The sequence below is a fragment of the Pseudomonas sp. GW460-12-10-14-TSB1 genome, assembly GCF_017349775.1.
Taxonomy (GTDB): domain Bacteria; phylum Pseudomonadota; class Gammaproteobacteria; order Pseudomonadales; family Pseudomonadaceae; genus Aquipseudomonas; species Aquipseudomonas piscium.
In genome coordinates, this window is sequence record NZ_JACNAC010000002.1 from 1 (window position 1) to 112,282 (window position 112,282).

106 protein-coding genes, 1 other RNA gene and 1 pseudogene (1 of these 108 cut by a window edge) are annotated in these 112,282 nt (G+C 63.2%); 49 read left to right on the top strand and 59 right to left on the bottom strand.

Annotated elements, in window-relative coordinates; all coding sequences use genetic code 11:
* Nucleotides 1–25: 25 nt before the first annotated feature.
* From J4D52_RS01500 to argE, 3 genes are all read right to left on the bottom strand, one after another.
* Entirely contained in the window at nt 26–1,399 is a 1,374-nt protein-coding gene (locus J4D52_RS01500; RefSeq protein ID WP_102676178.1) for an OprD family porin, read from the bottom strand.
* A gap of 508 nt (nt 1,400–1,907) precedes the next feature.
* Nucleotides 1,908–3,206 (bottom strand): amino-acid N-acetyltransferase, encoded by a 1,299-nt coding sequence (gene argA, locus J4D52_RS01505; protein ID WP_053281341.1) that lies wholly within the window; start codon nt 3,204–3,206, stop codon nt 1,908–1,910.
* Nucleotides 3,207–3,351: 145 nt separating this feature from the next.
* A complete protein-coding gene (gene argE, locus J4D52_RS01510; RefSeq protein WP_102676180.1) occupies nt 3,352–4,500 on the bottom strand; it encodes an acetylornithine deacetylase in 1,149 nt (382 codons plus the stop codon).
* Between the two features lie 158 nt (nt 4,501–4,658).
* On the opposite strand from argE, the gene J4D52_RS01515 reads away from it, so the two are divergent.
* The gene (locus J4D52_RS01515; RefSeq protein WP_063433343.1) at nt 4,659–6,026 is read left to right on the top strand and encodes an inorganic triphosphatase; all 1,368 of its coding nucleotides are present in this window, start codon (nt 4,659–4,661) and stop codon (nt 6,024–6,026) included.
* Between the two features lie 76 nt (nt 6,027–6,102).
* Here J4D52_RS01515 and J4D52_RS01520 read toward each other — a convergent pair whose 3' ends face one another.
* Nucleotides 6,103–6,573, bottom strand: coding sequence for an Lrp/AsnC family transcriptional regulator (locus tag J4D52_RS01520; protein ID WP_007928270.1), 471 nt, complete (start codon nt 6,571–6,573; stop codon nt 6,103–6,105).
* 124 nt (nt 6,574–6,697) lie between these two features.
* Here J4D52_RS01520 and J4D52_RS01525 point away from each other — a divergent pair, with 124 nt between their 5' ends.
* Both J4D52_RS01525 and J4D52_RS01530 read left to right on the top strand, forming a co-directional pair.
* Nucleotides 6,698–7,018 carry a hypothetical protein gene (locus tag J4D52_RS01525; RefSeq protein WP_063433344.1) on the top strand — a complete coding sequence of 107 codons (321 nt, stop codon included), beginning with the start codon at nt 6,698–6,700 and terminating at the stop codon, nt 7,016–7,018.
* 126 nt (nt 7,019–7,144) lie between these two features.
* Nucleotides 7,145–8,923 (top strand): GspE/PulE family protein, encoded by a 1,779-nt coding sequence (locus J4D52_RS01530; RefSeq protein WP_063433345.1) that lies wholly within the window; start codon nt 7,145–7,147, stop codon nt 8,921–8,923.
* 9 nt (nt 8,924–8,932) lie between these two features.
* Here J4D52_RS01530 and J4D52_RS01535 read toward each other — a convergent pair whose 3' ends face one another.
* Complete coding sequence (locus J4D52_RS01535; protein WP_063433346.1) at nt 8,933–9,913, bottom strand: hypothetical protein; 981 nt, start codon at nt 9,911–9,913, stop codon at nt 8,933–8,935.
* Between the two features lie 208 nt (nt 9,914–10,121).
* Here J4D52_RS01535 and J4D52_RS01540 point away from each other — a divergent pair, with 208 nt between their 5' ends.
* Nucleotides 10,122–10,439 carry a DUF2388 domain-containing protein gene (locus J4D52_RS01540; RefSeq protein ID WP_025807104.1) on the top strand — a complete coding sequence of 106 codons (318 nt, stop codon included), beginning with the start codon at nt 10,122–10,124 and terminating at the stop codon, nt 10,437–10,439.
* A 77-nt stretch (nt 10,440–10,516) separates the two neighbouring features.
* Here the strand turns inward: J4D52_RS01540 and gcvP are convergent, their stop codons facing one another.
* Nucleotides 10,517–13,390, bottom strand: a complete 2,874-nt coding sequence (gene gcvP, locus J4D52_RS01545; RefSeq protein WP_102676177.1) for an aminomethyl-transferring glycine dehydrogenase — start codon at nt 13,388–13,390, stop codon at nt 10,517–10,519.
* A 174-nt stretch (nt 13,391–13,564) separates the two neighbouring features.
* Here gcvP and J4D52_RS01550 point away from each other — a divergent pair, with 174 nt between their 5' ends.
* The 3 genes from J4D52_RS01550 to J4D52_RS01560 all read left to right on the top strand — a co-directional run bounded on the left by J4D52_RS01550 (nt 13,565) and on the right by J4D52_RS01560 (nt 16,693).
* Complete coding sequence (locus J4D52_RS01550) at nt 13,565–14,707, top strand: DegT/DnrJ/EryC1/StrS aminotransferase family protein (RefSeq protein WP_102676176.1); 1,143 nt, start codon at nt 13,565–13,567, stop codon at nt 14,705–14,707.
* A gap of 384 nt (nt 14,708–15,091) precedes the next feature.
* Nucleotides 15,092–15,775 (top strand): hypothetical protein, encoded by a 684-nt coding sequence (locus J4D52_RS01555; protein WP_097306546.1) that lies wholly within the window; start codon nt 15,092–15,094, stop codon nt 15,773–15,775.
* A gap of 210 nt (nt 15,776–15,985) precedes the next feature.
* A complete protein-coding gene (locus J4D52_RS01560) occupies nt 15,986–16,693 on the top strand; it encodes a hypothetical protein (protein ID WP_102676175.1) in 708 nt (235 codons plus the stop codon).
* 98 nt (nt 16,694–16,791) lie between these two features.
* Here the strand turns inward: J4D52_RS01560 and gcvH are convergent, their stop codons facing one another.
* The 8 genes from gcvH to J4D52_RS01600 form a co-directional block, all read right to left on the bottom strand.
* Nucleotides 16,792–17,175 (bottom strand): glycine cleavage system protein GcvH, encoded by a 384-nt coding sequence (gene gcvH, locus J4D52_RS01565; protein WP_025807096.1) that lies wholly within the window; start codon nt 17,173–17,175, stop codon nt 16,792–16,794.
* Nucleotides 17,176–17,226: 51 nt separating this feature from the next.
* The gene (gene gcvT / locus J4D52_RS01570) at nt 17,227–18,309 is read right to left on the bottom strand and encodes a glycine cleavage system aminomethyltransferase GcvT (RefSeq protein ID WP_102676174.1); all 1,083 of its coding nucleotides are present in this window, start codon (nt 18,307–18,309) and stop codon (nt 17,227–17,229) included.
* Nucleotides 18,310–18,465: 156 nt separating this feature from the next.
* A complete protein-coding gene (locus tag J4D52_RS01575; protein ID WP_110721739.1) occupies nt 18,466–20,082 on the bottom strand; it encodes an iron ABC transporter permease in 1,617 nt (538 codons plus the stop codon).
* A gap of 94 nt (nt 20,083–20,176) precedes the next feature.
* Nucleotides 20,177–21,178 carry an extracellular solute-binding protein gene (locus J4D52_RS01580; RefSeq protein ID WP_016703211.1) on the bottom strand — a complete coding sequence of 334 codons (1,002 nt, stop codon included), beginning with the start codon at nt 21,176–21,178 and terminating at the stop codon, nt 20,177–20,179.
* 145 nt (nt 21,179–21,323) lie between these two features.
* Entirely contained in the window at nt 21,324–22,541 is a 1,218-nt protein-coding gene (locus J4D52_RS01585; RefSeq protein ID WP_164485825.1) for a 2-octaprenyl-3-methyl-6-methoxy-1,4-benzoquinol hydroxylase, read from the bottom strand.
* 121 nt (nt 22,542–22,662) lie between these two features.
* On the bottom strand, nt 22,663–23,850 hold the full coding sequence (gene ubiH, locus J4D52_RS01590) for a 2-octaprenyl-6-methoxyphenyl hydroxylase (RefSeq protein ID WP_102676172.1): 1,188 nt from the start codon (nt 23,848–23,850) through the stop codon (nt 22,663–22,665).
* Nucleotides 23,847–25,181, bottom strand: a complete 1,335-nt coding sequence (gene pepP, locus J4D52_RS01595) for a Xaa-Pro aminopeptidase (RefSeq protein ID WP_102676171.1) — start codon at nt 25,179–25,181, stop codon at nt 23,847–23,849. Before pepP ends, ubiH begins: the two co-directional genes overlap by 4 nt.
* Nucleotides 25,182–25,208: 27 nt before the next feature.
* On the bottom strand, nt 25,209–25,766 hold the full coding sequence (locus J4D52_RS01600; RefSeq protein ID WP_009051406.1) for a YecA family protein: 558 nt from the start codon (nt 25,764–25,766) through the stop codon (nt 25,209–25,211).
* 140 nt (nt 25,767–25,906) lie between these two features.
* On the opposite strand from J4D52_RS01600, the gene J4D52_RS01605 reads away from it, so the two are divergent.
* The 4 genes from J4D52_RS01605 (at nt 25,907) to J4D52_RS01620 (ending at nt 27,364) form a co-directional block, all read left to right on the top strand.
* Complete coding sequence (locus J4D52_RS01605) at nt 25,907–26,116, top strand: TIGR02449 family protein (protein ID WP_044466189.1); 210 nt, start codon at nt 25,907–25,909, stop codon at nt 26,114–26,116.
* On the top strand, nt 26,113–26,436 hold the full coding sequence (locus J4D52_RS01610) for a cell division protein ZapA (protein ID WP_007926742.1): 324 nt from the start codon (nt 26,113–26,115) through the stop codon (nt 26,434–26,436). The genes J4D52_RS01605 and J4D52_RS01610 overlap by 4 nt, the downstream gene beginning before the upstream one ends.
* A gap of 24 nt (nt 26,437–26,460) precedes the next feature.
* A non-coding RNA gene (ssrS, locus tag J4D52_RS01615) (6S RNA) lies at nt 26,461–26,639 on the top strand.
* A 119-nt stretch (nt 26,640–26,758) separates the two neighbouring features.
* The gene (locus J4D52_RS01620) at nt 26,759–27,364 is read left to right on the top strand and encodes a 5-formyltetrahydrofolate cyclo-ligase (protein WP_063433353.1); all 606 of its coding nucleotides are present in this window, start codon (nt 26,759–26,761) and stop codon (nt 27,362–27,364) included.
* Between the two features lie 34 nt (nt 27,365–27,398).
* On the opposite strand, the gene J4D52_RS01625 is transcribed toward J4D52_RS01620, so the two are convergent.
* Nucleotides 27,399–27,545, bottom strand: coding sequence for a hypothetical protein (locus tag J4D52_RS01625; RefSeq protein ID WP_007926740.1), 147 nt, complete (start codon nt 27,543–27,545; stop codon nt 27,399–27,401).
* Nucleotides 27,546–27,740: 195 nt separating this feature from the next.
* Between J4D52_RS01625 and J4D52_RS01630 the strand changes: the two genes are divergently transcribed.
* From J4D52_RS01630 to J4D52_RS01645, 4 genes are all read left to right on the top strand, one after another.
* Nucleotides 27,741–28,190, top strand: coding sequence for an EVE domain-containing protein (locus tag J4D52_RS01630; protein ID WP_025807088.1), 450 nt, complete (start codon nt 27,741–27,743; stop codon nt 28,188–28,190).
* Between the two features lie 133 nt (nt 28,191–28,323).
* Nucleotides 28,324–29,289, top strand: a complete 966-nt coding sequence (locus J4D52_RS01635) for an HlyD family secretion protein (protein WP_102676170.1) — start codon at nt 28,324–28,326, stop codon at nt 29,287–29,289.
* The gene (gene rbbA, locus J4D52_RS01640; protein ID WP_102676169.1) at nt 29,286–32,006 is read left to right on the top strand and encodes a ribosome-associated ATPase/putative transporter RbbA; all 2,721 of its coding nucleotides are present in this window, start codon (nt 29,286–29,288) and stop codon (nt 32,004–32,006) included. The genes J4D52_RS01635 and rbbA overlap by 4 nt, the downstream gene beginning before the upstream one ends.
* Nucleotides 32,006–33,121, top strand: coding sequence for an ABC transporter permease (locus tag J4D52_RS01645; protein ID WP_025807085.1), 1,116 nt, complete (start codon nt 32,006–32,008; stop codon nt 33,119–33,121). The genes rbbA and J4D52_RS01645 overlap by 1 nt, the downstream gene beginning before the upstream one ends.
* A gap of 126 nt (nt 33,122–33,247) precedes the next feature.
* Here the strand turns inward: J4D52_RS01645 and J4D52_RS01650 are convergent, their stop codons facing one another.
* On the bottom strand, nt 33,248–33,655 hold the full coding sequence (locus J4D52_RS01650; protein WP_025807084.1) for a flagellar basal body-associated protein FliL: 408 nt from the start codon (nt 33,653–33,655) through the stop codon (nt 33,248–33,250).
* A gap of 158 nt (nt 33,656–33,813) precedes the next feature.
* Between J4D52_RS01650 and J4D52_RS01655 the strand changes: the two genes are divergently transcribed.
* Both J4D52_RS01655 and glpT read left to right on the top strand, forming a co-directional pair.
* Nucleotides 33,814–34,791, top strand: coding sequence for an NADPH:quinone oxidoreductase family protein (locus J4D52_RS01655; RefSeq protein WP_102676168.1), 978 nt, complete (start codon nt 33,814–33,816; stop codon nt 34,789–34,791).
* A 271-nt stretch (nt 34,792–35,062) separates the two neighbouring features.
* Nucleotides 35,063–36,412: a glycerol-3-phosphate transporter gene (gene glpT / locus J4D52_RS01660; protein ID WP_025807082.1), complete on the top strand. Its 1,350-nt coding sequence runs from the start codon at nt 35,063–35,065 to the stop codon at nt 36,410–36,412.
* Here the strand turns inward: glpT and J4D52_RS01665 are convergent.
* The 6 genes from J4D52_RS01665 to J4D52_RS01690 form a co-directional block, all read right to left on the bottom strand.
* A complete protein-coding gene (locus tag J4D52_RS01665; RefSeq protein ID WP_025807081.1) occupies nt 36,409–37,056 on the bottom strand; it encodes a gamma-glutamylcyclotransferase in 648 nt (215 codons plus the stop codon). The genes glpT and J4D52_RS01665 overlap by 4 nt on opposite strands.
* Before the next feature lie 221 nt (nt 37,057–37,277).
* Complete coding sequence (locus tag J4D52_RS01670) at nt 37,278–38,246, bottom strand: CDP-6-deoxy-delta-3,4-glucoseen reductase (RefSeq protein ID WP_025807080.1); 969 nt, start codon at nt 38,244–38,246, stop codon at nt 37,278–37,280.
* Entirely contained in the window at nt 38,246–39,712 is a 1,467-nt protein-coding gene (gene ubiD / locus J4D52_RS01675) for a 4-hydroxy-3-polyprenylbenzoate decarboxylase (RefSeq protein WP_053263060.1), read from the bottom strand. Before ubiD ends, J4D52_RS01670 begins: the two co-directional genes overlap by 1 nt.
* Before the next feature lie 140 nt (nt 39,713–39,852).
* On the bottom strand, nt 39,853–41,112 hold the full coding sequence (gene rho, locus J4D52_RS01680; RefSeq protein ID WP_007926725.1) for a transcription termination factor Rho: 1,260 nt from the start codon (nt 41,110–41,112) through the stop codon (nt 39,853–39,855).
* Nucleotides 41,113–41,359: 247 nt separating this feature from the next.
* Nucleotides 41,360–41,689: a thioredoxin TrxA gene (trxA, locus tag J4D52_RS01685; protein ID WP_003206727.1), complete on the bottom strand. Its 330-nt coding sequence runs from the start codon at nt 41,687–41,689 to the stop codon at nt 41,360–41,362.
* A 126-nt stretch (nt 41,690–41,815) separates the two neighbouring features.
* Nucleotides 41,816–42,514 (bottom strand): FadR/GntR family transcriptional regulator, encoded by a 699-nt coding sequence (locus J4D52_RS01690; protein WP_025807078.1) that lies wholly within the window; start codon nt 42,512–42,514, stop codon nt 41,816–41,818.
* Nucleotides 42,515–42,768: 254 nt separating this feature from the next.
* Between J4D52_RS01690 and J4D52_RS01695 the strand changes: the two genes are divergently transcribed.
* From J4D52_RS01695 to ppx, 5 genes are all read left to right on the top strand, one after another.
* Entirely contained in the window at nt 42,769–43,554 is a 786-nt protein-coding gene (locus J4D52_RS01695) for a transporter substrate-binding domain-containing protein (protein WP_025807077.1), read from the top strand.
* Between the two features lie 21 nt (nt 43,555–43,575).
* A complete protein-coding gene (locus J4D52_RS01700) occupies nt 43,576–44,244 on the top strand; it encodes an amino acid ABC transporter permease (RefSeq protein WP_102676167.1) in 669 nt (222 codons plus the stop codon).
* Entirely contained in the window at nt 44,241–44,891 is a 651-nt protein-coding gene (locus tag J4D52_RS01705) for an amino acid ABC transporter permease (protein ID WP_053281366.1), read from the top strand. The genes J4D52_RS01700 and J4D52_RS01705 overlap by 4 nt, the downstream gene beginning before the upstream one ends.
* Nucleotides 44,878–45,615 carry an amino acid ABC transporter ATP-binding protein gene (locus tag J4D52_RS01710; RefSeq protein WP_102676166.1) on the top strand — a complete coding sequence of 246 codons (738 nt, stop codon included), beginning with the start codon at nt 44,878–44,880 and terminating at the stop codon, nt 45,613–45,615. The genes J4D52_RS01705 and J4D52_RS01710 overlap by 14 nt, the downstream gene beginning before the upstream one ends.
* 217 nt (nt 45,616–45,832) lie before the next feature.
* Complete coding sequence (gene ppx / locus J4D52_RS01715; protein ID WP_102676165.1) at nt 45,833–47,335, top strand: exopolyphosphatase; 1,503 nt, start codon at nt 45,833–45,835, stop codon at nt 47,333–47,335.
* A 124-nt stretch (nt 47,336–47,459) separates the two neighbouring features.
* On the opposite strand, the gene ppk1 is transcribed toward ppx, so the two are convergent.
* Both ppk1 and hemB read right to left on the bottom strand, forming a co-directional pair.
* Complete coding sequence (ppk1, locus tag J4D52_RS01720; RefSeq protein ID WP_009046131.1) at nt 47,460–49,679, bottom strand: polyphosphate kinase 1; 2,220 nt, start codon at nt 49,677–49,679, stop codon at nt 47,460–47,462.
* An 18-nt stretch (nt 49,680–49,697) separates the two neighbouring features.
* Nucleotides 49,698–50,711, bottom strand: a complete 1,014-nt coding sequence (gene hemB / locus J4D52_RS01725) for a porphobilinogen synthase (RefSeq protein ID WP_102676164.1) — start codon at nt 50,709–50,711, stop codon at nt 49,698–49,700.
* 207 nt (nt 50,712–50,918) lie between these two features.
* Between hemB and J4D52_RS01730 the strand changes: the two genes are divergently transcribed.
* Nucleotides 50,919–51,551 carry a DedA family protein gene (locus J4D52_RS01730; protein ID WP_007926712.1) on the top strand — a complete coding sequence of 211 codons (633 nt, stop codon included), beginning with the start codon at nt 50,919–50,921 and terminating at the stop codon, nt 51,549–51,551.
* Here J4D52_RS01730 and J4D52_RS01735 read toward each other — a convergent pair.
* Nucleotides 51,532–52,767 carry a sterol desaturase family protein gene (locus tag J4D52_RS01735; RefSeq protein ID WP_102676163.1) on the bottom strand — a complete coding sequence of 412 codons (1,236 nt, stop codon included), beginning with the start codon at nt 52,765–52,767 and terminating at the stop codon, nt 51,532–51,534. The two genes, J4D52_RS01730 and J4D52_RS01735, sit on opposite strands and share 20 nt — an antisense overlap.
* Before the next feature lie 113 nt (nt 52,768–52,880).
* Between J4D52_RS01735 and elbB the strand changes: the two genes are divergently transcribed.
* Entirely contained in the window at nt 52,881–53,549 is a 669-nt protein-coding gene (elbB, locus tag J4D52_RS01740; RefSeq protein WP_053281371.1) for an isoprenoid biosynthesis glyoxalase ElbB, read from the top strand.
* Between the two features lie 47 nt (nt 53,550–53,596).
* Here the strand turns inward: elbB and J4D52_RS01745 are convergent, their stop codons facing one another.
* The 5 genes from J4D52_RS01745 to J4D52_RS01765 form a co-directional block, all read right to left on the bottom strand.
* Nucleotides 53,597–54,052, bottom strand: coding sequence for a YaiI/YqxD family protein (locus J4D52_RS01745; RefSeq protein ID WP_016703198.1), 456 nt, complete (start codon nt 54,050–54,052; stop codon nt 53,597–53,599).
* A 104-nt stretch (nt 54,053–54,156) separates the two neighbouring features.
* Nucleotides 54,157–56,055 carry an FTR1 family protein gene (locus J4D52_RS01750; RefSeq protein ID WP_102676162.1) on the bottom strand — a complete coding sequence of 633 codons (1,899 nt, stop codon included), beginning with the start codon at nt 56,053–56,055 and terminating at the stop codon, nt 54,157–54,159.
* 262 nt (nt 56,056–56,317) lie between these two features.
* Nucleotides 56,318–56,950 (bottom strand): LysE family transporter, encoded by a 633-nt coding sequence (locus J4D52_RS01755; RefSeq protein WP_007926706.1) that lies wholly within the window; start codon nt 56,948–56,950, stop codon nt 56,318–56,320.
* 235 nt (nt 56,951–57,185) lie between these two features.
* Nucleotides 57,186–57,767 (bottom strand): mechanosensitive ion channel family protein, encoded by a 582-nt coding sequence (locus J4D52_RS01760; protein WP_063433362.1) that lies wholly within the window; start codon nt 57,765–57,767, stop codon nt 57,186–57,188.
* Nucleotides 57,767–59,677 (bottom strand): ATP-binding cassette domain-containing protein, encoded by a 1,911-nt coding sequence (locus J4D52_RS01765; protein ID WP_063433363.1) that lies wholly within the window; start codon nt 59,675–59,677, stop codon nt 57,767–57,769. The genes J4D52_RS01760 and J4D52_RS01765 overlap by 1 nt, the downstream gene beginning before the upstream one ends.
* 50 nt (nt 59,678–59,727) lie before the next feature.
* Between J4D52_RS01765 and J4D52_RS01770 the strand changes: the two genes are divergently transcribed.
* The gene (locus J4D52_RS01770) at nt 59,728–60,192 is read left to right on the top strand and encodes a TIGR02444 family protein (protein ID WP_102676161.1); all 465 of its coding nucleotides are present in this window, start codon (nt 59,728–59,730) and stop codon (nt 60,190–60,192) included.
* Here J4D52_RS01770 and J4D52_RS01775 read toward each other — a convergent pair.
* Entirely contained in the window at nt 60,189–61,400 is a 1,212-nt protein-coding gene (locus tag J4D52_RS01775; RefSeq protein ID WP_102676160.1) for an AlgP family protein, read from the bottom strand. The genes J4D52_RS01770 and J4D52_RS01775 overlap by 4 nt on opposite strands.
* Nucleotides 61,401–61,593: 193 nt before the next feature.
* On the opposite strand from J4D52_RS01775, the gene J4D52_RS01780 reads away from it, so the two are divergent.
* Entirely contained in the window at nt 61,594–62,259 is a 666-nt protein-coding gene (locus J4D52_RS01780) for an FKBP-type peptidyl-prolyl cis-trans isomerase (RefSeq protein WP_102676159.1), read from the top strand.
* A 63-nt stretch (nt 62,260–62,322) separates the two neighbouring features.
* Here J4D52_RS01780 and J4D52_RS01785 read toward each other — a convergent pair whose 3' ends face one another.
* The 8 genes and pseudogenes from J4D52_RS01785 to J4D52_RS30685 form a co-directional block, all read right to left on the bottom strand.
* Nucleotides 62,323–62,781 carry an Rsd/AlgQ family anti-sigma factor gene (locus J4D52_RS01785; RefSeq protein WP_025807062.1) on the bottom strand — a complete coding sequence of 153 codons (459 nt, stop codon included), beginning with the start codon at nt 62,779–62,781 and terminating at the stop codon, nt 62,323–62,325.
* Between the two features lie 208 nt (nt 62,782–62,989).
* Entirely contained in the window at nt 62,990–63,511 is a 522-nt protein-coding gene (locus tag J4D52_RS01790; protein WP_063433366.1) for a disulfide bond formation protein B, read from the bottom strand.
* A gap of 163 nt (nt 63,512–63,674) precedes the next feature.
* Nucleotides 63,675–64,913: a heme biosynthesis protein HemY gene (locus J4D52_RS01795; protein ID WP_063433367.1), complete on the bottom strand. Its 1,239-nt coding sequence runs from the start codon at nt 64,911–64,913 to the stop codon at nt 63,675–63,677.
* Nucleotides 64,910–66,049: a uroporphyrinogen-III C-methyltransferase gene (locus tag J4D52_RS01800; RefSeq protein WP_025807059.1), complete on the bottom strand. Its 1,140-nt coding sequence runs from the start codon at nt 66,047–66,049 to the stop codon at nt 64,910–64,912. Before J4D52_RS01800 ends, J4D52_RS01795 begins: the two co-directional genes overlap by 4 nt.
* A 17-nt stretch (nt 66,050–66,066) precedes the next feature.
* Nucleotides 66,067–66,834, bottom strand: coding sequence for a uroporphyrinogen-III synthase (locus J4D52_RS01805; protein ID WP_102676158.1), 768 nt, complete (start codon nt 66,832–66,834; stop codon nt 66,067–66,069).
* Nucleotides 66,831–67,772 (bottom strand): hydroxymethylbilane synthase, encoded by a 942-nt coding sequence (hemC, locus tag J4D52_RS01810; protein WP_025807057.1) that lies wholly within the window; start codon nt 67,770–67,772, stop codon nt 66,831–66,833. Before hemC ends, J4D52_RS01805 begins: the two co-directional genes overlap by 4 nt.
* Nucleotides 67,773–67,912: 140 nt before the next feature.
* Entirely contained in the window at nt 67,913–68,659 is a 747-nt protein-coding gene (locus J4D52_RS01815; RefSeq protein WP_053281386.1) for a LytTR family DNA-binding domain-containing protein, read from the bottom strand.
* Nucleotides 68,656–68,811 (bottom strand): annotated as a pseudogene (locus J4D52_RS30685) (sensor histidine kinase); the annotation flags it as partial. The gene J4D52_RS01815 and the pseudogene J4D52_RS30685, both read right to left, overlap by 4 nt.
* Before the next feature lie 440 nt (nt 68,812–69,251).
* Here J4D52_RS30685 and argH point away from each other — a divergent pair.
* The gene (argH, locus tag J4D52_RS01820; protein ID WP_025807056.1) at nt 69,252–70,646 is read left to right on the top strand and encodes an argininosuccinate lyase; all 1,395 of its coding nucleotides are present in this window, start codon (nt 69,252–69,254) and stop codon (nt 70,644–70,646) included.
* Nucleotides 70,647–70,715: 69 nt separating this feature from the next.
* Here argH and J4D52_RS01825 read toward each other — a convergent pair whose 3' ends face one another.
* On the bottom strand, nt 70,716–71,372 hold the full coding sequence (locus tag J4D52_RS01825; RefSeq protein WP_102676157.1) for a glutathione S-transferase family protein: 657 nt from the start codon (nt 71,370–71,372) through the stop codon (nt 70,716–70,718).
* 125 nt (nt 71,373–71,497) lie between these two features.
* Here J4D52_RS01825 and J4D52_RS01830 point away from each other — a divergent pair, with 125 nt between their 5' ends.
* The 3 genes from J4D52_RS01830 (at nt 71,498) to J4D52_RS01840 (ending at nt 75,252) form a co-directional block, all read left to right on the top strand.
* A complete protein-coding gene (locus tag J4D52_RS01830; RefSeq protein WP_025807054.1) occupies nt 71,498–71,794 on the top strand; it encodes a hypothetical protein in 297 nt (98 codons plus the stop codon).
* 186 nt (nt 71,795–71,980) lie between these two features.
* Complete coding sequence (locus J4D52_RS01835) at nt 71,981–72,226, top strand: TIGR02647 family protein (protein ID WP_023967863.1); 246 nt, start codon at nt 71,981–71,983, stop codon at nt 72,224–72,226.
* A 176-nt stretch (nt 72,227–72,402) separates the two neighbouring features.
* Nucleotides 72,403–75,252: a class I adenylate cyclase gene (locus tag J4D52_RS01840; protein WP_102676156.1), complete on the top strand. Its 2,850-nt coding sequence runs from the start codon at nt 72,403–72,405 to the stop codon at nt 75,250–75,252.
* Nucleotides 75,253–75,270: 18 nt separating this feature from the next.
* On the opposite strand, the gene rnk is transcribed toward J4D52_RS01840, so the two are convergent.
* From rnk to cyaY, 3 genes are all read right to left on the bottom strand, one after another.
* Nucleotides 75,271–75,684, bottom strand: a complete 414-nt coding sequence (rnk, locus tag J4D52_RS01845) for a nucleoside diphosphate kinase regulator (RefSeq protein WP_007926672.1) — start codon at nt 75,682–75,684, stop codon at nt 75,271–75,273.
* A gap of 147 nt (nt 75,685–75,831) precedes the next feature.
* On the bottom strand, nt 75,832–76,065 hold the full coding sequence (locus tag J4D52_RS01850; RefSeq protein ID WP_053263079.1) for a DUF1289 domain-containing protein: 234 nt from the start codon (nt 76,063–76,065) through the stop codon (nt 75,832–75,834).
* A gap of 4 nt (nt 76,066–76,069) precedes the next feature.
* Entirely contained in the window at nt 76,070–76,402 is a 333-nt protein-coding gene (gene cyaY / locus J4D52_RS01855; RefSeq protein WP_025807051.1) for an iron donor protein CyaY, read from the bottom strand.
* A 239-nt stretch (nt 76,403–76,641) separates the two neighbouring features.
* Between cyaY and lptM the strand changes: the two genes are divergently transcribed.
* Genes lptM through J4D52_RS01885 form a run of 6 tightly spaced genes read left to right on the top strand, consistent with a single transcriptional unit; the run spans nt 76,642 to nt 81,228 of the window.
* Nucleotides 76,642–76,794, top strand: a complete 153-nt coding sequence (gene lptM / locus J4D52_RS01860) for an LPS translocon maturation chaperone LptM (RefSeq protein WP_007926668.1) — start codon at nt 76,642–76,644, stop codon at nt 76,792–76,794.
* Between the two features lie 9 nt (nt 76,795–76,803).
* A complete protein-coding gene (gene lysA / locus J4D52_RS01865) occupies nt 76,804–78,051 on the top strand; it encodes a diaminopimelate decarboxylase (RefSeq protein ID WP_102676155.1) in 1,248 nt (415 codons plus the stop codon).
* Nucleotides 78,052–78,055: 4 nt separating this feature from the next.
* Complete coding sequence (gene dapF, locus J4D52_RS01870; protein ID WP_025807049.1) at nt 78,056–78,886, top strand: diaminopimelate epimerase; 831 nt, start codon at nt 78,056–78,058, stop codon at nt 78,884–78,886.
* 13 nt (nt 78,887–78,899) lie between these two features.
* Entirely contained in the window at nt 78,900–79,625 is a 726-nt protein-coding gene (locus tag J4D52_RS01875; RefSeq protein ID WP_025807048.1) for a DUF484 family protein, read from the top strand.
* Between the two features lie 2 nt (nt 79,626–79,627).
* The gene (xerC, locus tag J4D52_RS01880) at nt 79,628–80,524 is read left to right on the top strand and encodes a tyrosine recombinase XerC (protein ID WP_016703181.1); all 897 of its coding nucleotides are present in this window, start codon (nt 79,628–79,630) and stop codon (nt 80,522–80,524) included.
* Entirely contained in the window at nt 80,524–81,228 is a 705-nt protein-coding gene (locus J4D52_RS01885; RefSeq protein WP_102676154.1) for an HAD family hydrolase, read from the top strand. The genes xerC and J4D52_RS01885 overlap by 1 nt, the downstream gene beginning before the upstream one ends.
* 97 nt (nt 81,229–81,325) lie before the next feature.
* Here the strand turns inward: J4D52_RS01885 and sutA are convergent, their stop codons facing one another.
* The 4 genes from sutA to glnK all read right to left on the bottom strand — a co-directional run bounded on the left by sutA (nt 81,326) and on the right by glnK (nt 84,100).
* Nucleotides 81,326–81,649 carry a transcriptional regulator SutA gene (gene sutA, locus J4D52_RS01890; RefSeq protein ID WP_007926654.1) on the bottom strand — a complete coding sequence of 108 codons (324 nt, stop codon included), beginning with the start codon at nt 81,647–81,649 and terminating at the stop codon, nt 81,326–81,328.
* Nucleotides 81,650–81,751: 102 nt separating this feature from the next.
* A complete protein-coding gene (locus J4D52_RS01895) occupies nt 81,752–82,177 on the bottom strand; it encodes a secondary thiamine-phosphate synthase enzyme YjbQ (protein WP_016703180.1) in 426 nt (141 codons plus the stop codon).
* Between the two features lie 211 nt (nt 82,178–82,388).
* Nucleotides 82,389–83,726 (bottom strand): ammonium transporter, encoded by a 1,338-nt coding sequence (locus tag J4D52_RS01900; protein WP_009051452.1) that lies wholly within the window; start codon nt 83,724–83,726, stop codon nt 82,389–82,391.
* Between the two features lie 35 nt (nt 83,727–83,761).
* Nucleotides 83,762–84,100 carry a P-II family nitrogen regulator gene (gene glnK, locus J4D52_RS01905; protein ID WP_002555808.1) on the bottom strand — a complete coding sequence of 113 codons (339 nt, stop codon included), beginning with the start codon at nt 84,098–84,100 and terminating at the stop codon, nt 83,762–83,764.
* A gap of 416 nt (nt 84,101–84,516) precedes the next feature.
* On the opposite strand from glnK, the gene J4D52_RS01910 reads away from it, so the two are divergent.
* The 9 genes from J4D52_RS01910 (at nt 84,517) to J4D52_RS01950 (ending at nt 93,275) form a co-directional block, all read left to right on the top strand.
* Nucleotides 84,517–84,777 (top strand): accessory factor UbiK family protein, encoded by a 261-nt coding sequence (locus tag J4D52_RS01910; protein ID WP_007926648.1) that lies wholly within the window; start codon nt 84,517–84,519, stop codon nt 84,775–84,777.
* A gap of 227 nt (nt 84,778–85,004) precedes the next feature.
* Complete coding sequence (locus J4D52_RS01915) at nt 85,005–86,066, top strand: CDP-glycerol glycerophosphotransferase family protein (protein ID WP_063433377.1); 1,062 nt, start codon at nt 85,005–85,007, stop codon at nt 86,064–86,066.
* Between the two features lie 4 nt (nt 86,067–86,070).
* Nucleotides 86,071–86,598, top strand: coding sequence for an adenylyl-sulfate kinase (locus tag J4D52_RS01920; protein ID WP_102676153.1), 528 nt, complete (start codon nt 86,071–86,073; stop codon nt 86,596–86,598).
* Entirely contained in the window at nt 86,592–87,164 is a 573-nt protein-coding gene (locus J4D52_RS01925) for a hypothetical protein (RefSeq protein ID WP_102676152.1), read from the top strand. Before J4D52_RS01920 ends, J4D52_RS01925 begins: the two co-directional genes overlap by 7 nt.
* Complete coding sequence (locus J4D52_RS01930) at nt 87,161–87,889, top strand: formyltransferase family protein (protein WP_102676151.1); 729 nt, start codon at nt 87,161–87,163, stop codon at nt 87,887–87,889. Before J4D52_RS01925 ends, J4D52_RS01930 begins: the two co-directional genes overlap by 4 nt.
* Complete coding sequence (locus tag J4D52_RS01935; protein WP_102676150.1) at nt 87,886–90,288, top strand: PEP-utilizing enzyme; 2,403 nt, start codon at nt 87,886–87,888, stop codon at nt 90,286–90,288. The genes J4D52_RS01930 and J4D52_RS01935 overlap by 4 nt, the downstream gene beginning before the upstream one ends.
* Nucleotides 90,285–90,917, top strand: coding sequence for a gamma-glutamyl-gamma-aminobutyrate hydrolase family protein (locus J4D52_RS01940; RefSeq protein ID WP_102676149.1), 633 nt, complete (start codon nt 90,285–90,287; stop codon nt 90,915–90,917). Before J4D52_RS01935 ends, J4D52_RS01940 begins: the two co-directional genes overlap by 4 nt.
* 6 nt (nt 90,918–90,923) lie before the next feature.
* Nucleotides 90,924–91,673 carry a phosphocholine cytidylyltransferase family protein gene (locus tag J4D52_RS01945; protein WP_102676148.1) on the top strand — a complete coding sequence of 250 codons (750 nt, stop codon included), beginning with the start codon at nt 90,924–90,926 and terminating at the stop codon, nt 91,671–91,673.
* A 108-nt stretch (nt 91,674–91,781) separates the two neighbouring features.
* Nucleotides 91,782–93,275: a YifB family Mg chelatase-like AAA ATPase gene (locus tag J4D52_RS01950; RefSeq protein ID WP_102676147.1), complete on the top strand. Its 1,494-nt coding sequence runs from the start codon at nt 91,782–91,784 to the stop codon at nt 93,273–93,275.
* A 6-nt stretch (nt 93,276–93,281) separates the two neighbouring features.
* On the opposite strand, the gene J4D52_RS01955 is transcribed toward J4D52_RS01950, so the two are convergent.
* Together J4D52_RS01955 and J4D52_RS01960 are read right to left on the bottom strand one after the other, a co-directional pair.
* The gene (locus J4D52_RS01955) at nt 93,282–94,496 is read right to left on the bottom strand and encodes an aldose 1-epimerase family protein (RefSeq protein ID WP_025807036.1); all 1,215 of its coding nucleotides are present in this window, start codon (nt 94,494–94,496) and stop codon (nt 93,282–93,284) included.
* Nucleotides 94,497–94,602: 106 nt separating this feature from the next.
* The gene (locus J4D52_RS01960; RefSeq protein WP_063433640.1) at nt 94,603–95,178 is read right to left on the bottom strand and encodes a TetR/AcrR family transcriptional regulator; all 576 of its coding nucleotides are present in this window, start codon (nt 95,176–95,178) and stop codon (nt 94,603–94,605) included.
* A gap of 114 nt (nt 95,179–95,292) precedes the next feature.
* Here J4D52_RS01960 and J4D52_RS01965 point away from each other — a divergent pair, with 114 nt between their 5' ends.
* Nucleotides 95,293–96,219: an ABC transporter six-transmembrane domain-containing protein gene (locus J4D52_RS01965; RefSeq protein WP_169915237.1), complete on the top strand. Its 927-nt coding sequence runs from the start codon at nt 95,293–95,295 to the stop codon at nt 96,217–96,219.
* Nucleotides 96,220–96,223: 4 nt separating this feature from the next.
* Here the strand turns inward: J4D52_RS01965 and J4D52_RS01970 are convergent, their stop codons facing one another.
* The 3 genes from J4D52_RS01970 to J4D52_RS01980 all read right to left on the bottom strand — a co-directional run bounded on the left by J4D52_RS01970 (nt 96,224) and on the right by J4D52_RS01980 (nt 100,408).
* Entirely contained in the window at nt 96,224–97,195 is a 972-nt protein-coding gene (locus tag J4D52_RS01970) for a Ca2+-dependent phosphoinositide-specific phospholipase C (protein ID WP_063433384.1), read from the bottom strand.
* Nucleotides 97,196–97,321: 126 nt separating this feature from the next.
* Nucleotides 97,322–99,298 carry a methyl-accepting chemotaxis protein gene (locus tag J4D52_RS01975; protein ID WP_102676146.1) on the bottom strand — a complete coding sequence of 659 codons (1,977 nt, stop codon included), beginning with the start codon at nt 99,296–99,298 and terminating at the stop codon, nt 97,322–97,324.
* A gap of 189 nt (nt 99,299–99,487) precedes the next feature.
* Nucleotides 99,488–100,408: a LysR substrate-binding domain-containing protein gene (locus J4D52_RS01980; protein WP_102676145.1), complete on the bottom strand. Its 921-nt coding sequence runs from the start codon at nt 100,406–100,408 to the stop codon at nt 99,488–99,490.
* A gap of 157 nt (nt 100,409–100,565) precedes the next feature.
* On the opposite strand from J4D52_RS01980, the gene J4D52_RS01985 reads away from it, so the two are divergent.
* Complete coding sequence (locus J4D52_RS01985) at nt 100,566–101,975, top strand: NorM family multidrug efflux MATE transporter (RefSeq protein ID WP_173678522.1); 1,410 nt, start codon at nt 100,566–100,568, stop codon at nt 101,973–101,975.
* A gap of 42 nt (nt 101,976–102,017) precedes the next feature.
* On the opposite strand, the gene J4D52_RS01990 is transcribed toward J4D52_RS01985, so the two are convergent.
* Nucleotides 102,018–103,691, bottom strand: coding sequence for a bifunctional diguanylate cyclase/phosphodiesterase (locus tag J4D52_RS01990; protein ID WP_025807030.1), 1,674 nt, complete (start codon nt 103,689–103,691; stop codon nt 102,018–102,020).
* A 266-nt stretch (nt 103,692–103,957) separates the two neighbouring features.
* Between J4D52_RS01990 and rep the strand changes: the two genes are divergently transcribed.
* Both rep and J4D52_RS02000 read left to right on the top strand, forming a co-directional pair.
* Nucleotides 103,958–105,967, top strand: coding sequence for a DNA helicase Rep (gene rep, locus J4D52_RS01995; protein WP_025807029.1), 2,010 nt, complete (start codon nt 103,958–103,960; stop codon nt 105,965–105,967).
* An 87-nt stretch (nt 105,968–106,054) separates the two neighbouring features.
* A complete protein-coding gene (locus J4D52_RS02000; protein WP_025807028.1) occupies nt 106,055–106,624 on the top strand; it encodes a xanthine phosphoribosyltransferase in 570 nt (189 codons plus the stop codon).
* Nucleotides 106,625–106,737: 113 nt separating this feature from the next.
* On the opposite strand, the gene J4D52_RS02005 is transcribed toward J4D52_RS02000, so the two are convergent.
* From J4D52_RS02005 to dadA, 6 genes are all read right to left on the bottom strand, one after another.
* Nucleotides 106,738–108,663 carry an acetyl-CoA hydrolase/transferase C-terminal domain-containing protein gene (locus tag J4D52_RS02005; protein WP_102676143.1) on the bottom strand — a complete coding sequence of 642 codons (1,926 nt, stop codon included), beginning with the start codon at nt 108,661–108,663 and terminating at the stop codon, nt 106,738–106,740.
* A 134-nt stretch (nt 108,664–108,797) separates the two neighbouring features.
* A complete protein-coding gene (locus J4D52_RS02010) occupies nt 108,798–109,211 on the bottom strand; it encodes a cytochrome c5 family protein (protein ID WP_063433388.1) in 414 nt (137 codons plus the stop codon).
* 183 nt (nt 109,212–109,394) lie between these two features.
* The gene (locus J4D52_RS02015; protein ID WP_007932420.1) at nt 109,395–109,943 is read right to left on the bottom strand and encodes a cupin domain-containing protein; all 549 of its coding nucleotides are present in this window, start codon (nt 109,941–109,943) and stop codon (nt 109,395–109,397) included.
* A gap of 128 nt (nt 109,944–110,071) precedes the next feature.
* The gene (gene alr, locus J4D52_RS02020) at nt 110,072–111,148 is read right to left on the bottom strand and encodes an alanine racemase (protein ID WP_102676142.1); all 1,077 of its coding nucleotides are present in this window, start codon (nt 111,146–111,148) and stop codon (nt 110,072–110,074) included.
* Nucleotides 111,149–111,239: 91 nt separating this feature from the next.
* A complete protein-coding gene (locus tag J4D52_RS02025; RefSeq protein ID WP_025807025.1) occupies nt 111,240–111,593 on the bottom strand; it encodes a RidA family protein in 354 nt (117 codons plus the stop codon).
* Nucleotides 111,565–112,282, bottom strand: partial view of a D-amino acid dehydrogenase gene (gene dadA / locus J4D52_RS02030; RefSeq protein WP_063433644.1) — the 3' portion only. Its footprint extends 584 nt past the window's final position; the window shows 718 of its 1,302 coding nt (coding positions 585–1,302); the start codon falls outside the window, past its right edge; it ends in the stop codon at nt 111,565–111,567. Before dadA ends, J4D52_RS02025 begins: the two co-directional genes overlap by 29 nt.

The window sequence follows — 112,282 nt, forward strand, 5'->3', positions numbered from 1 at the left end:
CGCCGGGCGAGGTTTTAACGTCGGATTACAACAGCGGGATCGAGTAGCTGACGATCAGGCGGTTTTCGTCCTGCGAGCGCTGGCCCGGAATGTCGTTACGCCACATGGCGTTTTTCCAGGTCAGGCCCAGGTTCTTCAGCGGACCTTCCGGAATCACGTAGGCCACGGTCAGGTCGCGTTCCCACTCGCTGGCGTTGGTCGCCGAAACGGTACGCTGAGGGAGAACGGAACCCTCTTTGCCGGAAGTGTCGATATTATCGCCACGCAGATAGATCACACCGGCGGTCAGGCCAGGCACGCCTACCTTGGCGAAATCGTAGGAGTAGCGAGCTTGCCAGGTACGTTCGCCAGCACGGGCGAACTTGGCGATCTGCATGTCGGTAGTCAGGTAAGCCGACGAACCGTCACCCTGGTTCAGCCAAGGGAAGTCGCTGTCACCGTTGCTCACCTGGTAGCCGCCACCGAAGGTATGGCCGGCAACCGAGTACAGGAACAGGCCGCTGATCAGGTTGTTATCAACCTTGCCCTTGGTGATGCCAGTGCCGTAGTCACCGGTGGTGTAGTAGGCCGAGTCGTGGCCGTTGGCACCGTCGTCACGGCTGTTGAAGTAGCGCAGGTCAGACTTCAATACGCCCGGGCCGATAGCCCAGTTGTGCAGCAGGCCAACGAAGTGCTGCTTGTAGAAGTCTTTCAGGTTGCCGTAGTAGTACTGAGCGGTCAGATCTTTAGTGATCTTGTAGTCACCACCACCGTAGATGAACTTGTTGCTGTCACGGCCAGCAGCGGTGTGTGCGTTGGCGCCAGCAATCGACAGTTCTTCGTTGTTGCTGGAGTTACGACCCTTGGCGTGCTCGATCTGACCGCCGACCAGTGTCAGGTCCTTGATGTCGTTCGAGGTGATCTGACCGCCCTGGAAGGTTTGCGGCAGCATACGACCATCGTTGGTCACGATAACCGGCAGTTTTGGCTGCAGGGTACCGAGCTTCAGCTCAGTCTGGGAGATCTTGGCTTTGGCAGTCAGGCCCAGGCTGGAGTAGTTATCGACCGCTTTGCCGTTGGACTCGCTTGGGAAGACGGTGCCGCCGTAAGAAGTAGCAGAGGCGCCGTTGGTACCGCCGCCCGAATCCAGCTTGATGCCCAGCAGGCCGATGGCGTCGAGACCGAAACCGACGGTGCCTTGGGTGTAACCGGAAGTGAAGTTGAGCTGGAAGCCTTGGCCCCACTCTTCTTGCTTGCTCTGTGCGCCGGACGCCTTGGTATCGGCATCGCGGTTATCGGTATTGATATAGAAGTTACGCAGACCCAGAGTGGCCTTGCTGTCTTCGATGAAACCGGCGGCGCCTGCCTGCTGCGCCAGAACCCCAACGGCCACAGCCAGGGCCAAGGTGGACTTGTTCATGTTTCGCTCCTCTCGTTTCTAATTCTTGTGTACTCAGGCCCAGGGTCTGCTGCCCCGGGTCCATCGGTGGGCGATTAGCGCCAGACCGTGACCCATAAGTCAATCGTAACCAACTGTGTCTACGACCAAGGTCTAATCGCGATGATTGGGTCCTTGCAGGGTAATGAATTTCTCATAAACCCAAAAAGAATTATTTCATTCTTTTTCATACCGTTCGGGAATATCGACAGGTACATCCGTTTGAACCGTGGCCCAAGGTATCGGCGTCCTGTTTGATTCCTGAATGGTATTTCCCCGCTGATCTTTAGATCGATCAGTTAAAACATAAGCCAGATACGTCAACCAGTATCGAAAAGGCGACGCAATAATGGCTGGGCGCCGATGATCCAGTCAATTTGTTACAGTTTTTGTATCGCGCGCATTTATTTTTCTGAAACATAAATCAGGCGCGACAGGCGCAACGAAAAACCCGCTCCTGTCAAGAGCGGGTTGCCGAACGGGATGAAGCTCAGAGGGCTTTTTCGAAGATTTTCGAGTTGCGCTGGTAGTTGTACAGCGAGGCCCGCGCGGAAGGCAGGCGCTCGACGCTGCTAGGGGCAAAACCGCGTTCGCGGAACCAGTGAGCAGTACGGGTGGTGAGGACAAACAGGGTTTTCAGGCCCTGGGCCCGGGCCCGGGTTTCGATCCTTTCCAACAGTTCGTCGCCGCGGCCGCCGTGGCGGTATTCCGGGTTCACTGCCAGGCAGGCCAGTTCCCCGGCGTCGGAGTCGGCGATCTGGTAGAGCGCGGCACAGGCAATGATCATCCCCTCGCGCTCGACCACGCTGAACTGCTCGATCTCACGCTCCAGCACCTCGCGGGAACGCCGCACCAGAATGCCCTGCTCTTCCAGCGGACTGATCAGATCCAGCAGCCCGCCGACGTCCTCAATGGCCGCCTCGCGGACCAGCTCGAACTGCTCCTGGGCCACCAGCGTACCGCCACCGTCACGGGTGAACAGTTCGGTCAGCAGCGCGCCGTCTTCGGCGTAACTGACGATATGGCTACGCCCTACTCCACCCCGGCAAGCTTCTGCCGCGGCATCCAGCAGTTCCGCCTGATAGTTGCTGCCCAGGCGCTGCAAATGGGCCGGCACCTGTTGCGGACGCAGTTCGCGCACCAGGTTGCCGCTTTCATCCAACAGGCCACGCTCGGCGCCGAACAGCAGCAGCTTGTCGGCAGCCAGGTCGATGGCCGCGCGGGTGGCGACATCTTCGCAGGCGAGGTTGAAGATTTCCCCGGTTGGCGAGTAGCCCAAGGGCGACAGCAGCACGATCGAGCGCTCGTCCAGCAGGCGGTTGATGCCCTTGCGGTCGACCCGGCGCACTTCGCCGGTGTGGTGATAGTCGACGCCTTCGAGCACGCCGATCGGCCGGGCGGTCACCAGGTTGCCGCTGGCGACCCGCAGCCGCGAACCCTGCATAGGCGAGGACGCCATGTCCATGGACAGCCGCGCTTCGATGGCGATGCGCAACTGGCCGACGGCATCGATCACGCATTCCAGGGTCGCCGCATCGGTGATGCGCATGCCGTGGTGGTAATGCGGGGTCAGGCCGCGCGCAGCCAGGCGGGTTTCGATCTGCGGACGCGAGCCATGCACCAGCACCAGGCGCACGCCCATGCTGTGCAGCAACACCAGGTCATGGACGATGTTGCCGAAGTTCGGATGTTCTACGCCGTCGCCGGGCAGCATGACCACGAAGGTGCAGTCGCGGTGGGCATTGATGTAGGGAGAAGCGTGACGAAGCCAATTGACGTATTCGGGCATAACCTGAGCCTGTAAATAAGAAGCAGCCTATAAAAGGACGAAACGGGAAAACGCACAGCGGGCTGGTGGTTATCGTCGGAACAGGCTTGGCGACACGCTCGCTCTCCTTGAGGTACGGGCTTGGCCGTCGGTGATTTAGTAAAAATCAGGCCGGCGTCAGGCAGTAATGATTAATCAGTTCACGTAGTAGATGCACGGTAGGCTGCAAGCGTGACATTTCGAGGTATTCCCCCGGCTGGTGGGCACAGGCGATGTCGCCCGGGCCCAGCACCACTGTCTCGCAGCCAAGGCGCTGAAGATAAGGCGCTTCGGTGCCGAACGCCACTGCTTCGGCGCGATGCCCGGTCAGGCGCTCGACCACCCGCACCAGTTCGCAGTCTTCGGCCTGCTCGAAGGCCGGCGCCTCGGGGAACAGCGGCGCGTAGTCGATCTTCACCTGGTGCCGCTCGGCCACGGGCACCAGCTTCTGCCGGATGGCCGCGCGCAGCGCCTGTGGGTCCATGCCCGGCAACGGCCGCAGGTCGAACTCCAGCGAGCATTGGCCGCAAATGCGGTTCGGGTTGTCGCCACCGTGGATACAGCCAAGGTTCAGGGTCGGCTGCGGCACGCTGAACTGCGGATTGCGAAATTCGCGCTGCCACGCCAGGCGCAGGCCGCGCAGTTCGCCGATGGCATCGTGCATGGCTTCCAGGGCGCTATGGCCCAGGCTCGGGTCGGAGGAATGGCCGCTGCGCCCGAGAATGTCGATGCGCTCCATCATCACGCCTTTGTGCATGCGGATCGGCCGCAGCCCGGTCGGCTCGCCGATCACCGCGGCGCGTCCCAATGGCCGGCCGGCTTCGGCCAGGGCCCGGGCGCCAGCCATGGAGCTTTCCTCGTCACAGGTGGCGAGGATCAGCAATGGTTGTTTGAAGGGCTGGTCCAGCAGCGGCCGGACCGCCTCGATGACCAGGGCGAAAAAACCTTTCATGTCGCAACTGCCCAGGCCGACCCAGCGCCCATCGACCTCGGTGAGCTTCAGCGGGTCGGTCTGCCACAGCGCGCCGTCGTAGGGCACGGTATCGCTGTGCCCGGCCAGCACCAGGCCGCCGGGGCCGCTGCCGAAACTGGCGAGCAGGTTGAATTTGCCGGGGCTGACCTGCTGGATATCGCAGGCAAAACCCAGGTCGCCGAGCCAGCTCGCCAGCAGGTCGATGACCGCACGATTGGACTGATCCAGCGCCGGCTGGGTACAGCTGACCGAAGGTGTGGCAATCAGCGCAGCGAACTGCTCTTTCATGGACGGCAATGGCATGCGCTGGCTCCCGGGCTCCAAGATGAAGTCCATCATAGAGCCATCCTGCGACAGGAATAAACCGCCACGGCACCTCGACGCGGCGAGTCCTGTACACTGCACGACCTTGGCAGCCACACATTCCCCCGGCTGCGCTCCCGATCCTGGATTTTCCGGCCATGCAGAAAGAAACCGAAATCAAACTCCGCGTCAGCCGCGAAACCCTCGCCGCCCTGCGTGAGCACCCGCTCCTGAAAAAACGCAACAAAAGTGGCTGGGAACACCGTGAACTGATGAACCAGTACTTCGACACGCCCGAGCGCGACCTGGCCCGCGCCAAGGTTGCCCTGCGCCTGCGCCGCGACGGCGAAGAAGTGATCCAGACCCTCAAGACCCGCGGCCAGAGCGTCGCCGGCCTGTCGGAACGCAACGAGTACGACTGGCACCTGGCCAAAGCCAAGCTCGACCTGAAGAAGCTCGACGGTGAATGCTGGCCCGAGCAACTGGCCGAGCTGGACAAGAAAACCCTCAAGCCGATCTTCACCACCGACTTCGTCCGCGAACGCGCGGAAATCGCCTGGGGCCGCGGCAAGGCCAAGGTGGTGATCGAAGCCGCCCTGGACCTGGGCCACGTGATCGCCGGCAAGCAGAAGGAAGAGATCTGCGAGCTGGAACTGGAACTGCGCGAAGGCGAACCGGCCGCCCTGCTGGAACTGGCCGCCGAACTGGCCGCCACCCTGCCGCTGATGCCCTGTGACATCAGCAAGGCCGAGCGCGGCTACCGCCTGTTCGACGCCAACAGCTACTCCCTGAGCCTGCCCGCTCCGGAACTGAGCGCGGAAACGCCGCTGGACGACGCCTTCGCGGCGCTGACCTGGCACCTGCTGGGCAGCAGCCAGCGCCTGGCCGAGCAATATCGCTTCAACGGTCACTGGCGTTTGCTGCAGGACTGGGTCGAAAACCTGGCGGAACTGCGCGCCCTGGTCAGCAGCCTGGGCCAGGCCGCGCCGCGCCAGGCGACCGCCGAATTGCGCGCTTCGCTGGACGGTCTGCTGGAAGACTGGCGCCCGCTGGTGCAAGCCGGCCTGGACGACGAAGACGTGCGCAAGGCCGCGCCCGAGCAGTTCATCGAAGAGCTGGAAGACGTGCGCTGGGGCCTGTTCTCGCTGAACACCTCGCGCTGGTTGCTCGCCCGCAACTGGACCGCCGAACGCAATACCCGTGGCAACCGCCAGGGTGCCGCGCAACTGGGCAGCTGGTTGCCACGCCTGTTGGCCGACGAAGCCAGCTCCCTGCAACTGCCGCGCTACCAGCAACAGCCGGAAGACCTGGCCGAACAGCTGCCGCGCATCGAACGCATCCAGTCCTGGCTGCATCACGCGCGCAATGTGCTGGAAATCCCGGAGCTGGACCGTCTGTACGGCGAGTTGAACAAGCTGGCGCAACTGGCCAACGAGCCGATCACCGACGAAGCCCTGGATGCCCGCAAGCAACAGGCGATCACGGTGTTCCAGAACCGCGCGTGGAAGACCCTGCTACGCATGTAAGGGTTCCATGAACAGGCTCGCTCCTGCCTTGCGGGAGCGAGCAGGCTCGCGACAGCGCCAGCCGCTTCCCCCCTCCTCAGCGCAGCACCGGCAAGCTGGTGGTCGACTTGATCTCCGACAGCGCCACGATCGAATTCACTTCCTGAATCCCCGGCACCATCGACAGTTTCTCGAAGAAGAAACGCTCATACGCCTCGATGTCCGCCGTGACGATGCGCAACAGAAAATCCACCGCGCCCATCAGCACATAACACTCCAGCACCTCCGGAAAACCGCGGATCGCCTCGGTGAATTCGGTGAAGTTGGAACGGCCGTGGGCATTGAGTTTGACCTCGGCAAAGATCTGCGTGTTGAGGCCGATCTTCTTGCGGTCGAGCAAAGTCACCTGGCCACGGATCACCCCCTCCTCCTTGAGCCGCTGGATCCGCCGCCAGCAAGGTGACTGGGACAGCCCCACCTGCTCGGCGATCTGCGCGCTGGACAGCGAAGCGTCCTCTTGCAGCAGCGCCAGGATGCGGCGGTCGTAGGCGTCCAGTTCGCTATGCATAGATATTCCTCAATAACCTATAGATGCGAATCAGATGATTCGACAATTTCGAAAATACCTTCATCTTAGATAAGAAATACCCGCAACCGAATGTAAAAATTTCTCCATTGATCTGGAGAAGCCCATGCCCCCTCTCGAAGCTGTCAGTTCCCGCGCCGATGTGTGGAATGTCGCCAACACCCATTGCCGGGTGCATTACCAACTGGTCACTGACGCCGAGGCCGATGTGCTGTGCCGGGTGCTCAATCATTTCGCCCTGCAATCCCTGCTGCCGCAGCAGGTCCAGGTGCAACAGCAGGACGGTTCGCTGCGGATGGAAGTGCTGCTCGACGGCCTGAGCTGGCATCGCGCCCAGGTCATCGCGGAAAAACTGCGCAACCTGGTCAGCGTGTGTTCGGTACAGCTGCAACTGGCCGAGCGCGAGCCGCTGCAGGCCGCCGGCTGAAAGCGCCAGGCAAAACCCTGCAACGCTTGGGCGACTGACGGTCGCCGTCCCGGGACTATTCTTGGCATTCCGTGGTCAGAGGCGCATCTAACCCGCCTGCTGCCGGATTGTTCACAAGGAGCCCGCATGTCCGTTCCTCTCGTTACCCAGGACCGCTGGCTGGATCTCAACGATCTGCTGCGCGACCTGGTTGCCCAGGGTTTCATCAGCCAGGACTCGGCCGAACACGCCCTGACCACCCGCCGCAACGCCGCCAACAGTCAGCTGCACCCGCTGGAGTTTCTCGCCAGCCAGCACCTGGACGACCTCAGCCGGCCCGGCAAACGCCTGGACCTGGAAAGCCTGACCCTGTGGCTGGCGCAACAGGCCGGCCAGCCGTACCTGCGCATCGACCCGCTGAAAATCGACGTCGCCGCCGTGACCCCGCTGATGTCCTACGCCTTCGCCCAACGCCACAAGATCCTTGCAGTGTCGATCGACGCCGAAGCCATCACGGTGGCCAGTGCCCAGCCTTACGTCAGCGCCTGGGAAGCCGACCTGACCCACGTGCTGAAGCTGCCGATCAAGCGGGTGGTGGCCAACCCGGTGGAAATCCAGCGCCTGACTGTGGAGTTCTTCCGCCTGGCCAAGTCGGTCACCGGCGCCAGCGCCGACCAGAAAAGCCACGCCCCGGGCAACTTCGAGCAACTGCTCAACCTCGGTGCCAGCGATCAGGAGCCCGACGCCAACGACGCGCACATCGTCAACATCGTCGACTGGCTGTTCCAGTACGCCTTCCAGCAGCGGGCCAGCGATATCCACATCGAGCCGCGCCGCGAGCAAGGCACCGTGCGCTTTCGCATCGACGGCGTGCTGCACAACGTCTATCAGTTCCCGCCCCAGGTCACCATGGCCGTGGTCAGCCGCCTGAAAAGCCTGGGCCGGATGAACGTCGCGGAAAAACGCAAACCCCAGGACGGCCGGGTCAAGACCAAGACCCCGGAAGGCGGCGAAGTGGAGTTGCGCCTGTCGACCCTGCCCACCGCCTTCGGCGAGAAAATGGTCATGCGCATCTTCGACCCCGAGGTGCTGCTCAAGGACTTCGACCAGTTGGGCTTCTCCAGCGACGACCTGCGGCGCTGGCAGGAAATGACTCGCCAGCCCAACGGCATCATCCTGGTCACCGGCCCCACCGGTTCGGGCAAGACCACCACCCTGTACACCACCCTGAAGAAGCTGGCGACGCCGGAGGTCAACCTCTGCACCATCGAGGACCCGATCGAGATGGTCGAGCCGGCGTTCAACCAGATGCAGGTCCAGCACAACATCGAGCTGAGCTTCGCCAGCGGCGTGCGCGCACTGATGCGCCAGGACCCGGACATCATCATGATCGGCGAGATCCGCGACCTGGAAACCGCGGAAATGGCGATCCAGGCGGCCCTCACTGGCCACCTGGTGCTGTCGACCTTGCACACCAACGATGCGCCCGGTGCCATCAGCCGCCTGCTGGAACTGGGCGTCGCGCCCTACCTGATCAAGGCCACGCTGCTGGGAGTCATGGCCCAACGATTGGTGCGCACCCTGTGCCCACACTGCAAGACCCCACTGACCCTGGACGAAGACGACTGGCAAAGCCTGACCCGGCCCTGGCAGGCGCCGCTGCCCAGCCATGCCCATGGCGCCACCGGCTGCCTGGAATGTCGCGATACCGGTTACCGGGGCCGCGCCGGGGTGTATGAAATCATGCAGTTGAGCGACAGCCTCAAAGCCCTGATCAGCGCCGACGCCGACCTGCTCGCCATACGCCGCCAGGCTTTTCAGGAAGGCATGCGCAGCCTGCGCCTGTCCGGAGCGCAGAAAGTCGCCGCCGGGCTGACCACCCTCGAGGAGATATTGCGGGTGACGCCACAAAGCGAGCAGCGATGAGCCGTCCGGCTACCAGTCGAGGACACCCAGCCCGGTATTGGGCTTGATCCACAGCACCGCGCCGCCCTCCCTGCGTTGCTGTATCGAGCGCCCAGCGTTGAGCGTTTCCCCCGTGCGCAGGTTCTGCGCGGAGTCCGATTTGCTCGGGCTGAACATCAGGGTACCCGGCGTGTCCTGACGAACCCTCATGCCGCGGGGGTAGTGCCAATCGCCCAGGGTCAGGTCTTGCGCCAGTTGCCCGTTCCAACGTCCGGGTTGCCGCCGCTCGTCGAGATCCAGGCTCAGGTCCGACAGCGCTATTCCCTGGATAACCACCGCAGGCGAAGCCAGGCCGATGGTGTCGATGCTGAACCTGCCGTCGTACTGACTGACCTCGCTGGAGCTCGGCCACTTCACCCCTGCCACATCGGCCCCGGTCACCAGGGTGCAGGAAGAGAAGCGCCAGCGGCTGGGTTGCAAGCGGTCCTCGTCGGCAATGTCCAGCGTTACCCAGGTGCCGCCGGCGCAGGGCCAGCCCGCGACGACCTGGTCACGGCTCAGCAGCATCTTTGAGAAAGGGCCGCTGCCGTACATCTGCAACTCTGTAACCTCCACACCCTTGATTGTGTGGGGTGCAGCGAATTTGGCGTAATAGAGACTGCGCAGTCCATGGGGTTGCGGCTGGCCTTGCGAATCCAGAGGTTCAAGTGTTTCCAGATTCAGCTTGGCACCTGCGGGCAATGGCAGGCCATCAAGCTGTACGTCCTGCTCAAGTTCTGGGTGGAGTGCCTTTCTAAGCTGATCGTCGCTGTGGATTTTCCACAGGGTGCAAACCACAAAGATTGCACAGACCACTGCAAGCGCAGCGAAGTGCAGGGGCTGACGGCGCATCCGGCGTCGGCAGGCCGGAATGAGCAAACCAATCAGCAGCAAGGGAAGTCCGATAAAGGACAGCAACACCAGGCTCAGCAGGGTTGCGTAGATCATCGCGCCAAAAATCAAGGCCAGCATCCGTGCAGTCGAGAAAGTCGCCCATGGTGGCAAATGCCGCCCCTGCGTTCCAGCACATTGACTCGATACCGAGGTGCCGCGGTCGCTCCTGAAGAGCTCGTGCAGCCCCCGTCCACGCAGGCAAAAGCTTGTTGCAGCAGCAGGGAACTCAATAGGGCCAACACCTATCAAAGGGCTCAGTTTTCCCCCCTAGTTGGAGTCACCCACCATGCGTCTCAAAACAGCTGTCGCCACCCTGGCCCTGCTTTCCCTGCCTGTAGGTTCGGCAATGGCCGACAGCTTCTGGCGTAACATCCTTTCCACCGGCGCCACCACTGCGTCCACCTACCTGACTTCCAAGGATCACAAGCTAGTCGTCGCCGCCCAGGACGACGCCAGCAGCTTCGTCGCCAGTGAAGGCAACATCCGCGGTCCGTACCTGGAAGCCGCGATGCAGAAAGTCCGTGCCGACAACCCGGGCCTGCAGGCCACCGACATGGAGCTGGCCAACGCGATCCTGGCAAAAAACGCTATCGCCCAGCAGTGACCGCCAGCCTGTAGCCAGGCTGACGCAACGAAAAATGCCGCTCACAAGAGCGGCATTTTTTTGCCCGCCGTTCGAGCTCAGCGGTAGGCATCCACCGGTATGCAGGCGCAGAACAGGTTGCGGTCGCCGTAGACATTGTCGACCCGGTTCACCGTCGGCCAGTACTTGTGCGCCCTGGCGTGGGGGCTGGGGATCACCGCCTGCTCGATGCTGTAGGGCCGCTCCCAGACTCCGGCGATGTCCGCCAGGGTATGGGGCGAACGCTTGAGCGGGTTGTCTTCGGCCGGCCAGTTGCCTTCCTGGACCTGGGCGATCTCGGCGCGAATGCTCAGCATGGCCTCGATAAAGCGGTCCAGCTCGGCCTTGGACTCGCTTTCGGTGGGCTCCACCATCAGCGTGCCCGGCACCGGGAACGACATGGTCGGCGCGTGAAAACCGTAGTCCATCAGGCGCTTGGCCACGTCCTCTTCGCTGATGCCGGTCTGCGCCTTGAGCGGCCGCAGGTCGAGAATGCACTCGTGGGCGACCCGGCCATTGCGCCCGCTGTAGAGCACCGGAAAGGCCCCGCTCAGGTGCTCGGCCAGGTAGTTCGCGGCGAGGATCGCCACCTCGCTGGCATCCGCCAGCTGCGGCCCCATCAGGGCGATGTACATCCAGCTGATCGGCAGGATGCTCGCGCTGCCCCAGGGCGCCGCGCTGACCGCGCCGTTCTGCGGCAGCGGCCCGTCGATGGCCACCACCGGGTGGTTGGCCACGAACGGCGCCAGGTGCTCCCGCACGCCGATCGGCCCCATGCCCGGGCCACCGCCGCCATGGGGAATGCAGAAGGTCTTGTGCAGGTTCATGTGGGAAACGTCGGCGCCGATATCGGCCGGCCGTGTCAGCCCGACCTGGGCGTTGAGGTTGGCGCCATCCATGTACACCTGGCCGCCGTGGCTGTGGATCACCTCGCAGATCTCGCTGATGCCCTCCTCGTACACCCCGTGGGTCGAAGGATAGGTGGCCATCAGGCACGCCAGGTGTTCGCCCGCGGCCAGGGCCTTGTCTTTCAGGTCTTGCAGATCGACGTTGCCGGCATCGTCGCAATCGACGATCACCACCTGCATGCCGGCCATCTGCGCCGAGGCCGGGTTGGTGCCGTGGGCCGAGGCGGGAATCAGGCAGATATTGCGCTCTCCCTGCTGGCGGCTCTCGTGGTATTTGCGGATCGCCAGCAACCCGGCGTACTCGCCCTGGGCCCCGGAGTTGGGCTGCATGCAGATCGCGTCGAAACCGGTGATGGCGCATAACCAGCGCTCAAGTTCCTCGATCATCAGCGAATAACCGAGTGCCTGCTCCAGCGGAACAAAGGGATGCAGGTTGGCGAAGCCGGGCCAGGTGATGGGGATCATCTCGCTGCTGGCATTGAGCTTCATGGTGCAGGAGCCCAGCGGGATCATCGACTGGTTCAGCGCCAGATCCTTGTTCTCCAGCTGCTTGAGATAGCGCAGCATCTCGGTTTCGCTGTGATGGCTGTTGAACACCGGATGGCTCAGGTAAGGCGTGCTGCGCAGCAGGTCCTGGGGAATGCCCGGGACCAGGCTTTCAGCGTCCAGTTGCGCCACGTCCAGCCCGTGGTCGGCGCCGAGGAACACATCGAACAGCCGGGCGACGGTAGTCTCGTCGCAGGTTTCATCCAGGCTCAGGCCCAGCTGCCCGCGCCCGAGGATCCGCAGATTGATCTGCGCGGCCTTGGCGCTCTCGATGATGGCTGTCTGGCTACCGCCGACCTCCAGCGTCAGGGTGTCGAAGAACTGCCGGTTCAGCCGCTCGATGCCCTTGCGCTCCAGGCCAGCGGCGAGGATGCAGGTCAGGCGATGGACGCGCTGGGCAATACGCCGGAGGCCTTCCGGGCCGTGATAGACCGCATAGAAGCTGGCGATATTGGCCAGCAGCACCTGGGCGGTGCAGATGTTCGAGTTGGCCTTCTCGCGGCGGATATGTTGCTCGCGGGTCTGCAGGGCCATGCGCAGCGCCACGTTACCCCGGGCATCCTTGGACACGCCGATGATCCGCCCCGGGATCGCCCGCTTGTACTCCTCGCGGCTGGCGAAGAACGCCGCGTGGGGCCCGCCGTAGCCCATGGGCACGCCAAAGCGCTGGGACGAACCGAACACCACGTCGGCCCCCAGTTCGCCCGGCGGTGTCAGCAGCAACAGGCTCAACAGGTCGGCGGCCACGCAGGCCAGCGCCTGCTGCGCGTGCAGGTGATCGATCAGCGGCCGCAGGTCGCGAATCTCGCCATGGGTGTCCGGGTATTGCAACAAGGCACCGAAGACCTGGTGCCGCTTGAGGTTGTCCAGGGTATCGACCACCAGTTCGAAGCCGAACCCTTCGGCACGGGTCTGCACCACCGAGAGGGTCTGCGGATGGCAGTTCTGGTCGACGAAGAACAGATTGCTTTTCGACTTGGCCACACGCTTGGCCAGGGCCATGGCTTCAGCGGCGGCGGTCGCTTCGTCCAACAGCGAGGCGTTGGCCAGTTCCAGGCCGGTGAGGTCGATGGTCAGTTGCTGGAAATTGAGCAGGGCTTCGAGCCGGCCCTGGGCGATCTCCGGTTGGTAGGGCGTGTAGGCGGTGTACCAGCCGGGGTTTTCCAGCACGTTGCGCAGGATCACCGTGGGGGTCAGGGTGCCGTGGTAACCCATGCCGATCAGGCTGGTCCAGACCTGGTTCTGCTCGGCATAACCGCGCAGCTTGGCCAGGGCGGCCTGCTCGTCCAGCGCCGGCGGCAGGTCCAGCGGACGGTTGAAACGGATCCCCGGCGGCACCGTCTGTTCGATCAGCTCGACCCGGCTGCCCAGGCCCAGGCTGTCGAGCATCGCTTGCTGCTCGGCGGCGTCGGGCCCGAGGTGACGCCGCAGAAAGGCATTGGGATCGCGTAACTGGCTCAAGGACGGCAACTGGGACATGGCGGGCTCTCTCTCAGGCGGCGCTCGGCGTCGATGGAACAGGGTCAAAGCAGCATAGCAGCCGATCCCGGACGCCGACGGTGTGGCACCCCGGGCGAAGCGGTAGCATGATGCTCGACTCCGGCGCGGCCCGCCGCCCTGCCTCGACCACTGCTTATCGGGTATCCCATCGTCATGAGCCAGCTGCCTTTCCTGCCGTTCTCCAAACCCACCATCGATGAAGCCACCATCGCCAGCGTCGGCGACGTGCTGCGTTCGGGCTGGATCACCAGCGGGCCCAAGGTCCAGGCCTTCGAGGCGCAACTCTCGCAGTACTGCGGTGGGCGCCCGGTGCGCACCTTCAATTCCGGCACCTGCACCATGGCGATCGCCCTGCGTATCGCCGGCATCGGCCCTGGCGACGAAGTCATCACCACGCCGATTTCCTGGGTGGCCACGGCCAACGTGATTCTCGAAGTCGGCGCCACCCCGGTGTTCGCCGACATCGACCCGGTGACCCGCAACATCGACCTGGCCCGGGTGGAAGCGGCTATCACGCCACGGACCAAGGCGATCATCCCGGTGTTTCTCGCCGGCCTGCCGCTGGACATGCCGCGCCTGTACGCCCTGGCGCGCAAACACGGCCTGCGGGTCGTGGAAGATGCCGCCCAGGCGCTGGGCTCAAGCTGGAACGGCGAGCGCATCGGTGCCGGCGGCGACCTGGTGTCTTTCAGCTTCCAGGCCAACAAGAACGTCACCTGCAGCGAGGGCGGCGCCCTGGTGCTGAACACCGCCGAAGAGGCGCGCCTGGCGGAGAAGTACCGGTTGCAGGGCGTGACCCGCCACGGCTTCGACGGCCTGGACGTCGATGTGCTGGGCGGCAAATTCAACATGACCGACGTCGCGGCCGCCATCGGCCTGGGCCAGTTCGCCCACCTCGAAGCCCTCACCGCGCACCGCCGCGAGTTGGCCCGACATTACTTCGAATGCTTCGGCAGCGACTTCGAAGCCCGCTACAGCACCCAGCTGCCACCGGCGGACTTCAGCAACAGCAACTGGCACCTGTTCCAGCTGGTACTGCCGGAGCGGCATGACGGCAAACCGGCGCGGGCGACCTTCATGGAGCAGATGCAGGAACGCGGGATCGGCATCGGCTATCACTATCCGCCGATTCACTTGCTGAGCCTGTACCGCGAGCGCGGTTTCAAGGAGGGGATGTTCCCGGTGGCGGAGCGGGTGGGACGCCTGATCGTCTCGTTGCCGATGTTCACCGCCATGACCAAGGACGATGTCGAACGCTCGGTAGCGGCGGTGAAGGCTGTCTTGCAAGAGGCATAAATAGATGCCGGCTCCTGAACGGCCGGCTCTTGCACTATCCAAGACGCTCAATGCCCTGCATTGGGCGTTTTTATTTCAGCGATAAAGATAGTTGCCAATCGCTATATATCAGCGCCACCGGCCCGATTCCTTGTGCCAAAAACCAGACTCCCGACAAAACTTTGTTTAACTGCGTACATAAACACATGATAAGCCAGCACGATTCAAAACATTGAATTTTCGCAATACCGACAGCACCAAAGACAATAGCCAATAGTTCTATAGTTCAATTTTTTGCATGCTATGTTTACCTATGACTGCGCAGTTGAGACAAAAGGCCACTACGCAGTTGCAAAGACCGTTACAAAATCCATGTTTCAATCTATTCGAAATGGAGTTCAAGAAATGAGCAGCCAACAAATAATTCTATACATCGAAGAACAGCAGTTGATTGCACAAAAAAACAACAACTACAGCCTTTATCTGGCCAAGAAAGTAAACAATGACTTCACTGTCATCTGGCAATCAAAAGGACCTATTGCCACCGTCAACAACCCTAGTTACCAATACCGAAACGTCTTCGATGTCGCCACTCCGTCGTTCATGGTCAACTACACCAATGACCCGGTCAGCAGTGGCGATGTCACCTTCACCTCCGGCGGCAAGAACCTGCCGATCAGTACCGGCCAGATCACCACCCTCGATGCCAACGGTGTGTTCACCCCGGCCAAGAACGGTGGCGTCCCCTCGGACGTTCTCATCAACAACCTGCTGCAAGGCAATCCACATCAAATCCTGCTGGACTCCAACGGCAATAACATCTGGGTGAATCGCCAGAGCGGCATGAACATCGGTACTGCGACGCTGACACCAAAAAGCCAATACCAAGTCTGGTTCGGCAACATTCAGGAAACCGGTTCGTTGATCGCCACCAACCTGTCCAACCCCTATGTGGTGACCCTGCAGGATGGCGGCAGCATCACCATCACCTACACCGACAGTGGCACCTGGGTGACCGGCGAACCGGCCAAACGCCTGAGCGCCGCTGAAATCAAGGCACTTCACGCCAGGGCCGGGATCGCGGCATAGTCCGCGGGACGGGCTCGAGCATCGGTTGCGCGCAGGACGCAGAGCACCACGCGATACCCTTGGCAGTCTTTCGCTCGCAAACGCCGCTCAAACAAGAAAACCCTGTATATCGCCGATCTACAGGGTTTTTTTGTTGATGGCGTCGAACCCGGCCAGCTGGACTCGAGACTCTGCACCGAAATCATCCACGGGATGAACGTGAGATTAGCCATGAGTAAGCAGACCATCATCGTCTATATCGAAGAAGATCAACTTGTTGCGCAAAAGGTAAACAACTACAGCCTCTATCTGGCGAAGAAAGTAAACAGTACTTTCACCGTCATCTGGTTTGCAAAGCCCCCCTTCGCCGCACCCAACCAGCCGTCCTACCAATATAAGAATGTCTTCAATATCACTAATGACTCTTACATGGTCAATTTTACAAACACGCCCGTACAAGAGGGAGATGTCAACTTTACTTCGGGAGGAAAAAACCTGCCCATCAACACGGGCCAGATAACCACTCTAACTAAGTATGGTGTATTCAGCCCTGCAAAGAATGGTGGCACGCCAGGAGATGTTTCAATAAATAACGAACTTTCGGCCAACCCCAGCGAAATATTATTGGACTCTACCGGACTCAATCTCTGGGTGAACTGTTCAGGCGGCATGAATATAGGTGTCGCCACCATGACACCCAAAAACGAGTTTCAATTATGGTTCGGCCCAGGCCAGACAGCGGGCTCGTTAATCCCCAGCACTCTGTCCAATCCTTACACCATCAGCGTGAACGACGGAGAAACCAAAACCGTCACCTACAACAACCAGGGCGCCTGGGTCAGTGGCGAACCAGCACTGAGCCTGACAGCAGAAGAAATAGCCGAACTTCACACCAGGGTAAGCAAAGCCGTGCTGCTGGCCAGATCGCTCCATCATTAGGCCAGTGACTTGAGTTGTCGCATTGTCTTAAACGAAAAACGCCGCATACCCGATAAGGGAACACGGCGCTCTTGTAACGGCTTGGCTTGCGGCAGCGGTTATTCGCCGATAGCGGCCTTATAACCGGCTGCGTCGAGCAGCTTCTCAAGGTCGGCAGCGTTGGCCGGCTTGAGCTTGAAGATCCAGGCGCCGTACGGGTCGCTGTTGAGCAGCTCCGGGCTGCCGCTCAGGTCGTCGTTGACCGCGATCACTTCGCCAGCCACTGGCGCGTAGATGTCGGAAGCGGCCTTCACCGATTCCACCACACCGGCCTGGTCGCCAGCGCCGAAGACATTGCCGACTTCGGTCAGCTCGACGAACACCACGTCGCCCAGGGCTTCCTGAGCGTGGTCGCTGATGCCCACGGTCACGGTGCCATCGGCTTCCAGACGGGCCCATTCGTGACTTTCGGCAAAACGCAGGTCAGCAGGGATATCGCTCATGTTCTGTGTCCTCAAGAAGAAATGTCAGCGGTAGATCCCGCCGGAAATAAGTTAGATCAAGGTTTTGCCATGACGCACGAAGGTCGGTTTTACCACCCGGACCGGGTACCACTTGCCACGGATTTCCACTTCTGCACGGTCGGCGGTAGCTATGGGCACCCGTGCCAGGGCGATCGATTTGCTAAGCGTAGGAGAGAAACTACCACTGGTGATCTCTCCTTCGCCAACATCGGCGATGCGCACCACCTGGTGGGCACGCAGCACGCCGCGTTCTTCCAGCACCAGGCCGACCAGTTTGTGCTTCACCCCACCCGCGCGCTCGGCCTCCAGCGCGGTGCGCCCGATGAACTTACGCGACGCCGGTTCCCAGGCGATGCTCCAGGCCATGTTGGCCACCAGCGGTGAAACCTCCTGGTGAATGTCCTGGCCGTACAGGTTCATGCCGGCCTCCAGGCGCAGGGTGTCCCGGGCGCCGAGGCCGATCGGCGAAATGCCCGCGCCCACCAGATCGTTGAAGAACGCCGGGGCCTGGTCGGCCGGCAGGACGATTTCCAGGCCATCCTCACCGGTGTAACCGGTGCGCGCGATGAACCAGTCGCCATCGGCCTGGCCTTCGAAGGGCTTGAGTTGCTGGATCAGCGTGCCGCGCGACTGGGCCACCAACTCGGCGATCTTGTGGCGGGCGTGGGGCCCCTGGATCGCCAGCATCGCCAGCTCGGAGCGTTCGTGCAGTTGCACCTGGAAAGCGCCCAGCTGCGCCTGCATCCAGGCCATGTCCTGGTCACGGGTGGCGGCGTTGACCACCAGCCGGTAACCGGCGTCGGTGCGGTAGACGATCATGTCGTCGACGATGCCGCCGTGCTCGTTGAGCATGGCGCTGTACAAGGCCCTGCCAGGGCTTTGCAGGCGCTCGACGTCGTTGGCCAGCAGGTGCTGGAGCCAGGCCTTGGCCTGGGGTCCGTCGACATCGATCACGGTCATGTGGGATACATCGAAAACCCCGCAATCGCGTCGCACCTGATGGTGCTCCTCGACCTGCGAGCCGTAATGCAGAGGCATATCCCAACCGCCAAAATCGACCATCTTCGCGCCCAGGGCGAGATGAAGGTCATACAGAGGCGTGCGCTGTCCCATGGGTTTCTCCTTCCGGGCGTGGCGAAGGTGCGGACGGTCGCCGTATGAGCTGGAAGCCTTGTAATAGATGGCTCTCAGACAATTCAAGAGACCCGATCAGAAAGATCGACCGCACCGAATGCCGCGCATTGTAGCCGCAAGGTGTGACACTGGCACCTAACCGATTCGATGAGCGGAGCGTCGGATCAGTCCGATCACCGGCAGCAATCCCACCAGGACCAGGGTCAGGGCCGGCAACGCGGCACGCGACCACTCACCCTCGCTGGTCATCTCGAAGATCCGCACCGCCAGCGTGTCCCAGCCGAACGGGCGCATCAGCAAGGTGGCGGGCATTTCCTTGAGCACATCGACGAATACCAGCAACGCTGCGCTCAGGGTGCCGGGCAGCAAAAGCGGCAGATACACTTTGAAAAACAGTCGTGGCCCGCTGACCCCCAGGCTGCGCGCCGCTTCCGGCAACGAAGGGCGGATCCGCGCTAGGCTGCTTTCCAGCGGTCCATAGGCCACTGCGATAAAACGCACCAGATAGGCCAGCAGCAACGCCGCCAGACTGCCCAGCAGCAAGGGTTTACCCGCCCCACCGAGCCAGCCCGACAGCGGGATCACCAGCTCGCGGTCCAGATAACTGAACGCCAGCATGATCGACACCGCCAGCACCGAGCCTGGCAAGGCATACCCCAGGTTGGCCAGGCTGACGCCGGAATGGATCGCCCGGGTCGGCGCCAGCCGTCGGGCGAACGCCAGCAGCAGGGCCACGCTGACCGTGATCAGGGCCGCCATGGCGCCCAGGTACAGGGTGTGCAGGATCAGCCCGGCATAACGCTCGTCGAGGTCGAAACGGCCACGCTGCCAGAACCACACCAGCAGTTGCAGCACTGGGATGACGAAAGCGCAGGCGAACACCAGCGCGCACCAGCTTGTGGCCGCCAGGGCCTTGATGCCATGCAGGTGGTACAGCGCCTTGCCCCGCGGCCGCTCGTTACCCGAGCGACTGGCGCCACGGGCGCGACGCTCGCCGTACAGCACCAGCATCACCGCCAGCAGCAACAGGCTGGCCAGCTGCGCGGCGCTGGACAGGCTGAAGAAGCCGTACCAGGTCTTGTAGATGGCGGTGGTGAAGGTGTCGAAGTTGAACACCGCCACCGCGCCGAAATCCGCCAGGGTTTCCATCAGCGCCAGGGCCACACCGGCGCCGATAGCCGGCCGCGCCATGGGCAGGGCCACGCGCCAGAACGCCTGCCAGGGCGTCTGCCCCAGCACCCGCGCGGCCTCCATCAGGCCTTTGCCCTGGGCCAGGAACGCGGTGCGCGCCAGCAGATACACATAGGGATAGAACACCAGCACCAGGACCAGGATCACCCCGCCGGTGGAACGCACCCGCGGCAGGCGCAGGCCCGTGCCGAACCATTCGCGCAGCAGGGTCTGCACCGGGCCGGAAAAATCCAGCAGGCCGACGAAGACAAAGGCCAGTACGTAGGCCGGAATCGCAAAGGGCAGCATCAGCGCCCAGTCCAGCCAGCGGCGTCCGGGAAACTCGCAGAGGCTGGTCAGCCAGGCCAGGCTCACCCCCAGCAGCGTCACGCCCACACCGACCCCCAGCACCAGGGTCAGGGTGTTGCCCAACAGACGCGGCATCTGGGTTTCCCACAGGTGCGACCAGATCTGCTGGTCGACCACCTGCCACGACAGCAGCAGCACGCTCAGCGGCAGCAGCACCAGGGCGGCGACGGCAAAAACCAGCGGGTACCAGCGACGTTGGGCGGGATGGGCCACGAAAGACTCTCGAGCGAGATGGATCAATAAAAGGCAATTGCGAACCGGCTAAACAAAACGCCCCACAAAGGCGGGGCGCAGTATAACCAGCGGATCAGTTCCAGCCAGCACGGTCCATCAGGCGAATGGCCTCGGCCTGGCGCTTGCCGGCGACTTCCACCGGCAGGGTGTCAGCCACAAACTTGCCCCAGGCGGCCACTTCGGCAGACGGCGGCACGCTCGGGTTGGCCGGGAACTCCTGGTTCACGTCGGCGAAGATCTTCTGCGCTTCCTCGGTGGTCATCCATTCCACCAGGGCCTTGGCGGCTTCCGGGTGCGGTGCGTGCTTGGTCAGGCCGATGCCCGACAGGTTGACGTGCACGCCGCGGTCACCCTGGTTCGGCCAGAACAGTTTGACCGGCAGATCCGGCTTCTGCTTGTGCAGGCGGCCGTAGTAGTAGGTGTTGACGATGCCCACGTCGCACTGGCCGGCGTTGATCGCCTCGAGCACCGCGACGTCGTCGGAGAACACGTCGGTGGACAGGTTGTTGACCCAGCCCTTGACGATTTCTTCGGTTTTCGCCGCGCCGTGGGTTTCGATCAGGGTCGCGGTCAGAGACTGGTTGTAGACCTTCTTCGCCGTGCGCAGGCACAGGCGGCCTTCCCACTGCTTGTCAGCCAGGGCTTCGTAGGTGGTCAGTTCGGACGGTTTCACCCGCGCGGTGGAGTAGGCGATGGTCCGCGCCCGCAGGCTCAGGCCGGTCCAGGCATGCGAGGCAGCGCGGTATTGCAGGGGGATGTTGGCGTCGATCACCTTGGAAGTGAACGGCTGCAGGATGCCCATCTGCTCGGCTTGCCACAGGTTGCCGGCATCGACGGTGAGCAGCAGGTCGGCGGTGGCGTTCTCGCCTTCGGCCTTGATCCGCTGCATCAGCGGCGCTTCCTTGTCGGTGATGAACTTCACCTGGACCCCGGTTTTCTGGGTGTAGAGATCGAAGACCGGCTTGATCAGCTCGTCGATACGCGAGGAGTAGACCACCACTTCGTCGGCTGCCTGGACAGTACCGCCAATGAGGGTGAGGGCCAGGGCGGTCAGTAGACGCTTCGGTGCCAACATGGGAGCGGTCTCTCGAAATCAAAGGGAAGTAAATGATAAGGACTACTATTTAGCTTCTCAAACTGAACCGGCGGCCGAGGCGTTACGAGATGTTGCTGAAGCCTCGGCAGCGCGGGGTTCAAGAGTGAGCCGCGAGCAGGCTTGCTCAGGCCTTGGCCAGCTCCGGCAAATCCCCGGTGAGGCCCAGTGCCTGGCGCACGAACAGCGCCTTGGCCTCGGGCATCTGGTCGACCATTTTCAGCCCGGTGTTACGCAACCAGCGCAGCGGCAGCGGATCGGCCTGGAACAGCCGTTCGAAGCCTTCCATCGCCGCCATCAGCGCCAGGTTGTGCGGCATGCGCCGCCGCTCGTAACGACTGAGCACCTTGGTGTCGGCCAGGCGTTCGCCGCGGCTGGCCGCCTGCAGCAGTACCTCGGCCAGCACCGCGGCATCGAGGAAGCCCAGGTTGACCCCCTGCCCGGCCAGCGGATGGATGGTATGGGCCGCGTCGCCGATCAGGGCCAGGCCTTCTGCCACGTAGCGCTTGGCATGACGCTGGCGCAACGGCACGCAAAGCCGCGGATCGGCGCTCAACACCGCGCCCAGGCGGCCTTCGAAGGCGCGCTCCAGCTCTCGGCAGAAGTCGCTGTCGTCCAGCGCCATCAGGCGTTCGGCCTCGCTGGGCGTGGTCGACCAGACGATCGAACACCAATCGTGCAGCCCGTCGCGCTCCAGCGGCAGGAACGCCAGCGGGCCGTTGTCGGTGAAACGCTGCCAGGCGGTCCTTTGGTGCGGCTCGGCGCAGCGCACGCTGGTCACGATGGCATGATGCAGGTAATCCCATTCGCGGGTGGCGCAGCCGGTCAGGCGCCGCACCGCCGAATTGGCGCCATCGGCGGCGATCACCAGCGGGGCGCGCAGGCTGCGGCCATCGGCCAGAGTCAGCAGCCAGTCGTCGCCGGAACGGCGCATCTGCTCCAGGCGGGCATTGGCCAGCAGGCCGATGTCGCAGTTGTGCAGGCGCTCCAGGAGCGCGTCCTGGACCACCCGATTTTCAACGATGTGGCCCAGCGCCTCGGCATGCACGCTGGCGGCCGAGAAGTGAATCTGCCCGGTACCGCTGCCGTCCCAGACCTGCATCTCGGCATAGGGGCTGCTGCGCCGCCGGGTTACCCCTTCCCAGACACCCAGGCGTTCGAGAATCCGCTGGCTGGCCGCCGACAGCGCACTCACCCGCGGCTCGAACGGTGCTTCGTCGTCGAAGGGCTTGACCTTCAGCGGGCTGCCATCGAGCAGCAGCACTTCCAGGCCGCTGTCCTGCAACGCCAGCGCCAGGGCGCTCCCGACCATTCCGGCCCCGACAATCAGCAGATCTGCACGCATTTCCATGCTTTAAGCCTGTCTCGCTTGCGGCTTGAGCCGCACGTAAAGGGTTTTGTCGAACCGCGCTACCTGGCTGCCGACACTGTGCTGGATTTCCATGCCCGATCGCGGGCTCAGCCACTCACGCATCGGGACGGGTACCCAGGCCCATGGCTTGCCGCGCGAACCAGCGTTTGGCCGGTGGCAGCAGGTCCAGGCCCAACAGCCCGATATTGCGTCCCAGGGACACCAGCGGCAGCTTGCTGCCGAACAAGCGGGTGACCTGGTCGGAGAAGCCCACGGTCAAGTCCTGGTCCAGACGCTGCCGCTCGCGGTAGGCCTGCAAGATGCTGAAATCGCCCGGCGGCGTCGGGCTGACCAGCAAGGCATCGGCCAGCGCCTGGGCGTCACGCAACGACAGGTTGAAACCCTGCCCGGCAATCGGGTGCAGACTGTGGGCAGCGTTGCCCAGCACCACCAGATGAGGACGCACCTGCTCCTCGGCCTCCACCAGCGACAGCGGGTAAAGATGCCGCGCACCGACCTGTTTCAGGGTGCCCAGGCGATAACCGAAGATCCCCTGCAATTCGCTGAGGAAACTGCGTTCATCCAGCGCGGCCAGGCGCTGCGCGTCCATGCCCAGACGGGTCCAGACCAGCGCGCAGCGGTTCTCCGGCAGCGGCAGCAGGGCCATCGGGCCGTCGTCGGTGAAACGCTCGAAAGCCATGCCGTTATGGGCTTCGCTCGGGGTGATATTGGCAATCAGCGCGCTCTGGTTGTAGGGGCGTTTTTTCACCCCGATACCCAGCTGCTCCCGCAGCCCGGAGCGACCGCCGTCGGCCAGCACCGCCAGTTCGCAGTCCAGGCTGGTTTCATCGTTTAGGGTCAGGCGGTAGCCGTCTTCCAGCGGCTCCATGCGCGTGACTTCGGCCGGGCAGCGCCAGCTCACCACCTCCTTGTCCAGCCCCTGCCACAGGCATTGGCCAAGCCAGGCGTTTTCCACCACATAACCCAGGGCGGGAACGCCCTCCTCCATGGCCGACAGCCGCGCGGTGGAAAACCGCCCACGGTCGGAGACATGGATCTGTTTGATCGGCTCGGCGCGGCGAGAGATTTCCTGCCACACGCCCAGGCGTTGATAGATCTGCCGCGCGCCGAACGACAGCGCCGAAGAACGCGCGTCGTAGCTGGGCTGATAGGTATCGCCCGGAGCGAATGGTTCGATCAGCACGATCTTCCAGCCACGCTCCTTGGCACCGGCCTGCAGGGCCAGGGCCAGGCTGGCACCGACCAGGCCACCGCCGATGATCGCCAGATTGACCCGGTTCATGCTGCGCGGCTCCGTGCGGCGGCCATCAGGGCCTCAATCTCGGCCACGGTCTTCGGCACGCCACCGGTGAGAATTTCACAGCCTTGCTTGGTTACCACCACGTCATCCTCGATGCGCACGCCAATGCCGCGCCATTTCTTCGCCACGTTCTGATTGTCCGGCGCGATGTAGATGCCCGGCTCGACCGTCAGGGCCATGCCGACTTCCAGCACCCGCCATTCGCCGCCGACCTTGTACTCGCCGACGTCATGCACATCCATGCCCAGCCAGTGGCCGGCGCGGTGCATGTAAAACGCCTTGTAGGCTTCGCTGGAGATCAACTCGTCCACTTCGCCCTCAAGCAGCCCCAGCCTGACCAGCCCGGCGGTGATCACCCTGACGGTCGCTTCGTGAGCCTGGTTCCAGTGCTTGTTCGGCGCGATCTCGGCAAAGGCGGCTTCCTGGGAGGCCAGCACCAGCTCGTAGATCGCCTTCTGCTCGGCGGAAAACTTGCCGTTCACCGGCCAGGTGCGGGTGATATCGCTGGCATAACAGTCGATCTCGCAACCGGCGTCGATCAGCACCAGATCGCCGTCCTTGAGCAACGCGTCGTTCTGCTGGTAATGCAGGATGCAGCTGTTGCGCCCGGCGGCGACGATCGAGCCGTAGGCCGGCATCTTCGCCCCGCCCCGACGGAACTCGTAGTCCAACTCGGCTTCCAGGCTGAACTCGTACAAACCGGCGCGGCTGGCCTGCATGGCACGAATATGAGCCTGAGCGGAAATCCGCGCGGCCTCGCGCATCACCTTCACTTCCGCCGCCGATTTATACAGGCGCATGTCGTGCAGCAGATGATCCAGGGCAACGAATTCGTTCGGCGGCTGGGCCCCCAGGTGCGCCTTGGAGCGGATCACGTTGATCCACTCCATCAGGTGGCGATCGAACTCGGGGTTGCTGCCCATGGCCGAATACACTCGGTCGCGGCCTTCGATAAGGCCCGGCAGGATGTCGTCGATATCGGTGATGGGGAAGGCATCGTCGGCGCCGTAGTCGCGAATCGCACCCTCCTGGCCAGCCCGCAGGCCGTCCCAGAGTTCGCGCTCGGCATTACGTTCACGGCAGAACAGGATGTACTCGCCATGCTCGCGACCGGGCATCAGCACGATCACCGCCTGGGGTTCGGGGAAGCCGCTGAGGTACTGGAAATCGCTGTCCTGGCGGTAGACATGCTCGACATCGCGGTTGCGGATCGCCACGGCGGCAGCCGGCAGTATCGCGATGCTGTTGGGTTCCATCTGCGCCATGAGCGCCTTGCGGCGGCGGGTGTATTCCGATTTCGGGATATGGATCATGGGCAGACGGATTTCCCTATCGAACGATCAGTGCAGAGAAGGCTTGGCGGCCGGTTCAACCGTCTTGTTGGTCTCGGTGAACAGCAGCAGCGGGGCGACCCGCAGGTATTCCATCACTTCCATGTAATCGCTTTCGCCGTCGTCGGACTCTTCCAGCGCGTCCTGGACCTGGGCAATCGCCGCAAGGTCCTGCAACACTTCCGTGGCCTCGGCGCTCAGGGCGCTGCTGTCGCGGGAGTTCAGGCCGAAGCCGGTGAGGAAACCCTGGCACCATTGCCCCAGGGCCGCGGCGCGCTCGGCCAGCGGGGCGTCGTCGGTGGGCAGCAGCAGAACGACGGTCATGTCGTCGCTGGTCAGCTCGCCCTTGACCATTTCCTGCAGGCCGATCAAGGCGTTGCGAACATTGTCCTGCGGCTCGCCTTCGAGCAGTTCGGCGGCATCGATCAGCCAGCCGTCGACTTCGAAGCCGGCGCCGGCGCAGCTGCGACCCAGCAACAGGCCATGCAATTCGGCAGGCGAGACAGGGTGACCGCTGCTGCTGAGCAGGGTGGCGAAGGCGTTGTACGGGGAATTCTGAATGGGCATGGGCAGCTAGGCGCCAAGCGGCGCAATGTCTAGAATGGAGGCCTTGTATCCTAGCATCGGCAGACGCGCCAAGACCATCGAGGCCGTCAACTCGTTTGCCCAGGCAGTTGCCACTCATCAGACAAATCCAGTGGGATCCAATGGAAGACACCGATCTGCAAGCGCTGATGGCTAGACTCGAACTGCTAATTGACCGGGTCGAGCAACTAAAGAGTCAAAACGCACTCTTATTAGCTCAGGAAAAGACTTGGCGCGAGGAACGCGCGCACCTCATTGAAAAAAACGAAATCGCCCGGCGTAAGGTCGAATCGATGATTTCGCGCCTCAAGGCCCTGGAGCAAGACTCATGAGTTCAAGCAATAGCGTTACCGTGCAGATCCTCGACAAAGAGTATTCGATCATCTGCCCCCAGGAAGAACGTAGCAATCTGGTGAGCGCCGCCCGGTACCTGGATGGCAAGATGCGTGAGATCCGCAGCAGCGGCAAAGTCATTGGCGCCGATCGTATCGCCGTGATGGCCGCCCTCAATATCACCCACGACCTGCTGCACAAGCAGGACCGCCCTGACGTGCAAGCCAGCGGTTCGACCCGCGAACAGGTGCGCGATCTGCTCGAGCGCGTGGATCTGGTGCTTGCCACCGACACCGATACAACCAAGGCTGATTCCTGAGGGTGGTTGCGGTATAATCCCCACCACTCCCTGGGGTGCTTGCCAGTTGGCGATGTCCCTGAGCCGATTCGCACTACCCTGGAAGTTGCACGTTGGGCCGGTGTGCATGTCCGCTAGACGGAAAGCCTTAACGCCTACTGCATCTTCCGCCTTGAACTTTCGGGTTCAAGGGCTAAGTCGACAGCGGTTCATCCGGGGAGCCTGAATTCTATGCCAATGCCAGCTATGCAAATAGCTGGCATTGTTTTTTCAGCTCCATTTTTTCGGCTTCCGGGTTATTTGATACGCTGTCCTGCCGTACCCCACCCGGACCCGAGCGACCATGACCGAACCGGCGCCGCTTTCCCGCCCGCAACTTCGACGCATGCTGCGCAAAGCTCGCCGCGCCCTCACCGCCAGCGAACAACGCCAGGCCTCTCGCGGGCTGTATCGGCAACTGGCGCAGCATCCGCTGTTCCGCCGCGCCAAGCACATCTCCCTTTACCTGCCCATGGACGGTGAAATCGACCCGCGCCCGCTGCTGCGCGCCGCGCAACGTCGGGGCAAGGCGACTTATCTGCCGGTGCTCAATGCCTGGCCACAGACCAAGATGGTGTTTCAGCGCGTTCGCCCCGGCGAAAAGCTGCGCCCCAACCGCTTCCGCATTCCCGAGCCACGGGTGAGCCAGGCCCGGCAACGCAAGGTCTGGGCGCTAGACCTGGTGCTGTTGCCGCTGGTCGGCTTCGATGAGGCTGGCGGACGCCTGGGAATGGGGGGTGGTTTCTATGATCGCAGCCTGGCCTATCTGGCACGGCGCAAAAGCTGGCGCAAGCCGACGCTGCTGGGGCTTGCCCACGAATGTCAGAAAGTGGCGAAACTGGATCAGGCGAGCTGGGACGTACCGCTGCAAGCAACGGTGACCGACAAGAAATGGTATTTCGCTAAATAGGCGCCACCAGAAGAGAGCGGCGCCTTGGAAGGAATCAACGCTTGTAAGGCTGCTGCTGTTGCGCGAGTTCGACCGGAGCGTCGGTCTTGTTGGCCCACAGGCTCTGCGCATAACCGGTTGTCACTACGCCCAAACCGAACAAAATAACCAAAATCCATAGTAAATCCGGTTTGCGTTGCATCGATTGCCCCCCTCAGGCAAATCACACACGATGACAGCGACGGTTTCCATAACAGGCCGTGCAGCAGCGTCAAGCTTAAAATCCCGGCATTCTGCGATAACGTGAACCGACACGCAAATGCTGGCGTCAACCGACTGTCGGTTTGTCATAAAATTGCCCGACAACTTGCCCGCGCCCCTCTGGAGAGCAAAGAAAATGGCCTATTGGCTGATGAAATCCGAACCGGAAGAACTCTCGATCGAGGGCCTGGCACTCAAGAATCAGGCGCGTTGGGACGGTGTACGCAACTACCAGGCGCGAAACTTCCTGCGCAGCATGGCGGTGGGTGACCAATTCTTCTTTTATCACTCCAGCTGCCCCGAACCGGGCATTGCCGGGATCGGCCGGATCATCGAGGCCGCCTACCCCGACCCGACCGCCCTGGAACCGGAAAACCCGCATTTCGATCCCAAGGCCAGCGCCGAGAAAAACGCCTGGAGCGCCGTCGATGTAGCCCATGTCGAAACCTTCCCCAAGGTGCTGCGCCTGGACTATCTGAAGCAGCAAACCGCCCTCGCCGAACTGCCCCTGGTGCAGAAAGGCAGCCGGCTGTCCGTGATGCCGGTGACCGCCGAACAGTGGGCGGCGGTGCTCGCGCTGCGCTGAACAGGCCGCCAGCGACACTCAGGCAGGCATCCCGCACACAACGTACTAGGCTTGCCCGTTCATTTGACGGACATCAAGTCGCCCAACGACTTGAGCCGCCAGACTAGGACGCTACTGCCGCAGGGATGCCCCAATGCCGACGAATCACCGTTCCTCTCGCCTTTTTGCCTTCGCCTTGCTGGCATTGCTGCTGATCGCGGGCGGCTTTGGTTACTGGAAGTCCACCCTGGACCGCCTGCCCGAAGGCCTGAACATGGGCAACGGCCGGCTTGAAGCCACCGAAGTACAGATCGCCAGCAAGACGCCCGGACGCCTGGCCGAAGTGCTCGTCGACGAAGGCGACAAAGTGTCCAAGGACCAACTATTGGCGCGCATGGACACCCGCACCCTGGAAGCCCAGCGCGCCCAGGCCGAGGCCGACGTGGTGCGCACCCGGGAAAACCTCGCGGCGGCCGAAGCCAATGTGCAGCTGCGCCAGAGCGAACTGCTGCTGGCCACCCAGGAACTCAAGCGCTCCCGGGAACTGTTCAATCGTGGTTACGCCAGCCAGCAGATCATCGACCAGCAGCAAGCGCGCCTGAACACCGGCAACGCCGCCGTCCAGGCAGCCCAGGCCCAGGTCGCCGCGGTGCGCGCCGCCATCGGCTCGGCCAAGGCGCTGGTCGCCCAGCTGACCAGCGAGATCGACGACAGCAGCCTGCGCGCGCCCATCGACGGCATCATCCAGTTGCGCCTGGCCGAACCGGGCGAGGTGCTGGGCGCCGGCGGCCGGGTGTTGCTGCTGATCGACCCGAGCGACCAGTACATGAACCTCTACCTGTCCGCCTCGGTGACTGGCCGCCTGGCCGTCGGCAGCGAGGCACGGATCCTGCTCGACGCCCTGCCCGACCAGCCGCTGCCGGCGAAAATCAGCTTTGTCGCGGCCAAGTCCCAGTTCACCCCCAAGGAAGTGGAAACCCACGATGAACGCCAAAAACTGGTGTTCCGCGTCAAGCTGCGGCTGACCCAACCCAGCGCCGTACCGCAGGCCAAGCCGGGCATGCCCGGCGCCGGCTACGTGCGCACGGCGACCCTGGACTGGCCGGCCAACCTGCAATGAACGAGCTGGCGCTGCAGGCCACGGGCATCAATCACCGTTATGGCTCGCAACAGGCCCTGGTCGACCTTGCCTTCAGCCTGCCCGGCGGCACCCGCTGCGGGCTGATCGGCCCGGACGGCGCTGGCAAGTCGAGCCTGCTGGGCTTGATCGCCGGGGTAAAGAAGCTGCAGCAGGGCCAACTGCAAGTGCTCGGCGGCTCCATCGAACAACGCCGCCATCGCAACAGTCTGTACGCGCGGATCGCCTTCATGCCCCAGGGCCTGGGCGGCAACCTGTATCCCGAGCTGTCGATCCAGGAAAACATCCGCTTTTTCGCCACCCTGTTCGGCCTGTCGAAAAGCCAATGCGAACAGCGCATGCACAACCTGTTGCTGGCCACCGACCTGCTGCGCTTCGCCGAAAGGCCCGCGGGCAAGCTGTCCGGTGGGATGAAGCAGAAGCTCGGGCTGTGCTGCGCGTTGATCCATGAGCCGGACCTGCTGATCCTCGACGAGCCCACCACTGGCGTCGACCCACTGTCCCGTCGGCGTTTCTGGGAGCTGGTGGACGAGGTTCGCCGCCAGCGTCCGCAACTGACGCTGCTGGTGGCCACCGCCTATATGGAGGAAGCCGAGCAGTTCGAGCACTGCCTGATGCTCGACCGCGGCCGGCTGATTGCCCAGGGCTTGAGCCGGGAACTGGCCATCGTCACGCCCAGCGGCAAGCTCGACGATGCCTTCACCCACTTTCAGGGCGACAGCGGGCATGACAGCAAACCATTGGTGATCCCGCCCAGAACCACGGGCGACCAGCAAATCGCCATCGAGGCCCATGAGCTGACCCTGCGTTTCGGCGATTTCACCGCAGTGAACAAGGTCAGCTTCGCCATTGGCCGGGGCGAGATTTTCGGTTTCCTCGGCTCCAACGGCTGCGGCAAGACCACCACCATGAAGGTCCTGACCGGGCTGATGCCGGCCACCGAGGGCAGCGCCAGGCTGCTGGGCAACCCGGTGGACGCCAAGGACCTGGCCACCCGCAAGCGCGTGGGTTTCATGTCCCAGAGTTTTTCGCTGTACGGCGAACTCAGCGTGCGCCAGAACCTGGTGCTGCACGCCCGGCTGTTTGACCTGCCCAAGGCCGAGAGCGGCCCGCGGATCGAGGAGCTGATCCGCCGCTTCGCCCTCCAGGAGATTGCCGAGCAACCCTCCGGCGCCCTGCCCCTGGGCTTGCGCCAGCGCTTGTCCCTGGCGGTGGCGGTGCTGCACCGTCCGGAAGTGTTGATCCTCGACGAGCCGACCTCGGGCGTGGACCCGGCGGCCCGAGACGATTTCTGGCGCCTGTTGATTGAGTTGTCGCGGGAACAGGGGGTGACGATCTTTCTGTCCACCCACTTCATGAACGAGGCCCAGCGCTGCGACCGCATCTCGCTGATGCACGCCGGCCAGGTGCTGGCCTGCGATACGCCGGCCGCCCTGCAGCAACAGTTCGCCGGCGAAACCCTGGAAGCCGCTTTTGTCCGTTGCCTGGAAGACGCCCAGGGCGCGCCGGAACCTGCTCCCCCGGCGACCGCCCAGCCCGAGGTCACCAGCGCCATTCACGGTGACGGTCGGCGCTTCAGCCTGTCGCGCCTGATCGCCGTGGCCACCCGCGAAGGCAAGGAGCTGATGCGCGACCGGGTGCGCCTGAGCTTCGCCTTGCTCGGGGCGCTGTTCATGATGGTGATCTTTGGCTACGGCATTTCCCTGGACGTGGAAAACCTCGCCTTCGCCGTCTACGACCAGGACCAGACACCGCAAAGCCGCGCCTACCTGGAAGCCTTCCGCGGTTCCCGCTACTTCAAGGAGCGGAAGCCGATCCGTGACGCCGCCGAACTGCACCGCCGCCTGCAACGCTCGGAAATCAAGCTGGCCCTGGAGATTCCCCCCGGCTTCGGCCGCGACTTGTACGCCGGGCGCCAGCCCGCGGTGGCCGCCTGGCTCGACGGCGGCATGCCGTTCCGCGCCGAGACCAGTCGCAACTATGTCGAAGCGGTGCATCAAGCCAATATCGAATTGCTGGCCGAACACAGCAGCCCGGCCCTGAGGCGACCGCCCGCGGCCCGGCTGGAAACGCGCTTTCGCTACAACCAGGACGTGGTCAGCGTGAATGCCATCGGCCCTGGGGTGATGGCGCTGATCCTGGCGTTCATCCCGGCGATGCTCACGGCGCTGGGCATCGTGCGCGAGAAGGAGCTGGGGTCGATCACCAACTTCTATGCCACGCCGCTCAAGCGCCTGGAGTTTCTCCTGGGCAAGCAGGCGCCTTACCTGGGCCTGAGCCTGATCAACCTGGCGCTGCTGGTGGCCATGAACCGCTGGCTGTTCGGCGTGCCCTTCAAGGGCAGCGGCCTGACCCTGGCCTTCGGCGGCCTGCTGTACGTGCTGGCCACCACCAGCCTGGGCCTGCTGATCTCCGCCTTCACCCGCACCCAGATCGCGGCGATCCTCGGCACCATGATCATCACCAGCCTGCCGACCATCCAGTTCTCCGGACTGATCGTGCCGCGCTCGTCGCTGGACGGTTCCGCGGCGCTGATGGGGCAGTTGTTCCCCGCCGGTTACTTCCTCGACATTGCCGTCGGCACCTTCACCAAGGCCCTGGACCTGCGCCAGCTGTGGCCGCAGTGCCTGGCGCTGTTCGGGTTCTTCCTCGGGTTCACCGGGCTGAGCCTGGCGATGCTGAAAAAGCAGGAGGCCTGATGCACCGGTTCAGCCACATCCTGCGCCTGGGTCTCAAGGAGCTCACCAGCCTGCGACACGACAGCGTGTTGCTGCTGTTTCTGCTGTACGCCTTCACCGTGGCCATCTATATGCCCGCGGCCGGTTCGGTGATCGGCGTGCACAACGCCAGCGTGGCGCTGGTGGACGAAGATCACAGCCAGCTCTCGCGCCAGCTGGCCGAGGCCCTGCAACCACCGGAGTTCCAGAACCCGGTGCCATTGCCCTACGACCAGCTGGACCAGGTCATGGACAGCGGCCAGTTCACCTTCGTCATCAATGTACCGGCCAACTTCCAGAACGACCTGCTGGCCGGGCGCCAACCCAGCGTGCAAGTGAATGTCGACGCCACGGCCATGAGCCAGGCCTTCATGGGCGCCGGTTATATCGGGCGGATTTTCCAGCGTGAACTGTCGAACTACAGCCAGGCCGACCCGGCGAGCAGGATGCCCGCCCAGCTGACCAGTCGCGCACTGTTCAACACCAATCTGCAGGGCGGCTGGTTTCTGGCGGTGATCCAGATCGTCAACAACATCACCATCCTGGCCATTGTCCTGACCGGCACGGCGCTGCTGCGCGAGCGCGAGCACGGCACCCTCGACCATCTGCTGGTGCTGCCGCTGACCGCCCTGGAAATCATGCTGGCGAAGATCTGGAGCAACATGCTGGTGGTGGTGCTCTGCACCTGGGTGTCGCTGGAGGTGATCGTCAAAGGTGTGCTGGGCGTGCCGCTGGCCGGTTCTCTGGGGCTGTTCCTCGCGGTGACCGCGCTTTACCTGTTCGCCAGCACCGCGCTGGGGATCTTTCTCGCCACGCTGGCGCGCTCGACCCCGCAATTCGGCTTGCTGGCGATTCCGGTGATCATCCCGATGTTGCTGCTGTCGGGCGGCAGCACCCCGTTGGACAGCATGCCACAGTGGCTGCAATGGGTGATGCAGGGCTCGCCGTCGACCCACTTCGTCAGCCTCAGCGCCGCGATCCTGTTTCGCGACGCCGGCATCAGGGTGGTCTGGCCAGACCTGCTGGCCCTGGCGGTAATCGGCCTGCTGTTCTTCGGCATCGCCCTGGCGAGGTTTCGCAGGAGCCTGGCGTCCTGAGGTTGCCTCAGAACGCAGTGGTGACTTGTAGGAGCGAAGCTTGCTCGCGATCAGCCGCCAGGCTGAAATTCGGCGGAGCTTGCACTGTCGCTATCGCGGGCAAGCCTCGCTCCTACGGATCCAGCGTTACTGGATGATCAGGTTGTTGAACAGCAGGTCTTCCACCACCGGCTTGCCGGTTTCGTCGTTCATCACCTGCTGGGTCTGCTTCAGGGCTTCCTGGCGCAGCTTTTCCTTGGCTTCGACGTTGTTCATGGTTTCCGTGGTCTGCTGGGCGAACAGCGCCACCAGCTGGTTGCGGATCAACGGCTCGTTGGCTCTCACCGCCTGGGCGGCGGCATCGCCGGTCACCCGCAGGGCGACATCAGCCTTGTAGACCTTGAGCTTGGGGCCGCCATCCAGACCGTAGTTGCCCACGAACGGTGGGTTCAGGCTGATGTAACTGACTTTCGGTGCTGCGCCTTCTTTGGCTTCCTCGGCCATGGCTGCCATTGGCAGAGACAGGGCCAGCATCAACATGATCCACGCTTTCACAATTCGCTCCTTATCCGGTAGGCGGTCTAGCATAAAGGCCCCTCTGCCTGAGCCCAAGCACAAAGCTTATGGCTGGTTATCAGGCCGGGGCATGCTCGTTGACCGCGTTATTCACCCACCTACACTTATCGGCCATCACTCCCAAAGGAATAGCCCTGATGAAAGCCGTGCTGTGCAAAGCCTTCGGCCCCGCCGAAACGCTGGTGCTGGAAGACGTCGCGAGTCCTGTACCGAAGAAGAACGAAATCCTGCTGCAGGTGCACGCGGCCGGGGTGAACTTCCCGGACACGCTGATCATCGAGGGCAAATACCAGTTCAAGCCACCCTTCCCGTTCTCGCCCGGTGGCGAGGCCGCGGGGGTGGTCGGCGCCGTTGGCGAGAAGGTCGGCCATCTCAAGGTCGGCGACCGGGTCATGGCCCTGACCGGCTGGGGCAGCTTTGCCGAGGAAGTAGCGGTGCCGGGCTACAACGTCCTGCCGATTCCACCGTCGATGGACTTCAATACCGCTGCCGCCTTCAGCATGACCTACGGCACCTCGATGCACGCCCTCAAGCAGCGCGGCAACCTGCAGCCGGGTGAAACCCTACTGGTGCTCGGCGCTTCCGGCGGTGTCGGCCTGGCGGCGGTGGAAATCGGCAAGGCCATGGGCGCGCGGGTCATCGCCGCCGCCAGCAGCGCCGAGAAACTCGCGGTGGCCAAGGCCGCCGGTGCCGATGAGTTGATCAACTACAGCGAAACCAGCCTGAAGGACGAGGTCAAGCGCCTGACCGAGGGCCAGGGCGCCGATGTGATCTACGACCCGGTCGGCGGTGACCTGTTCGACCAGGCCATCCGCGCCATCGCCTGGAACGGCCGGCTGCTGGTGGTGGGTTTTGCCAGCGGACGCATTCCCGAGCTGCCGGTCAACCTGGCGCTGCTCAAGGGAGCCGCGGTGCTCGGCGTGTTCTGGGGCTCGTTCGCCCAGCGCCAACCCCAGGACAACGCGGCGAACTTCCAGCAGTTGTTCGGCTGGTTTGCCGAAGGCAAGTTGAAGCCGCTGGTCTCGCAGGTCTACCCGCTGGGCAACGCCGCCAGCGCCATCAACGATCTTGGCCAGCGCAAGGCGGTGGGCAAGGTGGTGGTCCAGGTTCGCTGAATCCTTCTGCTCTACAGGAGCTTGCCCAAGATAACGGAGTGACTGTCAGCCGCAAGGCGACTGCACACTGCTTATCGCAAGCAAGTTCTTCTCCCCCGCCGCAGCCGCCGGCACCAGAAACGCCCCTTACTTATCTTTAAGCGACATGTTCGTAAAAGAACATGCAAATGCTCCTGTGTTGCGTGCTCCCGGATAAGATGCAGTGCTATTTTCGGTAACGAAACTGTAACATTCGCATCCGCAGTCAAAACAAGAAATTTGGAGCTCTTGAATGTTTGCTTTCTTTCGACCTGCCGCACATCAGGCGCCCCTGCCTGACGAAAAAATAGACAGTACCTACCGCCGCCTGCGCTGGCAGATCTTCGCCGGGATCTTCATCGGTTACGCCGGCTACTACCTGCTGCGCAAGAACTTCTCCCTGGCCATGCCGTACCTGATCGAAGAGGGTTACACCCGCGGTCAGCTGGGCCTGGCCATGTCGGCGATCGCCATCGCCTACGGCCTGTCCAAGTTCCTCATGGGCCTGGTGTCCGACCGCTCCAACCCGCGTTACTTCCTGCCCTTCGGCCTGCTGGTGTCGGCCGGGGTGATGTTCATTTTCGGTTTCGCGCCCTGGGCCACGTCCAGCGTAACCATGATGTTCATCCTGCTGTTCATCAACGGCTGGGCCCAGGGCATGGGCTGGCCGCCCAGCGGACGGACCATGGTGCACTGGTGGTCGCAGAAGGAACGCGGCGGCGTGGTTTCGGTATGGAACGTTGCGCACAACGTCGGCGGCGGCCTGATCGGCCCGCTGTTCCTGCTCGGCATGGGCTGGTTCAACGACTGGCACGCGGCGTTCTACGTCCCGGCCGCCGTGGCCTTGATGGTGGCGCTGTTCGCCTTCGTCACCATGCGCGACACCCCGCAATCGGTCGGCCTGCCGCCGATCGAGAAGTACAAGAACGACTACCCGGAAGGCTACGACGCCAGCCACGAAGAAGAATTCAGCGCCAAGGAAATCTTCGTCAAGTACGTGCTGCGCAACAAAATGCTCTGGTACATCGCCATGGCCAACGTCTTCGTCTATCTGCTGCGCTACGGCGTACTGGACTGGGCGCCGACCTACCTCAAGGAAGCCAAAGGCTTCACCGTGGATAAAACCTCGTGGGCGTACTTCTTCTACGAGTGGGCGGGGATTCCGGGCACGCTGCTGTGCGGCTGGATGTCGGACAAGATCTTTCGTGGCAACCGCGGCCTGACCGGCATGGTGTTCATGGCGCTGGTGACCGTGGCGACCCTGGTGTACTGGCTGAACCCGGCCGGCAACCCGACCATCGACATGATCGCGCTGTTCTCCATCGGTTTCCTGATCTACGGCCCGGTGATGCTGATCGGCCTGCAGGCCCTGGAACTGGCGCCGAAGAAAGCCGCCGGCACCGCCGCGGGCTTTACCGGGCTGTTCGGCTACCTGGGTGGCTCGGTCGCGGCCAGCGCGGCGATGGGCTACACCGTGGACCACTTCGGCTGGGACGGCGGTTTTGTCCTGCTGGTAGGCGCCTGCCTGCTGTCGATGGCCTTCCTGGCCCCGACCCTGTGGCACAAACAGGTCGCCAGCCAGAGCCGCGAAGCCGTTGCTTAGTGGGTCGCTGACTTACAGCGCTTGAGCCGCGCCTCCAGATTACGGTCTGGCATGGCGTGGCTACGCAGGGCGTGCACGGTCTGCTCGACATAATCGCGAGTGGTGCCGTAGCGCCCGCAGGCGTTTTCAAATACCTGGCTCAGCACATGGTCCGGCAGGTTGCCGGCATAGCTGGGCAGGTGTCGCTCCAGAACGAACCCCAAGGCCTGAACCTGGCTACCGTCTTCAAGACGGCAGTTGAGCCAGTGCGGGCGATAGGACGGGTATGGCATCTCGCGCTGCCACAGCGCATACAGCGAGGTTTCCAGCTGTTCTTCCGGCAAGCGGTAGGCGAAGCCGCTGCAGGAACCGCCACGATCCAGGCCAAAGACCAGCCCCGGCTTCTCCGGCGTGCCGCGGTGTTCATGGGACCACAGGTACAAACCGCGATGGTAGCCATGCACCCGCCCGCGCATGCGCTCGACCGCCGAACATTCAGGGCGCCAGATCAGCGAACCGTAGGCGAATAACCAGACCGGCCCGCCCTTGTGGCGCGCCATGGTGGACTGCATCGAGCTGAGGAGCTGTTCGTGGGTGAGCTGCGGCCCCAGGTCGAGCCGCGGCGGGTAAGCCAGATTCAAAAAACTGGATTCAATGGCTGTCATGGCGAATAGCGTTCGGCTCCCCGCGTATAAAGAATTACTTAATAGAACGCACGGCTGTAACTCCAAGACACATATGTTTCAGGTGTTTCAAGGCAAGTTAGGTGCCATCGAAGAGTTTTAACTTTCAATAATGCGTGACATATAACCTACCGGCATTTATCTAATTAAATAAATACCGATGGGCTATATAGGGAGTTATAACGAGGGACAGTCCCGAGAACTCAGGACCGAGGAGCGTAGGCAAATACATCGGCGCGCATCTGGTGCGCATCCATGCCCGCTTCGACCAGCGCGTCCAGGGTCGCGTAGATCATCGCCGGCGAGCCGCTGGCGTAGACATGCACCGCCGACAGGTCGGCGATGTCCTCGCTTACCGCCTCGTGCAGCATGCCGCAGCGACCTTCCCAGCCACAGAGATCGCTGACCACCTTGTGCAGGAACAGGTTGGGCAGCTTCTTCCATTCGTCCCAGTGTTCGATCTGGTAGAAGTCGTCCGGCCGGCGCACGCCCCAGTACAGGTGCACCGGGTATTTGAAACCCTTGGCCCGGCAATGCTCGATCAGGCTGTGCATCTGCGCCATGCCGGTGCCGGCGGCGATCAGTACCAGCGGCCCGTCCGGCAGCTCGGCCAGGTGGGTATCGCCAAACGGCAGTTCGACGCGCACGTTGCCGTTGCGCTGCAACTGCTCGATCAGGCTTTGTGCACTGCTTTCGCGCACCAGTACATGCAGCTCCAGCTCACGCCCGGAGTGCGGCGCCGAGGCCAGGGAGAACGCTGACTTCTCGCCATTCTCCCGTTCGAGCATCAGGTACTGGCCCGCGTGGTAACGCGGCGGCTTGCCAGCTGGCGCCCGCAGGCGGACCCGCCAGACATCGCCGCCGACTTCCAGACACTCGGTGACCTGACACGACAGACTGCGCACTGGCAGCTCTCCCAGCGCAAGGACGCCATCCCACAGCACGATGCAGTCTTCCAGCGGCTCTGCAATGCAAGTGTAGAACTCGCCGTGATCGCGCACATCGCCGGCCTGCAGGACACTGCCCTCCACCAGCAGGGCGCAGCACACATGACAGTTGCCATTGCGGCAGCTTTGCGGGCATTCATAGCCCAGGCGCCGCGCCGCATCGAGAATCCGCTCGCCGGGCAGCGTCTCAAGCACCGCTCCGGAGGGCTGCAAGGTTACACGCATCAATCTATTCCTAACTGATTCCAGATGGCATCGATCCGGCGGGTCACCGCCTCATCCTTGACGATCACCCGGCCCCACTCGCGGGTGGTTTCACCAGGCCATTTATGCGTGGCATCGAGCCCCATCTTCGAGCCCAGGCCGGAGACCGGAGAGGCGAAGTCGAGGTAGTCGATCGGCGTGTTATCGATCATCACCGTGTCGCGCTTGGGGTCCATGCGCGTGGTGATGGCCCAGATCACGTCGTTCCAGTCGCGCGCGTTGATATCGTCGTCAGTGACGATAACGAACTTGGTGTACATGAACTGTCGCAAAAACGACCAGACACCGAGCATTACCCGCTTGGCGTGGCCGGGGTACTGCTTCTTCATGGTCACCACCGCCATGCGGTACGAGCAGCCTTCGGGCGGCAGGTAGAAGTCGGTGATTTCCGGGAACTGCTTCTGCAGGATAGGCACGAATACTTCGTTCAGCGCGACGCCGAGAATCGCCGGCTCATCCGGCGGACGACCGGTGTAGGTGCTGTGGTAGATCGGCTTGATCCGGTGGGTGATGCGCTCGACGGTGAACACCGGGAAGCTGTCGACTTCGTTGTAGTAGCCAGTGTGGTCGCCATACGGGCCTTCGTCGGCCATCTCGCCCGGATGGATCACCCCTTCCAGGATGATTTCCGCGGTGGCCGGCACTTGCAGGTCGTTGCCGCGGCATTTCACCAGCTCGGTGCGGTTGCCCCGCAGCAGGCCGGCGAAAGCGTATTCGGAAAGGCTGTCCGGCACCGGCGTCACGGCGCCGAGAATGGTCGCCGGATCGGCCCCCAGGGCCACGGATACCGGGAACGGCTGGCCCGGGTGTTTCTCGCACCATTCGCGGTAATCCAGCGCGCCGCCACGGTGGCTCAACCAGCGCATGATCACCTTGTTGCGACCGATCACCTGCTGGCGATAGATACCGAGGTTCTGCCGGTCCTTGTTCGGGCCCTTGGTGACGGTCAGGCCCCAGGTGATCAGCGGGCCGACATCGCCCGGCCAGCAGGTCTGCACCGGCAGCATTGCCAGGTCGACGTCATCGCCTTCGATGACCACTTCCTGGCAGATCGCGTCCTTGACGACTTTCGGCGCCATGGAAATGATCTTGCGGAAGATCGGCAGCTTGGACCAGGCATCCTTCAGCCCCTTGGGCGGCTCGGGCTCCTTGAGGAAGGCCAGCAGCTTGCCGATTTCCCGCAGCTCGCTGACCGCTTCGGCGCCCATGCCCAGCGCCACGCGCTCCGGGGTGCCGAACAGGTTGCCCAGCACTGGAATGTCGTAGCCGGTGGGGTTTTCAAACAGCAGGGCCGGACCTTTGGCACGCAAGGTGCGATCGCAGACCTCGGTCATTTCCAGCACTGGGGACACCGGAACCTGGATGCGCTTGAGTTCGCCGCGCTGTTCCAGACCGCTGATAAAGTCGCGCAAGTCGCGATACTGCATGCGTGAGCCTCGTTTTAGCCGTGGCGTTCGGGGCTGGCAGTTTAGCGCCGAACCCGACTGTTCAGAACAGTGAACTGCCGTTCATCAATAATCAGATAGCAAAAAGCCGGGTTTCCCCGGCTTTTGCGGTCCCGCTCGACTTACTTGCGTTTCATCGACAGGAAGAACTCATCGTTGGTCTTGGTCTGTTTCAGCTTGTCGACCAGGAACTCGATGGCGGCGACTTCATCCATAGGATGCAGCAGCTTGCGCAGGATCCACATGCGCTGCAGCTCGTCGTCGGCGGTCAGCAACTCTTCGCGGCGGGTGCCGGAACGGTTGATGTTGATGGCCGGGAATACACGCTTCTCGGCAATCTTGCGGTCCAGAGGCAGCTCCATGTTGCCGGTGCCCTTGAACTCTTCGTAGATCACTTCGTCCATCTTCGAGCCGGTTTCAACCAGCGCGGTGGCGATGATGGTCAGCGAGCCGCCTTCTTCGATGTTCCGCGCGGCGCCGAAGAAACGCTTCGGTTTTTCCAGGGCGTGGGCATCAACACCACCGGTCAGCACCTTGCCGGAGCTCGGGATCACAGTGTTGTAGGCACGGGCCAGACGGGTGATGGAGTCGAGCAGGATCACCACGTCCTTCTTGTGTTCGACCAGGCGCTTGGCCTTCTCGATCACCATCTCGGCAACCTGCACGTGGCGGGTTGGCGGTTCGTCGAAGGTGGAGGCGACCACTTCGCCGCGCACGGTGCGCTGCATCTCGGTCACTTCTTCCGGACGTTCGTCGATCAGCAGCACGATCAGATGAACTTCTGGGTTGTTGCGGGTGATGTTCGACGCGATGTTTTGCAGCATGATGGTCTTGCCCGCTTTCGGCGGAGCAACGATCAGACCGCGCTGGCCTTTACCGATCGGGGCGCACAGGTCGATGACACGACCGGTCAGGTCTTCGGTGGAGCCGTTACCGGCTTCCATCTTCATGCGCACGGTCGGGAACAGCGGCGTCAGGTTTTCGAACAGGATCTTGTTCTTCGCGTTCTCGGGACGATCGTAGTTGATCGTGTCGACCTTCAGCAGTGCGAAGTAACGCTCGCCTTCCTTTGGAGGGCGGATCTTGCCAACGATGGTGTCACCGGTGCGCAAGTTGAAACGACGGATCTGGCTCGGGGAGACGTAGATATCGTCTGGGCCGGCCAGATAGGAGGCGTCGGAGGAGCGAAGAAAGCCGAAGCCGTCCTGGAGGATCTCCAGCACGCCATCACCGGAGATTTCCTCGCCGCTTTTAGCGTGCTTTTTCAGCAGGGAGAAAATCACGTCCTGCTTGCGCGAACGGGCCATATTTTCTATGCCCATCTGTTCGGCCAATTCGAGCAGTTCGGTAATCGGCTTTTGCTTGAGTTCAGTCAGATTCATATAGGAATGACGTAATCATTTATGGAGGGGGGAAATTAAGCTTTTGGCTTAATGATGCCGCGCCGCGGAGAAGGCGACAGGATCGCGTACTTATTCGAAAAGGAGAGCGTCGGCGACGGCTTGCAGGGGGCAGAGGAGAAACCAGTGCGGGGCCGAATGTAACACCTGAGTTTCTGAGCGTCTAGCCCTGAATAATGAAAAAGCCCCGCTATTTACGGGGCTTTTTTGATGCCATTTACAACGACGCTTAGATGTTGGCGTCGAGGAAAGCAGCCAGTTGCGACTTGGACAGTGCGCCGACCTTGGTGGCTTCGACGTTGCCGTTCTTGAACAGCATCAGCGTCGGGATACCACGCACGCCGTGCTTGGCCGGGGTTTCCTGGTTTTCGTCGATGTTCAGCTTGGCAACGGTCAGCTTGCCTTTGTAGGTTTCAGCGATTTCGTCCAGGACCGGAGCGATCATTTTGCATGGGCCGCACCACTCAGCCCAGTAGTCGACCAGTACAGCGCCTTCGGCCTTGAGTACGTCAGCCTCGAAGCTAGCGTCGCTAACGTGTTTGATAAGATCGCTGCTCATGGAAGTCTCCAGGTTGTAAGCAAAAAAACGTGGCCCATCATAGCCGCCCTTCCCGCGTTCAGGAAGCCGGAGTTGATTGACTCTCGCTATGGTGCCCGATGAATTTGGGTATAGCTCAACTGGCAACTATGCGGGGGTGACAAAGGCGATTCCGGTGCGCAGGGCCGCGCCGCGCACATGCTCCTGCATGGCCTTCTGCGCCGCCCCGGAGGCATGCCGGGCCAGCCCGCGCAGGATCTTGCGGTGTTCCTGCCAGGTCTCCATGGCCCGCTCGGGCCGGATGAACGGTAGCTTCTGGCTCTCCAGGAAGATCTCGGCGCTGGTGCTGAGAATGCTCACCATTGCCTGATTGCCGCTGGCCTGCAGGATCTTCTGGTGAAACTCGAAATCCAGCCGCGCCGCCGCCTCGAAATCCGCCGCCCGCAGCTCATTGCGCATCGCCTCGACATTGTCCTGCAGCGCATCCAGCTCATCGGCGGTCAGCGTCACGGCCGCCAGCCCCGCGGCAAAACCTTCTAGGGCGTAACGCAGCTGGAAGATGTCCGTCGGCGAGGCCTGAGCCGCGAACGGCCAGCTCAGCCCCACGCCATTGACCGGCGACTCCGCGGCCTGCACGAAAACGCCCTTGCCGGGCTGCACGCTGATCACGCCCAAGGCGCTCAAGGATGACAGCGCCTCGCGCAACGAGGCCCGGCTAACCCCCAGTTGCACGGCCAGATCGCGCTGCGACGGCAGCGCATCGCCCGGGCCGAAACCGCGCTCAGTGATCAATTGGCGGATGGCTTGCAGCGCCACCTCGGGTACGGCGCGGGAGATCGAGTTCATAAAATTCAGGCTGGCCGGTCCAGGAAAAAGCTAGTTGTAAAGCTATTCGCCGAGCCCGGCAAGTCGTGCCCCAAGGGGGTTCGGGCGCATTGCCGGACGCTCGATAAGGGGGCAGGCAAGCCACCAACTGTTCAGACCAGTAAGACCGAACAAGACCAGCAAAACCCAGCGCTCCAGGGCTTTTTCCGGCGTTTGGCACGGCCTGTGCTGTGTCGCTGCGCAGAAATCACTTCCCGTGAATCCGGAGATTTGCCATGACCAAGCGTTTCAGCGCCCTGCTCTCTGCCCTGTTTGCCAGTCTGATGCTGAGTCAGACGCCCGCCCACGCCAGTGGCCTGGACGATGTCGTCGCCCGTGGCACCCTCAAGGTGGCCGTGCCCCAGGACTTCCCGCCGTTCGGCTCGGTCGGTCCGGACATGAAACCCCGCGGCCTGGATATCGACACCGCGAAACTGCTGGCCGACCAACTCAAGGTCAAACTCGAACTGACCCCGGTCAACAGCACCAACCGCATTCCGTTCCTGACCACCGGCAAGGTCGACCTGGTGATCTCCAGCCTCGGCAAGAATCCGGAGCGCGAGAAGGTCATCGACTTCTCCCAGGCCTACGCGCCCTTCTATCTTGCGGTTTTCGGCCCACCCGAGGCGCCGGTCGCCACCCTCGACGACCTCAAGGGCAAGACCATCAGCGTCACCCGCGGCGCCATCGAAGACATCGAGCTGACCGCCGTGGCCCCGCAAGGCGTGACCATCAAGCGCTTCGAGGACAACAACTCGACCATCGCCGCCTACCTGGCCGGCCAGGTCGACCTGATCGCCAGCGGCAACGTGGTGATGGTCGCCATCAGCGAGCGCAACCCGAAACGCATCCCGGCGATGAAGGTCAAGCTCAAGGATTCCCCGGTCTATGTCGGCGTGAACAAGAACCAGCCGGAGCTGCTGGACAAGGTCAATCAGATCCTCACCACCGCCAAGGCCGACGGCAGCCTGGAAAAGAACGCCCAGCTGTGGCTCAAGCAGCCGTTGCCGGCTGGCCTCTGATCGCGGTCGCGGAGGTTATCCATGGCTTATCAGTTCGACTTTCTACCGGTGCTGGAAAATACCGGCCTGCTGCTGCGCGGCGCCCTGTTCACCCTTGAGCTGACCGCTATCGGCACGCTGCTCGGGGTCGGCCTGGGCATAGTCGGCGCGCTGGTGCGGGCCTGGAAGATCCAGCCCTTCTCGGCCATCTTCGGCGTCTACGTCGAGCTGATCCGCAACACCCCGTTCCTGGTGCAGCTGTTCTTCATCTTCTTCGGCCTGCCGTCCCTGGGGCTGCAGATTTCCGAGTGGCAGGCGGCGGTGCTGGCGATGGTGATCAACCTGGGCGCCTACTCCACGGAAATCATCCGCGCCGGCATCCAAGCCATTCCCCGTGGCCAGCTGGAAGCCGCGGCGGCCCTGGCCATGACCCGCATGGAAGCCTTCCGCCACGTGGTGTTGCTGCCGGCGCTGGGCAAGGTGTGGCCAGCCCTGAGCAGCCAGATCATCATCGTCATGCTCGGCTCGGCGGTGTGTTCGCAGATCGCCACCGAGGAGCTGAGCTTCGCCGCCAACTTCATTCAGTCGCGCAACTTCCGTGCCTTTGAAACCTACACCCTGACCACGCTGATCTACCTGTGCATGGCCCTGCTGATCCGGCAGCTGCTGAACTGGGTCGGGCACCGCTATATCGCGAGGAGCAGCCAATGAGTGATTTCAGCTTCTGGGACATCGTGCGCAACCTGCTGACTGGCCTGCAATGGACCCTGCTGCTGTCGCTGGTGGCCTTTGTCGGCGGCGGGCTGATCGGTTTGCTGGTCATGACCCTGCGCATTTCCAAGAAGGCTTTCCCCAGCCATTTCGCCCGCCTGTACATCGAGCTATTCCAGGGCACGCCGCTGTTGATGCAGCTGTTCCTGGTGTTCTTCGGCATCGCCCTGCTGGGGGTGGATATCTCGCCCTGGCTGGCGGCGGCCATCGCCCTGACGCTGTTCACCAGCGCCTACCTGGCGGAGATCTGGCGCGGCTGCGTCGACTCGATCCCCAACGGCCAGTGGGAGGCCTCGTCCAGCCTGGCGCTCAACCCTTATGAACAGCTGCGCCATGTGATCCTGCCGCAGGCGCTGCGGATCGCCGTGGCGCCCACCGTGGGCTTTTCGGTGCAGGTGGTCAAAGGCACCGCGGTGACCTCGATCATCGGCTTCACCGAACTGACCAAGACCGGCGGCATGCTCGCCAACGCCACCTTCGAGCCCTTCATGGTCTACGGCCTGGTGGCGCTCGGTTACTTCCTGCTGTGCTACCCCCTGTCCCTCAGTGCGCGCTACCTGGAAAGGAGACTGCATGCCTCTGCTTAGAATTTCCGCCCTGCATAAATATTACGGCGACCATCATGTGCTCAAGGGCATCGACCTCAGTATCGAGGAAGGCCAGGTGGTGGCGATCATCGGCCGCAGCGGCTCGGGCAAGAGCACCTTGCTGCGCACCCTCAACGGCCTGGAATCGATCAACGACGGGGTCATCGAAGTCGATGGCGAATACCTCGACGCCGCCCGCGCCGACCTGCGCAGCCTGCGGCAGAAGGTCGGCATGGTGTTCCAGCAGTTCAACCTGTTCCCGCACCTGACCGTCGGCGAAAACGTCATGCTCGCCCCGCAAGTGGTGCAGAAGGTGCCCAAGGCCAGGGCCGCCGAACTGGCGCGGGAGATGCTGAAACGGGTCGGCCTGGAGGAGAAGTTCGACGCCTTCCCCGACCGCCTGTCCGGCGGCCAGCAGCAGCGGGTGGCGATTGCCCGGGCGCTGGCCATGTCACCCAAGGTGCTGCTGTGCGACGAGATCACCTCGGCCCTGGACCCGGAACTGGTCAACGAAGTCCTCAGCGTGGTGCGCCAGCTGGCCAAGGACGGCATGACCCTGATCATGGTGACCCACGAGATGCGTTTTGCCCGGGAAGTGGGCGACAAGCTGGTGTTCATGCACCAGGGCAAGGTGCATGAAGTGGGCGACCCGAAAGTGCTGTTCGCCGACCCGCAGACGCCGGAGCTGGCGAATTTTATCGGGACCAATGAGGCGGTGGGCTGAGATTCCGCGGCGCCTGCCGGATTATTTCGCGAGCACGCTCGCTCCTATAAAAGTCCGTATGCCCCTGTAGGAGCGAGCTTGCCCGCGATCGATCGCACAGCGCTCGGCACTTTTGCCTGCGTTGCATCAAGGATCGCGTCTTCGGCCACTGCTGCGCGTTGGCGCGAGCGATTGATCGTGGCAGGATGGCAAGGTTATCGACCGAGACCCCCAAACCATGCCGCAATCCCAAGCCAAGAATCTGTCCCTGATCGCCGCCATCGACCTGGGCTCCAACAGCTTTCACATGGTCGTGGCCAAGGCTCACCATAATGAAATCCGCATTCTCGAGCGGCTCGGTGAAAAGGTGCAGTTGGCCGCCGGGATCGATGAAGACCGTCAACTCAACGAAGAATCCATGCAGCGCGGGCTCGATTGCCTGAAGCGCTTCGCCCAACTGATCAACGGCATGCCCCTGGGCGCGGTGCGCATCGTCGGCACCAACGCCCTGCGCGAAGCCCGCAACCGCGGCGAATTCATCCGCCGCGCCGAAGAGATCCTCGGCCACCCGGTGGAAGTCATCTCCGGTCGTGAAGAAGCCCGCCTCATCTACCTGGGCGTGTCCCATACCCTCGCCGACACCCCGGGCAAGCGCCTGGTCGCCGACATCGGCGGCGGCAGTACCGAATTCATCATCGGCCAGCGCTTCGAGCCGCTGCTGCGCGAAAGCCTGCAGATGGGCTGCGTCAGCTTCACCCAGCGTTATTTCCGCGACGGCAAGATCACCCCGGCACGCTACGCCCAGGCCTACACCGCGGCGCGCCTGGAAATCATGAGCATCGAACACGCCCTGCATCGCCTGACCTGGGATGAAGCCATCGGCTCCTCGGGCACCATCCGCGCCATCGGCCTGGCGCTCAAGGCCGGCGGTCAGGGCAGTGGCGAAGTCAACGCCGAAGGCCTGGCCTGGCTCAAGCGCCGGCTGTTCAAGCTGGGCGACGTGGAGAAAATCGACTTCGAAGGCATCAAGCCCGATCGCCGGGCGATCTTCCCCGCCGGCCTGGCAATTCTCGAAGCCATCTTCGACGCCCTCGAACTGCAGCGCATGGACCACTGCGAAGGCGCCCTGCGCGAAGGCGTGCTCTACGACCTGCTGGGCCGCCATCACCACGAAGACGTGCGCGAGCGCACCCTTGGCTCGCTGATGGAGCGTTATCACGTCGACCTGGAACAGGCTGCCCGGGTCGAGCGCAAGGCGCTCCACGCCTTCGACCAGGTGGCCGCGGACTGGGACCTGGAGGACGGCGTCTGGCGCGAACTGCTGGGCTGGGCCGCCAAGGTCCATGAAGTGGGGCTGGATATCGCCCACTACCAGTACCACAAGCACGGCGCCTACCTGATCGAACACTCCGACCTCGCCGGTTTCTCCCGCGAAGACCAGCAAATGCTCGCGCTACTGGTACGCGGCCACCGCCGCAACATTCCCAAGGACAAGTTCGCCGAATTCGGCGAGGAAGGCAGCAAGCTGATCCGCCTGTGCGTGCTGCTGCGTTTCGCCATCCTGTTCCACCACATCCGCGGTACCCAGGAAATGCCCCAGGTGAAGCTGCACGCCGCCGGCGACAGCCTGGAGGTGATGTTCCCGGCAAACTGGCTGGACGAGAACCAGTTGACCCAGGCCGACTTCGCCCTGGAAGCGGAGTGGCTGACCCGGGTCGGCATCATTCTCAACGTGCGCTGATCCCTGCGTAGGAGCCGGCCGGCAAGCCGGCCCCTACCATCCTCGCCAGCCGCGACACAAAATAAAAAGGCCAGCCCGATGCTCGGGCTGGCCTTTTTATTTTGTGTCGCGGCACCTGAGGTGCTTAACGCACCGCCAGCACCGGGTTGCTCAGGCGCTCCAGCAATGTGGCCTGGGCGCTGCGCGGGTTCTGGTTGCCGGTCGGCGTGTTGCGGATGTAGCGACCATCCGACTGCAGGCTCCAGCTGTGGGTGTTATCGGTGAGATAACTTTCCAGCTCCTTCTTGACCCGCAGGATCAGCTTCTTGCCCTCGACCGGGAAGCAGGTCTCGACGCGCTTGTCGAGGTTGCGCTCCATCCAGTCGGCGCTGGAGAGGAACATCTGCTCCTCGCCGCCATTGAGGAAGTAGAACACCCGGGTGTGCTCCAGGAAGCGGCCGATGATCGAGCGCACATGGATATTGTGCGACACGCCGGCGATCCCCGGACGCAGGCAGCACATGCCCCGCACCACCAGGTCGATGCGCACGCCCGACTGGCTGGCCTTGTACAGCGCGCGGATGATCTTCGGATCGGTCAGCGAGTTGAACTTGGCGATGATGTGCGCCGGCTTGCCGTCCAGGGCGAACTGGGTCTCCCGGGCAATCATGTCGAGCATGCCCTTCTTCAGGGTGAAGGGCGCGTGCAGCAGCTTCTTCATGCGCAGGGTCTTGCCCATGCCGATCAACTGGCTGAAGAGCTTGCCGACGTCCTCGCACAAGGCGTCGTCGGACGTCAGCAGGCTGTAGTCGGTGTACAGGCGGGCGTTGCCGGCATGGTAGTTACCGGTGCCCAGGTGGGCGTAGCGCACGATCTCGCCGGCTTCGCGACGCAGGATCAGCATCATCTTGGCGTGGGTCTTGAAGCCGACCACACCGTAGATCACTACCGCGCCGGCCGCTTGCAGGCGGCTGGCCAGTTGCAGGTTGGATTCTTCGTCGAAGCGCGCGCGCAACTCGATCACCGCGGTGACTTCCTTGCCGTTACGCGCCGCATCCACCAGCGCATCGACGATTTCCGAGTTGGCGCCGCTGCGGTACAGGGTCTGGCGCACCGCCAGCACGTGCGGATCCTTGGCTGCCTGACGCAGCAGGTCGACCACCGGGGTGAAGGACTCGAACGGGTGCAGCAGCAGGATGTCCTGCTTGCTGATCACGCTGAAGATGTTCTCGCTGTTCTGCAGCAGCTTGGGAATCTGCGGGGTGAACGGCGTGTATTGCAGCTCCGGATGGCTGTCCAGGCCAGTGATGCTGAACAGGCGCGTCAGGTTCACCGGACCGTTGACCTGGTACAGCTCGGTCTCGCTCAGGTTGAACTGCTTGAGCAGGTAGTCGGACAGGTGTTTCGGGCAGGTGTCGGCCACTTCCAGACGCACCGCGTCGCCGTAACGACGGGAGAACAGCTCGCCGCGCAGGGCGCGGGCCAGGTCTTCGACGTCCTCGGTGTCCACCGCCAGGTCGGCGTTGCGGGTCAGGCGGAACTGGTAGCAGCCCTTTACCTTCATGCCCTGGAACAGGTCATCGGCGTGGGCGTGGATCATCGACGAGAGGAATACATAGTTGTCGCCAGGGCCGCCGACTTCTTCCGGCACCTTGATGATCCGCGGCAACAGGCGCGGCGCCGGGATGATCGCCAGGCCGGAATCGCGGCCGAAGGCGTCGATCCCTTCGAGTTCGACAATGAAGTTCAGGCTCTTGTTCACCAGCAACGGGAACGGGTGGGTCGGGTCGAGGCCGATCGGGGTGATGATCGGCGCGATCTCGTCGCGGAAGTAACGACGAACCCAGGTCTTGAGCTTGGTGGTCCAGTAACGGCGACGGATGAAGCGGACCTGATGCTTCTCCAGCTCCGGCAACAGGATGTCGTTGAGGATCGCGTACTGGCGGTCGACATGACCGTGCACCAGGTCGCTGATACGCGCCAGGGCCTGGTGCGGTTGCAGGCCATCGGCACCGGCCTGCTCACGGGCGAAGGTGATCTGCTTCTTCAGGCCGGCGACGCGGATCTCGAAGAACTCGTCCAGGTTGCTGGAGAAGATCAGCAGGAACTTCAGGCGCTCCAGCAACGGGTAGGACTCATCCAGCGCCTGTTCCAGCACACGGATGTTGAACTGCAGTTGCGACAGCTCGCGATGGATATACAGGCTGCTGTCATCCAGGCTCGGGATGACCAGGGTCGGCATCGCCACATGCGGTGCGTCCGCTTGCACCGGCGGGGCTTCCAGCTCCGGTGGTGTTTCAACGACCTGCTCGACCACAGGTTGAGCTTCTTTTACGGCAACTTCAGTGAGTCCTTCGGTATTCATCGCGTGTTCCTGGGAGGGCTATTTTTGCTCTCGTAACAATTGAGCAGCACGAACGGCAAAGTAAGTCAGGATGCCATCGGCACCCGCGCGTTTAAAGGCGGTCAAGGATTCGAGGATAACCCCTTCGCTCAACCAGCCATTCTGGATCGCCGCCATGTGCATGGCGTATTCGCCGCTGACCTGATAGACAAAGGTCGGCACCTTGAATTCATCTTTGACTCGGAAAAGGATGTCCAGGTACGGCATGCCTGGCTTGACCATGACCATGTCCGCGCCTTCGGCGAGGTCGGCGGCCACTTCATGCAGGGCTTCGTGGCTGTTGGCCGGGTCCATCTGGTAGGAAGCCTTGTTGGCCTTGCCCAGGTTCAGCGCCGAGCCGACCGCATCGCGGAACGGGCCGTAATAGGCGCTGGCGTACTTGGCCGAATAGGCCATGATCCGCACGTTGACGTGCCCGGCCAGCTCCAGGGCTTCGCGGATCGCCTGGATGCGGCCGTCCATCATGTCCGAAGGTGCTACCACCTGGGCGCCAGCTTCGGCATGGGACAGGGCTTGCTTGACCAGCGCATCGACGGTGATGTCGTTCTGCACATAGCCTTCTTCGTCGAGGATGCCGTCCTGGCCGTGGGTGGTGAACGGGTCGAGCGCCACGTCGGTGATCACCCCCAGCTCCGGGAAACGTTCACGCAGCGCGCGGGTGGCGCGCTGGGCAATGCCGTTCGGGTTCCAGGCTTCGGCGGCGTCCAGCGACTTGAGCTGCGCCGGCGTCACCGGGAACAACGCCAGCGCGGGAATCCCCAGCTCCACCCACTTCGCCGCTTCCTCCAGCAGCAGGTCGATGGTCAGGCGCTCGACGCCTGGCATCGACGCCACCGCTTCCCGGCGATTCTCACCGTCGAGCACGAATACCGGCAGGATCAGGTCATCGGTGGTCAGGACGTTTTCACGAACCAGACGACGAGAAAAATCATCACGACGATTGCGGCGCAGGCGAGTGGCAGGAAACAAACGGTTGGCTGGGGTAAAGCTCACGACAGACTCCTGAGCCCGCACAGGCGGGCGAGCGTGACAGTTATAAGCGGCCATTATGACGAACGGATGACAGTTGTGCTTAACCCTGTGACCGGTAGTCGCAGCTATTGTCCAGCCAGCATTTGTTCACGTCGAGACACATTTGGATACTTTCCTCCATGGGCTCGAAGGGTTAGGCTGCGCGTTCATTTCGCCAGCATCCAGACAATGCTCCAACAATTTCTTCAGGAATTCGGCTACTTCGCCCTCTTTCTCGGCACATTTTTCGAAGGCGAGACCATCCTGGTCCTGGCCGGTTTCCTCGCGTTTCGCGGATACATGGACATCAACCTGGTGGTGGTCGTGGCCTTCTTCGGCAGCTATGCCGGCGACCAGCTGTGGTACTTCTTGGGACGCAAGCACGGGCGCAAGCTCTTGGCGCGCAAGCCGCGCTGGCAACTGATGGGCGATCGGGCGCTGGAGCATATCCGCAAGCATCCGGACATCTGGGTGCTGAGCTTCCGTTTCGTCTACGGCTTGCGCACCGTGATGCCGGTGGCCATCGGCCTGTCGGGGTATCCACCGGGACGTTATCTGTTGCTCAACGGCATTGGCGCCGCGATCTGGGCCGCCGCCCTGGCCGCCGCGGCCTATCACTTCGGCGCCGTGCTCGAAGGCATGCTGGGCAGCATCAAGAAATACGAACTGTGGGTGCTCGGCGCCTTGCTGGTCCTGGGCTTTGCCCTGTGGCTGCGTCGCCGCTTCAAGAATGCGCGGCTGGCCAAGGCGATCTACGAAGCCGAACAGGTCAAGCAGAACGAGCAGAGCGATTGCTGCAAGTCTAAGACGCCAGTCGAGTAAGGCGGCCCCGGTAGCAGTAAAGCGCAATGCCACTGAGCAGGCTGTAACTGATCAGGCCGACCCAGCCCAAGGCGCTGGCCGGCCACAGCCCGACCAGGGGCGCCAGCCACACCAGCGGCAGGTTCGACGCCAGCCGCAGCAACTCCATCTTCAGCGCCCACGGGCGATTCTCCAGCGCCACTCCCAGCACGAACAGACCGAAGGCCATGGCGCTCCAGCCCAGCACCAGGGCCGCGACCGGCAGGCTGTCGCCCAGGTTCATCAGGTAGCTGCCGAAAGCCGCGTATACCGTGAACTGCAACACCACATAAGCCTGCTGCCAGGCATCCAGCGGCACCTCGAACTTGCGGAACTGGCTCAGGTCCGGCTTGCGCAGCGGGTACTTGGCCGCCACATCCGCCGGGCGCCAGCCGGTACGCATGAACCAGATCCGCAGCTTGTCCCACAAGCGCTCGGTACGCCGCGCATCGTCCAGCAACTGGGCATAGAATTGCAGGTTGGCCCACACCGGGTTCCAACTGGCCAGGGGCGTGGTCACGCCGAAGACCACCGGCTCGTTATCGTCTTCTTCCTGAAAGGTGCCGAACAGCCGGTCCCAAATAATGAACACGCCGCCGTAGTTGCGATCCATGTAGAGAGCATTCTGTGCATGGTGGGCCCGATGATTGGACGGCGAGACGAAAAACCATTCGAACCAGCCGAGCTTGGGAATATGCCGGGTGTGCACCCAGAACTGATACAGCAGGTTCAACGCCCCAACGCTGACAAACACCAGCAGCGGCACCCCCAGCACGGCCATCGGCAGGTAGAAGATCCAGCTCAGCAGGAAGCCGGTGCTGGTCTGGCGCAATGCCGTGGAGAGGTTGTAGTCCTCGCTCTGGTGATGCACCGAATGCGCCGCCCAGAGAATGTTGCGCTCATGGCCCATGCGGTGCAGCCAGTAGTAGCAGAAGTCGTAGAGAACAAAGGCGAACACCCAGACCCAGGCGCTCTCAACCGACAGGGTAAAGAGCCCCAGGTGTTCCAGGGCAAAGGCGTAGGTCACCAGGCCGACGCCCTTGGTCAGCAGCCCGGAGGTGGTCGACAAGGCCCCGGTACTGAGGCTGTTGATGGCGTCCGCGACCCGATAGTTGTTCACCCCCCGCCAGCGGTCGACCAGCAGCTCGAGGGCTATCAGCACAAAGAAGAACGGCACCGCATAAAGAATGAAATTCATGACACGACCTGATGGGAATCCTGATCGAAGATTAGGTCGAGCGGCGGGATAACCCTATGGCAACGGGCGACAAATTAGTGGACATTTAACGCCATGAATCTGGAGAAAAAACCATGAGCAAAAAAGTTGCAGTGATCCTTTCCGGCTGTGGCGTCTACGACGGTGCCGAGATCCACGAAAGCGTCATCACCCTGCTGCGTCTGGACCAGCGTGGCGCCCAGGTGCAGTGCTTCGCCCCGAACATCGCCCAGCTGCATGTGATCAACCACCTGACCGGCGCAGAGATGCCCGAGTCGCGCAATGTCCTGGTGGAATCGGCGCGCATCGCCCGCGGCCAGGTGAAAGATATTCGTGACGCCGACGCCGAAGACTTCGACGCGCTGATCGTGCCTGGCGGCTTCGGCGCGGCGAAAAACCTCTCCAACTTCGCCGTGGAAGGGGCCGGCTGCACGGTCCAGCCGGATGTCCTGGCGCTGACCGAAGCCTTCGCCGAAGCCGGCAAGCCGGTGGGCCTGATCTGCATCTCGCCGGCATTGGCGGCGAAGATCTACGGCCCTGGCGTCACCTGCACCATCGGCAACGACGCCGACACCGCGGCCGCCGTGAGCAAGATGGGCGCGACCCACGCAGAGTGCGCCGTCGGCGACATCATCGAAGACAAAGCACGCAAGCTGGTCAGCACCCCGGCCTACATGCTCGCGCAGTCCATCAGCGAAGCGGCGGCGGGGATCAACAAGCTAGTGGATCGGGTGCTGGAACTGACCCACGAAAACGACGAATAACCCCGCGGCCGTGGCGAGCCGGCAAACGCCCTCGCCTTACGGCCCCGTCAGGCCTGACGTGCCAGCCGCGTCAGGATCCGGTCCAGGGCATTGGCGAAGGCCTGCTTCTCACGGTCCCCATAAGCGCCTGGCCCACCACCGACCTGCCCCTGCTCGCGCAGATCGGTGAACAGGTTACGTACCGCCAGCCGCTCACCCATGTTCTGCGCATCGAACTCCTTGCCCCGCGGGTCGAGGGCGGCGACGCCCTTCTTCACCAGCCGGTCGGCCAGGGGCACGTCACTGCAGATCACCAGCTCGCCCGGCACCGCGTGTTCCACCAGATAATCGTCGGCCGCATCCGGGCCACTGGGCACCACGATCAGCTTGACGCAGGCAAAGGCCGGCTTGATCTGCGGCTGACCCGCCACCAGCACCAGCTCGAACTGGCGCTTGAGGGCAAACCTCACCACCTGATCCTTCGCCGCCTTGGGGCAGGCGTCGGCATCGATCCACACACGCATTGCGTTATTCCTCTAAAAAGCATCGCGGGCAAGCCTCGCTCCTACAGAAACACAGCATTCTGCGGGAGCGCGGCTTGCCCGCGATAATGCGCGAAGCGGATGCGTCAGGAAACCTGAGTCCGCCGTTTTTCGGCGATACGGCTGCGACTGTAGAGCACGATGATCGCCACGATCGCCACCGCCTGCGCCGTCAGCGAGTAGGCATCGGCGTGAATCCCCAGCCAGTCGAAGTCGAAGAACGCCACGGGCCGCGTACCGAAGACTCCGGCCTCCTGCAGCGCCTTGACGCCATGCCCGGCAAACACCACCGACAAGGCGCACAGCAATGCCGCGTTGATACCGAAGAACAGGGCCAGCGGCAGCTTGGCCGAACCGCGCAAGATCACCCAGGCCAGGCCGAACAACAGCACCAGCGCGGTGGCGCCGCCGGCCAGCACCGCGTTGTGGCCCGCCGGACCGGCCTGCAGCCACAGGGTTTCGTAGAACAGGATCACTTCAAACAGCTCGCGATAGACCGAGAAGAACGCCAGCACCGCAAAGCCGAAACGGCCGCCGCCGCCCACCAGGCTGCTCTTGATGTAGTCCTGCCAGGCCGCCGCGTGCCGGCGGTCGTGCATCCATACGCCGAGCCACAGCACCATGACACTGGCGAACAAGGCCGTGGCGCCTTCCAGCAACTCGCGCTGGGAGCCGCTGACGTCGATCACATACGCCGCCAGCGCCCAGGTCGCCAGACCGGCCAGCAAGGCCAGGGCCCAGCCGACGTTGACGCTGCGCACCGCCGATTGCTGCCCGGTATTGCGCAGGAAGGCCAGGATCGCCGCCAGCACCAGGATCGCCTCCAGGCCCTCGCGCAGCAGGATCAGCAGGCCGGAGATGTAGCTCAGGGACCAGCTCAGGCCATCGCTGCCCAGCAGGCCCGCCGACTCTGTCAGCTTGGCCTTGGCGGCATCCAGGCGTTGCTCGGCCTGCTCTACCGGCAAGCCGTCCTGCAGCGCCTGACGGTAGGCCATCAGGGCTTTCTCGGTGTCCTTGCGTACATTGGCGTCGACGTTGTCGAGGGAGCTTTCCACCAGCTCGAAGCCTTCCAGGTACGCCGCCACCGACAGGTCATAGGCCTGTTCGCGGTCACCGGCGCGGTAGGCGGCCAGGCTCTTGTCCAGGGTCGAGGCGGTGTAGTCGAGCAGTTGCGCCGGGCCACGCTTGACCTGTGGCGGCTGGGCACGCTGGGCACGGAAGGTGGCCGCGGCCTGCGGGCCTTCGGCGGCCTGCACTTCGCTTGGGGTCTGGCGGGCCAGGTCGGCGAGGTTGTAGCTCTTGTCGCCCTTCGCCTCGGCCGGGTCGGCAGTGAAGCCGGCGATATAGGTCGCCAGGTCCCAGCGCTGGCGGTCGTCCAGCTGATCGGCGAAAGACGGCATGTCAGTGCCTTCGACGCCCAGGCCGAGGGTGTTGTAGATCGCGTAGAGGCTCAGGTGATCGGTGCGCGCCGCATCCCGCAGGTTGGCCGGTGGCGGCGCCAGGCCGACGCCGGCCGGGCCATCGCCGGCACCGGTGTCGCCGTGACACACCGAGCAGTGCTGGGCATACAAAGGCGCGCCACGGCTCGGGTCCGGGGTGATGATCGGGGCTTGGCTGACCTCATAGGCCACCGCCAGCTTGGCACCCAGCTGCCGCGCCTGACGGGCGACGAGGGCGCCATCCACCTTGGCCTTGACCGCCTCGTTCAGGCTGGCGATGCCCTGCTCCAGCTCAGCCTTCTCCGGCTTGGCCGGCAAATCGGCGACCAGTCCCTGCAACACGCCGAGAAACTCGACCTGCTCACGGTACTCGGAGTCGTCAATGACCTTGCCCGCCTCGACCGTCGGTGGGTAGTCCGCGCCAATGTAGTCGAGCAGGTGCAGCGCCTTGGGCGCGCCTTCTACGGTGTCCGCCAGCAGGTTGGCGCTGCACAGGGCCAATAGCGGCAGCACGAGCCACGCCAGGAAACGGGAGGGGGCAGTCATGAACGAATCTCAAATGGAAATACGAAGTAACACATTGTTCACTTACAGTGACTTTCACTCAAGCGTTGTCATGCGCAACGCCCAGGCGCAGCGGTGCCTGATGCCAAGCCAAAGCCTTGAATCACCTGGGGTCCGGGGTTTCCTGAACAAAGATGAAATAAATCCGGGCGCGGCCGGGACTCGCCCGTGCTCTCGGATCCCCCTGAGACACAGGCATAAAAAAGGCGCCCTCGAGGGGCGCCTTTTTTGTATGGCCAGCTTCTTAGACCGGCGCTTTGCGAATGGTCGCCAGCAACCCGGCGGCGCCGAGGAACAGACCGGCGAAGGTGCGGTTCATCCGGCGTTGCTGGGTGGGCGTGCGCAGTAGGCGCAAGACCTTGGAAGCCAGGCCGGTGTAGCCGGCCATGACGATCAGGTCGACGGCAATCATGGTCGCGCCGAGGATCAGGTATTGCTTCACCAGCGGTGCATGGGGATCGATGAACTGCGGCAGGACCGCCAGCATGAACACCAGCGCCTTGGGGTTGCTGATGTTGACCAGGAAACCGCGGAACACCAGGGCCAGGGGTTTGCCGATCGGCCGGATCGCAGCGTCGTCGCTCAGGTCGCTGGGCAGCGCGCGCCACTGCTTGACCGCGAGGTAGACCAGGTAGGCCACGCCGAACCATTTGATCGCGTAAAAGGCGGTCGAGGATGCCGCAAGAATCGCCCCCACGCCGGCCGCGACAATCGCGATCTGCATGGCCAGGCCCAGTTGCAGGCCCAGAGCGTTCCAGTAACCGCGCCAGAAACCGTATTGCAGACCGCAGGACATCGACGCAATCGCGCCGGCCCCCGGGGAAAGGCTGATCACCCAGCAGGCGGCAAAAAACGCCAGCCATGTCTCAAGAACCATCGCACACCTCGGCTCGAATTCGTCGTAGACGCCTAAGCTAATGCGCCGGCGGGCGGATGACCATAGTTTTTTGTCGGACAGACATCGCTACCCTGTAGCCGCTGCCGAAGGCTGCGATAGGCCGGGGTCGCGCTCGACACGCAGGACCTTCCTGCGATCTCAAGAGCGCGTCTGCTTCGCAGCCGATCGCAGCCTCACGATGCTCGGCAGCGGCTACAGAGACGGCACAGGAAGACTATTTCTCGCCGGAGCCCACCGACAGCGCATCGCTGCCGCGCCAGCGGCGCACCGAGCGCTGGAAGAACAGGCTGTTGGGCACTTGCACCATGACGCCGCCGGTGCCGGCTTCCTCGGCCTCGATCAGCGAGGTGTACAGCAGGTTGATTGCCACCACCCGGCCCTTGATACCCGGCTTGTCGAGGGTGTCCACCAACTCGACCACATCGCCGATGCGGAACGGGCCCACGGTAAAGATCAGGATGGCGCAGAGCAGGTTGGACAGCACGCTCCACATGGCGAAGAAGGCCACCGCCGCCACCGCGACAAAACCGGACAAGGCAGTCCAGAGTACCGTCGCCGACACTCCGAGCCGCTCCAGCACGAAGATCAGCGCACTGCCCATGATCAGCCAGCGCAAGCCGCCGCGCAGCGGCATCAGCAACTGCGGTGGGAACGGGTAACGCTCACCCAGGCGCGTCAGGCAGCGCGCGACAAAACGCTGGGTGATGTAGCCAGCCAGGAGGATCAGCAGGATTTGTACTGTGACCCACAGCGGCTCGATCCACATGGTTGGCAAAGGCAGCTTGAACGCTTCCATCAGGACAAGGCTTCCAGTTCCGCCTGCATGCTTTCCAGCAGCTCCAGGGCCTCCATCCAGGCCTCTTCCAACTCGCCTTCGCGCACCTTCAGCTTGGCCTGCTCGGCCAGCAGATCACGCAATTCATCCTTGCGGGCCGCTTCATAGACACCACTGTCGCCAAGGCTGGCTTCGATTTTTGCCAGCCGCTCGTGGACCTTGCCCAGCTCGGTTTCCAGCTTATCGGCTTCGCGTTTGTGCGGCGCCAACTGCTGGCGCAAGGCTGCGGCAGCCTGGCGCTGGGCCTTCTTGTCGGTCTTGTCCGGGTTGACCGTGGTCGTGCTGACCGGCGCGTTGCGCTGGCGGTAGTCCACCAGCCAGCGTGCGTAGTCGTCCAGGTCGCCGTCGAACTCCTCGACCTTGCCGTCGGCTACCAGGAAGAAGTTGTCGGTGGTGCTTTTCAGCAGGTGACGGTCGTGGGAGACCACCAGTACCGCGCCGCTGAACTCTTGCAGGGCCATGGTCAGGGCCAGGCGCATCTCCAGGTCCAGGTGGTTGGTCGGTTCGTCGAGCAGCAGCAGGTTCGGGCGGTCCCAGGCGATCAGCGCCAGGGCCAGGCGCGCCTTTTCGCCACCGGAGAAGTTCAGCACCGGCTCATCGATACGCGCGCCACGGAAGTCGAAGCCGCCGAGGAAATCGCGCAGGGTCTGCTCGCGCTCGGTCGGCGCCAGGCGCTGCAAATGCAGCAACGGGCTGGCCTTGGCGTCGAGCGAGTCCAGCTGGTGCTGGGCGAAGTAGCCGACCACGGTGTTCTCGCCACGGGTCAGGCGGCCGCCCAGCGGCGACAGCTCGCCGGAGAGGTTCTTGATAAGGGTCGACTTGCCGGCGCCGTTGGGGCCGAGCAGACCGATGCGCGCACCCGGGGTCAGTTGCAGCTTGACCTTCTCCAGCACGGTCTTTTCGCCGTAACCCAGGCGGGCATCGGACAGGTCGAGCAGCGGGCTGGAGATCTTTTCCGACTCGCGGAAAACGAAGTCGAACGGTGAGTCGACGTGGGCAGCGGACAGCTCTTCCATCCGTTCCAGGGCCTTGATCCGGCTCTGGGCCTGGCGGGCCTTGGTGGCCTGGGCCTTGAAGCGCGCAATGTACTTTTCCATGTGCGCGCGTTGCGCCTGCTGCTTCTCGTAGGCTTGCTGCTGTTGCGCCAGGCGTTCGGCACGGGCGCGCTCGAAGGCGCTGTAGCCACCGCGATAGAGGGTGATTTTGCGCTGATCGACGTGAGCCACATGGTCGACCACGGCATCGAGGAAATCGCGGTCGTGAGAAATCAGCAGCAAGGTGCCGGGGTAGCCCTTGAGCCAGTCTTCCAGCCAGAGGATCGCATCGAGGTCCAGGTGGTTGGTTGGTTCGTCGAGCAGCAGCAGGTCCGACGGGCACATCAGTGCCTGCGCCAGGTTCAGGCGCATCCGCCAGCCACCGGAGAAGTCGCCGACCTGACGGTCCATCTGCTCATTGCTGAAACCCAGGCCAGCCAGCAACTTGCGCGCCCGGGCGTCGGCGGTATAACCGTCGGCGCTGTCCAGTTCGGCATGCAGGCGTGCCAGGGCCGCACCGTCATGGGCCGCTTCGGCGGCGGCCAGCTCACGCTGCACCTGACGCAGGCGCAGGTCGCCATCGAGCACGTAGTCGACCGCCAGCCGCTCGAGGGTGTCGACCTCCTGGCGCATATGGGCGATACGCCAGTCGGCGGGCAGGAAGCAGTCGCCCGAATCCGGGTGCAACTCGCCACGCAGCAAGGCGAACAGGCTGGATTTGCCGGCGCCGTTGGCACCGATCAGGCCGGCTTTCTGGCCGGCGTGCAGGGTCAGCTCGGCGTCTTCTAGCAGACGTTGCGGACCACGCTGTAAAGTCAGGTTCTGAAGTCGAATCATAATGGCGGCGGAGTCTACCAGCTTCGTTCGCAACTGGCGCGAGTAGCAATATGTCCTCTGACCTGTGGAGCTTCACCCTCAAGACCTACGCCCGCCCGGGCGTCGAAGAAGCCTGCCTGAACCTCCAGGCGGCCGGGGCCAATGTCTGTCTTTTACTCTGCGCGGCCTGGCTCGGCGCGCGCGGGGTGGCCTGTACCGCCCAGCGCCTGCAACAACTGCAAACCCTGGGTCAGCCCTGGCACGACGAAGTCGTCAGGCCGCTGCGCCAGCTGCGCACGCAATGGCGTCCGGCCGCGAGCGCGGATCCGGAACTGGCGGTCTTGCGCGAACAGGTCAAGGCATTGGAACTGGAGGCCGAACGGCAACTGCTGCTGCGCCTGGAAGCACTGGCAGGGGAATGGTCGGAGGGTGAAACGCAGGATCTGACGAACTGGCTGGAAGGACTGGCGGCCGAAGCCGCCAACCTCAACCGCGACGCGCTGCAGGCGCTGCGCGTCGCGGTGACCGGCGCTTAGGAAGCGCTGGTTGGCGTGGTGCTGGCAGGAGCGGCAGTCGGAGCCGGAGCTGGCGCAGCAGTCGCCGCTGGAGCTGGCGAAGATACCGGTGCCGCAGGCTTGGTTGCCGGAGTCGCCGGAGTGGCTGGTTTGGCGGCCGCTGGAGCGGTGGCCGGTTTGGCAGCTGCAGGCTTGGCTGCAACTGGTTTCTTCGCAGCGGGTTTTGCAGCCGGTTTGGCAGCAGGTTTCACCGCAGGCTTGGCGGCTGGTTTTGCTGCAGTGGGTTTGGCGGCTGCTGGCTTGGCGGCAGTGGAAGCCGCCGGCTTGGCTGCTGCAGGTTTGGCAGCGGGCTTGGCAGCGGGCTTGGCCGCTGGTTTGGCTGCAGGTTTAGCTGCGGCCTTCACCGGAGCTTTTGCCGCAGCCGGTTTGGCGGCCGGCTTCGCAGCAGGTTTTGCCGCTACGGGTTTAGCCGCTGGCTTGGCAACAGCAGGCTTGGCCGCCGCGGTTTTAGCCGCTGGTTTGGCGGCGGCTTTGGCCGCAGGTTTTGCTGCTGGCTTGGCAGCGGGTTTCGCCGCAGCCGGTTTGGCAGCAGCTGCTTTCGCAACAGGCTTGGCAGCAGGTTTCGCAGGTGCTTTTGCAGCAGCCGGTTTAGCCGCTGGCTTGGCAGCTGCAGGTTTGGCTGCGGCGGTTTTTGCCACTGGCTTGGCAGCAGGTTTGGCGGCCGGTTTGCTGGCAGCTTTTACCGGTGCCTTGGCGGCAGCTTTGGCAGGGGCTTTTGCCGCCGGCTTGGCTGCAGCTTTCTGTGCTGGAGCAGCTGCCGGTTTGGCGGAGCGAGTGCTCAGCACCTTGGCGACGGCTTCTTTCACACGACCTACGCCCTGGGCCAGTTTCAGGCTTTCCTGAGCGTCGCGCTTGAGTTGCAGAATGTAGGCGCGGGTTTCGGATTGACGTGTCTTGAGTGCATCGAGCAGATCTTCAAGTTCTTTCACTGCGTCCTTGGCCTTGGCTTGTGCCTTGGCCTTGCCGGCCGCCGCAGCGTCCTGCAATTTGGTGCGCGATTTGTGCAGTTTTTCCTGTGCCTTACCGCGTTGCTTTTCCAGTTTGGCGAGCAGTTTTTCAGCATCAGCCAAGGCTTGGGAACAAGCGTTTTCCAAATGTTCGAGCAGGCTGCCCGAAAGCTGTTGGAGCAAATGCAACGGAGTATTTACAGGCTTCTTATTGGCCGACATGGCTTACCTCCTGGCTGACGTGAGTTGCGGCTCATACTAGACCTCTGCTGCTACCGCCGCTAGGGCATGTTGACAGTATCGAATGCCATGCGTTGCAGAGGATTGAAAATGTTCTTCGCGCACAAGAAAGTTACTCACCAGCCGCCACATCCACACTGGCATAATCCACCTCGTCTCAGGCCGGAGAACACCCATGTCGCGTTACCTTTTTTTATCCTTGTGTATGTTGTTGCCACTGGCTCAGGCCGCCGAAGATTCGCAGAAAAACGATGCTCACGATCTCGCCTACAGCCTGGGTGCCAGCCTCGGTGAACGCCTGCGCCAGGAGGTGCCGGACCTGCAGATCCAGGCATTGGTGGAAGGCTTGAAACAGGCCTACCAAGGCAAGCCTCTGGCACTCAAGGACGAGCGCATCGAACAGATCCTCGCCCAGCATGAAGCACAGGTCAGCGAGCAAACGGACAAGCCGCGAATCGAAGTGGCACTGGAAAACGAACAGCGTTTTCTCTCGGCCGAAAAAGCCAAGCCGGGCGTACGCGAACTAGAGAACGGCATCCTGCTGACCGAGCTGGCACCCGGCAACGGAGTACGGCCGGGAGCCAATGGTTCGGTACAGGTTCGCTACACCGGACGCCTGCCTGACGGTACGGTGTTCGATCAGAATCAGCAGCCGCAGTGGTTTCGCCTGGACAGTGTGATTGCCGGATGGCGCAGCGCGTTGCAGCAGATGCCGACAGGGGCGAAGTGGCGCCTGGTGATTCCTTCGGCCCAGGCTTACGGCGCCGACGGCGCAGGCGACCTGATCGCGCCTTACACGCCCCTGGTGTTTGAAATCGAGCTGCTGGGGGCTACCGGTTAGGGTGGCGCAGAAACGAAAAACGGTGCGCAATGCGCACCGTTTCGGTAAGGCTTTCGCTGCAAGTCAGGCCTGAACGGCGGCCTCTTCCTTGTGAGCGTTGTGCAGCACTTCGATCAGGCAATCTTCCAGCTCGAAGCGCTCATGCAGCAGACCACCCAGCTCCTTGAACTTCTCCGCCACGCATTTTCCTTCGTCGCACAGATCGTTGAACGCCAGCAGCTTTTCAGTGATGACATCAATCCGAGGATAAATGGTTTCGGCCAGCTCGAGCCCGCGCTTGTCGTTGAAAGCCCTGGCCTCACCGGTCAGCTGTTCGTAGATTTCAAAGTGGCCGGCGGAAACGTAATCGACCAAGATTGCGCAGAACTCCTGCAGCGGCTGTCGGTTTTCAGCCAGCGTCTCAGGCTCCGCGCCGAGAGCATCATAGGCCCGAACCAGTTCGTGACGCTCCTGCAACCAGCGATCGATCAGCAGATGCACTCCACCCCAGCGTTCCTGAGCATTCTGACAACTTTCGAGCATGGCGATCTCTCTTCCCTTATGGGTCATGCCGCTCTGAATCCGTCACTGGACTGAACATCAGCATCCGGCCAGGCAGAACAGCATCGAGCAACGTAATTGCGGTGACACGTGCGGGCCAGATTATGCCCGCTCGACAGCCGCTTCAAGGTACGCAGGAGATAAAGTTCATACAAGTGTTTAATCTTTAGCCCCGTCGCAAAACGACGATTCAGGTCGCAGCCGCCCTGCGTCGGCCCCGTGGTAGAAGCCGCGCCAGGCGATAAGCGCTCAAAATCATCACCGCGATGAAAAACAGCAGGCTCCACTCCGCGGCACTCATGTCCAGCAGCGTCCAGGTGACCTCCGCGCACTGCGCAGTCCCGGTGAAAACCAGTTGCAAGGCCCGTCCCCAGGACAGGTTGCCAAGCATGAACGGCATGTCCGGCAAGCACGCCAGCAACTGATCCGAAGGAATGTTCTGCAACAGCACATGACGCCCTGCCGTGACGACACCCACCAGGCTGCAGAGCAGTTCCAGCAACCAATACAGGGCACTCGCCGGGTATTGTGGCCCCTGCAGGGCCGCGACCAGACTGATCGAAGTCAACAGCAGCGCGAAGAAACGTTGCAGCACCCACAGCAGGCAAGGCTCGAGCCCAATCCCGTACTCCAGGTGAAACGAAGCCCACAGGGCCAAGGCACCGGTAAAAAACACAAGGGAGAACAGCAAGCGTGAGCCGGCCAGCGACATGGAGTATCCACAACGGAAGAAACAGGCTGCCACGGTAGAGAAAGCGCTCGGCCCTTTCAAGGCGCGCCATGGCAAGATCAAGGGCGGCAAACGGGCACAGTGGCCAGATCGGGGAGGTTCGCAGGCCGGGCCGCCCTTCCAGGAGAAGCCCAGCCCTGCGGGCTTATACCCTGGCGGGCACCGGCAACGGCGATGCCAACAAGCGCTCGTCCAACAGCCCCAGGCCTTCCTGGAACAGCTGGTTGCTACGCTCGGTATCGCCCAGCTGCGCCAGCAAGCGCGCCAGCTCGGCGCAGGCCTCGGGGTTGCGCTGGATGCGCAGGCTGCTTTCCAGATAGTCCCGCGCCTTGCCCCAGAGGCTGGTTTGCAGGCACAGGCGACCCAGGGTCAGCAGCAGGCTCGGGTCGTTCGGATGGTCTTTGAGCCACTGTTCGGCGAATTGCAGTTGCCGCGCCGGATCACTGCCCCGCAGCAGGCCGTAAAGCCGCGCCAGATGGCTGTCGTACTTGCGCTTGAGAGCGACGCGCAGCACTTCTTCGGCCTCGGCCTCGGCGCCCAACTGCCGCAGTTGTTCGGCGTAGGCCAGCACCAGTTGCGGCTCCTGACGTTGAGCCGCAGTCAGTTGCTGCCAGGCACGATTGAGCGATTGCAGGCCAACCGCACCGTCTTCTTCACGATGCGCCGCGAGGGTCAGGTTCTCGCCCCAGGCCCGACGCTCCAGCTCGGCCAGTTCGTTGGCGGGCAGGACCTTGTCCTTGCGCAGCTCGGGCAGCAGGCGGATCACCGCCGACCAATCGCCCCGCTGCTGTTGCAGGCGCTGCAACTGCCGCAGCACCTGGACACTGTGCGGGTGACGCTCGTGCATGGCTTGCAGGGTACTCAGGGCACCTTCGGTATCGCCGCGATCGGTCTGCAGCTGGGCATGACTCAAGGCCACCGCCAGCTCGGCCTGGGGCTGCCGCTCGAGGGCACGCTCCAGCAGGCTGTCGCACTGCTCGTAATTCCCCAGCTCGTTCGCTGCCCGCGCCGCGCCGAGGTAGTACAGAAGAGGCTGACGCTCGGCTTCCGCGGCACGATGCAAGTGCTTCTGGGCGCTGGCCCAGCGGCCTTCGGCAAGATCCATCTGGCCTTGTTCGATGGCGATCTGTACGCGCCGGCTGCGGTTGCGCCGCGACCAGGGATTGACCACGCCGCTGGAGGCCATTACCAATTCGATCAACGCCTTGATCCCCCAGATCACCAGCCAGATCACCGCGACCAGCGCCAGGGTCGCCCACAGGCTCGACTCATAACGGAAGCTGTCGTAGGCAATCAGGATGTACCCGGAATGCTCGGCGATCGCCAACCCCAGCAATCCCGAGGCGGCGATCACCAGGAACAGAATCACGTACAGGCGCTTCATGGGCTGGTCTCCTGCGGGGCATTCGCAGCAGGTTTGGCCAGTGGTTTCACCGACTCTTCAGCGCTCAGGTTGCGCCGTTCCAGGTAGGCCTGAACGGCGCTCAGGGTCTTGGTCAGGTCCGGCGTCTGCACGGTGACCGGCTGTTTGCTCAGTTCGGACACGCGCTCCAGCATGAGCTTGCTCTGCGGGTTGTCCTGATTGAAGTTGCCCTTCAACACATCGCGGGCTTCCGCCAGCGCCTGGGTGTACACCGGCGCCTGGCCGTTCAACGCCGCCCACTGCGCCTGTTCCAGGGCCAGGCTCAAGGCCAGGCGTACCTGCGTCAGGCTTTGCCCGGCGAGCAGCGGCCGCACGTTCTTGTCCGCGTTGAAGTCGATACGAATGTAGCGCGAGATCTGGTCCCACCATTGCGCCCAGCGGCTGGCGCCATCGCCGTCGGCGGTCAGGCCCAGCAGCGAGTCGCCGCGGTCGCGGTACTCGGGGGCCAGCTCGGTGAGTTCGGCTACCTGATCGCGCAATGCGCCCAGTTGCAGGAACAGTCCGGTGCGATCCGGCTGTTCGGTGCTGCGCAGGGCCGCGAGGCTCTTGGCCAGCTGTTCGCGCGCGGCGAAAGAACCGGGATCGTTCTGCTCACGCAGGATCTCGTCGGCACCCTGCACCAGGGCCTGGGCGCTGCTGATGTCTTGCAAGGCCGAAAGACGCAGGCTGGCCAGACGCAACAGATGTTCCGCCTCGGCCAGACGCCAGTCCTTGCGGCTGGCACCCAGCACGCTTTCCAGCTTCTGATTGAGTCGCTGCTGGTCGCCCTGCAGCTGCGCCACCAGACGGCGGCGCTCTTCCAGTTCATCGGCCGCCGGCAGCTGCTCCAGGCGTGCCGTCAGGCGCTGCTCGTTGAGCTTCAGGCTCTGCGCCTCGTCACCCAGGGCCTGCAACTGCCCCAGCTGCTGTTGATTGTTGGCCTGCAGGCTGCGCACCTGCCAGACACCCCAGCCGCCGGCAGCGACACCGGCCGCACCCAGCAGCAGGGCGAGGATCGCCAACCCGTTGCCGCGGCGCTGCACAGCTGGGGTTGCGGGTTCAACCGGTGCATCGATCACCGGCTGGACATCATCTTTAGGCAAGGCTGTTTCGCTCACGTATCCATCCTTTGCGTTTAGAGAACGGGCACGGGTTGCTCCCGTAACGCCGTTAGCAAGGCCGCGGCGCTCGCGCCACGACAATCCACAACTTTCTCGGCCCCGGCGGCACGCGCCATCTCGGCGACCCGGGGGCTCGGTACAAACAACGGCAGCCGCGCCACCTGTGGCCAGGCCTCGCCGGCCAACTGCTGCAAGTGCTCGAAACCCTGCCCACTGCTGACCACCAGCCCATTCAAGCGTTCCGCCTGGATGCGTTGCATCAGGACTCCGTTGGCATAGCGCGGCAGGTCGCGGCGGTACAGCTCCAGATAATCGACACTAGCACCTTGGTCGCGCAAACGCTCAGCCAGCAGTTCGCGACCACCCTCCCCGCGCATGATCAGCACCCGTGGGGCGGATCGTGCAATAGCCTCGCGCAACTGGGGAAGTTCAAGCAAGGCTTCGCTGTCATCGCCTTGCTCGGGGAAAAAAACATCCAGGCCGTGATTGGCCAGAATCTGCGCCGTGCCGGCGCCCACACTGAACCAGCGCTGGCTCGGTGGCTGCGGCCAGAACTGCTCGAGCAGTTGCACGGCCATTCGCGCGGCGGGCTTGCTGACCACGATCACCGCGCAGTACCGGTGCAGCTCAAGCACTCTGGCGCGCAAGGTATCGTCAAAAGGCAGGGCTTGGATTTCCAGCAACGGCAGGCTGCTGCTGAACACCCCCGCTTCGCCCAGAACCTCAGCCAGCAGCGCCGACTCGTCCGTGGGCCGGGTCAGCAGCACACGCCAGTCGCTCACTCTTCGCCTGCCTCGCCATAGACCGCGCGCAGGATATCGTCGGCGCCCTGGGCCAGCAGAGCCTCCGCGACCTGCACGCCAAGCTCCGTTGCAGCACTGCGCGGGGCCCGCGCCTCGGCGCTGAGCAACACGCCGCCGCTCGGTTCGCCGACCAGGCCGCGCAGCCACAGCTGATCGCCTTCGAGCACCGCATAGCAGGCGATCGGTACCTGGCAGCCGCCATTCAGATGCTTGTTGAGGGCGCGCTCGGCGGTGACCCGATCCGCCGTATCGGCGTGATGCAGGGGCGCCAGCAGCTTATGGATCTCACTGTCGGCCGTGCGGCATTCGATGCCCACCGCACCCTGGCCTCCCGCCGGAAGGCTGTCGTCGACACTGATCGAAGAGCTGATGCGATCTTCGAAGCCAAGACGGATCAGGCCGGCAGCCGCCAGGATGATGGCGTCGTACTCACCGGCATCGAGCTTGGCCAGGCGAGTATTGACGTTGCCGCGCAGGAAGCGGATCTGCAGGTCCGGACGACGAGCCAGGAGCTGCGCCTGACGACGCAGGCTGGAGGTGCCCACCACGCTGCCCGCGGGCAGGTCGTCGAGACTGGAATAGGTATTGGAGACAAAGGCATCGCGCGGGTCTTCACGCTCGCAGATGCAGAACAGGCCCAGACCTTCGGGGAAGTCCATCGGCACGTCTTTCATCGAATGCACGGCGATATCCGCTTCGTTTTCCAGCAGCGCGGTTTCCAGCTCCTTGACGAACAGTCCCTTGCCACCGATTTTCGACAATGGCGAGTCGAGCAGCTTGTCGCCGCGACTGACCATGGGCACCAGCGTCACGATCAACCCCGGGTGAGCGGCTTCCAGACGAGCTTTGACGTGTTCGGCTTGCCACAAGGCCAAGGCACTTTTGCGGGTAGCGATGCGGATTTCGCGAGAGGACATGGATCAATCCGTACTGAAGAAAATACGGCAGATGATAACAGCTCAGCCAAATCAACTTTGACTTGTATCAGGAACTACAGCCCCTCCCTGGCTGCAGGAACGTGGCGGGCGGGGTGCATGACCCGCCCGGCCGCCCGGATCTAGAGCTGCTGCATCATCTTGCGCACGCCGGCCACATGCCGTCGGCTGACGATCAGCGCATCACCATTGAGCCCCTTGAGGAACAGCTGGAAATGCCCCAGCGGCGTACGCTGCAGGCGTTCGATGCGTTCACGGGCCACCAGGGCGTTGCGATGGATGCGAACGAAACGCTCGCCAAACTCGTCCTCCAGCGCCTTCAGGGGTTCGTCCAGCAGGACTTCGCCGCTCTCATGGCGCAAGGTCACGTATTTGTGGTCGGCAATGAAATAGACGACCTGATCCAGCGGGATCAGCTCGATACCTTTGCGGGTCCGCGCACTGATATGGCTGCGGGGGCCGCTGCCGCTTTCGGCGGCGGGCCGGGTCAGGGCCGCCAGCTGGACCCTGTTGGGGCGGTCGGCCTTTTTCAGCGCCTCGAGCAGATGCTCGGAACGCACCGGTTTGAGCAAGTGACCTACCTCGCTGACATCAAAAGCCTCGAGGGCGAATTCATCAGGGGCGGCACAGAACACCACGGCTGGCGGCGCCTCGCGCTCGCACAAACGGGCGGCAACCTGCAGGCCATCGAGACCCGGCATGCGGATGTCGAGAAGCACGACATCCGGTTTCAGGCTGTCGATCAGGGCCAATGCCTCTTCGCCATTGGTGGCGCTGGGCTCCAGGACACTGTATCCCTCAAGCTCACTGACCATGCGGCTCAGTCGCTCGCGGGCTAGGGGTTCGTCATCAACGATCAGGACATTCATATTGCGCTGGATTCCTGCGTGAGTCTCGCACAAGGATAGCGTAGACAGGTGAAGTGACGTCCGTCACGGCGATCCACGCTAAGACTAGTGCGAGGGCCAAAAAGTGCCCCACGACGGGCACCATTATTTACCCGGGCCTGTCCGATACCGTTCAAGGCCCGCCACTGCACGACATGGTCATGGGGACTGCTGATACAGGACACAAACACCCCCTCTCTTATAGTCCGCTTCCACACCGACCGCCTCCCTCGTGAATCGCGAGGTGGTGCCGGGACCGGAGCGCATGCGACAACGGTTGCGTGATCAGCGACCAGGCTCGATGAAACATCCGAGATTGCGCTGTTCCTTCAGTCCAACTGTAGACGGTTGCCAAGACGATATTGCTCTATCGATAAATATCGTTACATCACCCCTCGCACCCCGCCTTCGCTCGCCTAGTCTCTGCGCGCCCGAGGTCGGCGACAAGCGCCCGCGGCCCCCATGGCAGAAATAAAAACCTGCCGACCGGTGCCAGCTACAGGATTGGCAACCCTGTTATTATCCGCGGCAACTTTTCACCTCATTTCCCTTCCAGCCGATCACGAGCGAATTCATGAGCACTGACAAGACCAATCAGTCCTGGGGCGGCCGCTTCAGTGAGCCCGTCGACGCCTTCGTCGCCCGCTTCACCGCCTCCGTCACTTTCGACCAGCGCCTCTATCGTCACGACATCATGGGCTCGATCGCCCACGCCACCATGCTGGCCAAAGTCGGCGTACTGACCGATGCCGAACGCGACAGCATCATCGACGGCCTGAAAACCATCCAGGGCGAAATCGAGGCGGGCACCTTCGACTGGCGCGTCGACCTGGAAGACGTGCACATGAACATCGAAGCACGCCTGACCGACCGCATCGGCGTCACCGGCAAAAAGCTGCACACCGGCCGTAGCCGCAACGACCAGGTGGCCACCGATATCCGCCTGTGGCTGCGCGACGAAATCGATCTGATCCTGGCGGAAATCACCCGCCTGCAAAAAGGCCTGCTGGAACAAGCCGAGCGCGAAGCCGACACCATCATGCCGGGCTTCACTCACCTGCAGACAGCACAGCCTGTGACCTTCGGTCATCACATGCTGGCCTGGTTCGAAATGCTCAGCCGCGACTACGAGCGCCTGGTCGATTGCCGCAAGCGCACCAACCGCATGCCCCTGGGTAGCGCCGCGCTGGCCGGCACCACCTACCCGATCGACCGCGAGCTGACCTGCCAGCTGCTGGGCTTCGACGCCGTCGGTGGCAACTCGTTGGACAATGTGTCTGATCGCGATTTCGCCATTGAGTTCTGCGCCGCCGCCAGCCTGGCCATGATGCACCTGTCGCGCTTCTCCGAAGAGTTGGTGCTGTGGACCAGCGCGCAGTTCCAGTTCATCGATCTGCCCGACCGTTTCTGCACCGGCAGCTCGATCATGCCGCAAAAGAAAAACCCGGACGTTCCGGAGCTGGTTCGTGGCAAGAGCGGCCGCGTGTTCGGCGCCCTGATGGGCCTGCTGACCCTGATGAAGGGCCAGCCCCTGGCCTACAACAAGGACAACCAGGAAGACAAGGAACCGCTGTTCGACGCCGCCGACACCCTGCGCGACTCGCTGCGGGCCTTCGCCGACATGATCCCGGCGATCAAGCCCAAGCACGCGATGATGCGCGAAGCGGCGCTGCGCGGCTTCTCCACCGCCACTGACCTGGCGGACTACCTGGTGCGCCGCGGCCTGCCATTCCGCGATTGCCACGAGATCGTTGGCCACGCCGTGAAGTACGGCGTGGAAACCGGCAAGGACCTGGCGGAAATGAGCCTGGAAGAACTGCGCAAGTTCAGCGACCAGATCGATCAGGACGTGTTTGCCGTGCTGACCCTGGAAGGTTCGGTCAATGCCCGTGACCACATCGGTGGCACGGCCCCGGCTCAAGTCAAGGCAGCGGTGGTTCGCGGCCAGGCGTTGCTGAGCAACCGCTAAAAGCCAGCGCGGGCAAGCCAGGCTCCCACAAGAGCATGGCTTGCCCGCGATCAGCGACCTGAAACCTTCCTACTTCTTGCTGGCGATCATCGCCAGGAACTGCGGCATCGCCGCGTCCTTGTCCGCCGCGACCCGCTGCACATTGGGCATCTGCTCCAGCCGCGCCATCAAGGCCTTGGCCGCCGGCATCTCGGCCAGCAAATCCACACCGAACAGCTTCTGCCCTACCGCACAGGCCAGGCTGACGCTGTACAAGAAATACAGATCCGCCACGCTCAGGCTGCTGCCCGCCACATAAGGGGCGAACTTGCCGTGCCTGGCCAGCGAGGCGAACCCCAGCACCAGCTCGTTGTGGGATTTTTCCTTGATAGCCTCGGGGACCGCCGTACCGAAGAACGCCTCGCCGTAACAGGCCCGCGCCGGCAGCTCGATGTAAAGCTCGATCTCCTTGGCCAGCGCCAGCGCCTGGGCACGCTCGAACGGATCGCTTGGCAGCAGCGCCGGACCCGGCTGGCTTTCAAGGTATTCGAGGATCACGCTGGTTTCATTGATAAAACCCTGCTCCACCCCCAGCACCGGTACCTTGCCACGTGGGCTGATGGCCAACGCCTCAGGGCTTTGCCCGGCGTAAAACGGCACTTCTTCGAAAGGCAGAGCTTTTTCCAGCAACGCCAGTTTCACCATGTTGTAGTAATTGCTGACGGCGAATCCATAAAGCTTGAGCATCACGTAGCCTCCAGGCCGGGTACGGGGTTGGCAGCCACTCTTATAGATCCTCGACAGCCGACTGGCCAGCAGCATCAGGCTCCTGAATACGGGTAAACTGACGACCTTTCCTTGAGGAGCCTGCCATGAGCGAGCCAATCCCCGACGCCAACCAAGACGACAACGACGAAGAAGCGTTCGCCGAAAACACCCTGATCGAAGCGATCGAAAACCAGATCGAAAGCGACAACCCGCCCGCGGCCAAGGCCACTTTCAACAAGCTGACCCTGGTTGGCTATGAGCGTGACGAAATCCTCAACCTCATGGCTCACGTCCTGGCGGTGGAAATCGACGCGATCCTCGAAGAAGACCGCGCGTTCGACACTCAATGGTACGAAGCCGCGCTGCGCGCCCTGCCCGAGCTGCCGCCCGAGAAGAAATAAGCCCGCCACGCCTCGCGCCCGCACCTGGCCGGCGCGATTGCGGGCCTTGGCTACACTGGTACGCGCCCTGCGGCCAAATACCGCCGCCCAGGGGCGTAAAAGTCCGCAGCGGACACTGGACAGGCTGCACAACTGCGGTCACCTTAAGGACGCTGTCGTCTAATTCCTAGAAAGTCTGGAGTCCTTATGTCGTATACCCCTGAGTTGGTTGCCGAACTGGAAATCCTTGTACTCTTCAACCTGGACAGTTCCCAGGAAGGCCTGAAAATCCATCAGACCGCTGCCCCCCAAGCTATCGCCGCCGCACGACGCCTGTTCGAAAAAGAGCTCATTACCCAGCCCGATGGTGGTTACCTGACCAGCCTGGGCCGCGATGCCGCCGAGCATGCCCAAGGCCTGCTGACCATTCTGACGGTCAAAGAAGCCGCCTGAACGCTCTCCCCTACGGCCCTCGGAATCCCCGCCTGTCGGATTCCGCGGGCAAGCTCCAGCCTCACGCTGGAAATCTGACGTCAAAAATAAAATTCAACTTAAAGCTCGCCCTCGACTGGCTGTAAACTCCTCCGCATACAAAACCTCCCACGTTCAAGCTTCGCGAGCCTGTTTGAATGACCCGCACCCATGAAATCCGCCCAGATCTGGACGAGGGAATCGATCGCAAGGTTCTCAGCCAGTTGCGCGCGCGCTTTCTGAAGCTCAACGAAGGGCGCCTGGGCCGGGCCATGGAGGGGTTGTCGCCACGCCAGCAACTGGTGCTCAACCTGTTGCCGCTGTTCTTTCACGTCAACCACCCGTTATTACCGGGCTATGTGTCGGGCGGTACACCCGCCGGGCTGTCGAACTACGAGCCCGACACGCCGACGCTCAACGAAGCCCAGCGCCTGACCCGTTCGTTTTCCTACAAGGCCCGGCCCAGCAATGCGCCGCGACCTATCCACGGCCTGTTCCTGATGGGCAGCCTGGGTACCCTGGCCCAGGCCGACCAGAGCGATATGGACGTGTGGGTCTGCCATGCGCCCGACCTCGGCGAGAACGAACTCGCCGAACTGCGCAAGAAATGCCTGCTGCTGGAAGCCTGGGCCGCCAGCCAGGGCGCCGAGGCGCACTTCTTCCTGATCGACCCCAGCCGCTTTATCCGTGGCGATCGTGACACCCAGCTGAGTTCCGACGATTGCGGCACCACCCAGCACTACCTGCTGCTGGACGAGTTCTATCGCACCGCCATCTGGCTCGCCGGACGTACGCCGCTGTGGTGGCTGGTGCCGGTATACGAAGAAGCCCGCTACCACGAGTACACCCATACGCTGCTGTCCAAGCGCTTCATTCCCGCCGATGAAAACCTCGATCTTGGCCATCTGGCCCATATTCCACCGGGGGAATTTATCGGCGCCGGGCTCTGGCAGCTGTTCAAGGGCATCGAGTCGCCGTACAAGTCGGTGCTCAAGTTGCTGCTGACCGAGGTCTACGCCAGCGAACACCCGCGGGTGGAATGCCTGAGCCTGCGCTTCAAGCAGGCAGTGTTCGCCAACCGCCTGGACCTCGACGAGCTGGACCCGTACATCGTGGTCTACCGGCGCATCGAGGAATACCTCAAGGCCCGCGGCGAGCCGGAGCGCCTGGAGCTGGTGCGTCGCAGCCTGTACCTGAAGGTCAACCGCAAGCTCACTGGCAACAACGGCGCGCGCAACCCGAGCTGGCAGCGCTCGCTGCTCGAACGGCTGGCCCACGAATGGGGCTGGGATCAGCGCCAGCTGGCGATGCTCGACAGCCGCAGCCAGTGGAAAGTCCGCCAGGTCAGCGCCGAACGCCGGGCCCTGGTCAATGAACTGAACTACAGCTACCGCTTCCTGACCCAGTTCGCCCGTACCGAGCAGACCCTCGGCCTGATCAACAAGCGCGACCTGAATGTCCTCGGCCGTCGCCTGTACGCGGCCTTTGAACGCAAGGCCGGCAAGATCGAGTTCATCAACCCCGGCATCGCCCCGGACCTGGCCGAAGACACCCTGACCCTGGTGCAGGCGCCCAATAAGAAAGAACCGGGGCAAACCCACTGGGGCCTGTACAACGGCAGCCTGAATGCCCTGGAGTGGGAACATTTCGCGCCGATCAAGCGCAGCCGCGAACTGCTGGAGCTGCTGACCTGGTGCCATCGTAACGGGGTGATCGACAGCAGCACGCGCCTGGCGCTGCATCCGGGCAGCAGCGACCTGAGCGAGTTCGAGCTGTTCAATCTGCTGGGCAGCCTGCAACAGACCATTGCCCTGCCCCTGGGCACCGTCAGCGAAGAACGCCTGCTGCGCACCAGCGTGCCCAGCGAAGTGCTGATCCTGGTGAACGTCGGCCGCGACCCGCTCAAGCACCACCGCGACCTGAACATCCTGATGACCACCGAGCGCACCGACTCCCTGAGCTACGCCGGGGTGCGGGAAAACCTGGTGCTGACCCTCGACCAGGTGACGCTCAACAGCTGGAACGAAGTATTGGTAAGCCGTTACGACGGCGCCCATGCCCTGCTCGACTGCCTGCGCGACTATCTCAACAACCTGCCGCGCGGCCCTGAGCAGCCGAAGCTGCGCGTGCGCTGCTTTTGCCACAACCGCGCCCAGTTCATCGCCCAGCGGGTCGAAGAGCTGTTCGACACGGCGCAGAACCTGTTGCTCAGCCAGCTCAATCACCGCTACCTGATCCAGGTGCAGCAGCATTACCACGTGCTGGAGCTGGTGCCGGGCCAGGTCAATCATGTGGCGCTGGCAAGCCTGCCGGCGCTGATCGACTACCTGGGCGAAGAACAGTCGAGCTACAGCCCGCTGCACCTGGACCCGATGGCCCTGGAAGAACACGACCTGGCGCTGATCCTGCCGATGGGCCAGCCTGACTGCATCCAGGTGTTCTACCGCGTCGTCGAGGCTCAGGCCGAGCTGTACGTACTGGATGAGTTCGATGCGCTCTGGCAGCAACGCCTGCCCTACCACGACGAACAGAGCCTGCTGGTTCCGTTGCAACGCTTCCTGCAGTCGATCCTCTATCGGCGCGATGCCCAACTGCCGATGGAGGCCTCCCAGGCCCTCGTGCCACTGGACATTTTGTATTACCAGATATTGCCTTCAGGCAGCACAAGGGCTCGCCGGGTCGAGCCGCGCCCGGCGCCACAAACGCCGGCGAACAAAGCCTTTTATGACGTGCAGGGCATCATCGGCAAAGCCGCACCGGGGCAGGTGCAGGTCACCCTGTATTGCAATCAACGGGAGTTTTCCGAGCTGGAGCATGGCGACCAGTTGTTCGCCGCGGTCGCCCAGGAGATTGTCGGCCAGCGCCGCGAAACCGAACGCTATCGCTGCTACATCACCGACCTGGACCTGTCCGGCCTGCTCGGTGACCACCACGGCTCAAGCAACCTTTACCTGCGCTACAAAGCCGACCTGGAGCGCGCCTTGAACGACGCGCTCGAGCAGGTCTAGCCGGTCAAGAAGTGCCCGTCAGAGGTGAAAATCGCCAGCCGCTTCAGGTTGGTATTCCACTTCCAGCAACGTCAGCTTCAGGGTCTTGCCGCCGGGTGCCGGCCAGTCGATGTACTGCCCGACCTGCAAGCCGAGCAAGGCGCTGCCCACCGGCGCCAGGATGGAGATCCGGCCTTCGTCGGCGTTGGCGTCCTGTGGATACACCAGGGTCAGGTGATAGTCCTTGCCGCTGCCCTCTTCGCGGCAATGCACGCGCGAATTCATGGTCACGACACCAGGCGGGACTTCATCGTGGCCCACCAGGGTTTCGGCGCGATCCAGCTCGGTCTGCAACGCAATGACGCCTGGCAGCGTGTCGTCCAGGCTGTCGATCAGGCGCTCCAGACGCTGCACGTCGAGGCGGGTGAGAATGATGGAAGGTGCGGTGCTCATGATCCAGGCAGACTCCTTTTTTCGGCACAAAAAAGCAAAACCCCGTCCAGATAAGACGGGGTTTTCACCGGCCTCGATGTGGCGAGGCGTAACCGGACACTACCACAGCAGCACAAATAAACAAGCCGCCGGGCCTTTGTGCCTGGGCTAGCCCATGCCGGGCGCCGCCGCCCGCTTGCGCTCCAGCGCCTGGCGGCAGATGACTCGCCGTCGCTCATCGTCCGCCGAGCGCCATTCGCGAATGTCTTCGACATGCCGGAAACAGCCCTTGCAGACTTTTTCCTCGTCCAGCCGGCACAAGCTGATGCAGGGCGAGGCCACCGCCGGGCTGACATTGCTGTACAACGGCTTGGGCGGGCGCGCCGGGGCGGTTGGCGTCACGGCCTCAGAGCCCTTCGAACTCGAGCTTGATGTCGGCCTGCTCGAGAACGATGCGCTCGAGCATTTCGCCCAGCTGCTCTTCGCTCTTGTCGCACATCCAGCGTTCGCTTTCTTCGTCGTAGTCGAAGTGGAAACCGCCGGAGCGCGCGGCCAGCCACAGCTGACGCAGCGGTTCCTGGCGGCTGAAGATCACCTGGCTGCCGTTTTCGAACTTGACGGTGAGCACACCGGCGGAGCTCTCCAGATCGATATCCAGGTCACTCTCATCGAAAATGTCCTCCAGCGTCTGCTGGGTGGCATCGACCAGGTCGTGGAAACGGGCTTCAGTCAAACTCATTGCGGGAACCTCGAAAAGTGTCTACTCACGCTCAAGCGCCGCAAGATACGGGCGCATCCGGGCGAATGCAAAGGATACCGATCAAGGGCGCGGGCAGCAGAGAAAATATCCCCGCAGCTGCCGCGCTCGGCGCCTGCGCCCGGGGCAAAGGCCCGCCGGACGGGTATTCCAGCGCATAGGCAAGCCGCTGGGTGGCCGGTATACTCGGGCGCAATTAACGCATTCTCAAGGATTTCGCCATGAAGCGCCTGATCTCTTCCCTTGCTGCGCTCGTCGCGGTTGCCTGCCTTGTCACTGCCTGCGGTCAAAAAGGCCCGCTGTATCTTCCCGATGACAGCAAATCCCCTGAAGACCAAGGTCACTCGCAGTCGCACAAGCACGACACCAACTAAGGGAACCCCATGGACGCTTTTAACTACCGCGACGGTCAGCTGTTCGCGGAAGGTGTAGCGTTGTCCGCCATTGCCGAGCGCTTTGGCACGCCGACCTACGTCTATTCCCGAGCGCATATCGAAGCGCAGTACCACGCGTACGCCGATGCCCTCGCCGGCATGCCGCACCTGGTCTGCTTCGCGGTAAAGGCCAACTCCAACCTGGGTGTACTGAATGTCCTGGCGCGTCTGGGCGCCGGTTTCGACATCGTCTCCCGCGGCGAGCTGGAACGCGTCCTGGCAGCTGGCGGCGCGGCCGACAAGATCGTTTTCTCCGGTGTCGGCAAGACCCGTGACGACATGCGTCGCGCCCTGGAAGTCGGCGTGCACTGCTTCAACGTCGAGTCCAGCGACGAGCTGGAGCGCCTGCAACAGGTCGCCGCCGAACTGAATGTTCGCGCGCCGGTCTCGCTGCGGGTCAACCCGGATGTAGACGCGGGCACCCACCCGTACATTTCTACCGGCCTGAAGGAAAACAAGTTCGGTATCGCCATCGCCGATGCCGAAGACGTGTACATCCGCGCGGCACAGCTGCCGAACCTGGAAGTGGTCGGCGTCGACTGCCATATCGGCTCGCAACTGACCACCCTGGCCCCCTTCATCGATGCCCTCGACCGTCTGCTGGACCTGGTCGACCGCCTGGGCGAGTGCGGCATCTACCTGCGCCACATCGACCTCGGTGGTGGCCTGGGCGTGCGCTATCGCGATGAAGAGCCGCCGCTGGCCGCCGACTACGTCAAGGCCGTGCGCGAACGTCTCGACGGCCGCGACCTGGAACTGGTCTTCGAACCCGGCCGTTTCATCGTCGCCAACGCCGGGGTACTGCTGACCCGGGTCGAGTACCTCAAGCACACCGAACACAAGGACTTCGCCATCGTCGACGCGGCAATGAACGACCTGATCCGCCCGGCCCTATACCAGGCCTGGATGGACGTCAGCGCCGTACGCCCGCGCGATGGCCAGGCCCGTATCTACGACATCGTCGGCCCGATCTGCGAAACCGGCGACTTCCTGGCCAAGGAACGTCAGCTTGCGCTGGAAGAAGGCGACCTGCTGGCCGTGCATTCGGCCGGTGCCTACGGTTTCGTCATGAGCTCCAACTACAACACCCGCGGTCGCGCTGCTGAAGTGCTGGTCGATGGTGAACAGGCTGTTGAAGTGCGTCGCCGCGAGACGGTAGCCGAGTTGTTTGCTGGCGAAAGCCTGCTGCCGGAGTAGAACCATGCTGCTGCGTTTTACCAAGATGCACGGCCTGGGTAATGACTTCATGGTCCTCGACCTGGTCAGCCAGCACGCGCACATCCTGCCCAAACATGCCAAGCAATGGGGCGATCGCAACACCGGTGTCGGTTTCGACCAGTTGCTGATCGTCGAGGCGCCGAGCAACCCGGACGTGGATTTCCGCTACCGGATCTTCAATGCCGACGGCTCCGAAGTGGAGCAATGCGGTAACGGTGCGCGCTGTTTCGCCCGCTTCGTGCTGGACAAGCGCCTGACCACCAAGCGCCAGATCCGCGTCGAGACCAAAAGCGGCATCATCGAACTGGATGTGCGCAACGACGGTCAGATCAGCGTCGACATGGGCGCGCCGCGCCTGGTGCCCGAGCAGATTCCGTTCGTGGCGCCGGCCCAGGCCTTGAGTTACCAGGTCGAAGTCGATGGCCAGACCGTCGAGATGGCCGCCGTGTCCATGGGCAACCCCCATGCCGTGCTGCGGGTCAACGACATCAACAATGCGCCGGTGCATGAGCTGGGGCCGAAGATCGAACATCACCCGCGCTTCCCGGCCCGGGTCAATGTCGGCTTCATCCAGGTCATCGACCGTCAGCGTGCGCAGTTGCGGGTCTGGGAACGTGGCGCCGGGGAAACCCAGGCCTGCGGTACCGGCGCCTGCGCCGCCGCAGTGGCCGCGATCAGCCAGGGGTGGATGGATTCGCCGCTATTGATCGACCTGCCGGGCGGGCGCCTGTCCATCGAATGGGCAGGCCCTGGCCAACCGGTGAAGATGACCGGCCCGGCAGTGCGCGTATACGAAGGACAGGTGCGTCTTTGAATGAGCGAAAACCATGACTGATCAGCCTCAGGTTCCAGCCGAACAGCCCGACGAATCTCCTTGCGAAAACCTCGAGGCGGCGGCGATCGCCGCGTATCTGGAGGCTCATCCGGACTTCTTCGTCGAGCATGAAGAACTGCTCCCTGCCTTGCGCATTCCCCATCAGCGCGGTGACACCATCTCGCTGGTGGAGCGGCAGATGAAGATCCTGCGCGAGCGCAACATCGAGATGCGCCACCGGCTTTCGCAGTTGATGGACGTGGCCCGCGACAACGACCGGCTCTTCGAGAAGACCCGCCGCCTGATTCTCGCGCTGATGGATGCCAACAGCCTGGAAGACGTGGTGATGAGCGTCGAAGACAGCCTGCGCCAGGACTTCCAGGTACCGTTCGTGAGCCTGATCCTGTTCAGCGACAGCGCCATGCCGGTAGGCCGCTGGGTCACCGCCGCCGACGCCCAGACCGCCATCGGCGGCTTGCTGACCGAAGGCAAGAGCGTCAGCGGCAGCCTGCGCGAGCATGAGCTGGACTTCCTGTTCGGCGAAGAACAGCGCCAGCAGATCGGCTCCAGCGCCGTGGTCGCCATCGCCCATCAGGGCATTCACGGCGTGCTGGCCATCGCCAGCCGCGACCCGCAGCACTACAAAAGCTCGGTGGGGACGCTGTTCCTCAGCTACATCGCCGAAGTCATGGGCCGCGTGCTGCCGCGCTTCACTCACTCGCTACGCTCGGTTCGCTGACCATGGAACGACAATTGGACGCCTACTGCGAGCACCTGCGCAGTGAGCGCCAAGTGTCGCCCCATACGTTGCAGGCCTACCGCCGCGATCTGGAAAAAGTGCTGGCCTTCTGCGCCAAGCAGCAGGTTTCCAGCTGGTCCGACCTGGACATCCAGGGCCTGCGCAGCATGATTGCGCGCCTGCACCAGCAGGGCCAATCGTCCCGCAGCCTGGCGCGCCTGCTCTCCGCCGTACGCGGCCTGTATCACTATCTGAACCGCGAAGGCCTGTGCAATCACGACCCGGCCAACGGGCTGGCGCCGCCCAAGGGCGAGCGTCGCCTGCCCAAGACCCTGGACACCGATCGTGCGCTGCAACTGCTCGATGGCGCGGTGGAAGATGATTTCCTCGCTCATCGAGACCAGGCGATTCTTGAGCTGTTCTATTCCTCCGGGCTGCGCCTGTCGGAGCTGACCAGCCTCGACCTCGAACAGCTGGACCTGGCCGATGGCCTGGTGCAGGTCCACGGTAAGGGCAGCAAGACCCGGGTCCTGCCGGTCGGCAAGAAGGCCCGCGAGGCGCTGCAGCTGTGGCTGCCGCTACGGGCGCTGAGTAATCCGCCGGACGACGCGGTGTTCGTCAGCCAGCAGGGCCGGCGCCTGGGCCCACGGGCGATCCAGCTACGGGTCAAAGCCGCCGGCGAGCGCGAGCTGGGACAGAACCTGCATCCGCATATGTTGCGACATTCCTTCGCCAGCCACATGCTGGAATCCTCCCAGGACCTGCGCGCCGTACAGGAACTGCTGGGGCACTCGGATATCAAGACCACGCAGATCTATACCCACCTGGACTTCCAGCACCTGGCAGCGGTCTACGACAGCGCCCACCCACGGGCCAAACGCAACAAAGGCGGTGAGTAATGACGATCAAGCTGATCACCTTCGACCTCGACGACACGCTGTGGGATACCGCGCCCGTGATCGTCAGCGCCGAAGCCGTGCTGCGCCAGTGGCTGACCGACCACGCCCCGCAGCTGGGCGGCATACCGGTGGAGCATCTCTGGGCCATCCGTGAGCGGGTGCTGAACAACGAACCGGGGCTCAAGTACCGCATCAGCGCGCTGCGCCGGCGGGTGCTGTTTCATGCGCTGGAGGAAGCCGGCTATGACCAGGGCCAGGCCAATACCCTGGCCGACCAGGGCTTTGAAGTGTTCCTGCATGCCCGGCATCAGCTGGATATCTTTCCCGAAGTGCAGCCGACCCTGGAAGCGCTGGCCAACCACTTCGCACTGGGCGTGGTCACCAACGGCAACGCCGATGTGCGCCGCCTGGGGCTGGCGGATTACTTCAAGTTCGCCCTGTGCGCCGAAGACATTGGCATCGCCAAGCCCGATTCACGGCTGTTTCACGAGGCCCTACAACGGGGCGAAGCGACACCGGACACCGCCGTGCACATCGGCGACCACCCGGGCGACGACATCGCCGGGGCGCAGCAGGCCGGCTTGCGGGCCATCTGGTTCAACCCGGCCGGCAAGGTCTGGGAGGCCGAGCGGCTGCCGGACGCGGAAATCCGCAGCCTGACCGAACTGCCGAAACTGCTGGCGCGCTGGCACAGCGGCGCCTGATAGCTCGATCACCGCAATACGGTGTCATCGCCCAACAAGCGCCCATGAAAAAGCCCGCAGCGACGGCGGGCTTTTTCAGCAAGCAAGTGGCGGGCGCTTAGATAGGCCGGCTACCGTACTTGTTATCAGGCTTCTTGGGCGGATCGGCAACCACATTGGCCTCGACTTCCTGCACTTTACCGCCACGGGCCAGGAACTCCTCCATGGCGCGCGCCAGTGCATCACGCTCTTTGTTCTTGGCTTCGACACTCGGCAACTCGTCTACCGAGACGGCAGCCTTGGCCTTGCCTTTGGCGGTCGGGGCAGGAACATCACTGCCATCGTCTTCCGCCACATCGTCGGCGGCCGCTTCAAGACCTTCTTCGGTTTCGTCTTCGTCGCCTACTTCGAGGTCGTCGTTTTCCAGATCATCGTCGCTCATGTTCTACCTCATGACTTGCGAAAAGCAGATTAGTTATAGCCCAGCTGAGCCGACTGTCGAAGGCCGCTGGAAAAAAATCAACATCCACTGATAACCAGCGGCTTATGCCTTATCACCGTGCAAGGTGGCAAGGACTTTGCGGGCACCGCCATGATCGCGATGCTCGCCCAGATAAACGCCTTGCCAGCTGCCTAACGCCAAGCGACCTGCCGATACCGGCAAGCTCAATTGACAGCCTAGCAAACTGGCCTTGAAGTGCGCCGGCAGATCATCGGGCCCTTCGTCGTCATGTTCATACCCGGCCATGCCTTGAGGCACCAGGGTGTTGAAAAAACGCTCGAAGTCACGACGAACCGCAGGGTCGGCATTCTCGTTGATGGTCAACGAGGCCGAGGTATGCTGCAGCCACAAATGCAACAGACCGACCCGACATGCCTTCAGTTCAGGCAGGCCGGCGAGTAACTCGTCCGTTACCAGATGAAAGCCCCGGGGCCTTGCCCGCAGGGTAATCAGAGTCTGTTGCCACATACAGTTCTCCGCACATTCGGCGCGCATTCTAGCGCGCTCTGGGAAAAAACAAAGTGTCGAATATTCCTCCAATGCTGTAAGTCATTGACCCGAAAAAAAAGCACTCGTCAAACGGGCTGACAAGCTCTGGGAAAAACCTTTCAGCTGTCTCTCAATGACAAAACGCAGGCAAAAAAATGCCCGGCAAGCCGGGCACTTTTTTCTGGCGTAATTACAGGTTGTAACCACGCTCGTTGTGTTGCGCCAGGTCGAGGCCGACCGACTCTTCTTCCTCGGTGACACGCAGCCCGATGACCACATCCAGCACCTTGAGGATGATGAAGGTCACGATCGCGGTGTAGATCACTGTGAAGCCCACGCCTTTGCACTGGATCCATACTTGCGCGGCGATGTCGGTCACGGTGCCGAAGCCGCCCAGCGATGGCGCGGCGAACACGCCGGTGAGGATCGCGCCGAGGATACCGCCAATACCGTGCACGCCGAAGGCGTCCAGGGAGTCGTCGTAGCCCAGCTTGCGTTTCAGGGTGGTCGCGCAGAAGAAGCACACCACGCCCGCTGCCAGGCCGATCACCAGGGCGCCCATCGGGCCTACGGTGCCAGCGGCAGGCGTGATCGCCACCAGGCCGGCAACCACACCCGAGGCGATGCCCAGGGCACTTGGCTTACCGTGGGTCAGCCACTCGGCGAACATCCAGCCCAGCGCCGCGGCGGCGGTGGCGATCTGGGTCACCAGCATCGCCATGCCGGCGGTGCCGTTGGCGGCGGCGGCGGAACCGGCGTTGAAGCCGAACCAGCCGATCCACAGCATGGCCGCGCCCATCAGGGTGTAACCCAGGTTGTGCGGCGCCATCGGGGTGGTCGGGAAGCCTTTACGCTTGCCCAGCACCAGGCAGGCCACCAGGCCAGCGATACCGGCGTTGATATGCACCACGGTGCCGCCGGCGAAGTCCAGCACGCCCCAGTCCCACATCAGGCCGCCGTTGCCGGACCAGACCATGTGCGCGATCGGCGCATAGACCAGGGTGAACCAGATGGCCATGAAGATCAGCATGGCGGAGAACTTCATCCGCTCGGCGAAGGCACCGACGATCAGCGCCGGGGTAATGATGGCGAAGGTCATCTGGAAGGTGATGAACACCGCTTCGGGGAACAGCGCCGCCGGGCCGGTCAGGCTCGCCGGGGTGACGCCGGCCAGGAAGGCCTTGCCCATGCCGCCGACGAAGGAGTTGAAATTGACGACGCCCTGCTCCATGCCGGTGGTGTCGAACGCGATGCTGTAGCCATAAATGACCCACAGGATGCTGATCAGACCGGTAATGGCGAAGCACTGCATCATCACGGAAAGAATGTTTTTCGAGCGCACCATGCCGCCGTAGAACAGCGCCAGGCCGGGAATGGTCATGAACAGCACCAGGGCCGTCGAGGTCAGCATCCAGGCGGTGTCGCCGGAATTGAGGACTGGGGCTGCCACTTCGTCTGCCGCCATGGCCAGGCCAGGCATTACGAGGGACAAAAGGGCTCCTAGCCCTGCGATTTTACGCAGAGTCATATTGTTTTCTCCTGGGGCGTTGGGTTTGGGGCGGCTTAGATGGCGTCGGTATCGGTTTCGCCGGTACGGATGCGAATAGCCTGTTCCAGATTGACCACGAAGATCTTGCCGTCACCGATCTTGCCGGTGTTGGCGGCCTTGGTTATCGCCTCGATGACCCGATCAAGATCCTTGTCGTCGATGGCGACGTCGATCTTCACCTTGGGCAGGAAGTCGACTACGTACTCCGCGCCGCGATACAGCTCGGTGTGCCCCTTCTGCCGGCCGAAGCCTTTGACCTCAGTAACGGTAATGCCCTGCACGCCGATCTCGGACAGCGACTCGCGCACGTCGTCCAACTTGAACGGCTTGATGATGGCAGTGACTAGCTTCATGAAACTTTCTCCCGAATTGGTGGACTTGCCCCAGGAAAACAAACCCGACTCAAGTCTAAGCGCAGTGCCTGGCTTTGTAACGCATCGTCGGCCTTCCTCGACCAGAGCGACGCCAGCTAACCGCTGCTGACGAAACACTTCCCCGCTCCGCCTGCCGCACTGCATTCGTCACAGCGACTGCATCAGTGCATGGGTCATCAGCGACTAAGCAGAAACCTTGCCATCTCGTGAAAACCCACTGATTTCAGTCCCTTGGCCGCTGCTGAAGAAGCCACTTCGCCATCATCGCCACAGATACGCACAACAACGGTGCGCCACTGCCCGGCGCGATGCGCGAAAAGCGTGCATCTGCGCCTGCCGATTGACTATAGACAGTGCGTGATACACTGCCCGCCATTGTTTTCAGGACACTCCCCATGCTCGCGCCCAAAGACCTCCTCGATGCCCTGAGCGGCCATGCCGCCCGTCTGTTCAGCGGCGACACCCCACTGCCCCGCGCCGAAATCGAAAGCCAGTTCAAGGCCCTGCTGCAAAGCGGCTTCAGCAAGCTGGACCTGGTCAGCCGGGAAGAATTCGACAGCCAGATGGTCGTCCTGGCCCGCACCCGCGCCCGCCTGGAAAGCCTGGAGGCGAAGGTGGCCGAGCTGGAAGCCAAGCTCAATCCGAGCGAGCAATAACCACCTCGACCGCGCTCCTGCGCATAGGCTCGACCGGGCAACGCCTGCCATCGGTCGAGCCGGGCCCTGCCAGCAAAGATTTTCCGCCCCGCCCGTTCATTTCCCCCCTACTCCGCCGATAACATGTCCAGCGTTTGCGATCCTGGCCACCCCTGGGCGAGTCATGCCCCACAACACCGCCAAGCAACGCGAACGCTTGCCTCGACTTAATTGCACCAGGTAGCCCTATGACCGCGCCAAAACCCTTCAGCCGCTTGGCCTTCTTCGTCCATACCGCCGAGATGCTCAATCACTATCAGGCAGTCTGGAGCCTGCTCGGGGCCGACGCTTTCGATGTGGTCCTGCATGGCACCCATGAAGAGCGCGCGCAAAGCCGCGAACTGATCGGTGGCCTGGGTTACAGCTGCCACGGCAGCCTGGATGTGATCAAGGCCAACCACCGCTATGACGTGGTGGTCTCCAACCACAGCATGTACGACCACGGCTCCCAGCCGATGATCAAGGCGCTGGGCCATCGGCAGGTGCGCTTCATGTACGCCCTGGGCAAGTACAAACACAACTTTTCCAGCTGGAACCGGCACTACGACCTGATTCTGTGCTTCGGCCCCTGGCAGGCCGAGCGCCTGCGCGAATGCTGCGATGCCGTGACCTTCCAGATGGGTTACCCGCGCTACGACGCCTACTTCCGCGAAACCTCGCTGCAAGGCCAGCACCCGGCGGACCTGGGCCTGGACCCGACGAAAAAGACGGTGCTGTGGCTGCCGACCTGGCTGGAGCTGTCGTCGATCAGCCGCTTCGCCGACGCCATGGCCGGGTTGTGCGATCGCTACAACGTCATCGTGAAGACCCACCCGCTGTCGGTCGAGGCCGATCCCGAGGCGCTGAAACTGCTCGAGCAATACCCGTTCACCGCGGTGATTACCCGCGTCTACGACAACCTCACCCTGTTCCGTTGCGCCGACTATGTGGTTTCGGACTACGGCGGAACCGCGTTCGGCGCCCTGTACCTGGACAAGAACCTGCTGCTGTTGAACGTGCCGGACGCCGAGCAGGATGCACTGACCGGCGAGGAATCGCCCGATGTGCTGCTGCGCAACGACATCGTCAACCTCGACCCCGAGGCGCGCTGGCAACTGGCCAACCTGCTGGGGGACGAGAGCCTCTGGCAACAGCAGGCCGCGGTCCGTCAGCGCCTGCGTCGCCATTACTTCGCTCCCAGCTATGGTTTCTCGGCGGAGCTGGCGGTACTGGCGCTGCGCAACATCGAAAACATACTCAAGCAGGGGTGAAGCCATGGTGATCTGGCTGGTCGGCATGTCAGGAGCGGGCAAAACCACGATTGGCCGGGCCCTGTATGCCAGCCTGAAAGCGCAGCGGCCGCAGACCGTGTTCGTCGACGGCGACGAGATTCGCGCGCTGTTTCGCCATGACCAGCGGGCGGACGCCTACAGCGTCGCCGGACGCCGGGTCAACGCCGAACGGATCCAGGCCCTGTGCGGCTGGCTCGATAGCCAGGGCATCGATGTGGTCTGCTGCATCCTGTCGATGTTCCAGGACATCAGCGACGACAACCGCCAGCGTTTCTCCAGCTACCGGGAAGTGTTCGTCGATGTGCCGCTGAGCACCCTGGTCAGCCGTGACAACAAGGGGCTGTATCAGTCCGCCCTGCGGGGCGAACAGAGCAACGTGGTGGGCGTGGATATCGAGTATCCACCGCCGCAACGCCCGGACCTGGTGCTGCACAACCGTCACGAGCCCGACGACATCCCGGGCTATGTGGAACGTATTCGCCAGCTCTGTGGGTATCCACCATCATGCTGAACTACGCCTACAGCGACGGGGACCTGCTGGAAAACCCGCAGGCCTATCGCTACAGCAGCTTCCAGGGCGAAGCCTTCGTCGACGCCTGGCGCGCCTCGCGCCTGGCCGCATGTGCCCACCTGCCAGCGCCGGCCTTGCCTACGCTACATCCACAAGGCCCGGCGCACGCCAATGACAGCACGGCGCTGCTGGGCCATCTGTGCCTGGAAATGCGCACAGGCGCTGGAGTCTCCGGCCCGCTGGCGGCCTACTGGCTGCCGCGCCTGCTGAAGAAATTCGAAGTGAGCAAACGCCTGTATGCCGGCTACGAAGCCGAGGCTCCGCACCGCCCGCTGCCCCATAGCAGCTATGGGGCCGTACCGCCTTACCTGTTGCTGGCCGAATGCATGCTGCACGGCTGGCAGGCGAGCGGCGCGGCCTATTACCTCAGTGGCCTGCTCAAGTTGACGGATACCCTGGTGTCGCAGCAGGGCCGCCTCGACCCGGACCAGGGTGCCTACCTGGCCTGGCTGCTGACCCAGGAACAACAAGTGCTGACCACAGTCGCCCGGGAGGCCGGCTTATGAGTCGCGCGCGCCTGCTGATCCTCTGCGCCCGCACCGCGCGCTCGGTCGCCTACCTGCAAGGCTTGGCGGCCGCCGGTATCGAACCTGAAGCGGTGATTGTCTACGGCCAGGGCGGCGGCGCGTTGCAAACCACCCGCGAGTTGCAGGTACAGCCACTCGCGGGGCTGTTCTGCCCGGACCTGAGCCAAGACATCGACACCTGCCTGGCCGCCCTGGACTGGCCCCACGAGATATGTCCCGCCCAAACTCTCGACGACCCGCAACTGCTCGCACTTATTGCCCGCCAGGCGCCGGACCTGCTGGTCTACTCCGGCTACGGCGGGCAACTGGTGCCGGCGGCCCTGCTGAGTCGCTACCCAGTGCTGCATATCCACTCCGGCTGGCTGCCGGACTATCGCGGCAGCACCACCCTGTACTACCAGATCATCGAACAGCGCGAATGCGCCGCCAGCGCCCTGCTGCTCGATGAGCAGATCGACACCGGCCCGGTACTGGCGCGCAAGGCCTATCCCCTGCCCCCGCCTGGCATGGACGTCGACTACCTGTATGACAATGCGATCCGCGCCGACCTGCTGGTGGAAGTCCTGAGCCACTGGCGGCGCGAAGGCGCTCAGGCCCTGCGTCCCCTGCCGGCCGAGGCCGAAAAGCCGCCCTACTTCATCATTCACCCGCTGCTCAAACACCTGGCCCTGCTGGCGGTGGACAAGCACGAGGACACACCATGAACCGGGCCGCCGAAAACATCGTTCGTTTCGGGACCAAATCCGAAACCCTGGAGCGCCTGCAACCACGGGTCACCCGCTCGCGGATCCTGCCGCTGTACTTCTTCACCGCCCGGCAGTGGCGGGACGACCCCGCTGACGTGCTGCAGAACATTGCCCGGCTGGAGCATGGCGGCTTTTTCGTGATCGTGCGCAGCAGCGCGCAGAACGAAGACAGCGTCAACAGTTCCATGGCCGGCCTGTTCACCAGTTGCCTGAATGTCAGTATTACCGACCCTCGGGCCTTGAGTGTCGCCATCGAACAGGTGATCGCGTCCTTTGCCGAGCACTGCTGCGAGGACAACCAGGTCCTGATCCAGCCGATGCTGACCTCGATCCAGATGAGCGGCGTGGTGATGACCCACGACCTGGAGCATGGCGCCCCTTATTACGTGGTGAACTACGACGATGAGAGCGGCCTGACCGATACCATCACCGGCGGCCAGGGCATCCAGAAAACCGTGCTGGTCTACCGCGACACCGAGAGTGCCCAGTTGCGCTCCCCACGCCTGCAGGCGGTGATCGACGCCTGCCGGGAGCTGGAAGCGCTCTGTGGCAACGTGCCGCTGGACATCGAATTCGCCGTCGACCGCCACCAACAGGTGTATGTGTTGCAGGTACGGCGCATCACGCTGTGCAACACCTGGCACCCGGTCACCGAACGGCGGGTGGCGCGCCAGCTCGAGCACATCCAGCGCTTCCTGGCCAAACGCCTGGCGCCCCAGGCCGGCCTGTATGGCGACAGCACCCTGCTGGGGGTGATGCCCGACTGGAATCCGGCGGAAATCATCGGCACCACCCCACGCCCGCTGGCAGCCTCGCTGTATCGGCGCCTGGTGACGGATTCGACCTGGCGCGAAGCCCGCGCCCTGATGGGTTATCACCACCCGCGGCACCAGGCCCTGATGGTGATGCTCGGCCATCACCCGTATATCGATGTGCGCTGCAGCTTCAACTCATTCCTGCCGGCGGGCCTGGAGCCAGGGTTGTGTACAAAGCTGGTCAACGCCTGGCTGCAGCGCCTGCAGGCCCACCCGCAATGGCACGACAAGGTCGAGTTCGAAGTCGTCCAGACCTGCCTGGACTTCACTTTCGATGCCGACTTCGCCGAGCGTTATGGCGACAGCCTCAGCACCGCCGAACAACGGACCTATCGCTCGGCCCTCGACCAACTGACGCTGCGGGTGCTGAGCGGTGACGGCGCCGGCGCCCTGCCGCCCTTGCTGGATCAGGTGCGCGCTCACGAGCGCCAGCAGCAAAGCCGCCGTCTCGATGCCCTGCCGGCCGACCTCGACAGCATCCACCGCCTGCTGCTGGACTGCCGCGAGCAAGGTACGCTGCCGTTCGCCATGCTGGCCCGGCATGCATTCATCGCCGAAGCCCTGCTGCGCTCGGCCTGCCGCCGAGGCGCCCTGAGCACCGAGCGCCTGCTGGCCTGGAAGCAGTCGATCCACACCGTCACCACCGAACTGACCCGCGAATACGCCCAGGTCTGCGCCGACGCCCGGACACTGCCAGCCTTCGTCGCCAAATTCGGCCATCTGCGACCTGGTACCTACGACATCACCTCATTGCGTTATGACGAACGCCACGACCTGTTCGCTGCCGCAACCGTCGAGCTGGGTCATGGCGCAAGCCTGCAGGCGGCATTCCAGCTGCACCCCGAAGAACGCCAGGCCCTGCAGCAGTTGATCGACGAACAAGGCTGGCCGCTGTCGACCGAACACCTGCTGGATTACGCCAGCCAGGCCATCCAGGCCCGGGAATACGCCAAGCTGGTGTTCACCCGGGATTTGTCCGATGCCCTGCAACTGCTGGTGAGCTGGGGCGCCGACGTCGGCCTGGCCAGGGAAGACCTGTCCTTTCTCGATATCCACCCGCTGCTCGACAGCCTCACCACGCCGCTGATGGACGACACCGACCGGGTCCTGCTGGAGGCGGCCAGCCAGGCGCGACGCAGTTATGAACAGGGCATCTCGCTGAAGCTCGGGCACCTGATCAGCGCGGTCGACGATGTATTCGTCGCGCCGCTGCATCGCAGCCTGCCCAACTTCATCACCCGGCAGAACGTCGAAGCCATCGGCATGGAATTGCGCCAGGACACCCCGGCCTCGGCGCCGCTCAAGGGCAAGATCGTCTGCATCGAAAATGCCGACCCCGGCTACGACTGGGTCTTCACCCGCGGCATCGCCGGGCTGGTCACCCAATACGGCGGGGCCAACTCGCACATGGCCATCCGCTGCGCCGAGTTCGGCATCCCGGCGGCCATCGGCTGCGGCGAACAGTTGTTCAACCGGATCCTGCGCAGCCCGCGCATCGCCCTCAATTGTCGCGACAAGACCCTGAACCCGGTGCAGCCATGAAACGTCTCGGTATCACCCTGAGAACCTGCAACCCCCAGGCCTACCACGAACCGCGCGACGGCCTGGCCAGGGACTGGTACCGCTTTTTCGCCGAGCTTGGCTGCGGCAACCAATGGCTGCTGCTGCCTAACCTGGGCGAGGACACCGTGGCCTATGCCCGTGCCCAGGGCGTGCAAGGCGTGATCTTCAGCGGTGGCGACGACCTCGGCGGCGACCTGTTGCGCGACCAGAGCGAACAGGCGCTGCTGGCCCACTGCGTGGCCGAGCGGTTGCCGGTGCTGGGGGTCTGCCGCGGTCTGCAACTGATCCACAGCTTTTTCGGCGGCCGGTTGGCCGATGCCGACCGCGACGTGCACGTCGCGCAACGCCACCTCATCACCTTGCTGGCCGCCGACGAGCTGCCCTGGCTACAGGGCCAGGCCGCTTCGCGCTCGGTCAATTCCTTCCACGGCAAACAGTTGCTCGACCCGCTGCCCGCCGCCCTGCGCCCCTGGGCCCTGGACGCTGCCGGGACCTGCGAGGCCCTGGTGCATGCCAGCCTCAAGGTGGCCGGCATCATGTGGCATCCCGAGCGCGAAGCAGCGCTGGACGAAGCCGATCGACAACTGTGCCAATGGCTCTTTGAGTGACCTGACATGAAAGCCGTAATTCTCGCCGCCGGCCGCGGTTCCCGCCTGAAAGACCTGACCGCCGCGCAACCCAAGCCCCTGGCCCGCCTGGCTGGCAAGCCGCTGCTCGAATGGCAGCTGCAAGCCCTGGAAAACGCCGGGGTCGACGAGGTGCACCTGGTCAGCGGTTATTGCAGCGAAGCCCTTGAAGGCTATGGCCAGAGCCGGCTGTACAACCCGCATTGGGCCAGCAGCAACATGGTGCGCAGCCTGATGCGCGCCGATGCCCTGCTGTCCAGCGAACCGACCCTGGTGTGCTACGGCGATATCGTCTACCGCCCGGACATCGTCCGTGACCTGATGGCCTCCCAGGCCCCCCTGAGCATCACCTACGACCTCGACTGGTGGGACCTGTGGTCGGCGCGCTCCGATGATCCCCTCAGCGACGCCGAAAGCTTCCGCCAACAGGCAGGCCAACTGCTGGGCATCGGTGAAAGGGTCGCCAGCCGCGAGGAAATCGAGGGCCAGTACATGGGCCTGCTGAAATTCACCCCCGCAGGATGGCGCCAGGTCCAGGCACTGCTGTCCGGCATGAACGACCCGCAGATCGACAAACTGGACATGACCAGCCTGCTGCGCGCCCTGCTCCAGGCCGGCACTGCCATCGCCACTGTGGCCATTCGCGGCGGTTGGGTGGAAGTCGACAACCAGTCGGACATCGCCCTGTACGAACAGCACATCGCCCAACCAGGCTGGTCCCACGACTGGCGCGGCTGAGCCGCCCGCCGCAACATCCCGAGTCTATTTGCCGACGCTGCTTAGCCCTGGCCGGGGCTAGGCTTGCACAACCGCAGGACGCGGTTTCCCAGCCTCAAGGAACGAGTCATGTCTCTGGCCATTGTCCACAGCCGTGCCCAGACCGGCGTGCAAGCGCCGGCCGTGTCGGTCGAAGTCCATCTGGCCAACGGCCTGCCGGCCCTGACCCTGGTGGGCCTGCCCGAAGCGGCGGTCAAGGAAAGCAAGGACCGGGTGCGCAGCGCCATTCTCAATGCCGGCTTCGATTTTCCGGCCCGGCGCATCACCCTCAATCTCGCCCCGGCCGACCTGCCCAAGGACGGCGGGCGCTTCGACCTGGCAATCGCCCTGGGCATTCTCGCCGCCAGCGTGCAGGTACCGACCCTGGCCCTAGAGAATGTCGAATGCCTGGGCGAACTGGCACTTTCCGGCGCGGTTCGCCCGGTGCGCGGCGTGCTGCCAGCGGCCCTGGCCGCGCGCCAGGCCGGACGCACGCTGATGGTGCCGCGTGCGAATGCCGAGGAAGCCTGCCTGGCCTCGGGACTGAAGGTGATCGCCGTCGAGCATTTGCTGGAAGCCGTCGCCCACTTCAACGACCACACCCCGATCGAGCCCTACGCCTCGGACGGCCTGCTCTACCAGAACCGGCCCTACCCCGACCTAAATGAAGTGCAGGGCCAACTGGCTGCCAAACGCGCGCTGCTGGTGGCCGCGGCCGGTGCGCACAACCTGCTGTTCAGCGGCCCGCCGGGCACTGGCAAGACCTTGCTGGCCAGCCGCCTGCCCGGCCTGTTGCCGCCACTGGAGGAACAGGAAGCCCTGGAAGTGGCCGCCATCCAGTCGGTCACCAGCCACATTCCCCTGAGCCACTGGCCACAGCGGCCGTTTCGCCAGCCTCATCACTCTGCGTCAGGGCCGGCACTGGTGGGCGGAGGCTCGAAACCGCAACCTGGGGAAATCACCCTCGCCCACCACGGAGTTTTGTTCCTTGACGAGTTGCCGGAATTTGACCGCAAGGTACTGGAGGTGCTGCGCGAGCCGCTGGAGTCGGGGCAAATCGTCATTGCCCGGGCCCGCGACCGGGTGCATTTTCCCGCACGCTTCCAGCTGGTAGCGGCAATGAACCCCTGCCCCTGTGGATATCTTGGCGAGCCCAGTGGCCGTTGCCGCTGCACCCCGGAGCAGATCCAGCGTTATCGCAACAAGCTCTCCGGGCCGCTGCTCGACCGCATCGACCTGCACCTGACCGTGGCCCGGGAAAGCACCGCCCTCAACCCCAAGCCCCAGGCTGGGGATAACACCGCGCAAGCCGCGGCCCTGGTGGCCCGCGCCCGGGAGCGGCAACAACGGCGCCAGGGTTGCGCCAATGCCTTTCTCGATCTGCCGGGCCTACGCCGGCATTGCCAGTTATCCACAACCGACGAGCACTGGCTGGAAACCGCCTGCGAACGCCTGACCCTGTCCCTGCGCGCCGCCCACCGCCTGCTCAAGGTCGCCCGCACCCTGGCGGACCTCGAGCAGGCCGAGCAGATCAGCCGCGAGCACCTGGCCGAAGCGCTGCAATACCGGCCGGCCGCGAGCTGAGGAGGATCACTCCTGGCTCAGGTCCACCAGTGGCGTCGGCCGTACTTCGGTCTGCCGGCCGTTCTGGATCTGGCTGATCTCGGCCAGGGACTTATCCACAGCCGCCTTGTCGGCCAGCAGGCTGTAGCGGATCTGGAATTGCTTGCTCTGCCTGGCCTCGATGGTCGGCACCAGGCCCAGAGGGCGCTGGTAGCGACGGTTGTAGGAGAAACTGGTGCCCGGCTCCAAGCCGGTCACATAGCCCTGGCTTTGGGTATCGGTGTTTTTCCACAGGGAGAACACCGGCAACTGCCGGGTATTGAAGCCCACCGCCACGCCGAGGCTGCCAACCTTGTTGTGCAGAACCGTCAGGGTATCGCCCTGGGCATCGGCGTAAGGCACCAGGTTGTAGACGGTCTCGTCGTAATCCCGGGTCGGGCCGCGGTAGGTCTGCCAATCGGCAAGGTCGGCCTTGGCCTTGTCATTGAAGGGCGATACTTGCTTCACCGGTGCGGCGAACTTCGCGCCCTCTTCGAGGAACGGCGTGCTGAAATTGCTGTGATACAGCGCCTGGTATTCCTTCGGGTAGTCGCCGTTGTTGGTCAGGGTGTCGTTGAGGGCAAAACTGACGCTGCCCGGCTCGGTCACCAGCTCGGTGGCCACCGAGAAATCGACCTTCTTGAACGCCTGCTCCTTGAGCTCGCCGCGCAGGCTGATGGCATACGGCGGCTTCTCGTCGATATGCAGGGTGACCTTGTTCGCCGGGATGTTCGCCGCGCGACCGTGCAGGGTCAGCAGCTCGCCGTTATCCATGCCCGGATGCCCGACCCACTCGTAGCCGCAGCGGGTCACCAGTTCGTTGAAGCCTTCCAGCCAGCCCAGGCCGCCGCGACCGTTGAGTTCGATGAACGCCGGGTTGACCACCTCCTTGACCGGCGAGTCCCAACCCATGCGCACCGTGCCGACGGAGGCCTGCAGCACATTCATGCCGCGGGTCGGCACTACCGAGAGCTTCATCGCACCGTTGTCGATATCGACGATGCTCACCCCCTCCTGCCGCCCGCCATGCAGGGTGCGCAAGGTCACGGAAAAGGGCTTGGCGGTTTTCACCCCCAGCTGTGCGCTGGTGATATGAAAGTCCTGGGCGGCCTTGTCGGTATCGAGCAGGACATAGTCCCAGGCCATGGCGTGGGAAGCAGCGGTGAACGCGGAAAGAGCGACCAGCAGTCTGAGCGGTGTCATGGGGGAGTGCCTTTATTGGAGTTGTAGGATTTTTATAGCGCTGATGAATCGTTTCAGCAACCTAATTTCCGCAACCGATCGGCACACTCGAACACCTCTCCAGGGCTCAGCGAATCCTCAATAACAACTCGACCACTTCCATCACCTCATCCATCGCCGCTGCGGCGGCCTCGGCCGAGGGCCGCAGCAACAGGCCATCGGCATAACCCATGATCTGGGCGAAGATCTGCCGGGCTGCGCGCGCGGGTGATGCGCACTGGAACACCTGGGCCTGCACGCCGGCTTCGATAATGCTGGTGAGCATGGCCTGCCACTGCTCATCCACCTTCTGGTAGGCCTCGGCCAGCGCGGTGTCGTGCATGGCTTCATCCCAGGCATCGAGCCACAGCGCCCAGCTGTCTTCGGCAGAAACCGGCAGGCAATCGCGCAGGAATCCATGCAGGGCCGCAAGCGGCGGCAAGCCAACCAGGGGCGCGCCTACAGCGTCCAGTTGCTCGTTGGCAAAACGCACGAAAGCTTCGCGACGCAATTCATTCCAGTCGCTGAAGTAGTGATAGATGTGGCTACGGGACAGGCCGGCGTAGTCTGCCAGGTCACGGGTGGAAACAGCGGCGAAGCCCTTGCTGAGAAACAGCTCCAGAGCAGCGGCGATGATCTGGTCTTTGCGGTCGGTACGGGACATGCGGGCATTACCTCAGGGCGCCGGCGGATCGACGGCGCTTGCGTTTTGAGCGGTCGCTCAAATACTATTGAGCAGTCGCTCAATAATAGCGTTTATCTTCCATCCGGTGCACTCATGTCAGCCGTTACCCCGCAAGTCCTGATCGATGAAAGCAAAAAAATCGGCCAGCAATCCGCCAGTCAGACCCTGAAAGCCATTGCCCGCGCCTACCCCGGCAAGCTGTTCTGCACCTTGTCGCTGGTAGCGCTGGAGAACGCGTTGCTGCTGGCCTACCCGCTGTTTGCCGGGTTCGCCGTGGACTCGATCATTCGCGGCGACGCCGGCAGCGCCCTGGTCTATGCCCTGGTGGTGCTGGCGTTCTGGGTGGTCGGGGCCGCGCGGCGGGCGGTGGATACCCGTACCTTCACGCGGATCTACGCCGACCTCGCGGTGCCGGTGATCCTCAACCAGCGCCTGCAGAACCAGAGCACCTCGACCGCCGCGGCGCGGGTGGTGCTGGCCCGGGAGTTCGTCGACTTCTTCGAGAAGCACGTACCGACCATCGCCACCGCGCTGGTCTCGATTGTCGGTGCGGCGGTGATGTTGCTGGTGATCGAACCTTGGGTCGGCCTGGCCTGTCTGGTGGCCTTGCTGCTGTGCGTGACCCTGCTGCCGCGTTTTGCCCGGCGCAATCAGGAGCTGCATGAGCGCCTGAACGACCGGCTGGAAAAGGAAATCGGCCTGGTGGCCAAGGTCGGCGCCACGTCCCTGCAACGGCACTACCGGCTACTGTCGCGGCTGCGGATCTGGCTGTCGGACCGCGAGGCGGCGGCCTATCTGCTGCTCGGCTCGGCGGCCGCGCTGCTGTTCGTGATCGCCATCAGCCAGCTGGCCCTGACCGAAGGGGTCAAGGCCGGGCACGTGTACGCGGTGATGACCTACCTGTGGACCTTTGTCAGCAGCCTGGATGAAGCGCCGACCATGGTCGATCAGCTCGCACGCCTGCGGGATATCGGCAAGCGGGTGGACCCGGGGCTCGCCGAACCGGACGAGCCCCGCTGAAACATTAGAACGGCCGGATGCGATAGCCGTTGCCATCCTTGGCTTCGGCGAACTTGTAATACGCCGACAGATTGACCTTCTCGGCGATGTGCTGGGTGAATGGCACGCCGTCATCACCCCACACCCGACCGATGTGGCTGTAGGCAAAGGCTTGTGCGGCCCACTGTTTGTCGCCCTTGCCCATGTTGTTCATGGCCACGTAACCGGACGACGTCCTGGACATGCCGCTGACCTCGCCACTGACATCGTTCTGGCCGTTGGTGACCGGTGAAATGAACACCTTGGCGCTGGTGGTTCGGGCTTCGGCGTATTGCGAGAGCTTCTGGTTCTCCGAGTGGTTGAGCACCAGCAGCACCTTGCCCTGCAGTTGGCTAGCGGTCGGCCAGGACTTGCCCTTGAGCGAGCCCTGCAAGGCACTGCTGCTGACACCCAGGTGCCGGGCCAGGTCGCCCGGGGTATAGAGCTTGCCCTGGAAAATCCGGCTGACCAGATCATCGAAGTCTTTCGGCGTACGCCCGGAGCTTTCCTTCGACCAGCCCTGCTTCTTGTCGAGGATCAGGGTAATCGGGAAGTGCCCGGGATGGCTGTCGCTCCAGAGCCTGATGTCGTTGAGGCAGGCCTCGAGATCGTTGGTGCCTTTGCCGTCGCCGGTGCAGTTGTTGTCATTGCCGGACTGGAACAGGGTGCCGGGGTTGTGCCGCACGAACCAGTGACCGGCCGAACCACCGGTGACCGCATCGCGCTGGTCCCAGAAATCCAGCTCCAGGGTGCGCACGCTGTCGAGCACACTGGTGAAGGTGCTGGCGTACTGTTTTTCGTAGCAGTTATGGCACGCCACCTGGGCGATAGCGTTGAAGGCGCTGTACCAGGAAGCCGGAGAAATGAATCCCGCGGCCTCCTGGCTGGACGCCATCTGGCTGGACAGCGCCAGGGGCAGTACGGCTGTACGGAGGGCAAAACGAGTGAGACGGGACATGTCAGCTCCTGCCGGGAAGGCATCCTGTAGGGAAATTGCCCCTATGTTTTAGCCCAGCCCCACGCATTTGCAATCGGCCTCCCCGCCGGTGCCCAGCGGCCACGCGATCGGAGCACGCGACCGGTATCAACGGAACCGATCGACCTCCTGGCGCAAGTCCGCCGCCAGCCTCTCCAGTTCCTTGGCGGTGATCGCCAGATTCGACACCACTTCGCGCTGTTCGCTGTTGGCCAGGGCAATGCTCTGCAGGTTGCTGCTGAGCAGGGTCGCGGTGCTGCTCTGCTCCTGGGTCGCGGTGGTGATCGCGGCGAACTGCTGGCCGGCCGAACGGCTCTGCTCGTCGATTCGGGCCAGGGCCGAGGCGACATTGGCGTTGCGCGACAGGCCTTCCTGCATCAACACATTGCCCTGCTCCATGGTGGCGATGGCGTTGCCGGTTTCCTGCTGGATGCTGTTGATCATCCCCGAGATTTCATCGGTGGCTTCGCGGGTCCGCGACGCCAGGTTGCGCACTTCATCGGCAACCACGGCAAAACCGCGACCTTGTTCGCCGGCGCGCGCGGCTTCGATGGCGGCGTTGAGCGCCAGCAGGTTGGTCTGGTCGGCAATCGCGGTGATCACCCCGACGATGCCGCCGATTTCCTCGGAACGCTGGCCCAGGGTATTGATCACGGTGGCAGTGCTGTTCAAGGCGCCGGCGATCTGCTCCAGCGAAGCCGAAGCTTCTTCCATCGAGGTACGGCCGATCCGGGTCTGCTGGGCATTTTCCTGGGCCAGGCGTTCGGTGTTGCCCATGTTGTCGGCGATGTTCAGCGAGGTGGCGCTGAACTCCTCCACCGCCCCGGCCATGCTGCTGATTTCGCCCGACTGCTGCTCCATGCCCTCGTACGCCCCGCCCGAAAGCCCGGACAGCGCCTGGGCCCGACCATTGACCTCCTCGGCGGCCTTGCGGATGTGCTCGACCATGGTCGACAGGGCCTGGCCCATCTGGTTGAAGCTGCTCGCCAACTGGCCGATTTCATCCTGGCTGGAGACATTCAGGCGCGCGCTCAGATCGCCTTTGCCCAAAGCGTCGGCCTGGCGCACCAGGTCGCCCAGGGGCGCAAGCTTGCTGCGCAGCAGCCAGACCGTGGCGCCCACCGCCAGCAGCATCGCCAACAGGCTGCCGATGACCAGGCGCGTACCGACGCTCCAGGTCACCGCACGGATCTCGGCCTTCGGCATGCTCGCCACCACCGACCAGGGCCCGCCTTCGAAGGGAACGGCGACGCTGTAGAAGTCCTCGCTCTTGTCGCTCCAGAAGCGGCCCTTGCCCGGCTGCCTGGCCAGTTCGGTAATGGTCGTTGCCGACTGCTCCAGGGCCTGCACGCCAGCCGGCGGCACCAGCCATTTATGCTGCTCGTCGAGCAACGCCAGGGAGCCGGTCTGGCCAATGCGGAAGCGCTTGAGGTTGTCGAACTGGGCGTTCTGCGCGTCGGTGTAGTCGAAGCCGACGAACAACACCGCAATCACCTTGCCGGCGCTGTCCCGCACCGGCGTGTACTGGGTCATGTACAGACGCTCGAAGAGCAGCGCGCGACCGACATAGCTCTGCCCCGCCATGAGTTTCTGGTAGGCCGGGTGCGCGTGGTCCAGCAGGGTGCCGATGGCGCGACTGCCATCCTGCTTGCTCAGCGAAGTACTGACGCGGACGAAGTCGTCGCCGCTGCGCACGAACACCGTCGCCACGCCGGCGGTCATCTGCTTGAACTCGTCGACTTCCTCGAAGTTGTTGTTCAACACCACGTCACCCAGGTGCAGGCCCGGGGTCTGGGTACCGGCCACGGTCACCGGCTGGTCCGGGTGCAGGCTCAGGCCACCGCTGAAACGCTTTTCGAACAGCCCGCTCAGGCGTTGGGTGCTTTCGCGCAGGGTGCTGTGGAAGGTATTGAGCTGGTCGGCCAGCAGCCGTGCCTCACTGGCCAGGTGTTCTTCCCGGGTGGCGAGGTTGGCGGCGTCCAGCGAGCGCAGGGCGAAGACAGTACTGCCGCTGATCACGATCGCCAGTACCACGGCGAGTGCGAGACCAAGCTGCGAGGCGATCCGGGCACGAGGTTGAGGCATGACAGCTCCTGGCCGAGAGACCGGATCGTCCTGATCTCGTCACACGCTCGGCAATGGTTCTAATAAGAATGAGATGTCGGAACCGATCAGAACGAAGGTTCCACTTCCAAGGATTCGGCGGCGGCGATCAATACTTGAGCGCATCGGACAGGTATTGCGCGAGCCCCTTGTCACGGGGTTTTCATCGTTTCAGCCGAGACGCTCCACGTCGGGCAATTGCATGGCCCGGACCTCGTTCTGGAGAAAGTCGCTGAGGCGGCGCAAACGTTCGCCTCCAGGCCGGGTCTTGGGCCAGACCAGGTAGTAATTCTCGCCACTGGCCACCGCCGTCGGCCAGGGCAGGCTCAGGCGTCCCTGGGCCACATCCTCGGCCACCATCAGCAGATCGCCCATGGAAACCCCGTAGCCCCGGGCTGCGGCGATCATGCCCAGTTCCAGGGTATCGAACACCTGCCCGCCCTTGAGCGATACTTGCTCGGACAGGCCCATGCGCTCCAGCCAGTTGCGCCAGTCGCGGCGATCCGGGGTCGGGTGCAACAGCTCGGTGGCCGCCAGTCGCGCCACATCCCACGGCTGGTCGTTGAGCAGGTTGGGCGCGCCCACCGGGATCAGCAATTCCGGAAACAGGTAGCTGGCCTCCCAGTCCGGCGGAAAATGGCCGTTGCTCAGCAGCACCGCGCAGTCGAAGGGCTCCTGGTTGAAGTCCACCGAATCGACGTCCATCCAGGCGCTGGTCAGTTGCACCTCGTTGCCCGGTTGCAGATGACGGAAGCGGCTCAGGCGCGCCAGCAACCAGCGCATGGTCAGGGTCGAGGGCGCCTTCATGCGCAGGATGTCGTCTTCGGCGCGCAGGGTATTGCAGGCGCGCTCGAGGGCGGTGAAACCTTCGCGAATGCCTGGCAACAGCAGGCGCGCGGCTTCGGTCAGTTGCAGGTTGCGCCCGCTGCGCTGGAACAGCCGACAGGTGAAGTGGTCTTCCAGGGTACGGATATGCCGGCTGACCGCGCTCTGGGTGATCGACAGTTCCTCGGCTGCGCGGGTGAACGAGCTGTGTCGCGCCGCGGCCTCAAAGGCGCGCAAGGCATACAGGGGCGGAAGACGACGGGGCATGGCAGCACTCCACAGGCGCAATGGCGCCAAGTTACCAGAATCCACCAAGCATGAGTTTTAATCATGCCACCAATCGTTTTTATCCCTTTGTGCAACTCGCCGCGAGCGCCGAGAATCAACCCTCTTAACTCCCTCCCCCGTATCGAGACCGATGACCATGCAGCATCCAGCACGCACCGAACTCTGGGCCATCCTGCGGCTGGCCGGGCCGCTGATCGCCTCACAGTTGGCGCACATGCTGATGGTGCTGACCGACACCCTGATGATGGCCCGCCTCAGCCCGGAAGCCCTGGCCGGCGGCGGTCTCGGCGCGGCCACCTATTCGTTCGTGTCGATCTTCTGCATCGGCGTGATCGCGGCGGTCGGTACCCTGGTCGCGATTCGCCAGGGCGCCGGCGACATCGAAGGCGCCACCCGCCTGACCCAGGCCGGGCTCTGGCTGGCGTGGCTGATGGCGCTGGTCGCCGGCCTGCTGCTGTGGAACCTCAAGCCGGTGTTGCTGCTGTTCGGCCAGACCGAAACCAACGTGCAGTCCGCCGGCCAGTTCCTGCTGATCCTGCCGTTCGCCCTGCCCGGCTACCTGAGCTTCATGGCCCTGCGCGGCTTCACCAGCGCCATCGGCCGCGCCACGCCGGTGATGGTCATCAGCCTGGCCGGCACTGTGGCCAACTTCCTGCTCAATTACGCCTTGATCACCGGCATGTTCGGCCTGCCGAAACTGGGGCTGGTGGGGATCGGCCTGGTCACCGCGATCGTCGCCAATTGCATGGCCCTGGCGCTGGCCTGGCACATCAAGCGCCACCCGGCCTACGCCGCCTACCCGCTGCGCCAGGGCCTGGCGCGGCCCAATCGCCACTACCTGCGGGAACTCTGGCGCCTGGGCCTGCCCATCGGCGGCACCTACGCGGTGGAAGTCGGGCTGTTCGCCTTCGCCGCGCTGTGCATGGGCACCATGGGCAGCACCCAGCTGGCGGCGCACCAGATCGCCCTGCAGATTGTCTCCGTGGCCTTCATGGTGCCGGCCGGGATCTCCTACGCGATCACCATGCGCATCGGCCAGCACTACGGCGCCGGGCAGCTGTTGCACGCGCGTATGGCCGGCCGGGTCGGGATCGCCTTTGGCGGCGCGGCCATGCTGGGTTTCGCCATGATTTTCTGGCTGCTGCCGAACCAGTTGATCGGGCTGTTCCTCGACCATAACGACCCGGCCTTTCGTGATGTGATCAACCTCGCGGTCAGCCTGCTGGCGGTCGCGGCCTGGTTCGAGCTGTTCGACGGCACGCAGACCATCGCCATGGGCGCGATTCGCGGGCTCAAGGACGCCAAGACCACCTTCCTCGTGGGCCTGGGCTGCTATTGGCTGATCGGTGCGCCGGCGGCCTGGTTGATGGCCTTCACCCTGGGCTGGGGCGCGACCGGAGTGTGGTGGGGCCTGGCATCGGGGCTGGCGTGCGCCGCCATCAGCCTGACCCTGGCCTTCGAATGGAAGATGCAACGGATGATTCGCCGGGAAGGCACGGAACCCGCGCCACGGGATAACTTCCAGACCGCCCAGGATTCGCTGTAGCTGCAGGAGCCCGATTGCGCCTGCAGCTATGGCGGGGTGCCGTCAGATGACCTCGCCGGCCAGGGCCTGCTGGCTTCTGCCAAACGTCAGGTATTCCACCAGTTCCGCCAGCGGCAGCGGCTTGCTGATCAGGTAGCCCTGCGCCTGATCGCAACCGAAGCTGCGCAGCAGCGCCAGTTGCTCGGGGGTTTCCACGCCTTCGGCCACCACCTCGAGATGGAGGTTGTGGGCCAGGTTGATCATGGCGTGCACCAGCTTGCGGTTCTCTTCGCGCTGCTCCATGCCGCCGACAAAGCTCTTGTCGATCTTGAGCAGGGCAATCGGCAGGCTGTTGAGGTGCACGAAAGACGAGAACCCGGTGCCGAAGTCGTCCAGGGAAAACCGCACCCCCAGACGCCCCAGCGCATCCATGGTCTGCTTGACCAGGTCACTGCGGCGCATCACCGCGGTTTCGGTCAGCTCGAATTCCAGCCATTGCGCCTCGACACCCCGCTCGGCAATCAGCCGGCTGAGGGTCGACAGCAACTGGCTGTCCTGGAACTGGCGGAACGACAGGTTGACCGCCATGTGCAGCGGCGCCAGGCCGCGTTCGCGCAGGGCCTGCATGTCGCGCAGCGCCCGGGAAATCACCCAGTAGCCCAGCGGCACGATCAGGCCGCTCTGCTCGGCCAGCGGCACGAACTCGCTCGGCGGCAATAGCCCGCGCTCGCCATGGCGCCAGCGCACCAGGGCTTCGAGGCCGACGATCTGCCCGTCATGCAGGTTCAGACGCGGCTGGTAGTGCAGCTCCAGCTCGTCGCGGCGCAAGGCCCGGCGCAGTTCGCTTTCCAGGTCGGCGAGACTGCGGGCATTGCGGTTGATGCGTTCGTTGAAAATATGAAAGGTACAGCCCTGGGTACTTTTGGCCTGCTGCATGGCGATGTGCGCGTGCCACATCAGCGGGTCGGCGCCGGCATTCGCCCTGGCGTGGGCGATGCCCAGGCTGCAGCCGATCAACAGGCTTTCACCGTCGATCCAGTACGGCTCGGCCATGACTTCGGCGATGCGTTCGGCCATCCACTCGGCGCGTTGCGGCGCCCGGCGGGTATCGATCAGCAGGGCGAATTCGTCGCTGCCCAGGCGCGCCAGCTGGTCCCCGGCCTCAAGCTGGCTCTTGAGCCGCGAGACCACTTGCAGGATCAACCGGTCGCCGGCCTGGTGGCCCAGCGCATCGTTGGCATGCCGGAAGTTGTCCAGGTCCAGGTGCCCCAGCGCCAGCCCGCGTCCTTCGTTTTCCGCCAGGCGCGCCGCCAGCAGGGTCTGGAAACCCTGGCGGTTGGCGATGCCGGTCAAAGGGTCCTGCTCGGCCAGACGCAACAGGGTGCTTTCCAGCACCCCGCGTTCACGCACATGGCGCAGGCAACGGCGCACTGTATCGGCGCTGAGACTTTTACTCACCAGCCAGTCGCTGGCGCCGGCTGGCGTGTTCAGCGGCTCCTGCTCCAGCAGCAATACCGTGGGCAGGCTGCAACGACCGGGAGCCGGTTGCAGTTGGGGAACGGTTAACAGAATCGCAGAGCGATCTTCGTCGAACAGACGGCTGACAGATTCCCAGGTCGGCGCACTGATCAGCACCACCGAGTCTCCCAACGGAGCGAGACACTCGCGCAACAACGCTGCCCACGCCGGCTCTTCGGCCAGCAGCAGCAAGCGCAAGGGTTCGACAGGCTTAGACAAGCTAGCTCCCTAGACTCTGTAATAGAAGTTGGCGGCGGGCATTATGACGCGTAGATAAACAATGACAAATGATATTGATTATCAAACGCAATTTCTTGTACCGCTCTAACTCGAACATTAGACGCATATTCAGCGCGCATCCTGAGGGAAAGTATCAAAACCGGCAAATTTAGATAGCGTGCTGCGTCACAAGTCGGAGAGAGCAGCAGAATCCGTTCATCCTGTTAAAATGCCCGCCCATTTCGTTACAGACCCCTTTTTTCGTCATGTCCCGACTCAATCCCCGGCAGCAAGAAGCCGTGAACTACGTCGGCGGCCCTCTTTTGGTGCTCGCCGGTGCTGGCTCCGGCAAGACCAGTGTAATCACGCGCAAGATCGCCCACCTGATCCAGAACTGCGGCATTCGCGCGCAGTACATCGTCGCCATGACCTTCACCAACAAGGCCGCGCGGGAGATGAAGGAACGGGTCGGCACCCTGCTGCGCAGTGGCGAGGGCCGCGGCCTGACCGTGTCGACCTTCCACAACCTGGGGCTGAACATCATCCGCAAGGAGCATGTGCGGCTGGGCTACAAGCCGGGCTTCTCGATCTTCGACGAGACCGACGTCAAGGCCCTGATGACCGACATCATGCAAAAGGAATACTCGGGCGACGACGGCGTCGACGAGATCAAGAACATGATCGGTGCCTGGAAGAACGACCTGATCCTGCCGGCCCAGGCCCTGGAAAACTCGCGCAACCCCAAGGAACAGACCGCGGCCATCGTCTACACCCACTACCAGCGCACGCTCAAGGCGTTCAACGCGGTGGACTTCGACGACCTGATCCTGCTGCCGGTGAAGCTGTTCGAGGAACACGCCGACATCCTGGAGAAGTGGCAGAACAAGGTGCGCTACCTGCTGGTGGACGAATACCAGGACACCAACGCCAGCCAGTACCTGCTGGTGAAAATGCTCATCGGCAAGCGCAACCAGTTCACCGTGGTGGGCGACGACGACCAGTCAATCTACGCCTGGCGCGGCGCCCGCCCGGAAAACCTGATGCTGCTCAAGGAGGACTACCCGTCCTTGAAGGTGGTGATGCTCGAGCAGAACTACCGCTCCACCAGCCGCATCCTGCGCTGCGCCAACGTGCTGATCTCCAACAACCCCCACGAGTTCGAGAAACAGCTGTGGAGCGAGATGGGCCATGGCGACGAGATCCGTGTGATCCGCTGCCGCAACGAGGACGCCGAGGCCGAGCGGGTGGCCATGGAAATCCTCAGCCTGCACCTGCGCACCGACCGGCCCTACAGCGATTTCGCGATCCTCTATCGCGGCAACTACCAGGCCAAGCTGATCGAGCTGAAGCTGCAGCATCACCAGATTCCCTATCGCCTGTCCGGCGGCAACAGCTTCTTCGGGCGCCAGGAAGTGAAGGACCTGATGGCCTACTTCCGCCTGATCGTGAACCCGGACGACGACAACGCCTTCCTGCGGGTGATCAACGTGCCGCGCCGGGAAATCGGCTCCACCACCCTGGAAAAACTCGGCAACTACGCCACCGAACGCAAGATCTCGATGTACGCCGCCACCGACGAAATTGGCCTGGGCGAGCACCTGGACAGCCGCTTCACCGACCGCCTGGCGCGCTTCAAGCGCTTCATGGACAAGGTGCGCGAGCAGTGCGCCGGCGAAGACCCGATCTCTGCCCTGCGCAGCATGGTCATGGACATCGACTACGAGAACTGGCTGCGCACCAACAGCTCCAGCGACAAGGCCGCCGACTACCGCATGGGTAACGTGTGGTTCCTGATCGAGGCGCTGAAGAACACCCTGGAAAAAGACGAAGACGGCGAAATGACCGTCGAAGACGCCATCGGCAAGCTGGTGTTGCGCGACATGCTGGAACGTCAGCAGGAAGAGGAAGACGGCGCCGAAGGCGTGCAGATGATGACCCTGCATGCGTCCAAGGGCCTGGAATTCCCTTATGTGTTCATCATGGGCATGGAGGAGGAAATCCTCCCCCACCGCTCCAGTATCGAAGCCGATACCATCGAGGAAGAACGCCGCCTGGCCTACGTGGGCATCACCCGCGCGCGCCAGACCCTGGCTTTCACCTTCGCCGCCAAGCGCAAGCAGTACGGTGAAGTCATCGACTGCGCCCCCAGCCGCTTCCTCGACGAATTGCCGCCGGACGACCTGGCGTGGGAAGGCAACGACGACACCCCGACCGAAGTCAAAGCCGTTCGCGGCAATAACGCGCTGGCGGATATACGGGCGATGTTAAAGCGCTAGAATCGAACACTTTTTAACCGCAGCATTTTTAACCGAACACCTTTTATCAGAGCTCAGGCGCCCAAGGCGTCAAAAGAGGAAAGCTTCATGGAAGCACTGCACAAGAAAATTCGCGAAGAAGGCATCGTGCTTTCCGACCAGGTCCTGAAAGTCGACGCCTTTCTGAACCACCAGATCGACCCGGCCTTGATGAAGCTGATCGGCGACGAATTCGCCACGCTGTTCAAGGATTCGGGCATCACCAAGATCGTCACCATCGAAGCCTCGGGCATCGCCCCGGCGATCATGACCGGCCTGAACCTGGGCGTTCCGGTGATCTTCGCGCGCAAGCACCAGTCCCTGACCCTGACCGAGAACCTGCTGTCGGCGACCGTGTATTCGTTCACCAAGCAGACCGAAAGCACCGTGGCGATTTCCCCGCGTCACCTGACCAGCAGCGACCGCGTGCTGATCATCGATGACTTCCTGGCCAACGGTAAGGCGTCCCAGGCGCTGATCTCGATCATCAAGCAGGCGGGCGCCACCGTGGCCGGCCTGGGCATCGTGATCGAGAAGTCGTTCCAGGGCGGCCGCGCCGAACTGGACGCGCAAGGCTATCGCGTGGAATCCCTGGCCCGGGTCAAGTCCCTGGCCGGTGGCGTGGTGACCTTTATCTAAAGAGGCTTTGCCTGTTCATCGCGAGCAATCGAGCGGCGGCCGGCTGCGCCTACAGGGACTACGGGTTCCTGTAGGAGCGAAGCTTGCTCGCGATGACGCCGCCAGGCGTCTGCCTATAGCTGCGCCGTCTCCCGCAACGCCGCCAACAGCAGGCGCTGATATATGTCCTCGCGCCAGCCATCGGGTTTCACCAACTGCATCCGCTGCAGATGCGCCGGGAAAGCCGCGGGCGGCGGAGCGTCCAGCGCCGCCTTGCCCAATTCGAGAATCTCGCTGAGCTTGAACTTGCTCTTCAGCCAGTTCAGCGCCCGCAGCAAATCCCGCTCCTCTGCACTGAAGTCGCTGCCCAACGGATATTCCGGGAACAGATGCCGATGCTGCGCCTGGATCGCCAGCAGGCGTTGCGGGTGGTTGTCGGTGAAACGCGGATCGAGGCGGAAATCCTTGGGCAGCTTGCCGGCCTTCTGCGCCTGTTCGATCAGGCCCGGCTGGAACCGCGAGTCGCTGATATTGAGCAGCGCTTCGATCACCTTCGCATCGGTCTTGCCGCGCAGATCGGCGATGCCGTACTCGGTGACCACGATGTCCCGCAGGTGTCGCGGGATGGTGCAGTGGCCGTACTCCCAGACAATGTTGGAACTGACCAGGCCCGCGGACTCGCGCCAGCTGCGCAGGATCAGGATCGAGCGCGCGCCTCGCAGCGCATGGCCCTGGGCGACAAAGTTGTATTGCCCGCCGACGCCACTGAGCACCCGGCCGTCTTCCAGCTGATCCGCCACCCCGGCGCCCAGCAGGGTGACCATGATCGAGCTGTTGATAAAGCGCGCATCCAGGCGCTGCAGGCGCTTGAGTTCTTCGTGGCCGTACAGCTCGTTGATGTAGCTGATGGCGGTCATGTTGAACTCGCCGAGCTTGCTCTTGGGCAGGTCCCTGAGACGCTGGTAGAAGCTGCGCGGCCCGAGGAAAAAGCCGCCATGCACCGAGACCCCGCCCAGCGCCTGGCCTTCATCCAGCGTCCCGGCGTTGGCCTGCTGCTGCAGGGCCACCGAGGGATAGACCTTGCGCCGTACGATGCCGGCATCGGCCAGGGCCAGCAGGCCGTTGACGAACATCTCGCTGCAGCCATAAAGGCCCTTGGCAAAAGGCTCCACCCCGCCTTCGCGCTCGATCAGCGGCTTCCAGCACTGGATTTCCAGGTCCGCCAGCAGCGCCCGATAGCCGTCGTTGTCCGCCTGGCGCGCCAGCAATGCAGCTGTCAGCGCATCGCCCATGGAGCCGATGCCGATCTGCAGGGTCCCGCCATCGCGCACCAGGGTGCTGGCGTGCAGGCCGATAAAGTGATCCTGGAACCCCACCGGCATGTTCGGCGTGGAAAACAGCGTGCTGCCCTCCTCTTCGTCGATCAGCAGGTCGAAGGTGGCGGCATCGAGCTCGGCGTCGCCCGGCATGTAGGGCAAGTCGCGATGCACCTGGCCCAGCAGCAGGATGGTTTCACCGGCGGCGCGCCGTTCGGCGATCATCGGCAGCAGGTCGAGGGTGATGTCCGGGTTGCAGCTCAGGCTCAGGCGGTCGGCCTGTTGCGGGTCCCGGGCCACCAGTTGGGCGACCAGGTTCAGGCCGGCGGCATTGATGTCGCGCGCAGCGTGACTGTAGTTGCTGCAGACGTAATCCTGCTGCGCCGTCGCGCTGTTGAGCAGGCTGCCGGGCTGCATGAAGAACTGTTCGATATGGATATTGGCCGGCACCTGGTTGCGGTGCAGGTCGGCGAGGAACTCCAGCTCGGGGTAGTCGCCGAAGACCTGTTCGATAAAGGGTTCGAGGAAGCGCCGTTGCAGGCCATCGCCCAACGGTGGGCGGCCCAGGCTCAGGGCGGTGTAAATGGTCAACTGGCGCTCGGGCAACTGCGCGACCCGACGATACAGGGCATTGGCAAAGCGGTTGGGTTTGCCCAGCCCCAGGGGCATGCCCATGTGAATATGCGCCGGCAAGCGTGCCAGGACCTCATCGACCGCCAGCTCGATAGAACATGACTGCACCATCCGATCCTCCAGAACCTTCCATGAATTGAGGTTGGACCGAGCTTGCCGGGTCTTTGCTGCAATGAACAGTCCCGGCCGAATCGCAGGCATGAAAAAAGCCGCTCGTAAGCGGCTTTTTTGCGGAAGATGCGGGCTTATTTCAAACCGGACATCTTCTGGATGGCGCCTTTGAGCTCGTCATCGGAGCAGTCGGCGCAGGTGCCTTTAGGCGGCATGGCGTTCAAGCCAGTGATGGCCTTGGCCAGCAGACCGTCGAGACCGCCCTGGTGATCCGCGCGCTCTTTCCAGGCAGCGGCGTCGCCGATTTTCGGCGCACCCAGCAGGCCGGAGCCGTGGCAAGCATTGCAATGCTTGGCAATCACTTCGTCTGGAGTCTTCGCACCACCGCCACCGGCGGCAACAGCGACTTCCATGCCCTTGCATTCCTGACCTTGGACGCAGACCTGGCCAACCGGCTCGAGGCGCTTGGCAATGTCGTCGTTGGTCGCAGCTTGAGCGCTGACAGCCCAGAGGGCCAATACGGTTGCTGGTGCAGCCAGCATTTTCATAATTAGGTTCACGCGTACACCCTCAATGGTGGCTAGTCACGCCCACGGCCACGGTTTCGCGGGCGGGCGCAAGTATAGCGGTTAGCCCGCCACTCTGAAACAACCCTAGATTCAAAGGGGGATTAGAGAGAGGCGAAATGCTGCTTCGGGCACCGCTGCAATCCTTGCAGGACGCCTCTTCTATTAGAAGTTCGCGGGCGTGGCTGCGCTGATTAGTCGCGCGGGTGCATCGAAAGGATTACGGAAACGGTGTGGCTTGGTGCTTTCGAAATAGTAGCTGTCACCGGCTTCGAGCACGAATGTCTCAAGGCCCACCACCAGTTCCAGGCGCCCTTCCACGAGAATCCCGGTTTCCTCGCCTTCGTGGGTGAGCATCTCTTCACCGGTATCGGCGCCCGGCGGATAGATCTCGTTGAGAAAAGCGATCGCCCGGCTCGGATGCGCCCGGCCCACCAGTTTCATGGTCACCGCGCCATCGGAAATATCGATCAACTCGTTGGCTTTGTAGACGATCTGGGTGGGTTTTTCCTGGAGGATTTCTTCCGAGAAAAACTCGACCATCGACATGGGAATACCGCCAAGAACCTTTCTCAGCGAACTGATCGAGGGGCTGACGCTGTTCTTCTCGATCATCGAAATGGTGCTGTTGGTGACGCCCGCGCGCTTGGCGAGTTCACGCTGGGAAAGGCCTTTGAGTTTACGGATGGATTGCAGTCGTTCACCGACGTCCAATGCGGCAGCCTCCTAGGGATCAGGCGTTGTTCTAGTTGAGCGTTATCATGGCGATAGCGTTCAGTATTTACAACACTTGGTCCCCAATCCCAGGAGGCAAGGCGACTTTCGGCAGTGCGCCGCGCTGCTCAGCCCCCGGAATAGACGCGTGGCACCCGGCGCAGGTTGCAGAACAGCTGGTAAGGGATGGTATCGGCGGCGGCCGCCAGCTCGCTGGCGAGGATGTTCTTGCCCCACAGCTCGACGGTAGAACCCAGCCCGGCCTCTGGCACGTCGGTCAGGTCGATGCACAACATGTCCATGGATACCCGTCCGAGCAGCTGGGTACGCTGCCCCGCCACCAGCACCGGCGCACCGGTCGGCGCATGCCGCGGATAACCGTCGGCGTACCCCATGGCCACCACGCCGATACGCATCGGCCGCGGCGTGACGAATTTGGCGCCATACCCCACCGGCTCGCCGGCCGGCAGTTCGCGCACGCAGATCACCTTCGACTCCAGGGTCATCACCGGTTGCAGGCGCGCGGCCAGCGGATGCGGCTCTTCGAACGGGGTCGAGCCATACAGCATGATGCCGGGGCGCACCCAGTCACTGGGAATGTTCGGCCAGCCGAGCACGGCCGGCGAGTTGCGCAGGCTGATCTCGGCGGACAAGCCCTGGCGCGCCGCCTCGAACACCGCGACCTGCTCGTCGCTGCGGCTGCAGCTGAGCTCGTCGGCGCGGGCGAAGTGGCTCATCAGCACGATCTTCGCCACCTTGCCGCTGGCCAGCAGCCGCTGATAGGCCGGCTGGTAATCCTTGGGATGCAGGCCGACGCGGTGCATGCCCGAATCCAGCTTGAGCCATACCGTCAGTGGCTTGGCGACGCTGGCTTGCTCGATGACTTCCAGCTGCCACAACGAATGCACCACGCACCAGAAATCATGCTCGACGATCAGGTCCAGTTCGTCGGCCTCGAAAAAACCTTCGAGCAGCAATATCGGCGCGCGAATCCCCGCCGCCCGCAGCTCCAGGGCCTCTTCGATGCAAGCCACGGCAAAGCCATCGGCCTCGGCTTCCAGCGCCTGGGCGCAGCGCACCGCGCCATGGCCATAGGCATCGGCCTTGATCACCGCGAGCGCACGGGCGCCCGGCGACGCTTCGCGGGCCAGTTGGTAGTTGTGACGCAGGGCTTGAAGATCGATCAGGGCACGGGCAGGACGCATGGCGGCAGACTTCTAGGCGGTCATGTGGGAAGAAAAAACCGGCGCCGGCCGACAGCCTTGACTATCGGTAGCGCCGGGAGAGGGATCTTGCTTAGGGCAGAGCGGCCACGACGGACAGCTCGACCAGGATTTCTGGCTCGCAGAGCTTGGCTTCGACGGTTGCGCGAGCTGGCGCGACGCCTTTTGGCATCCACTGGTCCCATACGCTGTTCATCCCGGCAAAGTGCGCATCGATATCCTTCAGGTAGATAGTCACCGACAGCAGGCGCGACTTGTCGGTACCGGCCAGATCCAGCAAACGCTCGATGTTGGCGAGGGTTTCACGGGTCTGCTGCTCAATCCCGGCGTTCATGTCGTCGCCGACTTGCCCGGCCAGATACACGGTACCGTTGTGAACGACGATCTGGCTCATGCGCTCATTGGTGAGCTGGCGCTGGATTGACATGTTTTGCAGGCTCCTGAGGATTACCGTAACGAGAAATATCGAGACCTTCGGCGCTGATCTGCGGCTTTTTCTTCGCCATCAGGTCAGCCAGCAAACGACCGGAACCACAGGCCATGGTCCAGCCAAGCGTGCCATGCCCCGTGTTCAAGAACAGGTTGCGCATGGGCGTGGCGCCGACGATCGGCGTGCCGTCCGGGGTGGTAGGACGCAGGCCGGTCCAGAAACTGGCCTGGGACAGATCACCGCCCTGAGGATAAAGATCGTTGACGATCATCTCCAGCGTTTCCCGCCGGCGTGGGTTCAGCGAGAGGTCAAAACCGGCGATTTCAGCCATGCCGCCAACACGAATGCGGTTGTCGAAGCGGGTGATCGCCACCTTGTAGGTTTCGTCGAGGATGGTCGAAGTCGGGGCCATGGCCGGGTTGGTGATCGGCACGGTCAGCGAGTAACCCTTGAGCGGATACACCGGAGCCTTGATGCCCAGCGGCTTGAGCAGTTGCGGCGAGTAGCTGCCGAGGGCCAGCACGTAGCGGTCGGCGGTTTCCAGCTTGCCGTCGATCCAGACGCCGTTGATGCGGTCGCCGGCGAAGTCCAGGCGCTGGATGTCCTGGTCGAAGCGGAATTCCACACCCAGCTTGGTGCACATTTGCGCCAGGCGCGTGGTGAACATCTGGCAGTCGCCGGTCTGG

Excerpts from the sequence above, each read along its gene's own strand:
- J4D52_RS01970 (WP_063433384.1), bottom strand. The coding sequence starts at position 97,195 with ATGTCCCGTCTCACTCGTTTTGCCCTCCGTACAGCCGTACTGCCCCTG.
- alr (WP_102676142.1), bottom strand. The coding sequence starts at position 111,148 with ATGCGTCCTGCCCGTGCCCTGATCGATCTTCAAGCCCTGCGTCACAAC.
- J4D52_RS02000 (WP_025807028.1), top strand. The coding sequence starts at position 106,055 with ATGGAAGCACTGCACAAGAAAATTCGCGAAGAAGGCATCGTGCTTTCC.
- elbB (WP_053281371.1), top strand. The coding sequence starts at position 52,881 with ATGAGCAAAAAAGTTGCAGTGATCCTTTCCGGCTGTGGCGTCTACGAC.
- J4D52_RS01975 (WP_102676146.1), bottom strand. The coding sequence starts at position 99,298 with ATGCCTCAACCTCGTGCCCGGATCGCCTCGCAGCTTGGTCTCGCACTC.
- cyaY (WP_025807051.1), bottom strand. The coding sequence starts at position 76,402 with ATGAGTTTGACTGAAGCCCGTTTCCACGACCTGGTCGATGCCACCCAG.
- J4D52_RS01915 (WP_063433377.1), top strand. The coding sequence starts at position 85,005 with ATGACCGCGCCAAAACCCTTCAGCCGCTTGGCCTTCTTCGTCCATACC.
- argA (WP_053281341.1), bottom strand. The coding sequence starts at position 3,206 with ATGCCCGAATACGTCAATTGGCTTCGTCACGCTTCTCCCTACATCAAT.
- J4D52_RS01670 (WP_025807080.1), bottom strand. The coding sequence starts at position 38,246 with ATGCGTGTAACCTTGCAGCCCTCCGGAGCGGTGCTTGAGACGCTGCCC.
- J4D52_RS01530 (WP_063433345.1), top strand. The coding sequence starts at position 7,145 with ATGTCCGTTCCTCTCGTTACCCAGGACCGCTGGCTGGATCTCAACGAT.
- J4D52_RS01750 (WP_102676162.1), bottom strand. The coding sequence starts at position 56,055 with ATGACTGCCCCCTCCCGTTTCCTGGCGTGGCTCGTGCTGCCGCTATTG.
- J4D52_RS01690 (WP_025807078.1), bottom strand. The coding sequence starts at position 42,514 with ATGAACTCGATCTCCCGCGCCGTACCCGAGGTGGCGCTGCAAGCCATC.
- hemC (WP_025807057.1), bottom strand. The coding sequence starts at position 67,772 with ATGTCCTCTCGCGAAATCCGCATCGCTACCCGCAAAAGTGCCTTGGCC.
- J4D52_RS01755 (WP_007926706.1), bottom strand. The coding sequence starts at position 56,950 with ATGGTTCTTGAGACATGGCTGGCGTTTTTTGCCGCCTGCTGGGTGATC.
- pepP (WP_102676171.1), bottom strand. The coding sequence starts at position 25,181 with ATGATCCATATCCCGAAATCGGAATACACCCGCCGCCGCAAGGCGCTC.
- J4D52_RS01930 (WP_102676151.1), top strand. The coding sequence starts at position 87,161 with ATGAGTCGCGCGCGCCTGCTGATCCTCTGCGCCCGCACCGCGCGCTCG.
- J4D52_RS02010 (WP_063433388.1), bottom strand. The coding sequence starts at position 109,211 with ATGAAAATGCTGGCTGCACCAGCAACCGTATTGGCCCTCTGGGCTGTC.
- ubiH (WP_102676172.1), bottom strand. The coding sequence starts at position 23,850 with ATGAACCGGGTCAATCTGGCGATCATCGGCGGTGGCCTGGTCGGTGCC.
- J4D52_RS01540 (WP_025807104.1), top strand. The coding sequence starts at position 10,122 with ATGCGTCTCAAAACAGCTGTCGCCACCCTGGCCCTGCTTTCCCTGCCT.
- J4D52_RS01950 (WP_102676147.1), top strand. The coding sequence starts at position 91,782 with ATGTCTCTGGCCATTGTCCACAGCCGTGCCCAGACCGGCGTGCAAGCG.
- ubiD (WP_053263060.1), bottom strand. The coding sequence starts at position 39,712 with ATGCAGTATCGCGACTTGCGCGACTTTATCAGCGGTCTGGAACAGCGC.
- J4D52_RS01550 (WP_102676176.1), top strand. The coding sequence starts at position 13,565 with ATGAGCCAGCTGCCTTTCCTGCCGTTCTCCAAACCCACCATCGATGAA.
- J4D52_RS01535 (WP_063433346.1), bottom strand. The coding sequence starts at position 9,913 with ATGCTGGCCTTGATTTTTGGCGCGATGATCTACGCAACCCTGCTGAGC.
- rho (WP_007926725.1), bottom strand. The coding sequence starts at position 41,112 with ATGAATCTGACTGAACTCAAGCAAAAGCCGATTACCGAACTGCTCGAA.
- J4D52_RS01955 (WP_025807036.1), bottom strand. The coding sequence starts at position 94,496 with ATGACACCGCTCAGACTGCTGGTCGCTCTTTCCGCGTTCACCGCTGCT.
- xerC (WP_016703181.1), top strand. The coding sequence starts at position 79,628 with ATGGAACGACAATTGGACGCCTACTGCGAGCACCTGCGCAGTGAGCGC.
- trxA (WP_003206727.1), bottom strand. The coding sequence starts at position 41,689 with ATGAGCAGCGATCTTATCAAACACGTTAGCGACGCTAGCTTCGAGGCT.
- J4D52_RS01945 (WP_102676148.1), top strand. The coding sequence starts at position 90,924 with ATGAAAGCCGTAATTCTCGCCGCCGGCCGCGGTTCCCGCCTGAAAGAC.
- J4D52_RS01655 (WP_102676168.1), top strand. The coding sequence starts at position 33,814 with ATGAAAGCCGTGCTGTGCAAAGCCTTCGGCCCCGCCGAAACGCTGGTG.
- glnK (WP_002555808.1), bottom strand. The coding sequence starts at position 84,100 with ATGAAGCTAGTCACTGCCATCATCAAGCCGTTCAAGTTGGACGACGTG.
- J4D52_RS01760 (WP_063433362.1), bottom strand. The coding sequence starts at position 57,767 with ATGGAAGCGTTCAAGCTGCCTTTGCCAACCATGTGGATCGAGCCGCTG.
- glpT (WP_025807082.1), top strand. The coding sequence starts at position 35,063 with ATGTTTGCTTTCTTTCGACCTGCCGCACATCAGGCGCCCCTGCCTGAC.
- J4D52_RS01940 (WP_102676149.1), top strand. The coding sequence starts at position 90,285 with ATGAAACGTCTCGGTATCACCCTGAGAACCTGCAACCCCCAGGCCTAC.
- J4D52_RS02025 (WP_025807025.1), bottom strand. The coding sequence starts at position 111,593 with ATGTCAATCCAGCGCCAGCTCACCAATGAGCGCATGAGCCAGATCGTC.
- J4D52_RS01935 (WP_102676150.1), top strand. The coding sequence starts at position 87,886 with ATGAACCGGGCCGCCGAAAACATCGTTCGTTTCGGGACCAAATCCGAA.
- J4D52_RS01875 (WP_025807048.1), top strand. The coding sequence starts at position 78,900 with ATGACTGATCAGCCTCAGGTTCCAGCCGAACAGCCCGACGAATCTCCT.
- rbbA (WP_102676169.1), top strand. The coding sequence starts at position 29,286 with ATGAACGAGCTGGCGCTGCAGGCCACGGGCATCAATCACCGTTATGGC.
- J4D52_RS01500 (WP_102676178.1), bottom strand. The coding sequence starts at position 1,399 with ATGAACAAGTCCACCTTGGCCCTGGCTGTGGCCGTTGGGGTTCTGGCG.
- J4D52_RS01980 (WP_102676145.1), bottom strand. The coding sequence starts at position 100,408 with ATGCCCCGTCGTCTTCCGCCCCTGTATGCCTTGCGCGCCTTTGAGGCC.
- J4D52_RS01735 (WP_102676163.1), bottom strand. The coding sequence starts at position 52,767 with ATGAATTTCATTCTTTATGCGGTGCCGTTCTTCTTTGTGCTGATAGCC.
- rep (WP_025807029.1), top strand. The coding sequence starts at position 103,958 with ATGTCCCGACTCAATCCCCGGCAGCAAGAAGCCGTGAACTACGTCGGC.
- argE (WP_102676180.1), bottom strand. The coding sequence starts at position 4,500 with ATGCCATTGCCGTCCATGAAAGAGCAGTTCGCTGCGCTGATTGCCACA.
- J4D52_RS01730 (WP_007926712.1), top strand. The coding sequence starts at position 50,919 with ATGCTCCAACAATTTCTTCAGGAATTCGGCTACTTCGCCCTCTTTCTC.
- J4D52_RS01620 (WP_063433353.1), top strand. The coding sequence starts at position 26,759 with ATGACCGAACCGGCGCCGCTTTCCCGCCCGCAACTTCGACGCATGCTG.
- lptM (WP_007926668.1), top strand. The coding sequence starts at position 76,642 with ATGAAGCGCCTGATCTCTTCCCTTGCTGCGCTCGTCGCGGTTGCCTGC.
- J4D52_RS01785 (WP_025807062.1), bottom strand. The coding sequence starts at position 62,781 with ATGCTCGAAAGTTGTCAGAATGCTCAGGAACGCTGGGGTGGAGTGCAT.
- gcvT (WP_102676174.1), bottom strand. The coding sequence starts at position 18,309 with ATGGGACAGCGCACGCCTCTGTATGACCTTCATCTCGCCCTGGGCGCG.
- J4D52_RS01840 (WP_102676156.1), top strand. The coding sequence starts at position 72,403 with ATGACCCGCACCCATGAAATCCGCCCAGATCTGGACGAGGGAATCGAT.
- J4D52_RS01625 (WP_007926740.1), bottom strand. The coding sequence starts at position 27,545 with ATGCAACGCAAACCGGATTTACTATGGATTTTGGTTATTTTGTTCGGT.
- J4D52_RS01520 (WP_007928270.1), bottom strand. The coding sequence starts at position 6,573 with ATGCATAGCGAACTGGACGCCTACGACCGCCGCATCCTGGCGCTGCTG.
- gcvH (WP_025807096.1), bottom strand. The coding sequence starts at position 17,175 with ATGAGCGATATCCCTGCTGACCTGCGTTTTGCCGAAAGTCACGAATGG.
- J4D52_RS01835 (WP_023967863.1), top strand. The coding sequence starts at position 71,981 with ATGTCGTATACCCCTGAGTTGGTTGCCGAACTGGAAATCCTTGTACTC.
- J4D52_RS01775 (WP_102676160.1), bottom strand. The coding sequence starts at position 61,400 with ATGTCGGCCAATAAGAAGCCTGTAAATACTCCGTTGCATTTGCTCCAA.
- J4D52_RS01920 (WP_102676153.1), top strand. The coding sequence starts at position 86,071 with ATGGTGATCTGGCTGGTCGGCATGTCAGGAGCGGGCAAAACCACGATT.
- sutA (WP_007926654.1), bottom strand. The coding sequence starts at position 81,649 with ATGAGCGACGATGATCTGGAAAACGACGACCTCGAAGTAGGCGACGAA.
- J4D52_RS01705 (WP_053281366.1), top strand. The coding sequence starts at position 44,241 with ATGAGTGATTTCAGCTTCTGGGACATCGTGCGCAACCTGCTGACTGGC.
- J4D52_RS01885 (WP_102676154.1), top strand. The coding sequence starts at position 80,524 with ATGACGATCAAGCTGATCACCTTCGACCTCGACGACACGCTGTGGGAT.
- J4D52_RS01635 (WP_102676170.1), top strand. The coding sequence starts at position 28,324 with ATGCCGACGAATCACCGTTCCTCTCGCCTTTTTGCCTTCGCCTTGCTG.
- J4D52_RS01665 (WP_025807081.1), bottom strand. The coding sequence starts at position 37,056 with ATGACAGCCATTGAATCCAGTTTTTTGAATCTGGCTTACCCGCCGCGG.
- J4D52_RS01985 (WP_173678522.1), top strand. The coding sequence starts at position 100,566 with ATGCAGCATCCAGCACGCACCGAACTCTGGGCCATCCTGCGGCTGGCC.
- J4D52_RS01770 (WP_102676161.1), top strand. The coding sequence starts at position 59,728 with ATGTCCTCTGACCTGTGGAGCTTCACCCTCAAGACCTACGCCCGCCCG.
- J4D52_RS01960 (WP_063433640.1), bottom strand. The coding sequence starts at position 95,178 with ATGTCCCGTACCGACCGCAAAGACCAGATCATCGCCGCTGCTCTGGAG.
- J4D52_RS01900 (WP_009051452.1), bottom strand. The coding sequence starts at position 83,726 with ATGACTCTGCGTAAAATCGCAGGGCTAGGAGCCCTTTTGTCCCTCGTA.
- dapF (WP_025807049.1), top strand. The coding sequence starts at position 78,056 with ATGCTGCTGCGTTTTACCAAGATGCACGGCCTGGGTAATGACTTCATG.
- J4D52_RS01895 (WP_016703180.1), bottom strand. The coding sequence starts at position 82,177 with ATGTGGCAACAGACTCTGATTACCCTGCGGGCAAGGCCCCGGGGCTTT.
- J4D52_RS01830 (WP_025807054.1), top strand. The coding sequence starts at position 71,498 with ATGAGCGAGCCAATCCCCGACGCCAACCAAGACGACAACGACGAAGAA.
- J4D52_RS01605 (WP_044466189.1), top strand. The coding sequence starts at position 25,907 with ATGGAAGACACCGATCTGCAAGCGCTGATGGCTAGACTCGAACTGCTA.
- J4D52_RS01555 (WP_097306546.1), top strand. The coding sequence starts at position 15,092 with ATGAGCAGCCAACAAATAATTCTATACATCGAAGAACAGCAGTTGATT.
- J4D52_RS01600 (WP_009051406.1), bottom strand. The coding sequence starts at position 25,766 with ATGCCCATTCAGAATTCCCCGTACAACGCCTTCGCCACCCTGCTCAGC.
- J4D52_RS01795 (WP_063433367.1), bottom strand. The coding sequence starts at position 64,913 with ATGAAGCGCCTGTACGTGATTCTGTTCCTGGTGATCGCCGCCTCGGGA.
- ppx (WP_102676165.1), top strand. The coding sequence starts at position 45,833 with ATGCCGCAATCCCAAGCCAAGAATCTGTCCCTGATCGCCGCCATCGAC.
- J4D52_RS01525 (WP_063433344.1), top strand. The coding sequence starts at position 6,698 with ATGCCCCCTCTCGAAGCTGTCAGTTCCCGCGCCGATGTGTGGAATGTC.
- lysA (WP_102676155.1), top strand. The coding sequence starts at position 76,804 with ATGGACGCTTTTAACTACCGCGACGGTCAGCTGTTCGCGGAAGGTGTA.
- J4D52_RS01825 (WP_102676157.1), bottom strand. The coding sequence starts at position 71,372 with ATGCTCAAGCTTTATGGATTCGCCGTCAGCAATTACTACAACATGGTG.
- J4D52_RS02005 (WP_102676143.1), bottom strand. The coding sequence starts at position 108,663 with ATGGTGCAGTCATGTTCTATCGAGCTGGCGGTCGATGAGGTCCTGGCA.
- J4D52_RS01700 (WP_102676167.1), top strand. The coding sequence starts at position 43,576 with ATGGCTTATCAGTTCGACTTTCTACCGGTGCTGGAAAATACCGGCCTG.
- J4D52_RS01580 (WP_016703211.1), bottom strand. The coding sequence starts at position 21,178 with ATGTTGGCACCGAAGCGTCTACTGACCGCCCTGGCCCTCACCCTCATT.
- J4D52_RS01560 (WP_102676175.1), top strand. The coding sequence starts at position 15,986 with ATGAGTAAGCAGACCATCATCGTCTATATCGAAGAAGATCAACTTGTT.
- J4D52_RS01630 (WP_025807088.1), top strand. The coding sequence starts at position 27,741 with ATGGCCTATTGGCTGATGAAATCCGAACCGGAAGAACTCTCGATCGAG.
- J4D52_RS01965 (WP_169915237.1), top strand. The coding sequence starts at position 95,293 with ATGTCAGCCGTTACCCCGCAAGTCCTGATCGATGAAAGCAAAAAAATC.
- argH (WP_025807056.1), top strand. The coding sequence starts at position 69,252 with ATGAGCACTGACAAGACCAATCAGTCCTGGGGCGGCCGCTTCAGTGAG.
- J4D52_RS01585 (WP_164485825.1), bottom strand. The coding sequence starts at position 22,541 with ATGCGTGCAGATCTGCTGATTGTCGGGGCCGGAATGGTCGGGAGCGCC.
- J4D52_RS01910 (WP_007926648.1), top strand. The coding sequence starts at position 84,517 with ATGCTCGCGCCCAAAGACCTCCTCGATGCCCTGAGCGGCCATGCCGCC.
- J4D52_RS01765 (WP_063433363.1), bottom strand. The coding sequence starts at position 59,677 with ATGATTCGACTTCAGAACCTGACTTTACAGCGTGGTCCGCAACGTCTG.
- J4D52_RS01815 (WP_053281386.1), bottom strand. The coding sequence starts at position 68,659 with ATGAATGTCCTGATCGTTGATGACGAACCCCTAGCCCGCGAGCGACTG.
- J4D52_RS01695 (WP_025807077.1), top strand. The coding sequence starts at position 42,769 with ATGACCAAGCGTTTCAGCGCCCTGCTCTCTGCCCTGTTTGCCAGTCTG.
- J4D52_RS01780 (WP_102676159.1), top strand. The coding sequence starts at position 61,594 with ATGTCGCGTTACCTTTTTTTATCCTTGTGTATGTTGTTGCCACTGGCT.
- J4D52_RS01790 (WP_063433366.1), bottom strand. The coding sequence starts at position 63,511 with ATGTCGCTGGCCGGCTCACGCTTGCTGTTCTCCCTTGTGTTTTTTACC.
- J4D52_RS01925 (WP_102676152.1), top strand. The coding sequence starts at position 86,592 with ATGCTGAACTACGCCTACAGCGACGGGGACCTGCTGGAAAACCCGCAG.
- rnk (WP_007926672.1), bottom strand. The coding sequence starts at position 75,684 with ATGAGCACCGCACCTTCCATCATTCTCACCCGCCTCGACGTGCAGCGT.
- J4D52_RS01710 (WP_102676166.1), top strand. The coding sequence starts at position 44,878 with ATGCCTCTGCTTAGAATTTCCGCCCTGCATAAATATTACGGCGACCAT.
- gcvP (WP_102676177.1), bottom strand. The coding sequence starts at position 13,390 with ATGTCCCAGTTGCCGTCCTTGAGCCAGTTACGCGATCCCAATGCCTTT.
- J4D52_RS01745 (WP_016703198.1), bottom strand. The coding sequence starts at position 54,052 with ATGCGTGTGTGGATCGATGCCGACGCCTGCCCCAAGGCGGCGAAGGAT.
- J4D52_RS01515 (WP_063433343.1), top strand. The coding sequence starts at position 4,659 with ATGCAGAAAGAAACCGAAATCAAACTCCGCGTCAGCCGCGAAACCCTC.
- J4D52_RS01610 (WP_007926742.1), top strand. The coding sequence starts at position 26,113 with ATGAGTTCAAGCAATAGCGTTACCGTGCAGATCCTCGACAAAGAGTAT.
- ppk1 (WP_009046131.1), bottom strand. The coding sequence starts at position 49,679 with ATGAATACCGAAGGACTCACTGAAGTTGCCGTAAAAGAAGCTCAACCT.
- J4D52_RS01645 (WP_025807085.1), top strand. The coding sequence starts at position 32,006 with ATGCACCGGTTCAGCCACATCCTGCGCCTGGGTCTCAAGGAGCTCACC.